This is a genomic window from Chromobacterium sp. W521 (assembly GCF_052805975.1).
Genome location: NZ_JBRBAF010000005.1, coordinates 281487 through 390530 on the forward strand (window position 1 = coordinate 281487; position 109044 = coordinate 390530).

Below are 109044 nucleotides of genomic sequence, written 5' to 3' on the forward strand. Positions count from 1 at the left end.
TGACGACAATGTTTTCCGTGGCTTGCCGCCCGCCGGAGACGGCGGTCTTGCCCTGGCGGCGCGGTTTGTGTTCTTTCATCTGATCTCTTTGGATGTCCCCGCTGAAGCGATGACCACGTTGACGTTGTGGCGGCAATCAGCGGCGGGGTCGAGTTATAATCCTATCCCAATCTCTGATGCACTGCAGCAGGTTCTTCGCCCCCGAAAAGGGTCGTCCGCCGCAGCGCTCGCAATCGGGAATCCACTCACATGAAAATGCAGCAATCGCTTGGACAGGGCCGCAACTTGTTCACCGGCTATGGCGAAGGCCATGTTCTGATCAACGCCCAGCGTCACGAAGGCAATCTGATCGTGACCGCGGACAGCGTGGCGCCTTGGCCGGTAACCGCTTTCGAGGATTTGCAAGAAAGCCATTTCAGCGCGCTGCTGGCGCTGCAGCCGGAAGTGGTGCTGTTCGGCACCGGCAAAAGCCTGCGCTTTTGCCACCCGCGCCTGTCCGCCGCGCTGGCCAACGCCGGCATTGGCGTGGAAATCATGGACACCCAGGCCGCCTGCCGCACCTTCAACATCCTTCTGGCGGAAGACCGCCGCGTCGTCGCCGCGCTGCTGGCGATTTGACTCAACCGGCGACCGGCCGCTCCGCCTGCGGACACATCCACACCAGCCAGGCCGCCAATATGGCCGGCGTCGCGGCCAGCATGAACAGGCTGGCCAGGCCCCAGTCCTGACGCAGCAACTCGCCGCCCAGCCATGGCCCCAACACCGACCCCACCCTGCCGACGCCCAGGCTCCAGCCCACGCCGGTGGCGCGCAAGGAGGTGGGATAGGCGTTGGCCGCCAGGGCGTTGATCGCCGGCTGGCCGCCCACCACGCAAAAACCGGCGGCGAACAACAGGCCAAACAAGCCGGCCTGCTGCGCGCCCAATTGCCCCAGCATGGCAACGGTCGCCGCCGCCAGCGCGAAGCTTGGCAGCATCACCCGCAAAAAACCCAGCCGGTCTATCCAGATCCCCAACAGCAAGGTGCCAGCCACGCCGCCCAGTTGCAGCGCGGCGCCGGCGAGAATGGCGCTTTGCGTGTCCAACCCGGCGTCCCGCGCCAGGGCCGGCATCCAGTTGGACAGGAAATAGAGCAGAAGCAGATTCAAAAAGCTGAGCGTCCACAGGGTCAGCGTCAGCCGTGCGCGGCCGGCCCGGAACAAATGCGGCAACGACGCGGCGGCGACGGGCTCCCGCAGCGTCAGGCAAGACGCCGTCGTCCCACTCATCGCCGGGTCCAGACGCCGCAACCAGAACAGCACCTGTTCGCGCCGTTGCCGCGACAACAGAAACTGCAACGACTCCGGCAACTGCCGCCACATCCACAGCGCCAACAGCAGCGGCGCGGCCCCGCCAACCGCAAACACCGCGCGCCAACCGTGGGCAGGAACCAGCCAAGCCGCCAGCAAGCCGCCCAATAGCGCGCCGACGGTGAAGCCGCAGGAAACCAGCATCATCATGCTGACCCTGCGCCGGAGCGGGCTGTACTCGCCGGCCAGCGCCATCGCGTTCGGCATGATGCCGCCGAGCCCCAGCCCGGTCAGGAAGCGCAGCCACAGCAGGTGCTCCAGTGTGGCGGCGAAGGCGGTGGCCAGCATGGCCAGGCCAAACCACAAAGTGCACAACAGCAGCAAGGTACGGCGGCCGAAGCGGTCCGCCAGCGGACTGAACAGTAAAGCGCCCAGTAGCAAACCAAGCAAGCCGGCGCTGAACACCGGCCCCAAGGACGGTTTGGCCATGCCCCAATCCGCCAGCAGCGCCGGCGCGACATAGGCCATGGCCTGAACATCGAATCCATCCAGAATCATCAGCAAGCCGCAAAGCAGCAGCAGCCGACGCTGAAACCCGCCCAGCGGCCGCTGATCCAGCCAGGTGTCGATCTCCAAACTTGAAGCTTGCACCATCTCCGCGCTCCATTATGCCAACGGCAAACAAGATGTCCGCAAAGCGCCGCCCGGTCAAGCCGCGCCAAAAAAAAAAAGCCCATCTTGAGGATGGGCTTGTCGTCGGTCTGAAGCGGGTCAGTGCAGCTTCAAAGACGGCCTCGCGGCGCGACGCAACTTGTCTCCGACATAGAGCAGGCCCGCCAGCACCCAGCCGTGCACAGCCGCTTGGTGCATGCGGTACAGAGAGCTGTAGATCAGCTTGGCGCCGCGGCCCTCCACATAGTAGTCGCGCTTGGGGCCGACCACCGCCGCCAAGCTGCCCACCGCGCTGTGCTTGCCCAGCGACACCAGCATACCCTGTGGTTTGAAGACGAAGGGCTTGCCCTGGCGGCCGGCCACGCGCCGGCTCAGTTCATCCGCCAGCCAGCGCGCCTGCTGGTGCGCCACCTGGGCGGTGGCCGGCAGATTGCGGCCGCTGTCGCCGTCCGGCGCTTCGGCACAATCGCCCAGCGCATAGACGCAGGCGGCGCCCTGGCAGCGCAGCCACTTGTCCACCTGCAATTGGTTGATGCGGTTGGTCTGCAAGCCCCCCAAACCGGCCAGCCAACCCGGCGCCTTGACCCCGGCGGCCCAAACCGTGATGTCGGCCGCCACCTTGTCGCCGCCCTGCAGTTCCACGCCGTCGGCGTGCACGGCCGCCACCCGGCTGCCGGTCAGCACCTTGATGTTGCGCGCGGCCAATTGCTCCTGAGCATAAGCGGACAAAGACGGCGGCGCGGCAGCCAGGATGCGGTCCGCACCTTCGATCACGCTGATTTCCACACGCTCCGGCTGCAGGCGCGCGCCGTAATGATGCAGTTCACACAAGGTGTGGTTCAGTTCCGCCGCCAGTTCCACTCCCGTGGCGCCGCCGCCGACGATGGCGATCCCCAGCTTGGCCAGCGGTTGCAGGCCGCTGCTGCAGCGGAAGGCCAGTTCCAGCACCCGGTGGCGCAGCTTCTCCGCATCGTCCGGGGTGTTCAGAAACATCGCGTGCTCGCCAACGCCGGGCGTGCCGAAGTCGTTCGCCTCCGCGCCCACCGCCAGCACTAGCCAGTCGTAGGACACTTCCCGCGGCGGGCTCAGTTGCGCTCCGCCGGCATCGCGCACTTCGGCAAGCTGGATGCTGCGCCGTTCAGTGTCCAGCGACTGCATATAGCCGAACTCGAACTCGTAGCCGTTGCGATAGCCATGGGCAAAGTAATTGACCTCGTCCTCGCCAGTGTTGAGCGCACCGGTGGCCACCTCGTGCAACAGCGGCTTCCAGATGTGGGTGGGCGAGCCGTCGACTAACACGACGCGGGCCTTGTGCTGCGCGCCCAGGGTGCGCCCCAGCCGAGTGGCAAGCTCCAGGCCGCCGGCGCCGCCGCCAACGACGACAATGCTGGGCAATGCGGAATTGCGACTTAACATGACAGATCCTTACAAGGTAGAAATCACTAAACAAACGTTCTGGCGGCAACACGCTTGTTTAGGGAGTTCTTGCTTCAGATCAAGGAAGAAGTATGCACAGGCTGGCAAGACAAGCCAAGATTACACAGCAGAAAAAACCGAAGGCATGACGGAGGGGACAGCGGCGAAGCCCGCCGCCCAATACGAAACCGGCCCGGTTTTCGCCATGGAAACCGGGCCGGGTAAGTGTTGCGGAAAATGAAGGCGTCCGCGGGGGCGGCACTGTACCACGCGTACATTCCATTTTCTCAGCCGTTTCGCCTTGTATCGCCCTAGCTCGCGAGACTTTGAACAGGCTCTAAGCAAGCCCAGCACACAATCCGTATTCTCGGCCAGCCACAAGGCTAATTCATCCGCGGCTCGCAGCCGGAACACAGCCGGCAGGATCAAGACGCGGCGCGCAGCTTAGCCCGGCGAAGCTTTCAACGAGTACTCAAAAAGGCGCCTTGGCGACAAACTCCATTTCCTCGCGCGTGATCGGGTGACGCAAAGTCAGCCGCTCCGCGTGCAGCAGCAAACGCTCGGCTTTCGCCAACACCGCCTCCGGCGCGTAGATGTCGTCGCCCAGAATGGGATGGCCCAGATGCAGCATATGCATGCGCAGCTGATGAGCGCGGCCGGTCAAGGGTTCCAGCTCCACTCGGCTGGTCTGGCGCAAGCCATCGCGCAACACCACCCGGTAATGAGTGACGGCCTGCTTGCCGTTCTCGAAATCCACCTTCTGACGCGGGCGGTTCGGCCAGTCAATGATCAGCGGCAGGTCCACAGTGCCGCTGTTCTGTTCGACGATGCCGTCCACCACCGCCACATAGCGCTTGTCCACCTTGCGATCCATGAAGGCGATGGATAACTCGCGCTGCATGTTGGCGCCGCGTCCCATCACCACCAGGCCCGATGTCGCCATATCGAGCCTATGCACGGTCAGCGCGTCCGGATAAAGCCGCTGAGCGCGGCTGATCAAGCAGTCCGCCTTGTCCTCGCCGCGGCCCGGCACCGACAGCAAGCCGGAAGGCTTGTTCAACACCAGGATCGCCTCGTCGGCGTAGATCACGTCTAGGCCTGTGTCCGGCGGCGGATTGTAATGTTCCAGATTATGGCGAATGGTCATGGGGCAATGGAAAGGAAAGCGGAAAAAGGCGGCGATTATCTGCGCTAAACGCTGCTGCGACAAGCTGTTGCCATGATTTTTCGCCAGCGCTGTCTCTTGAAATACACAGCCGGCGACAGCATTCTCAACATCATCGCCTCCGGCGGCCGCAAACGCCGCCGGTCTTCCCTGCATAGCCTGAAAAGGAACCGCCGCATGGCAGAACGCTTTTACATCGACCCCTATCAAACCCGGCTGGAAACCCGCGTGGCGCGGCACGACGACGCCGGTCTGGTGCTGGAGGACACGCTTTGCTACCCGCTTGGCGGCGGCCAGCCGGGCGATACCGCCACGCTAAGCTGGGACGGCGGCGGCTGTGCGATAAGCGATACCCGACGAGACCGCGAAACACGCGCCATCGTCCACTTGGTGCCCCCCGATGCGCCGCGGCTCGCCGCCGGCACGGCGGTCACCCTGGAACTCGACTGGGCGCGCCGCCATCGCCACATGCGCATTCACACCTGTCTGCACTTATTGTCCGTGGTGATCAAGGCGGGCGTCACCGGCGGCAATCTGAGCGCGGAATCCGGCCGCCTGGATTTCGACCTGCCCGAGGGCATGGAGTTGGACCGCGAGCACATCGAAAACGAGTTGAACCGGCTAGTGGCGGAAGACCGCGCGGTGCGCATCGAAATGAGCAGCGGCGAGGCGCTGCAGCGGCAACCGGAGTTGATAAAGACCATGTCGGTGACGCCGCCGCTGCACCTGCCTGAAATCCGCTTGATCAATATCGACGGCATCGATCTACAGCCCTGCGGCGGCACTCATGTGCGCAGCACCGGCGAGATTGGCCCGGTCGTGGTGAAAAAGATTGAAAGCAAAGGCGCGCGCAACAAGCGGGTGGTGGTGGCGCTGCGCGACTAAGAACCTGTTCACGTTCTCGCGAGCTAAGGTGAGACAAGGCAAAACGGCTGAGAAAACGGAGTGTACACACGGTACATGAGCATTTCGAAGCCGTACTCACCGTGTAACGCTCCACGACGCACAGCGGATCGTAAACAGCTTCTAAACCCCTGCCGGCGCGGCCAGCCGTTGGCTAATCACGCCCAGTTCGGCCTTCAGACTGTCGACGAAGCGCTCCAGCAAAGGAGAGACGGGGCGGTGCAACGGTCGCACAAGGTTGACCGCGAACGGAATGGACACGCTGAAGCGCCTCATGGCGAGGCCCATGCCTGCGTAATCCAGCGCGGTCAACGGATTAACCACGGCCACGCCAATGCCCTGCCGCGCCATGGCGCATACCGAGGCGGCGCTATGCGTCTCCACCACCATGCGCCGCTTGACCCCCCTCTCGGAGAACACCTGATCCAGCTGTTGCCGATAGCTATCAGTCGCCGCCAGGCTGATGAAGGCTTCGCCCTCGAAGTCTTCTGGCGCCAGCACCGTCTTGCTCAATAAACGATGCCCTTCCGGCAACACGCACAACTCGTCCGCCTGCAGCAGAGGCTCCACCCTGGTTCCCGCCGGCGCGTGCGCGCTCTCGCTCAAACCCAGGTCATGGCGTTGCGCCGCCAGCCACTCCTCCAGCAACGGCGATTCCTGCGGCGCGATGTTCAGGCTGATGCCCGGCGCTTGCGACAAAAAACGCCGACACACCGCCGGCAATAGCGATTGAGCGAAAACCGGCAAACAGACAATCGACAATTGCCCTTGTTCGAACTGGCGAATCGCCGCCGCGCTGCTGACGATGCGCTCCAGGCCCTGATAACTGCGCTGCACTTCCTCGAACAACAGCAGCCCCTGCGCGCTAGGCCGCAAGCGGCCGCGGCTGCGCTCGAACAAGGCCATGCCCAGCAATTGTTCACAGCGCGCCAGTTCGCGGCTGACCGTGGGCTGCGAAGTGCGCAGCAAAACGGCCGCCTCGGTAACACTGCCGGTGGTCATCACCGCGCGAAACACTTCGATATGGCGCAGGCTGATGTCCATTCCGCCTCCTCTTATTATTACAGCAACTTGGCAATCCATATCATAAATGAAAGAGGTAGCGATAATTTGATATTTTATTTTTGCCGGGGCACGCGCCATGATGCTTCTGTCTGCCACCCCTAGCCAACGCCACGCCATGAAATGCTTTGACGCCCGCCAACTGACAGAACTCGCCCGCCAGTACGGCAGCCCGCTCTGGGTTTACCACGCCGACACCATTCGCCGGCGCATCGCCGAACTGAAGCGCTTCGACGTGATCCGCTATGCGCAAAAAGCCAACTCCAATATCCATATCCTCAGCTTGATGCGAGAACAGGGCGTGAAAGTGGACGCGGTGTCGCTGGGCGAAATCGAGCGCGCGCTCGCCGCCGGCTACAAGGCCGACTCCGCCGAGCCCTCCGACATCGTCTTCACCGCCGACGTGCTGGACCGCGCCACGCTGGAACGCGTGGCGGCCGCGGGCATCACGGTCAACGCCGGTTCCATCGACATGCTGCGTCAGCTGGGCGCGGCCTCGCCCGGCCATAGGGTCTGGCTGCGCGTCAACCCCGGTTTTGGCCACGGCCATAGCCAGAAAACCAATACCGGCGGCGAGAACAGCAAGCACGGCATCTGGCATGAGCAAGTGTCCGACGCGCTGGACGTGATCCGTCAGTTCGGCCTTCATCTGGTGGGCCTGCACATGCACATTGGTTCGGGCGTTGATTACGGCCACCTGCAGCAGGTCTGCGGCGCCATGGTCAAGCTGGCGACTGGACTGGGGCACGACATCGAAGCGATCTCCGCCGGCGGCGGCCTGTCCATTCCTTACCGCGACGGCGACGCACGCATCGATACCGCGCATTACTTCGAACTATGGGACGAGGCGCGGCGGCGGATCGCCGCGCATCTGGGACATCCGGTACGGCTGGAAATCGAGCCGGGCCGTTTCCTGGTTGCGGAATCCGGTGCCCTGATCTCCGAGGTGAGAGCGGTCAAGACCATGGGCAGTCGACGTTTCGTGTTGGTGGACGCGGGATTCAACGATTTGATGCGACCCGCCATGTACGGCAGCCATCACGATATTTCCGTCCTGGGCCCGGACGGAACGGAAAAATCAGGCGCGCGCGCGCCCTGCGTGGTGGCCGGACCCTTGTGCGAATCGGGGGACGTTTTCACCCAACAGGAAGGCGGCGTGGTGGAAAGCCGCCCGCTGCCGGACGCGCAGGTAGGGGATCTGCTGGTATTTCACGACGCCGGCGCCTACGGCGCCACCATGTCGTCTAACTACAATAGCCGGCCGCTGCTGGCCGAAGCCTTGATCGACGGGTCCTCCAGCCGCCTGATCCGCCGCCGCCAAACCATGGCGGAATTGTTGGAGCTGGAGCGAGTCTAGGCCAGGATCAACTAAGCTTCAGGTCGTCCAGCGTCTGCTGAAAGGCCTGATAAATATCCTGATAACTGGCGTAGCCGTTGAACACCCCCACCACCTGGGGCGATTGCAAGCCGCGCGCCAGCAGTTGCCGGCCGCGGCGCGAGCGCGGGCTCAAAGCCCGCAGCCGCTGGCTGCGCTCGTCCCAATACACCAGCTTGGCTTCGTCCGCGCCTTCAAGCCGTGAAATCAATTTGTCCACCTGCTCCGCCGGTTGCAGCATCATGCGGTGGGAGAGCCTCTTGCCAAGTGCGGATGCATATTCCATGAGTCATGTCCGGTGCTTCGCAGTGGGCCGGCGTGCGATCCTTACTGCTGATTGGAAAAACCTTGCCGGCCCCAGCCTTTAGAAAGGCAGTCAGCCGGCAACACCGTAAATTTTTCTCAATAAGGGAATACGCCACAATCGGATTAATCTTAAATTTCTGGCGAAAACGCTGGTCGGCACAAATGACAAAAGGGCGCCGAAGCGCCCCCTGATGCTGCTGATCCAGGCCGTTCTCGCCTAGTTTTTCAGTACCATATTGTTGATGACGAACTTCACGCCCGGCACTTTTTCGGCAATTTGCCCTGCTTTGAACATTTGCTGGTCGTCGGTCATGCCGCCTTCAATCGTCACCTCACTCTTCTTGCTGCTCACCTTCAAACCAAGCCCCTGCAATTCGGCATCGCCGTTCAAGGCCTGCTGCACGCTGGCGGCCAGTTCCTCATCCGTCGGCGGGGTCTGTTCGGCGTAAGCCGGCAGGCCGGCGGACAGCAAGGTGGTCAACAGCAAGGCGCGGATGCAAAAACGTTTCATCAGATTCTCCAGTGATATGGCTCAAGCCCAAGCTTCAGCGCGAATGTTTTACCGCATACTAGCGAGGAAACTTTTCAATTTTGTTGCCGGTCCATGACAACGCGGCATGACGCTTCCGGCCGTTGGCGCCGCCGCAACATTCGCCGCGGGCATCATTGCCCCGTCATGTGCGTCCCAGCGTAAAATCAGACCGAATTTGCAGCGCGTCGCTGCCTTAGCCCTGTTTCAGAGAATCTACCGCATGTTTAGAAAATGGCTGTTGTTACTGCTCGTCGTCGGCCTGGCCGCCTGCTCTACTTCCAGCCCGCCGGGCAAGCCTGGCGGCGCGGCGCGTGAAAGCGACGCGCCCACCTCGCTGCCGGCCTGGAGCCAGCAAGAACTGGGCGATACCCTCGTCGCGCTGAAGCAAAGCTGTAAAGCCATTGCCAGAAAGCCGGGCTGGTCCGAAGTGTGCAGGCAAGCCAACGGCATTGCCGCCGACAACGCTCAGGCTGTGCGCCAATTCTTTGAAAATCGCTTTGCCGCCTGGAAGGTCAACGATGGCGGCCGCGACAGCGGTTTGATCACCGGTTATTACGAGCCGCTGCTCAGCGGCAGCCGGACGCGCAGCGAACGCACTCCCTGGCCGGTGTATGGCATTCCAGCGGACTTCTACAGCGTGGACGTTCCGGCCTCCCTCCGCGGCAAATCCAGCCTGACTGCGCGCCGCAGCGGTCCCAACCGACTCACACTGAGCGCGGCCGGCGACATTGAGATCCGCCCTGCCGACTTTCCCGCCGACAGCCGCGGCACGCGGCTGAAAGGCAGGCTAGATGGCAAGCGCCTGCTGCCTTATTACACCCGCGCCGAAATCAACCAGGGCAAGGGTGTGGCCAACGCGCCCATCCTGGCCTGGGTCGAAGATTCGGTGGAGTTGTTCTTCCTGCAAGTGCAAGGTTCGGGCCGCATCCAATTGGACGACGGCAGCTTCATCCACGTCGGCTACGCCGAACAAAACGGTTACGGCTACCAATCGATCGGCAAATGGCTGGTGGACAAGGGGGAGTTGACCCTGGGCGACGCATCGATGCAGGGCATCAAGGACTGGCTGGCCCGCAACCCACAACGCCGGCAGGAGCTGTTCGCGGTCAACCCCAGCTATGTGTTCTTCAAAAGCTTGCCAGGCGACAACGGCGGGCCAATGGGCGCGCTGGGCGTGCCGCTGACCGGGGGCTACAGCATCGCGGTAGACCCGCGCTACATCCCGCTGGGCGCCCCGGTCTACCTGGTCACCACTTGGCCTCACTCCACCCAGCCGTTGACGCGGCTGGTGCACGCACAGGATACCGGCAGCGCGATCAAGGGCGCGGTGCGCGCCGATTTCTTCTGGGGTTACGGCACCGAAGCCGGCATGTACGCCGGCAGAATGAAGCAGCAAGGCAATCTGTGGGTGCTGCTGCCCAAAGGCATGAACCCGTCCCAGGCCCTGTAAACTGTTAAGCTCCCGGCGGCGCGCGCGCGCCAGCGCCGCCGCCTTCTTCCATTCCCAACAGCCGCAAACCTCGCCCTCCTCCGGCGACCCACCCTCTTTGTTCTCTCCGCCCGCGGCATGGGCGACGCTTCGTCCAAGCTGACGCGGCGAGCGTCTTGCCACCTAGCCTCTCCGCATTAGAGCCGGTTCAAAGCCTGCTGCGCGTCGTCTATGCGGCTACGAATCCGCACGAAGAACCCTCTCGCCCTTCCCCTGTGCAAGCGCGTCTGTAATGGCCCCTTGCAGTCACAGTCCCATAGAACCCTTTGCAGGCAAGGCTTTCCTGCGTCCAAAGCATTATTCCATTCAAATTATCTTTTATTGAATTTTCCTAATATTGACTTTCATCAAACGCCGAACAACACGGAATAAATAAGATTTTCGAAATTTTATATTTTTACGTTTTTATTGTTTTGTTCGATGGAGATGAAAATGACGACAATAGATAAGACGCCTCCCAAGATCAGCGTCTTTGCCTTTGTCATGATCACCGCCGCCGTGGTCGTCAGCGTCCGCACGCTGCCAATGACGGCTCAACCGGGGATGATGACGATTTTCCTGACCTTGGCGGCCGCGCTGCTGTTTCTGGTGCCCACCGCCCTGGTGTCCGCTGAACTGGCCACCGCCTGGCCGCAGGATGGCGGCCTGTTCATCTGGGTTCGCGAAGCCTTTGGCGAGCGCATGGGCTTTGTCGCAGTGTGGATGCAGTGGATACAGATGGTGTTCGGCATGACCTCCATCATCATGATCATCGCCGCCACTTTCGCCTATGTGTTCGACCCTGCCCTCGCCAGCAACAAGTTCTACATGCTGGCGATGATCGTGGGCATCTGGTGGGCCTGCACCTTGGTGAACATGCGCGGCGTGAAAACCCTGGGCTGGGTGTCCACCATCTGCGTGAGCCTGGGCGTCTTCATGCCCGGCGTGGTGCTGATCGGTTGCGGCATCGCCTATCTGGCCGGCGGCCATCCCATCATGACCGACGTGTCCTGGAGCTGGAACAACCTGGTCCCCAGCTTTAGCGACAGCGGCACGCTCGGCCTCTTCATCGGCTTCATTTTCGTGGTGATGGGCATGGAGGTGTCCGCGTCCAACGTCTCCTCCATCAAAGACGCCCGGCGCAATTATCCCATTGCCATCATTCTGGTGTCGGTGATCATGGTATTGCTGTCCGTGATCGGCTCCGCGGCGATCTTCATCGCCATCCCCAAGGAAAAAATCTCGATGACCGCCGGCTTGATGCAGGCCTTCGAGCTCTACTTCAATCAATGGGGCATGGGCTGGCTGGCTCCTGTCATGGGCCTGTGCATCGGCCTGGGTCTGGTGGGCCAGGTGAACTCCTGGGTGCTGGGCCCGGTGCGCGGCTTGCAAGCCACCGCGGACTCCGGCGCACTGCCCAAATTCCTGCAGACGACCAACCGCCACGGCGTGCCGGTCACTCTGGTGCTGATCCAGGCAGCGGCCATTACCGTCGTCGGCGTGCTGATCACCGTGATGCCGAACGTGGATAACTTCTACTTCATGCTGATGGGCCTGACCGGGCTCGTCTATCTGGTGGCCTATCTGTTCATGTTCTCCGCCGCCATCTACCTGCGTTACAAGCGTCCGGACGTGGAACGCAGTTTCCGAGTGCCCGGAGGCAACGCGGGCATGTGGGTCTGCTCCGGCCTGGGCATCGTCATCTCGCTGCTGGCCGGCTACCTGGGTTTCATCCCGCCGGGCAGCTTCCATGGCTCCTCCCATGAATACCTGCAATTCCAGCTCATCGGGCTCGCCATCATGCTGGTGATTCCCTTCCTGGTGTACGCCTATGGCCAAAAAGCCAAGCACGCCCGCTCCGCCGGCGTTGCGCCGCGCACCTCTCCCGCCAGCAAAGCGCGTCCCGCCGAAGGCAAATGAGCCGCTTACGCCCCTAAATTACAAGGTTAATCTGTTATGAACACTCCGAACGCCTCCCCGCTTAACGTCGATGCCCTGTTCATCGGCCCCAAATCCGAAAACCGCGTGTTCTTCAAGGAAATGATGGAATACGCCGTGTCCGAACACCTGCACTGGCGCGCGGACTTCCATCCGGAAGACCCGGCGCTGGTCACCCCGGTGGAGCAGCACGCCGGCGATTTTCGCCAGACCCTGTACCGAACCGAAGGCATCCTGCGTCAGCTGTCCTCCAAGCTGAAAAACACCTCGGTGCCCTGGTTCTCCCCGCGCTATCTGGGCCACATGAATGCGGACACGCTGATGGTGTCCAACCTGGCCTACGTGATGACCATGATGTACAACCCCAACAACTGCGCGCACGAAGCCTCGCCCACCACCACCGAACTGGAAGTGGAAGCCGGCCTCGACCTGTGCCGGATGTTCGGCTACGACCCCAAACGCAGCTGGGGCCACATCACATCCGGCGGCACCGTGGCCAACTACGAAGGCATGTGGGTGGCGCGTAATCTGAAGACCATTCCGCTGGCTATCGCCCAGCATGAAAAAGCCCGCGATCTGGTCGCCGGCAAGAGCGAGAAGGAGCTGTTGAACCTATCGCCCAGCGCGGTGCTGGACCTGACCGACGAATTGAAAAAGCGCGGCCTGTTTGAAGAAGTGCGCGCCTTGTCCTGCCGCGGCGTCGGCATCAAGCAAGGTTCGCTGGGCAAGATCCTGGTGCCGCAATCCAAGCACTACTCGTGGATGAAGGCGATGGACGTGCTGGGCATCGGCCAGGAACACATCGTGCCGCTGCCTGTGGACGAAAACTACCGCACCGACGTCGCCAAGATGCGCGAGATCACCTTCCGCCTGATAGAGGAAGGCCATCCTATCCTGGCCATGGTGTCCGTGGTGGGCACCACGGAAGAAGGCTCGATCGACCATGTCGACGAGGTGATCAAGCTGCGCGCCGAATGCGAACGGAAATACGGCGCCTCCTTCTACGTGCACGTGGACGCGGCCTACGGCGGCTATGTGCGCGCAATGTTCCTCGATGAGGACAACCACTTCATGGACTACAACGCGCTGCTAGCCCGCTACCGCGCCGAAGACATCATCCCGGCCGGCGTCACCTGGCCCAAGCGCGAAGTTTACGAAGGCTTCAAAGCGATGGCGGAAGCGGACTCCATCACCGTGGATCCGCACAAGGTGGGCTACATCCAGTACGCGGCCGGCGCCGTCTGTATGAAGGACAAGCGCATCGTCGACCTGATCTCCTACCACGCGGCCTATGTGTTCGAAGAAGTGGACGAAGCTGAAGGCGCCGACACCAAGGTGGTGCTGGGCTCCTCCATCATGGAAGGCTCCAAGGCCGGTGCCACCGCCGCCGCGGTATGGGCGGCCCACCGCCTGGTGCCGCTGAACATCGGCGGCTACGGCAAAGTGATTGGCCGCGGCATCGTGACCGCGGACTGGTTCGCCCAGCGCCTGGCCTCCGCCAAGCCGCTGACCGTTGGCCGCCGCCGTTTCGAAGTGCGCCCCATCATGCACCCTGACTTCCACATGGTGAACTTCACCTTCAAGGAAATCGGCAACGACAGCCTGGAAGACCACAACCGGCTGAACAAGAAGATGTACGAGATCTGCTCCTACGCTTCAGGCCGCACCTACACCAACGATTTCCTGACCTCCTCCACCTCCTTGTCCGTGGAAGAGTACGGCGACACCCCTTGGCACTACGTGGCTAGCCGCGGCTTCAGCCGGGCCGAATGGGACAAGGTGGAAAGCGTCTACATCCTGCGCGCCGCCGTGATGACCCACTTCCTGCGCAAAGCAGAGGATTTCGACGCCTACTGGGAACAGTTGCGCGAGGTCTTCGCCGCCAAGCTGGCCCAGATCGTGGACATGGAAGACAAAACCGGCGCCGACACCCTGATCGCGGCCTGATCCACCTCCGCTCCCGGCTTGGCCGGGAGCGTTTTTTTCATCACCAGACCCAATACCGACTATGAGTTTGTCCGGTTTTTACGAACGCATCCTTCTCTTCATCAAGGATGGTTGAGGATTCCACATGCAAGTCAATTTCAAGGCCATAGGGGCCACCTTGCTGATTTCCGGCACCATGCTGGGCGCCGGCATGCTGGCGCTGCCGCTGGTGTCCGCCGGCATGGGTTTCGGCTACGCCTGCCTGACCCTGTTTCTGATCTGGGCGTTGATGACCTACACCGGCTTGATGCTGCTGGAGGTCTGCCTGTCCTTTCCCGAAGGCTACGGCTTCGACGCCATCGCCCGCTCGCTGTTCAAGGCCAAGGGCAGCTATCTGATCAACGCCAGCCTGCTGCTCTTGCTCTACGCGCTCTCCTCCGCCTATATCTCCGGCGGCGGCTCCACCTATCAATCCAGCCTGCACCAGTACCTGGGCCTAAGCCTGTCTCCCGCCCAGGTCTCGCTGGTCTTCACCGTCCTGATCGGCGGCATCGTCTTCGCCAGCACCACGGCGGTGGACAAGGTCAACCGGCTGCTGTTCAGCCTGAACATCCTGATCTTTCTGGCGCTAAGCGCGGTCATCCAGCCCTACGTCGACACCGGCAATCTGTCGGAAAGCACGGATTCCGCCAAATACATGCTGGCCGCCATCCCCATGTTTCTGACCGCCTTCGGGTTTCACGGCAGCGTGCCCAGCATGGTCAAATACCTGGGCCGCGACCAGCCTCGCACGCTGCGCAACGTCTTCATCGCCGGCAGCCTGATCCCCATGGGCGTCTACCTGCTGTGGGTGTTCAACACCCTGGGCACGCTGCCGCGCTATGGCAGCCACAGCTTCCAGGCGATCTCCGCCCATAATGGATCGGTGGGCATGTTTCTGGACGACTTCCACGCGCTGGTGCCCACGCCGCAAGTGCCATCCCTGCTGTCCGCCTTCTCGTCCATCGCGCTGTTCACCTCCTATCTTTGCGTATCGCTCGGCTTGTTCGACGCCATGGCCAGCACTCTGAAACGCGGAGACAGCCTGCGGCAGCGGCTGCAAACCGCGCTGATCACTTATCTGCCGCCGCTGGGCTTCGCGCTGTTCTTCCCCGGCGGCTTCGTCGCCGCGCTGGGTGCCGCCGCCATTTTCCTGGTGGTGCTCGCCATCCTGTTCCCGGCGTTGGCCCTGATCAAGCTGCGTAGCCAGGACAACTACCAGCCCGACTACCAAGTCAGCGGCGGCGGCACCCTGCACTGGGCGATAGGCGGTTCAGGCCTCGCCATCATCCTGTTCCAGATCTTGGTGATGCAAGGACTGCTGCCCGTGTTCTGACGGCGCCTCCGCGCCGTCGTCCGGACGCGCGGCCAACACGGCCGCGCGCCGCAATCATGGAGGTAAACGAAATGAAGCAATCGACCCTGATCCGGGATCTGCAGCAACGCGGCCTGATCTCGCAGGTCACCGACGCGGACGCGCTCGACGCGCTGCTGTCCCGGGAAACGGTCACCCTGTACTGCGGTTTCGACCCCACCGCCGATAGCCTGCACCTGGGCCACCTGGTGCCGCTGCTGCTACTCAAGCGCTTCCAGATGGCCGGGCACCGCCCCATCGCCCTGGTGGGCGGCGCCACCGGCATGATAGGCGACCCCAGCTTCAAGGCCAGCGAGCGCAAGCTCAACACCTCGGAGGTGGTGGCCGGCTGGGTGGACAAAATCCGCCGTCAGGTGGAGCCCTTCCTCAGCTTCGAAGGCGACAATGCCGCCCTGATGGCCAACAACCACGAATGGTTCGCCAGCATGAGCGCGCTGGATTTCCTCCGGGATGTCGGCAAGCATTTCTCAGTCAACGCCATGATCAAGAAGGAATCCGTACAGCAGCGGATCCACCGCGACGATGTCGGCATCTCCTTCACCGAGTTCGCCTACAGCCTGCTCCAGAGCCACGACTACGTTGAGCTGAACCGCCGCTTCGGCTGCAAGCTGCAGATCGGCGGCTCCGACCAATGGGGCAACATCACCGCGGGCGTCGACCTGGTCAGACGGGTGAACCAGCAGCAGGCCTTCGGCCTGACCATGCCCTTGATCACCAATAGCGATGGCACCAAGTTCGGCAAGAGCGAAGGCAACGCGGTCTGGCTGGACCCGAACAAGTGCTCGCCCTACGCCTTCTACCAGTTCTGGCTGGGCGCGGCCGATGCCGACGTCTACCGCTTTCTGCGCTACTTCACCTTTTTGTCCAATGAAGATATCCAGGCCATCGAGGCCGAAGACCGCGCCTCCGGCGGCAAACCGCGGGCTCAGCGCACCCTGGCTGAGCAAGTCACCGAGCTGGTGCACGGGCCGGCCGCGCTCGCCGCCGCTCAGCGGATCACGCTTAGTCTGTTCGACAACGACGTGGAAGGCCTCAGCGCCGCGGACTTTGCTCAACTGGCTCAGGACGGCATGCCGCGGCTGACCCTGCCGCCGCAATCCACACCGCTGATCGACGCCTTGGCGGCCAGCGGTCTGGCCGCGTCCAAAAGCGAGGCCCGCACGCTGCTGCAAAGCGGCGCGGTCAGCGTTAACGGCGCCAGAACGGAGGCGCTGGAAGCTCGGCTGGAACAGGCCGATCGCCGCCATCAACGCTATACCTTGTTGCGGCGCGGCAAGAAACAGTACTGTCTGTTGATTTGGGAATAAACGCGAGGAACCGCGTGAAATGGCCCGGACGCTGAAGCGCCGGGCTCGCCCCGCCCCAAGCCTGACGGCGAACGGGCGGGGCTGCCGGCCTCGAATCGGCCAACGAACTAGCGGGGCAGGAAGGCTTCCGTGCTTAATCCTTCCACCACCTGCATCACGTGGGAATAGTGCTGATCCAGCAATTGCAAGGTCCGGTCCGCATCCCTGGCCAACACGGCCTGCATGATGGCCTGATGCTCGCCCTCGTCGCTGTAACGCTTGGAGGACGGCAAAGCCGGATCAAACCAGATATGCCGATAGCGCTCCAAGCGGTTGTACAAGGACTCCATCACCTCCACAATCACCGGCGAGTGGCTGCCGCTGATGATGGCCAGGTGGAACGCCATGTGGCGGTCCGCCCAGTCCTGAAGATCCACATCCGCGTCGTTCAGATCTATTCGGCTCAAACGGTGGTAGCTGGCCAACACCTCCAGTTCCCACGCCTCGTCTCCCTGCTCCAGCGAGCGGCGCACCGCCTCCTCCGCCAGCACTCGGCGCACCAGCAGAATGTCGTAAAGCTCATAGCGGGAAATCGGCGCCACCCAAAAACCGCGCTGCGGCTCCATCACCACGTATTTGCACCAGCTCAGGCGCAACAGCGCCTCCCGGATCGGAGAGCCTCCGGCGTCGTAACGCGCCTTGAGGTCATGCAACAGCAATTTCTGCGACGGGCGGTATACGCCCAACAGAATGTCCCGTCGCAACTCCTGGAATACCTTGTCGGCCAATGTGGCGTTACTGCTTGCCGCTTTTTTTTCCTTCTGTGGCATTCGGTTTTTTCCACATGAGAGCGCGCAATAGCGCGCGAAACGCTAGATAGTAACTGAAAACGACGTCGCATATTGATTTTCCCCATCGGAACAGGGGGGAAATAGCTAAAAGCTACGTCTATCCGGCACGGAAATCCGCAATCAGGGAAGCATTCAACAAAGAGACGGGCGAGGTGGCAATAACGGGGCGGCCGACCAAAACAAAAAAGCCGACCTAAGCGTCGGCTTCTGATTTGAATCGCCAAGAACCGCCGTGTTTAGCGAGGAAGTCTTGGTGGGCCCCCGGGGAGTCGAACCCCGCACCAACGGATTATGAGTCCGCTGCTCTAACCAAGCATGAGCTAGAGGCCCAGAGCTGCGCATTATACCAGCCCAAAAGCAAAACCCCAAGCGTCTAATACCGACGGCTTGGGGTTTTCGTCCAGCGCAGGCTGTTAGCCTAAACCGGCGTCACATCGAATCACTGACCGCCCGGCTCGTTGTCCAGGAAGCTGCGCAGACGTTCCGAACGGGTCGGGTGACGCAGCTTGCGCAGAGCCTTGGCTTCGATCTGGCGGATGCGCTCGCGAGTCACATCGAACTGCTTGCCCACCTCTTCCAGCGTGTGGTCGGTGTTCATGTCGATGCCGAAACGCATGCGCAACACCTTGGCCTCACGCGGGGTCAGCGTGTCCAGCACTTCCTTGGTGGCGTCCTTCAGGCTGGAATACATCGCAGCGTCGGACGGCGCCAGGTTGTTCTGGTCTTCGATGAAATCGCCAAGATGGGAATCGTCGTCGTCGCCGATCGGGGTTTCCATGGAGATGGGCTCCTTGGAAATCTTCATGATCTTGCGAATCTTCTCTTCCGGCATCTCCATCTTTTCCGCCAGCTCGGCCGGGTCCGGCTCATGGCCGGTTTCCTGCAGAATCTGACGGCTGATGCGATTCATCTTGTTGATGGTCTCGATCATATGCACCGGAATACGAATGGTGCGCGCCTGGTCCGCGATGGAGCGGGTGATCGCCTGGCGAATCCACCAGGTGGCGTAGGTCGAGAACTTGTAGCCGCGGCGGTATTCGAACTTGTCCACCGCCTTCATCAAACCGATATTGCCTTCCTGGATCAGATCGAGGAACTGCAGGCCGCGGTTGGTGTACTTCTTGGCGATGGAGATCACCAGACGCAGGTTGGCCTCGATCATCTCTTTCTTGGCGCGGCGCGCCTTGGATTCGCCCGCCGACATCTGGCGATTGATTTCCTTAAGCGCCTTGATCGGCAGCATCGCGCGATCCTGCAACTCGGACAGCTTGGTCTGCTTCTCGATGATCGCGTGTTTGAAGCGGGTCAACGCCTCCGCCCAGCCCTTGCCCGAATGGATCTCGTTTTCCACCCAATCAAGATTGGTCTCGTTGCCCGGGAACACCTTGATGAAGTGAGCACGCTCCATGCGCACGCGGCTGACACAGATATCCTGGATGTCGCGCTCGTAAGTGCGGATTTCGTTGACGCGGCTGCGCAGCGAGTCGCACAGGCTTTCCACTTGGCGGGTGGAGAAGCGCACCAGCATGAACTCAGTGGTGATCGCGTCTTGCAGCTCCAGGTATTCCTTGCTCTGCGCACCCTTGGCGGAGAGCACCTTGACCATCTTGTCAAACAACATGCGCACGCCGGCGAAGTGCTCCAGTGCATGCTGCTTCAGCTCTTCGAGGTTGATACCGGCGGCATCGGCGGCGTCGCCTTCCTCCTCCTCTTCTTCCTCTTCCTCTTCGGCCTCGGCGTCGAGCAACTCGTCCTCGTCCGCCTGCGCGGCGAACGCGGCCTCCTCCTCGGACGGCGCGTTCAGATCGATGAAGCCGTCAACCACCTCGTCCACGCGCACTTCGTCGCGGCCGACGCGTTCCACCAGCTCCAACACTTCGGCGATGGTGCCCGGACAAGCTGAAATCGCCTGGATCATGTACTTCAGGCCGTCTTCGATCCGCTTGGCGATTTCGATCTCGCCTTCGCGGGTCAGCAACTCCACCGAACCCATTTCGCGCATATACATGCGCACCGGATCCGTGGTGCGGCCAAATTCGGAATCCACCGAGGACAGCGCCGCTTCGGCTTCTTCCACGGCGTCTTCATCGGCCACCGGCGGAGTGGCGTCGGACATCAGCAGGGTGTCCGCATCCGGCGCTTCGTCGTAAACCTGGATGCCCAGACCGGAAATCATCGTGATGATGTTTTCGATCTGCTCTGCGTCGGACACATCTTCCGGCAGGTGGTCGTTGATTTCCGCGTAGGTCAGATACCCACGCTCTTTACCCAAGGCGATCAGCTGGCGCAGGCGTTTACGCTGCTCTTCCAGGCTCATCACTTCGGTTTCGTTTTCCTGCACGTCTTTTTGATTTTCGGGAGAGGCCGCCATTTCGCTTCCTGCTTGAAATAAGCCGAAAAAAACAGTTGATAATAACACAAGCAAACAACGCTGTTTGTGTAGCCCTGCGGGGCGCTTTTAAAGCCACGGCATCGCTTTCGGCAATCTGCCGGGGCGGCGACAACGTCAAGCGTTTGGCGCCAGCAAATCCCGCAGCAATTCCCCTAGCAATCTGACTTCTTCCGGAGTCAGGCCTTCGTTCCGGTCCTTTTGTTTTAGCCGCTCCACCTGAGTTTGATGCAGCATTTTCAGGAGCTTGGCAGCGCCGTCCTGAAACTGCTGTCTATCTTCCTCGCTGGGATCGGCGAACTCGTCCGGGTCCTGCATGGCCTGCTGCAGAACACTATCCACCAGCCCTTCGTATGGAGTGCCGCGCAGGCTTTCCATCAATTGCGCCGTATTCGGCGGCTGGTCGTGCCCTTGCACGCATTCGGCCAACATGGCAAAACAGGCAAGCTCGTCGGACAGTGCCATACTGTCCGGCAAACGCACATCGCCGGCCCAACCAGGGTTCAATAGCAGCCATTTGATCAGGCGCGTCACCATGGAGGACTGTGGCGGGCGATGCGATACCTCCGGCAAACGGTGCTCCCGCTTGCCTTTGCGCTCCGACTTCCGTTGGCCCGTCGTCAACATGTCGAATTCGTCGACATCCACACCAGCGAGTTCCGCCAGTCTTTTCTTGATGATGAAGCCCAGGGCCGGAGCGGCAATCTGCGCCAGAAGGGGCGCGGCCTGACGGATCAGATCGGCCTTGCCTTCCGGCGTGGTCAGGTTCACCTCGCGACACAATTCGCGGGTGAAATAAACGGACAGAGGCAAGCTCTGCTCTTCCAATACTTTTTCAAAGGCCTCGGCGCCGAACTCGCGGATATAGCTGTCCGGGTCATGTTCCTGCGGCAGGAACAGAAAATTCAGCGCCTTGCCGTCCTGCAATTGCGGCAGGCTGTTTTCCAGCGCTCGCCAGGCGGCCTTTTGGCCAGCCTTATCGCCATCGAAACAGAAGTAAACTTGGTCGGCGTGGCGCATCAACTTGCGCACGTGTTCGCCGGTGGTGGCGGTACCCAGCGTGGCCACCGCATAGCCAACTCCAAATTGAGCCAGCGCCACCACATCCATATAGCCTTCGACCACCAGCACGCGGTTTTTATCCCGTATCGCCTGGCGCGCCTCGTAGAGGCCGTACAGTTCCCGGCCTTTCTCGAACAAGGGCGTTTCCGGCGAGTTCAGGTACTTGGGCTCGCCCTTGCCCATCACCCGGCCGCCAAAGCCGATGATGGCGCCGCGCTGGTTGCGGATCGGGAACATCACCCGATCGCGGAATCGGTCGTAACGCTGGCCCTTCTCTTCGTTGACGATGACCAAGCCGGTATCGACCAGCTTGTCGTCCTGGTAATCCGGAAAAACCGTTTCCAGGTTCTGCCAGCCGTCCGGGGCGAAGCCAAGGCCGAAGCGACCGGCCACTTCGCCGCTCAAACCCCGGCCTTTCAGATAGGAAATGGCGTTGGGCGCGGACTTCAGCTGCTGTTTGTAGTAGCCTGCCGCCATTTGCATCATCTGCTCCAGCGACAGTTTGCGTTCGCGTGCGGCGCGGCTGGCCTCTGGATTGGCGTGAGCGCGGCTGTCCGGCACCTGCATGCCGATGCCTTCCGCCAGCAGCTTCACGGCGTCGACGAAGCCCAGCCCTTGGTATTCCATCACGAAGCCGATGGCCGAACCGTGAGCGCCGCAGCCAAAGCAGTGATAAAACTGCTTGGACGGACTCACCGTGAACGACGGCGACTTTTCCTTATGAAACGGGCAGCAGGCCAGATAGTTCTGGCCCCCCTTTTTCAAAGGGACGTAACGATCCACCACGTCGACGATATCGACGCGGGACAACAACTGATCAACAAAATCCTGAGGGATCAAGCAAAGTCACCGTTGGCTCGGGCCGACAAAGCGGCCCGAAGCGGGCTCAACCGGCCAGCTTGGCCTTGATGCAGGCGGACACCTGCGCCATGTCGGCACGGCCAGCCAATTGCGGCCGCAGCAGCCCCATCACCTTGCCCATGTCCTGCATGCCGGCGGCGCCGCTGTCGGCTACGGCCTTGGCCACCAGAACGTCAATCTCCTCGGCGGACAGTTGCTGGGGCATATAGGCCATCAGCACGTCCATCTCGAATTTTTCCTTGTCGGCCAGGTCCTGGCGCTGAGCCGCCTCGTACTGGCTGATCGAATCACGGCGCTGCTTGAGCATCTTGTCGATGACGGCCACAACGCCGGCGTCGTCCAGCTCCACCCGCTCGTCCACTTCCTTCTGCTTGATGGCCGCCAGCAACAGGCGGATGGCCGCCAGTTTGTCGCTTTCCCGCGCTTTCATTGCAGATTTCATGTCGTCGCTGATTCGCTGCTTGAGGCTCATTGCTTGCTTTCCGGAAGATGACCGCCACCCGTCGCGGGCGGCGAGTGCGCACTTGAGAGAGAGTCAAACCCTGATGACATTGGTTTTGAAAAGCTCAAAACCCATGCCGTCAGAGTCTGCTAACGGGGAACTACAAATGGCAAAACCGCAGGCTAGGCCTGCGGTCCTGCTTACTGACCAGACGAACTCTTAGTAGAGTTTCGGCGGCAGCATTTGGCTGCGGATGCGCTTGTAGTGGCGCTTAACAGCAGCGGCGTGCTTGCGCTTGCGCTCGGCAGTCGGTTTTTCGTAGAACTCGCGGGCGCGCAGTTCGGTCAGCAGACCGGTTTTTTCCACCGCGCGCTTGAAGCGACGCATTGCAACTTCAAACGGCTCGTTCTCTTTAACACGAATGTTCGGCATTGAATCTAGTATCCTTAGTTCCTAGCGCCCAGACGTGACTGGGGCTATAAAAAACAGCATTTTAACAACGTTACGCGGTTTGGAAAAGTCTGAAGCGTTCCGACCAAGCAATCTGTGGCGCTTTACGCATCACGGCTTGACGGAAGAAATCACCCCCTCACTAGGAGAACTAGGTACTGCACTATAAAAACGTTTCGGCATCCGGCCGGCAAGATATGCCGAGCGGCCTGCTTCTACAGCCTGTTTCATGGCGTGCGCCATCAACACCGGTTGTTGCGCGGCGGCAATCGCGGTGTTCATCAGCACGCCATCGCAGCCCAGTTCCATCGCGATTGCCGCGTCGGACGCGGTGCCGACGCCGGCGTCAACCAGCACGGGAACCTTGGACTGCTCAATAATCAACTTCAAATTCCACGGATTCAGAATCCCCATCCCGGAGCCAATCAGGCTGGCCAGCGGCATGATGGCGCAGCAGCCTATTTGCTCCAACTCGCGGGCGATAATGGGATCATCCGAGGTATACACCATGACGTCGAACCCCTCGGCCACCAATACTTCAGCCGCTTTAAGGGTTTCCTTGACGTTGGGGAACAAGGTATTCGGATCGCCCAGCACTTCCAGCTTGACAAAACGATGGTCGTCCAGAAGCTCTCTGGCCAGGCGCAAAGTGCGAATGGCATCGACGGCGGAATAACATCCCGCCGTGTTGGGGAGAAGGTTATACCGGTTTTTGGGCAAAAAGTCCAGCAAATTGGGTTCGCCGGCGTTCTGCCCCAGGTTGACTCGGCGAATGGCGACGGTGACGATTTCCGTTCCCGACGCGTCGAGCGCCTGCGCCGTCTCCTCAAAATCCCGATACTTGCCGGTCCCCACCAGCAAACGCGAATTGTAAGCCTTGCCTGCGATGATCAGTTGATCCGCCACTCCTGCACCTCTATCAGCTTTGCCGCTCAGCCTCCGCCGACGGCCACCACGATTTCGAGTTCGTCGCCGTCGGCCAGCCCGGTGGTCGGATACTGGCTGCGCGGCACGATCTCGCCATTCTTTTCCAGCGCCACGCGCTTGCCGGCAAGGTCCAGCGCCGCCACCAGCTCGGCCACGTTGGCCACGTCGGCCAGTTCGCGGCCCTCGCCGTTGATCTTGAGTTTCAGCATCTCATCTCCGTTGCACGCGCTGCACCACCGGCAGCACGCGAATAGCGCTCAGCACCCGCTCTAGGTGCTCGACGCCCTCCACCTGCAAGCGGAAGTGGATATTGAACAGACCGTCGCCATCGCGGCTGCTGTCCTGGGTGTCGGCGCTTTCGATATTGGCCGAAGCCTGCGAGATCGCGGTGGCGATATCCGCCAGCGCGCCGCGCTCGTTGCGGGACAACACGCCAACGGTAACGCCGAACATACGGTCGCGTTGCGCTTCCCAATTGACGTCGAGAAGCTTGTCGTGATCCGCCCGCCGCGCGTTCGGACACCCCTTGCGGTGGATGACCAGGCCTTGGCCCTTGGTGATCACGCCCAGAATCTCGTCGCCCGGCAGCGGGTTGCAGCAGGGCGACAGCTGCACCATGCCGCCCTCGTTGCCGCGTATGGTCACGGGGCCTACTTTCACTTCCTCGCCCAGCCGTTCGCCAGCCAGCTCCAGCAAGCGCCGCGCCACCACGATGGGCATCAGCTTGCCGGCGCCGATATCGGCCAGCACGTCTTGATGAGAAGCGAGCTTCTCGCCGAAAGCGGCCAGATACTCCACCCACAGTTCATCGCTCAGCGCCAACGGCGTCACCGCCAGCGCCCCTATCGCTTGCTTGAGCAGCTTCTCGCCCAAGCCCACCGCCTCTTCCTGCTGCAGGCTCTTCAGATAGTTGCGAATGCCGGAGCGCGCCCGCCCGCTCTGCACGAAGGTCAGCCAGGACGGATTGGGCTTGGCCTGGGTGGAGGTAATGATTTCCACGGTATCGCCGTTGCGTAGCACGGTGCGCAAAGGCACCAACGCGTGATTGACGCGCGCGGCGATGCAGCGATGGCCGATGTCGGTGTGCACCGCGTAGGCGAAGTCCACCGGCGTCGCTCCCTGAGGCATCACCATGATCTTGCCCTTGGGCGTGAATACGTAGACCTCGTCCGGGAACAGGTCGATCTTGATATGCTCGAGGAATTCGACCGGATCGTCGCTCTCCTCCTGCATGTCCATGATTTTCTGCAGCCACTGATGGGTGCGCTGCTGGGCGGTGTTAACACCATCGCCGCTCTTGTACATCCAGTGCGAGGCCACGCCGGCCTCGGCCACGCTATTCATCTCGCGGGTGCGGATCTGCATCTCCACCGGCGTGCCATAGGGGCCGAACAAGGTGGTGTGCAGGCTCTGGTAGCCATTGCCCTTGGGAATGGCGATGTAATCCTTGAATTTGCCGGGAATCGGCTTGTACAGACTGTGCAAGGCGCCCAGCGCCAGGTAACAGCCCGGGATGTCGTTGACGACGACGCGGAAGCCGTAAATGTCCAGCACCTCGGAAAACGACAGGTGTTTTTCCTGCATTTTCTTGTAGATGCTGTAGAGGTTTTTCTCCCGCCCCTTGATCGTGGCTTCGATATTGCTTTGCACCAGCTTCTGACTGACGGACTGCAAAATCTTGGTCACCACTTCGCGGCGGTTGCCGCGCGCGGCGCGCACCGCCTTGGACAGCACGCCGTAGCGATGCGGATGCAGGTGCTTGAACGCCAGGTCCTGGAGTTCGCGATAAACCTTGTTGAGGCCGATGCGATTGGCGATCGGCGCGTAGATCTCCAGGGTTTCCAGCGCGATGCGTCGCCGCTTGTCTTCGCGCATCGAGTCCAGCGTGCGCATATTGTGCAGGCGGTCCGCCAGCTTGACGATGATGACGCGGATATCGCGCGCCATCGCCAGCACCATTTTGCGGAAGCTTTCCGCTTGCGCGGTTTCCTTGGTCTGGTATTCCAGCCTCTCCAGCTTGGAAAGGCCGTCCACCAGATCGGCGATGATCTTGCCGAACTTTTCGATCAGCGTCGGCTTGGTGACGCCGGTGTCTTCCAACACATCGTGGAGCAATGCGGCGGCGAGCCCCTGCACGTCCAGCCGCCACTCGGCCAGCATGCCGGCCACCGCCAGCGGGTGGGTGATGTAAGGTTCGCCGCTCTTGCGGGTTTGCCCTTCGTGCGCCGCGCGGCTGACCTCGAAAGCCTGCCGCAACAGCTGGACGTCCTCCGGCTTGAGATAACGCGCGACAGACTCGAAAAACGCTTGCGCTTCGCTGTCGATCAGGGCGTTATAGTCGATTTCATCCTCGATGCCGGTTGCCATAACCCACCACCCACTTGCAATCAGGCTTTGCCGCGGCTCAGAACTTCCTTGCCAACATGGCCGGCGGCGATTTCACGCAGCGCGACAACGGTGGGCTTATGGCGGCCGGCTTCAACGAAGGGGCTGGCGCCGGAAGCCACTTGACGCGCGCGGTAGGCTGCGGCCAGGGTCAGGTCGAAACGGTTCTGGATGCGGTCCAGGCAATCGTCAACAGTAATACGGGCCATATGCTTTCTTTCTCAAAGTTGCCAAGGGCATTGTCGGTCGCCGTTCTTGCGGCGGCAACAACGCCCAGAGGGATCACTATATCTAAATTTTAGTCGACTCACCAACAAACGGACGGATCAGCCGGCCTGTCCCATCCGCGCCAGCATCGCCGCCAGCTTGCGGCACTGGATGGCGCTGCGCAGCCGATTGGCGCGCACGACGCTGATCAAATCGAGGCGAGCGCGTTCGAAATCGTCGTTGACCACGATGTAGTCGTACTCGGCGATCTTGTCGATCTCTGCGCGAGCGGAGGCCAGCCGGCGGCGGATCACATCCTCGCTGTCGGTGGCGCGACCGCGCAGCCGGCGCTCCAGTTCTTCGATAGACGGCGGCGCGATGAAAATGCCGATCGCCTCGGGAAAGACCTTGCGCACCTGCTCGGCGCCCTGCCAATCGATTTCCAGCAGGATGTCCTGCCCCACGTCCAGGCGGCTGCGTATCCACGGCGCGCTGGTGCCGTAATAGTTGCCGTAGACTTCCGCGTACTCGAGGAAATCGCCGCGCTCTATCATGGACTTGAACGTGGCCTGATCGACGAAATGGTAATGCTTGCCGTCCACCTCGCCCTTGCGCGGCGCGCGCGTGCTATAAGAAATGGACAGCTCCACGGATGGCTCCGCCTGGAGCAAGGCCGTGACCAGCGAGGTTTTCCCCGCGCCGGAAGGAGCGACCACGATAAAGATATTACCGGTTGGCTGGCTCATGAAAAGGCGCTTTCCTGCCAAATGAGTAATTCTCCAGAATACCATAAGCGGGCTGCTGCTGTTAATCGCCAAGTTATTTTCACGTCAAGATTTAGGTAAATCTCTTCAGGCTGAATAAAATGGCTCGTTTTTTTCCTACCTATCTCCTTTGGAGCGCGTTTCGCCATGCAATTCCTTGACAGCTTCTTCAAGCTGAAAGAACACGGCACCACGGTGAAGACCGAAGTCATCGCCGGCTTTACCACCTTCTTGACCATGGCTTACATCATCCTGGTCAACCCGCTGATCCTGTCGAGCACCGGCATGGACTTGAACGCCGTCTTCGTGGCCACCTGTCTGGCCGCCGCCCTCGGCACCTCCATCATGGGCCTGGTGGCCAATTACCCAATCGCGCTGGCGCCGGGCATGGGTCTGAACGCCTACTTCACCTTCAGCGTGGTCAAAGGCATGGGGCTCTCTTGGGAAACCGCGCTGGGCGCGGTGTTCATCTCCGGCATCGTGTTCCTGGCGGTGAGCCTGTTCCGCGTGCGCGAGGCCATCGTCAACGCCATCCCGCAATCGCTGAAATTCGCCATTTCCGCCGGCGTAGGCATGTTCCTGGCCATCATCGCTCTGAAGAACGCCGGCGTGATCGCGCCGCACCCGGAAACCTATCTGACCCTGGGCGACATCCACAAACCCACCACCCTGCTGGCCGTCCTGGGCTTCTTCCTGATCGTGGCGCTGGAATACCGCAAGGTGCCGGGCTCCATCATCATCGGCATCCTGGTGGTGACGGTGCTGTCCATCGCAATGGGCTTGTCTCCGTTCAAGGGCGTGGTGGCGCCGGTGCCCAGCATGGCGCCCACCTTCATGAAGATGGATATCGCCGGCGCGCTGCAAGCCGGCCTGATCGGCGTGATCTTCGTGTTCTTCTTCGTGGATCTGTTCGACACCACCGGCACTTTGGTGGGCGTGTCCCATCGCGCCGGCCTGCTCAAGGACGGCAAATTGCCGCGCCTGAAGCGCGCGCTGTTGGCTGATTCGGTGGCGATCACCGCCGGCGCGGTGATGGGTACTTCGTCCACCACCGCCTATGTGGAATCCGCCGCCGGCACCGCCGTGGGCGGCCGCACCGGCCTGACCGCCATGGTGGTGGCGCTGCTGTTCCTGGCCTCGCTGTGGCTGTCGCCTTTGGCCGCCACCGTGCCCGCCTACGCCACCGCGCCGGCGCTGTGCTACGTGGCGGTGCTGATGGCTCGCGGCCTGGCCGAGATCGACTGGAGCGATCTGACCGAATCCGCGCCGGCGGTGATGACCGCGCTGGCGATGCCGTTCACTTTCTCCATCGCCGACGGCATCGCCTTCGGCTTCATCAGCTATGCGGTGATCAAGATCCTGGCCGGTCGTTTCTCCGACCTGAAGCTGCCAGTGTTGGTCATCGCCGCGCTGTGGATCTTCAAGCTGGCTTTCTTCCACTGAAACGTCAATAATTGATGCGGACTCCTAGCCTGCCGCGCTGCGCGGCGGGCTTTTTCTTGTGGGCCGCGCGGCGATTCTCTTCATTTAGAAGTACAATAAGGCCATGGAAAACCTTAGCAATCTCGACTACTCCAGCTATCTGAAAGGCTGGATCCGCACTGTGCCCAACTGGCCGCAACAAGGCGTGATGTTCCGCGACATCACCCCGCTGCTGCAGAACCCCAAAACCTTCCGCATGCTGATCGACATCTATGTGCACCGCTACATGATGGAGAAGGTGGACCTGGTGGCCGGACTGGACGCGCGCGGCTTCATCATCGGCTCGGTGCTGGCTTACGAGTTGAACGTAGGCTTTGTGCCTATCCGCAAGCGCGGCAAGCTGCCTTTCACCACGGTGGAAGAGGAATACGAGCTGGAATACGGCAACGCCGCGGTGGAAATGCACACCGACGCCTGCAAGCCGGGCGACCGCGTAATCCTGATCGACGACCTGGTAGCCACCGGCGGCACCATGATGGCCGGCTACAAGCTGCTCAAGCGCATGGGCGCCGACGTGTTGGAAGCCGCCGCCATCATTGAGTTGCCCGAGCTGGGCGGCGGCAAGCTGGTGCGCGACGGCGGCCTGGAGTTGTTCACCGTCTGCGCTTACTGAGCCGGGTTCGCCCGTCATGCGAACGGAGCCCTTGGGCTCCGTTTTGTTTGGCCGCGACCTAGACCTGTTTACGATCGAATACCCGTCGTGAAACGTGGCTCGGTGAGCGCACCTTCAAAATGCTCATGTACCGTGTGTACACTCCGCTTTTGAGCCGTTTTCGCCTTGCCTCGCCCTTGCTCGCGAGATCGTAAATAGGTCCTTAATCCGCCTCCACCGCCACCTTCAAGGCCTGGCCGCGCGCACTCAGCTTCAGCGGCGCGCCGGCGGTGCTGGGCAACTTGCTATCCACCGAGGCCGCCGCGCCGCGCACTTCGTACTGCAGCGTTGCGGACTTCGGCAGCGTCAGCGCCAACTTGCCGGTGGTGGCGTCCAACGACAAGGAACCGCTGGGCTTGGCGTCGGTCAGCCTCACCTTCGCCTTCACCGCCTGGCCGTCAAAGGCCATGTCGCGGCTGCTGCCCTCGAAAGCCAGCGTCAACGCCTGCCCCTTGAACGCCAGCTTGTCGTAAGCGCCCTTGGCCTGCGCCCTGATCGCGTCGGCGGACATGGAGAGGCTGGCAGCCTTGCCCTCCAGAGTCAGATCCACCGCTTTGCTGTCCACCCGGATCGCAGAATAAGCGCCGCGGATCGAACCCTTGACCGCGGCCAGCCCCAACTCCACCTGCTTGCCCGGTTTCAGATTGCCCGCGATCTCCAGCCCGCAGCCGGCGCCCAGCAGTTTGTTGTTGAGCTTGACCGTGATCGTGACCACGCCGCCTTCGCGCCGCACTTGGGCACTGCACTGCTTCGCGTCCCAATTGCTTTTGTTCAGATCAAGCTGATACGGCCGTTTGTCGTCCGCACTCAGCTTGAGCACGGCGGCGTCTCCCTTGATCACCAGCTTTTCAATCGGCGCTTCCGCCGCGTGAACCGCTCCGCCGCACGCCATGCCCGTCAACATCAGCAACCGCATTGCCTCACGCATCATCACGTTCCCCTTTCTCAAGTTGAAACCGCCGCCGCGGCCGGCGGCGCATGTTTTCGTCACTGCATGAACAGCCAGTACATCGCGATAACGCCGCAAGCCGCCGCCATCCCGCCCACCGCATGGCGGGCTAGCCGCGCCCACAGAGCACTCGACAATCCTTGGCGCGCAAAGGCCGAAACGGTGCGCCTCCGGGAGTCCGCCAGCGCGGCGATCAGGCGGCTCTCATTGCGCTGGTCTGCCACCGCGTCGCGAATGTATTCGCGATAGTCGCTCAGAATCTTGCGCAGCTCGGATTCGGGCAAGCGCTCCATGGTCAGTTGCAATTGTTGAATGCATGCATCGTGTTTCATGTTTCTCTCCCAAATCCAGTCAAAACAACACTCGTCACACCGCTTTGCCGCTCGGACTTCTGCCCGCCACCAAGTCGATCTGGTAGCGGACGTAGCGCACCAGCCCGAGCCAAGTCAGCCGCGTCAGCCATACGCAAAACACCAGCCCCAATCCCCCAACCAGCAACAACACGAATCCGCTGACCGCCGCCGAACTCTGCAGCGACAAGCCCGGAATGCCGTCGATCTCGATATGATCTTTGCCGTCTTTCAGCGACAAACGGTTATCCTTGATCACCAGCGAGCTCTCGCCGTCGCCCAGCACCAGATCGGCAACTTGCCCGGCTTCGCCGGCGGCGGCGGAAGCTTCCGCCGAGATCATCCGCCAGCGCAGCGAGCGGCCATCCCCGTCCGGGGCCAGCACCATGCTCTCCCCGCCGTCAGATGTCAGCGTCAGCGCGCGCAATTGCCCGCGCGCCAGGCTGACGGAGCGTTCGCCCTCTCGCTTGATCGACTGGCTGGCCGCCGGATTGCTGGCGACCACTTTCAGCTCCTCGCCGTCATAGCTCACTCGCACTGGATCGCCGGTTCGCAATTGCAGGCTGGCGGTTTCGTCTTCTTCCAGCGTCAGCAACAGCCTCCCCTGTTTCAGGGTCACGCCGTGCACCGGTTCCCCTTCGGCTTGAACTTTGAACTCGATCTTGCCGTTCTCCGGCGAAAGGCTCGGCTCCAGCTCCGGCCAGCCGAACAGGCTATTGCCTCCCCAAGCCGCCACCAGCGCCACGCCGGCTATCAACAGGCTGCCGGACATCATGTAGCCTATGGACAGACATAGCAGGTAGAGCATGAACGGGAGCGCCAGGAAGAAATTCAGCACACCCAGGCCGGCGACCGAGGCCACCACCCTCATCAAATTGCCGAAGGAACGATGGTTCTCCCATTGGCGGTAATGCGCCTGCGCTTTCAGCTCCTTGGCCAGCTTCTGCGGGCTGCCCAACGCGGCAACCACGTCATCCTCGGCGCGGCCGGCTTCTTGCGCGTCGCTGAAATACTCTTGGTAGTCGGCGACGATTTCACGGATCTCCTCCGCCGGCATACCGGCCAGAGCCTGTTCCAACTGCTCCAAAAACACTTTGCGATTCATGCTTGTCGTTCTCCTGGCTGGCCGGCCGCCGGCAGGCGACTCAGCACGCTGTCCACTTCGCTGACGAACTCCTGCCACTCGCGTCGCATCAGCTCCAGTTCCCGCTTTCCCGCCTCGGTCAGCGCGTAATACTTGCGCGACGGTCCGGACGCGGATTCCACCAGATAGGTGCTGACCCAGGACTCGTTCTGTAGCCGGCGCATCAGCGGGTAGATCGTCCCTTCGCTGATTTCCATCGTGCGCGACAAGGTGCTGACCAATTCGTAGGCATAACTATCGGACTGAGCCAATACCGCCAATACGCACATGTCCAGGGTCCCCTTCTTCAACTGGGTTTTCATCTTGCCTTCCTTGAAACCGCCCGGTCCCACCCGCCCCACTACCTTGCATTACAAGATAGCTAGTTGGACCAAGGCATCAATCTGCTTGTGGTTGCACTATACAAACCACTACCTTGTACCGCAAGGTATCTTTCATTACACAATGACAAATAGCCCTTGCTGCGGCTTTCTCGCAACACGTCATATAGTCATCACTGACATCATATTGCGTTGCAAAATACATCTTGCCATCCATAATTCAACAACAATAATGACATTGAACTAACCGTGTACCAGCCCGGTATCCACCAACCGGCCACTCTCTGAATGGGGATTTCGATGGCAAAAGCAAGCAGGCCCAGCATTGCGCTGGTCTTGGGCGGCGGCGCGCCCAACGCAACTTTGATGGCCGGCGCGCTGGTCGCGCTGATGGAGGCCGACGTCGAATTCGACATCATCTCCACCTCCGGCGCCGGCGCTATTGTCGGCCTCTTGTACGCGGCGCCGCGCAAGGGCTCGCCGCTGGACAATTTACGCCGGCTGGCCGATCTAGGCGTATCCGATCCGATTTACCGGCTGCTGCCCATCAACTACAAGGTGTTCAACAAGCCCGGCCCGGCCGCCGACCTGTGGCGTAGCTGGCAAAGCCAAAATCCGCTGCTGCAATCCATTCAGCAGCAAGCCGACCAAGGCCCCTGGCAACGCCTGCTGGCCGATTGGACATCGCTGCTGCTGGCCACGCTCTGCCCCAGCGATCTGGGCCCCAACAGCCAAGGCCTGTGCGCGCACGTGCCCTTCATCGAAGAAATCGTGGATTTCGACCGCCTCAAGACCATTGCGCCGCAGTTTTACCTGAACGCGTACAACATCACCCGCGGCGAGATGCGCTGCTGGGACAAGAGCGAGATCGGCCACGAGCATTTCCTGGCCGCGCTGTCCTTTCCCTTCATCTACCCGCCTTATCCCCTGGCCGACGGCGACTACATCGAAGGCGCGGCCATAGACACGCTGAACTTCAAGCAGTTGTTCCGCGATCACCCGCACATCGACTACACCCTGGTGTTCGACGTGCTGGGCAGCGACAGACTATTACACCCGCCACGCGGCCTATACGACGCCTGGGTGCAATCCATCATCACCCCGCTGACCGAAATCGCGCGCGACGACCTGAAGCTGTTCGAGGCGCTGCACAATAAGGACGACCAAGGCCGGCCACGCACCGAGGTGCTGAAGATCCAGTTCGACAAGCTGATCGACCCGAAACGCCGCGCGGAGGAGTTGGACTGGTCGCACTCCAATCTGTCTCAACTCTATGAGATCGGCTATCAAGCCGGGCAGGACCTGCTCCGCCAACACCGCGCCAAGCTGCTGGGCTAGAGCAAGGCGAGGCAATAAAAAAGGGCTGCCTGACGGCAGCCCTTGACGCTTGGTTAAGCGCAGACGGCATCAATACCAGCTGATGCCGGCCTTCTCGGTGGAAATCACGGTGCCAGCCTCGCCCTTGACGATTTTCTCGATGTCTTCCAGCGCGCCGATCACCGCTTTCTTGCCGGTCAGCCGGGCGAATTCGCAAGCGGCCTCCACTTTCGGGCCCATCGATCCGGCGGCGAAGCCCAGCTTGTCCATTTCGTCCGGATGCGCCTGCTTGATCGCTTTGGCTTCCGGCGTGCCCCAACCGACAAACACGCTCTTCACATCGGTGGCGATCACGAAGTAGTCAGCGTCGATTTCGCGCGCCAGCAAGGCAGAGGCCAGATCCTTATCGATCACCGCTTCCACGCCCACCAGCTTGTCGCCCTCGTACATGGTGGGAATGCCGCCGCCGCCGGCCGCAATCACCACCACGCCTTTTTCGATCAGCCATTTGATCGGGCGCATTTCGAAGATGCGCTTCGGTTTCGGGCTGGGCACCACGCGGCGGAAGTATTCGCCGTCGGCCTTCACCGTCCAGCCTTTTTCCGCCGCCAGCTTGTCGGCTTCTTCCTTGCTGTAGACCGGGCCGACAAACTTGGTCGGGTTCTTGAACGCCGGGTCGTTGGCGTCCACTTCGGTCTGGGTCAGGATGGTGGCGATGGGCACTTCGAACGGCAACACATTGCCGAGTTCCTGCTCAACCATGTAGCCGATCATGCCTTCGGTCTGCGCGCCCAGCACATCCAGCGGATAGGGCGTCACTTTTTCGTCCACATGGCGGGCATAAGCATCGTTCTGCAGGCCCAGCAGGCCCACTTGCGGCCCGTTGCCGTGACACATCACCAGGTTGTGGCCCAGCCGGGTCACGCCGGCCAGTTGTTCCGCTGCCACTTTAACGTTGGCGCGTTGGTTGTCGGCGGTCATGGCCTCGCCGCGACGTTGCAGGGCATTGCCGCCCAGAGCTACGACGACTCGCATATTCAGTTCCTTTTTACTGCCGCGCCCACCGTCTGATACAGCGTGCGCGCTTGAAAACGAAACCGGCCAAGGTTCCCGGTCAGGGGAGCCTTGGCCGGCGGATCATCTGGATGATGCTAAGCGGCTATCAGTCGCCCAGCGTGGCCACCAGGATGGCCTTGATGGTGTGCATGCGGTTCTCGGCCTGCTCGAAAGCGATGCAAGCTTCGGACTCGAACACGTCCTCGGTCACTTCGATGCCGTTGGCCAGGTCCGGGTATTGCGCGGCGATTTCCTTTCCCACCTTGGTTTCGCTGTTGTGGTAGGCCGGCAGGCAGTGCATGAACTTCACCTGCGGATTTTCGGCGGCTGCCATCAGCGCGGCATTCACTTGGTAAGGCTTCAGCAGCTTGATGCGTTCGGCCCAGACTTCGGCCGGCTCGCCCATGGACACCCATACGTCGGTGTGGATGAAGTCGGTGCCCTTGACCGCGGCTTTGGCATCTTCGGTCAAAGTGATGCGCGCGCCGGTCTTGGCGGCGATTTCGCGGCACTGAGCCACCAGCTCGTCGGTCGGCCACAGGTGCTTGGGCGCGCCGATGCGCACGTCCATGCCCAGCTTGGCGCCGATCACCAGCAGGGAGTTGCCCATATTGTTGCGGGCGTCGCCCAGGTAGGTGTAGCTGATCTGGGAGATGGGCTTGTCGCTGTTTTCCCACATGGTCAGCACGTCGGCCAGCATCTGGGTCGGGTGCCATTCATCGGTCAGGCCGTTGTATACCGGCACGCCGGCGAACTTGGCCAGCTCGGTTTCCACCATGTGCTGGTCGAAGCCGCGGTATTCGATCGCGTCGTACATGCGGCCCAACACGCGGGCGGTGTCCTTCATCGATTCCTTGATGCCGATTTGCGAACCGGACGGCCCAAGGTAAGTCACGTTGGCGCCCTGGTCGTAGCAGGCCACTTCGAAAGCGCAGCGGGTGCGGGTCGAGGTTTTTTCAAAGATCAGGGCGATGTTCTTGCCCTTCAGATGCTGCTGTTCGGTGCCGGTGTACTTGGCGCGCTTCAGGTCGCGGGCCAGGTCGAGCATGTAGCGGATTTCGCGCGGGGTGAAGTCCAGCATGCGGAGGAAGTTACGGTTGCGCAGATTGAAAGCCATGATATTGCTCCTGATTAGAGTCTGGGCAAGCCGGCCGTCGTTTCCGGGGAAACCGGCGGTCAACCTGTCTTTTTGCACATGAATCTTGGATTTTCCTCCCGGCCGCGCCCGCGGCCGGGACACTACAGCTGAATTACAGTTTCACTTCGTCGCGAGTGATCGGGCAGGTCATGCAGTGACCGCCGCCGCGGCCGCGGCCCAATTCGGAAGCCGGAATCTCGATCACTTCCACCCCGTGCTCGCGCATCAGGCGGTTGGTATAGGTGTTGCGGTCGTAGGCCACCACCACGCGGCGATCCAGCGCCACCACGTTATTGCCGTCGTCCCACTGCTCGCGTTCGCGCTGGTAGGCGTCGCCGCCGGTCTGGATCACGCGGATTTCCTTGAGACCCAGCGCCTGGCGCACCACTTCCACCAGATGCACGCCTTCATGGCGTTCGAAACGGATTTCGCCTTCGCGGTCGCCCACGTACATGCTGGTGCATGTGATGTCGTCCACCACGTCCGGGAACAGGGACAGCAGATCGATGTCCAGGAAGCTGAACACCGTGTCCAGGTGCATCGCAGCGCGGGACTTCGGCATCTGGCATGCGATCACGCGAGTGGCGCCGCCTTCCTTGCCCAGCACGCGCTTGGCCACTTGCACCACTGCCTGCGGGCTGGTGCGTTCCCCCATGCCGATCAGGACCACGCCGTTGCCGATAGGCATCACGTCGCCGCCTTCCAGCGTGGCCGGGCCATGCTCCTGGTCACAATCGCCCCACCATACTTTCACCTTGCCGGCGAACATCGGGTGGAATTTGTAGATGGATTGCAGGATCAGCGTTTCCTGACGGCGCGCCGGCCAGTACATCGGGTTCAACGTGACGCCTTCATAGATCCAGCAAGACGGGTCACGCTGGAACAGGCTGTTAGGCACCGGCGGCAGTACGAATTCAGACTGGTCCAGATAGCCGCCGAACAGGCCTTTCGGATCAAACGGCAGTTCGAACTTGGCGATGCCGCCCACCAGATGCTCGGCCAGTTGCGACGAAGGCATTTCGTCCAGCCAGCTGCGCAGGTCGCGCAACATGCCGATACCTACGTTGTCGGCCTTGACCTTGCGATCCAGAATCCAGGCGCGGGAGGCCTTGTCGTCCAATACTTTGGCCAGCGCATCGTGCACTTCCACCACTTCGATGCCGCGGGAGCGCATTTGCTCAACCATGTAGGCGTGGTCTTTCTGTGCGCGCTCTACCCAGATGACGTCGTCGAACAGCAGGCCGTGGCAGTTGTCCGGGGTCAGGCGCTTATGCGCCAGGCCGGGACGGCACACCATCACAGTTCGCAACTTGCCACACTCGGAATGAACACCAAACTTGGTCATGACAAACTCCTTAATGATATTGGGGGAGCTGGTGGAGGCCCGAGGATCTCGCGCGCCTCCGGTAATCTTCTTACTTCTAAATCCGACTTAGAGCGTCAGCGCTCCGGTGAGCAACTCGTAGCCGGCGAACAAACCCGCCACCACGATCAGCGCAGCCAGTACCGCTTCCGGACCGGTGAACGCTTTCTCGCCGCGTTCCTTGCGAGCCCACAGGTAGAACAGCAGACCCGGGGCGTACAACACCATCGACAGGAACAGATACTTCAGGCCGGCGGCGTAGATCAGCCAGATGCCGTAGACCGAAGCGATGGTGGCGATGCCGAACTCTTTGCCGCTGGACTCGCCCTGGGCGTAGCCCTCGCCGCGCTTGGCCACCAGCAAGGCATAGCCGGCGCACAGCAGGTAGGGAATCAGAATCATCGAGGTGGCCAGCGACAGCAGCGCCAGGTAGCCCGCGGAACTGAACAGCGTGATGATCAGGAACAGTTGGATCAGACCGTTGGTCAGCCACAGCGAGGCGGCCGGAGAACCATTGGCGTTGGTGGTGCCGAATACCTTGGGCATCACGCCGTCCTTGCCTGCCAGGTAGGGCGCTTCGGAAGCCAGCAGCGTCCAAGCCAACAACGCGCCGCCCACGGAGATCACCAGACCGGCGTTCATCAAGTTGGCGCCCCAGGGACCGATGGCTTTTTCCAGCACATAGGCGGTGGACGGGTTTTTCAGCGCGGCCAGTTCAGCCTGGGTCATGACGCCCAGCGACAGCACAGACACCGCAACCAGCAAGGCGATGGTCAGCAGGAAACCAATCACAGTGGCCTTGCCCACTTCTTTCATGTTTTCCGCACGGCTGGAGAACATCGATGCGCCTTCGATGCCGATGAACACCCATACCGTCACCAACATGGTGCTCTTCACTTGGTCGACAACCGAGCCGAGTTTGGTCGAGCCCCAGAAATCCAGGTTAAAGGTATCCACTTTGAAGGCGAAGATAACCAGCAGGATGAACAACGCCAGCGGGACCAGTTTGGCTACGGTGGTGATGGTGTTGATGAAGGCCGCGCCGTGCACGCCGCGCAGCACTAGGAAGTGCAAGGCCCACAACAGGATGGATGCGCAGACGATGGCGGTGGTGGTATTGCCCTCGCCGAACACAGGGAACCAGAAGGCCAGCGCCGAGAACATCACCACAAAATAGGATACGTTGCCGATCCAGGCCGAAATCCAGTAACCCCAGGCCGAGTTGAAGCCCATGTAGTTGCCGAAACCCGCCTTGGCGTAGCCATAAACGCCGCCTTCAACTTCCGGCTTGCGGTTGGCCAGCATCTGGAAGGCAAATGCCAGAGTCAACATCCCGAAGAAGGTAATCACCCAACCGATCAAGATAGCGCCGGCTCCGGCACCCGCCGCCATGTTCTGAGGCAGCGAGAAGATGCCGCCACCGATCATGGAGCCCACCACCAGAGCGGTCAGCGCGCCAAGCTTGAGCTTGGGAGCGCCGCCGCCTTGGGTTTCAGTTTCCGTAGACATTTTCGTTCTCCGTGAGAGTACATTAACCTGCAAATCTGTTGTTATATAATTAAATTCTTATCATCTGAGACAATGGTATACCTCGGATTTAGTGATCGCCAGAACAGTCGAACATCCGTTTGACCTGCATCAAATAGCTTCCCCTGCCCTATCTCACCCACTATGGCAATAGAACAAAAGCTTTATAGAACCCACCCATAAGAATGACAAAATAATAAAATGTGCAGCGCACAAAATATTCGCTTACTTTTCTTTTAAATAATTATTAATTATTGCTGCGTGAAATATTGCGGGAGAAAATTCAGAAAGGGGATATTCCGGCAAGCAGAAATCAAGACAAGCGCCTATCGACGTGATAAGCGATAAAAGAACGCTGGATCAAGAACAAGGCGTAAAACGCAAAAAAAAGTGGATGCGGCCCACCACCGCATCCACCAACACACACATCAAGAGGATAAACACATGCTGTTTGCTCGGACGCTCACTCCGGCTTTTTCACGTTCTTGAAAATCGCCACCAGAGCGCCTAGCACCACCAGGGTAGTCACCACAATGGTCACCAAGCTTAAAATGCCGACATCGTCGGAGAGAAGCAGAGTCAGAAGTTCCATCGCCACTCCTTTTCCGGGGCCACGCCCCATATAGGTTTCTTGACCCTCATCTTAGCCAGTTGGGGCGCCCGCCCATTGACCCAAATCAAATGGCATGCCTCACAAATTTGATGCAAGACAAATAAAAAGCCCCTGGCTCTAGCCAGGGGCTCATTTCCTAAAAATCAGCAACTTATATCATTACAGTTGCTCGAAAAGCGATACAGTCCGGATCCGTTCCATCTCAAAAATTGGCGCTCGTCATCCACGTCGAACCGATGCGCTCACTTGCTGCCGCCCATATCCTTGGACAGGAAAAACGCGTCGGAAAAGAATTCATCCTCCGGCAAGCCGCGTTCGCGCGTGAAGCTGCCGTGCGCGGCCTCCACCATCAGCGGCGCGCCGCAAGCGTAAACCTGATAGCCGGACAAATTTTCGAAATCCTCCAGCACCGCCTGATGAACAAAGCCGGTACGGCCCGCCCACTCGTCTGTCGGCAGCGCGTCGGACAACACCGGTATGAAGGTGATGTTGGGGTTCTGCGCCTGCCAGGCCCCGGCCAGTTCCGCCATATAGAGGTCGGCCTTGGTCCGCGCGCCCCAATAGAACACCATCTCGCGCTGGATTCCGCTGTGGATCGCATGCTCGATAATGCCCTTGACCGGCGCGAAGCCGGTGCCGCTGGCCACGAAGAGGATGGGCTTGTCGGAATCCTCGCGCAGGAAGAAGGAGCCCAGCGGGCCCTTGAAGCGCATGATTTCGCGTTCCTTCATCTGACTGAACACGTAGTCGGAGAACGAACCGCCAGGTTGATGACGGATGTGCAACTCTAGAAAAGCGTCGTCATGCGGCGCGTTGGCGATGGAGAAGCTGCGCTTCTTTCCATCCTTCATCAGGATGTCGATGTATTGACCAGCCTTGAACTGCAGGCGCTCCGATACCGGCAACTTGAGCTTGAGCACCGCCACGTCGTGGATTTTCTCGATTTTCTCTACACGGCACGGCAAGGTCTTGATCTGGATATCGCCCGCCCCAGCCACTTCGCGAGCCTCGATGGTGATGTCGCCCTGAGGGCGGGCGCAACAGAACAGAGCCAGCCCCTGGGCGCGTTCAGCCTCGGTCAGGGCTTTTTCCTGGAAACCATCCTGGCTCACTTCTCCATCCACTACCTTGCCTTTGCAGGCGCCGCATGCCCCGTCGCGGCAGCCGTAGGGCAGGCCCACTCCCTGACGCAAAGCCGCTTCCAATACGGTTTCATGCGGCTCGACGCCAAATGTATGCCCGCTGGGGAGCACTTTCACCTGCGCTGTCATCTGTTTCCTCTACTCAATATCTGGCTAAAATGCGCATCATGCGAACCCTGATGATCATCGGCGCCGGCGATGTCGCGCGCCGCGCTTTGCCGGAACTGACCCGCCGCTGGCGAGTGCTGGCGCTATGCCGCTCAAGCGCGAGCGCCGAAGCGCTGCGCCGACAGGGCGTCACGCCCATCCGGGGCGATCTGGACAACCCCGTCACTTTGCGCCGATTGGCCGGCCTGGCCGACGATCTGCTGCTGACCGCTCCCCCCCAGGAAACCGGCCGCAAGGACTTGCGCATGCGCAAGTTGTTGTCTGCGTTGGCAAAAGGTTGCAGGATACCACAGCGCCTAGTCTATATCAGCACCAGCGGCGTGTACGGCAATGCCGATGGCGCTTTGCTGGATGAAGGCGCCCGTCCTCGCCCGCACAACGATCGCGCCTTCCGACGCTTGGACGCCGAAACCCAATTGCGAAGCTTTGCCGCAGCCCACGGCAGCCAACTGACCGTGTTGCGCGCGCCGGGCATCTACGCCGACAACCGCCTTCCGCTGAGCCGTTTCGCCTCGCAAACGCCGCTGATCCGCCCGGAAGAGGACAGCTGGAGCAATCACATCCACGCCGACGACCTTGCCGCCGCCTGCGTGGCGGCATTGCGGCAATGCCGCGGCGGCCCTCGCGTATACAACGCCAGCGACGATCAGCCGCTTCCAATCAGCGAATGGTACCGCCGGCTCGCCGCCACGCTTGACCTGGTCTTGCCGCCCTTGCTGCCGCGCGAGGAAGTCCGCGCCCAGGTCTCCGCTGGTCTATGGTCGTATATGATGGAGTCCAGGCAGTTGGACAACAGGCGTTTGCGCCGGGAATTGCTGCCGGTATTCCGCTGGCCCGACACTGCCGTCTACCTGGCGGCGCTGGCCCAAGCGCCGGAACGCATCGCCGTCGCGCTCGCCTCGGCGGCCAAGATTCGGTAACATCGCGGTTTTTTTGAGTTTTCAGCAGGCTTCTCTATGGAAAATCCGGCATTTCAACGCGCCATCCGCAGCTTCGTCCTGCGCCAAGGCCATCTGTCCCCCGGCCAGCAACGCGCGATGGACGAAGGCATGCCGCGCTGGGGCATAGAATACCGCCCCGAGCGCATCGATCTGGAGCAGGCCTTCGGCCGCGCCGCGCCCAAAATTCTGGAGATCGGCTTTGGCATGGGCGGCGCCACCGCCGAAATCGCCGCCGCCAATCCGGATCAAGACTACCTGGGCGTGGAAGTGCACTCTCCCGGCGTCGGCAATCTGTGCAAGCTGATCGCGGAAAAAGAATTGAGCAATCTGCGCATCATCCGACACGACGCGGTGGAGGTGCTGGATCACATGCTGGCCGACGGCAGCCTGGATGGAGTGCATATTTTCTTCCCCGACCCCTGGCACAAGAAACGCCACAACAAACGGCGCTTGATCCAGGCGCCGCTGGTGGAGAAGCTGATCACCAAGCTCAAGCCGGGCGGCTACCTGCACGCCGCCACAGATTGGGAAGACTACGCCTTGCAAATCATGGACGTGTTCAGCAGCCAGCCGCAGCTGGTCAATACCGCCGATGGCTACGCGCCACGCCCGGACTACCGCCCGCTGACCAAGTTCGAGGCCCGCGGCATCAAACTGGGCCACGGCGTGTGGGACGTCATTTTCCGCCGCCTCTGATCCCCTCCCACGCCCGTCGCAAGCGGCGGGCGTCAGCGCCTGTTCAAAAGCTCTCCGGCCAGAGAGAGATCGTGAACACGTTCTGAGCACGTACCCGCCGGGCTGCGCATCACGCAGCGCGGTAGTCTTTGAACAGGCTCTCAGCCGGCTCGCGGCAACAAGGCCTCGATATCCTCCAGCAACTCGTGCGGCTCCACCGCCGGCTCGTAACGCTTGACCACCCTTCCCTTCGCATCGATCAGGAATTTGGTGAAGTTCCACTTCACCGGGTGTGGATGGGTGGAGTCTGCTTGAGTCAGCCAGCGCCACAGCGGATGAGCCCGCGGCCCGTTAACCTCCACCTTCGCGAACATGGGGAAATCCACCTCGAAGCGCGTCCGGCAAAAACGCTCGATCTCGGCCTCGTCGCCCGGCTCCTGGCCGCCGAACTGATTGCAGGGGAATCCCAGCACAACCAGCCCGCGACCGCCCAAGCCTTGCTGCAAATCCTGCAAGCCGGCGTACTGCCGGGTGTAGCCGCACTCGCTGGCGGTATTCACCACCAACGTCACTTGGCCGGTGTACGCCGACAGCGGCTGTTCGCTGCCGTCTATGCGCGCGGCGGTGAAGTCGTAAAGCGTGGTCATGGCCACCTCCGTCTCGTATAATGAGCGCTCCCGAGAATCCACTCAGGCACTATCCGATGTTGTTCAATCCCAGCCGGCAGGACGCCCGGCGCTTTTTCTTCGACACCTGGCAGAAATCCAAGTCCGGGACGGACTTGTCCGATCTGGAAAAAATGGTGCTCCCCATTCTTATAGACCACCCGGAGTATCACGCCATTCTGGATCGGCCGGAACAGTATATGGAACAGGAGTGGACTCCGGAAATGGGCCAGAGCAATCCCTTCCTGCACCTGGGCCTGCATGTGGCTATTGAGGAACAGCGCTCCATCGACCAGCCCTTCGGCATCCGCTCCTTGTACGCCCAGCTGGCGCTGCGCCACGGCAGCGAACATCTGGCTCAGCACGCGATGATGGATTGTCTCGGCGAAATGATCTGGCACGCTCAGCGCCATGGCGGCGGACCGGACGTGAACCGCTACATAGGCTGTATTCGCGGCAAGTTGGGCATGGGAGCGGAGGAGCAGCCCCGCATCAACCCTAATGACATCCCAGACTGACGCCGCACGCCCGAGAAGCGCTTGCTCATGACCAACGCCCGGCTCAGCCGGGCGTTTTGCATTGCCCGGCGACAGGCAAAAAAAGAGCCGTGGGGGGAAACCCTCCACGGCGATCAAGCGGGGCAGCTCGTACTGGCAAAGCCAGAAGAGCAGCTTCATGCTATTCCCACAATAAACAAATTGCAAATAGTTTTTCAACAGTTAAAAACAAATAAAATATTGAATCATTTATATAAATATAATATTTAAAATGAATCATTAAAAAAGCCGGTCTTAGCCGGCTTGAAGCCTGAAACGAACGGGTCTCACAACAAACGGTTGCGCTCTACGCCCGCTACAAAGGCCGCGATATTGTCCACCAGCTGCGCGGCCAGACGCTCCATCGCCTGCCGGCTGGCCCAGCCCACATGAGGGGTGACAATCAAATTGGGCAAGCGGGTTTTCAACAGAGGGTTGCCATGTACCGGCGGCTCTTCGCTCAGCACGTCGAAACCCGCGCCGCCCAGTTGCCCGTATTTCAGCGCGGCCACTAGGTCCTCCTCGTTAACCAGGCCCCCGCGCGCGGTGTTGATCAACAAGGCGCCGGGCTTCATCAGCATCAGCTCCGGCTGGGCGATCAAGTCCCGGGTTTCCTCGGTCAGCGGGCAATGCAGCGAAATCACATCGGCCTGCGCCAAGGCCTCGGCAAAAGCCACATGACCGGAGCGCAACACCTTCGCGCCTTTGCGCTCGACGAACAACACTTCCATGCCAAGCGCGCCGGCCATCTCCGCCAAGCGCAGGCCAATACCGCCCGCGCCGACAATCCCCAGGGTCGCGCCGCGCAAATCGCGGATCGGCGCGCCGAAATGGCAGAACTGTCTCGATTGCTGCCACACCCCTGCGGCGACGTCGCGCTGATAAGCCGGCAGGTTCTTGGCCAGGGCCAGCATCAGGGTCAGCGCGTGTTCGGCCACGGTGTCGTCGCCATAATGACGGATATTGCAGACCGCGATGCCCAGCTCGCGACAGGCGTCCAGGTCGATATGGTTGTAGCCCGTGGCGGCCACCGCCACCAGCTTAAGCCCGGGCAATTGCTCCAGGGTTTCCCGACGCAACGGCACCTTGTTGGTGATGACGATGTCCGCCCCCGAGCAATTCATCGCCGCGTCTTCGACGCTGGTGGAGGGGAACTCGTGATATTCGGACGGGAACGGCAAAAGCGGAACCGGGACAGGCAAGCTGTCCCGGTCAAGAAACACGACGGAGTGGGTCATCGGCTATTCAGTCATCTCTCGAAAGTGATCAAATCGCGGTAAGCATGCCAGCTGGCCAGCGCCAGAACCGGCATGATGATGATCAGGCCCAGGAAATAAGTCGCAAAGCCCACCGCGCTCAGCGTCACAATGATAGCCGCCCATATGCCCATCGTCAGCAGATTCTTCAGCACCGCCTGCACGCTGGCGATCATGGCGGTGACGGTGTCCACCTCCTTATCCAGCATCAAGGGGATAGAAACCACGCTGACCGAAAATACCACCTGAGCAAACAGGAAGCCCACCGCGAAGTAAGCCACCAGGAAGGCGAGATTGTCCGGATTGAAGGCATTGACCACAATGTCATTCAAGGATGGCAAGGCGGCGGTGTCGTAGAACAGCGCGAACATCAGCAAAGACACTCGGAACCAACCGAACACCAGCACCGCCAGCAAGGCCGCGTACAAGGTGAAAGCCGGCAAGTTGACGCGCCAGGCCGCCATGCTGTGCGCCAGCTTGACTCGTCCATGACCGTCGAAAGCCTCCATCTGCTTGGCGATGTCGTACAGACCTATCGCCAGAAAGGGGCCGGCCAACAGGAAAATGGTGGCGAAGGTGATGATCAGCTCAGGAGAGTGTTCGGAGTACAAGGTCAGCAAATACCCCATCAATACGAATACCGCGCCGTAAAACAGGCAGTCGGCCGGGGCTTTTTGAAAATCGCGGAAGCCTTTTTTCAGCCATTGCAACGGCCGGGAGGTTTCCACCCTGCGCGCAACCGGGCGATCGCGCGGGATATCGTGAGTCGCGTCCATGACAAGTCCCCCTCAAGGATACGATGCGAGGCAGTCCCCGCATCCTTACCGTTATACGCCACGCGTCGCAAAACACAAGCTGGCCGTCCGGCTGCTATAATCCCGCGATTGCCACGGCCCTTGGCGCGCGCCGCGCTTCGCGCCGCCGGGCCGGGCCTCATCCCGCGCTTGCGCGAAAGGACATCTCATGAGCGAACTGATTATCGAAGAACTGGCGATCGGCGACGGCGCCGAAGCCGTCAGCGGCCAGGAAGTCACCGTGCACTACACTGGCTGGCTGACCGACGGCACCAAGTTCGATTCCAGCAAGGACCGTTTCCAGCCGTTCAGCTTCCCGCTGGGCGCCGGCTATGTGATCAAGGGCTGGGACCAAGGCGTGGCCGGCATGAAAGTGGGCGGCAAACGCAAGCTGACCATCCCGGCTGAGCTGGGCTACGGCGCGCGCGGCGCTGGCGGCGTGATTCCTCCCAACGCCACTCTGGTGTTCGAGGTGGAGCTCTTGCAAGTGGGTTGAACCCCTGCTGCGCAAGGACGTAAAAAAAGCTTCCCCAGGGAAGCTTTTTTCATTGGATGGCGCGGGCTTATTTCTTCACACACTGATGCTGACGACGGCGGCGCATCCAGACGAAGGCCACGCCCAGCAGCAAGGCGGCCACCACCGCCAGAATGCCTGCCTGCCCGCGATGCACCATGGTCATCAACCACTCGCGGTTGGCGGCGCCGTAATAGCCCAGATACACCCATACCGGCACCGAGATCAGGGCGGCGAAGCCGTCCATCAGCAAGAAACGCCAGTAGGAAATGCGGCGAGTCATGCCGGCGGTAATGAAAATGGGAGAGCGCAGTCCCGGTAGAAAACGGGCGACGAACAGTACCCAATTGCCGTACTTGTCGAACTTCTCCTGCACCGCTTCAAAACGCTCTTGAGTCAGGATGCGCGCGATGGGCCGGAACTTCAGCACCCGGTTGCCAAACACTCGCCCGGCGGTGAACATGATGCCGTCGCCTGCCAGCACCCCGGCCATGCCGACGAGAAACATCCAATGCACATTGGTGTAGCCTAGGCCGGAAATAATGCCGCCGGCCACCAAGGTGATGTCTTCGGGAATCGGCACGCCGAAACCGCATACCAGCAACACGGTGAATACGGCGACATAGCCGTAGCCAGTGAAAAAATCGAGAAGTATTTGCAGAGTGTCCATTTTGTTCCGCTTGCCGCCATGTCTCCGTTCAGGACGATCCTGGCGCGGCTGCGTTATCGGGGTACATCACCAGGGGCTTATAATAGCACACCTCCAACGCAGACTTTCTTGACATGACTCGCCCTATCCAGGTGGAAATCCACCGCGCCGCCATCCGCCACAACTACCTGCTTTCCCGCGCCCAGGCCCCCCAAGCCAAGGCGTACGCCGTGCTCAAGGCCAATGCCTACGGCCATGGACTGCTGGATGCGGTCCAAGCCTTGGCCGATGTCGCCGACGGTTTCGCCCTGCTCAATATCGAGGACGCCGTCCGCTTGCGCGAAGCGGGCATCCAACAGGACATCGTACTGCTGGAAGGCGCTTTCGACGCCGAGGAAGCCGCGGCGATGGCGCATTACCGGCTAGGCGGCGCGGTACATTCCCAACAACAGATAAGCTGGCTGGCCAAAGGTTCCGCCAAACAGCCGGTTTCCGTTTGGCTGAAGATCAATAGCGGCATGAACCGGCTGGGCTTCACCCCGGCGGAGGCCCCCGCCGCGCTCGCGCAATTGCGCGCTCAAGCCGGCTCGCGCGTCGATGCGCTGATGACCCACTTCGCCACCGCCGACGACGACTACGGCGTCGCCGAACAATGGGGGCGCTTCCAGCCCTTGATCGCGCCCAGCGCGCTGCCGGTCAGCGCCGCCAACTCCGCCGCGCTGTTCCGCCACCCGCATACCCACGGCGCCATCGTGCGCCCCGGCATCGTGCTCTACGGCTGTTCTCCCTTCGCCGACATCGACGCCGCCGGCTTGGGCCTACAGGCGGCGATGACGCTGAGCAGCCGGGTCATCGCGGTACAAAAGGTGCCAGCCGGCGACGCCGTCGGCTACGGTCGACGCCTGGTGGCCGAACGCGACATGCGCGTCGGCATCGTCGCTTGCGGCTACGCCGACGGCTATCCGCGCATCGCCGACAACGGCACGCCGGTCGCGGTGGATGGCCTGCCCAGCGGCATCGTCGGCCGGGTATCCATGGACATGCTGGCGGTGGACCTGAGCGCACTGCCTCAAACCGGCATTGGCAGCCGGGTTGAACTGTGGGGCCCTCAAGTGCCGATAGAACAAGTCGCCGCCGGCGCGGGCACTTTGGGCTACGAACTGATGTGCGCAGTGGCGCCGAGAGTTCCGCGCGTCGTCAATAACTGAGCCCGGCGCAGCCAGCCGCAGGCGGCCAACATACCCAAGACCGCGCCGCTCCAATGCGCCGATGTCAAGACCGGCTCGCCGCCACTCCAGTTGCCTGGAAACAGGCTTTGCCACACCAGCCGGGCCAGCAGGGCGGCCAGCCACAAGCCGCGCCAGCGCGGCTGCGTCAGTGCCAGCGCCGCCCACCAGCAATACACCAGGCCGGATGCGCCGACAAAAGCCTGCGGCGTCGGCCACAGCCACTGCATGACGGCGATTAGCGGCGGCGCCGCCAGCGCCAACCCCAGCAGCAGCGACGCCCGTCCCTGCCCCAAGCAGGCCAGCACAGCCAGCGCCGCGCTGTTTAAGCAGGCGTGGCGCGCGTCGGCATGCACCCAGCCGCCGCTCAGCGCCCGCCACCACTCCTCGGCGTTCCAAGGCTCGAAACGCCACGCCAGCGCCCCCGCGCCCCAAGGCGCGGCCAGCGGCAGCAGGACGACGAGGCATAAACCCAGCTGCAGCCGGCCGGCCAGGGTCTTTAGCGCTTGCGGCGCCACAGCGCCGTCGCTCCTAATGCGCCCAAGCCCAGCAGCAACGCCAGGCCGCCTTCGTCCGCTGCCGCCACCGCGTTGCCGCGACGCGCCACGTCGACGTACAAGGGATCATGGTCCGAAGAACGGTAAGCGTCCGCCGCGTAGTATTTCTGCTGCTGCTCCGCGCTCTTGAACTCGCTGCTGTACTCCAGCGCCGTCGGCTCATCGGCGTTGATGTGCCACTCCCCGGCGGCCAGCACCATGGAGCTCAGCGGCTTATCGGCCAAGGCATGGTCCAGGTTGCCGGATTCACCGTTGAATACATAGGAATAGGCATCGCGGCTCCAACGCGTCAGCAGGTTGTTGAAGCCCGCGTTTTCAAAGGCGCGGATCGGATCTTCCTTGGCGTAGGAATTCATATCGCCCAGCAATAGCATGCCGTCGTTAGGGCCGGGCTGCGGACGGGTGGCGTACCACGCCATCAGATCGCGCACCGCCTGCACCCGGGTCAGATTGCAATTGCCCTGACCGTCGCCCTTATCCACGTCGGCCTGCCCGTCCACTACCATGTCCGCGCAGCTGCTGCCCTTGGACTTCAGATGGTTGACCGCCACGGTGACCCGGGTCTTGCTCTTGGCGTCCAGCACAAAAGTCTGCAACAAGGCCGGCCGGTTCTTCTGCGGATTGCCTACCACCCTCACCTCGGCCTTGCCCTCCGCCGTCACCACGGTCGGACGGTAGATCAGGCCGGTGGTGATCGCGTCGCTGCCCACTTGCGGCAGGCCGGGGTTGGCGAATTGATATTGCTTGGGCTGGGGTTGGCCCTGATTTAGCGCATTCACCAAGTCCTGAATCGCCGAGTAGCGGTCGAAGCCATCATTCTCGATTTCCATCAGGCCCACTACATCAGCGTCCAGTTGACGAATCGCGGCCACGATCTTGGCGCGTTGGCGCTCGAAATCCTGCTGAGTCTTGGCGCCGCGCGGCGTCGGGAAACCCTTGCCTTGGCCGTCGCCATTGAAGAAGTTGAGCACATTGAAGCTGGCGAAGCGCACGCTCTCCGGCTTACGCTTTGGCGCGCCGGGGCGCGGATTACTGGCCACCACGCTCGGCGCGGCCAGCGGTTGCAGCCGATATTTGCCAAAGGCGTAGCTGACCACGCCGGTCACGCCGTCCAGACGGTCGCCGCTGCGCAAGGTCTGGCTGGCGGACAAGCCGCCGGGCGCCGGCAGCCAGGCATTGGCGTTTTGGATCTGCAGGCCGTCGTCCAAGGTCAGCTTGTCCAATTGATTGGCCTCGGTCAGCGCCTTGGCTTCGGCGCTGCCGGGCAGAAAACGCTGGGTGGCGGTCCACAGCCGCGGCTGGCTGGACAGCGTCAGCTCGCCGTAGCGGCCGTAGTCGTAATTGGCGGCGACGTAGACCGGTCCTTCCAGGCGCACGGCCATGCCGGCCAGCGCCTCCAACTGAGCGCTGGATTGCAAGGGCAGCCGCAACGTGGCGTAGCTCAAGGGCTCGCTGTAAGCGCACTGCTCCACCGCGGCGATCGTGGCCGGGGTGATCTGGGTTTCGCTGGCGGCGTCGCCCTTGCGGCTGTACTCGGACACCTTGCCAGTGACGCGCACCACATCGCCGGGTTTAAGCGTCGGCGCCGCCAGATTGCCGAGAAACACGAAGATGCCTTCCGAGGTGGTCGGGTCGGCATCCTGATCCCGCGCTTCTTCTTGCAGGTAGAAGCCGCGCAATTGCCCGGCCCCGGTGAAGGCACCGCTGACGACGCCTTCCACAGTGACGGTCTTGCCCTGCATGGGGCTTCCGACGACGCGGCCCTGCACATCATGGATTAAAGTGGCGCCGGCGACGCCGCAAGCGGCCTGGGCCAAGGCCGGAGTCGCCAACGCCACTGCCATGGCGATAGGGCTCAAGGTCCTGAATGCTGTTGCTGTTTTCATGGTCTGGGTTCATCACGAGCGTAAGGAGCGCTGATTCTAACCAGAGCGCAATGACAAAAAGATGTCATTAGATACAGTTGCACGCAAAGTCGCTATCTGTATGTTTTTTCTGAAAACAGTAAGCTCCGCATCTTTCCAAATCCAGGCAATAAAAAAACGCCAAACAAACAATGTATGGCGTTTTCATGCTGATGCCGGCACTTGCCGGCTGTGGCAATCAGGCGACGCTCTGGATCGCCGCCGCAATGGACTGCGCCCACTGATCGGCCAGAGCCTTGTCGTCGGCTTCCACCATCACCCTCACCACCGGCTCAGTGCCGGACGGACGCAACACCACGCGGCCACGGCCTTGCAAAGCCTGCTCGGCGGCGGCCAGCGACGCCGCGGAGGCGCTCTTCCAATCGCAGCCGTTATGGCGAACATTGATCAGCGTCTGCGGATACGGCTGCCAGTCGCTGCAGGCGTCGGCCAGGCTCATGCCCAGATCCGTCAGGCTAGCCAGGACTTGCAAGCTGGAAATGATGCCGTCGCCGGTAGAGTGGCAGTCCAGGCACAAGATATGGCCGGAAGCTTCTCCTCCCACCTGCCAACCTTTGCCATGCAGCATTTCCAGCACATAGCGGTCGCCCACCTTGGCGCGGCCAAACTCCACGCCCAATTTGTTTAGCGCCAGTTCCATCGCCAGATTGGTCATCACCGTACCGACCACGCCGCCCTTGAGCTCGCCCCTGGCCGCACGCGCCTTGGCGATCACGTAGATCAGCTGATCGCCGTCGTAAACGGTGCCTTCGCGATCCACCATGATCAGCCGGTCGCCGTCGCCGTCCAGCGCGATGCCGTAGTCGGCGTGGTGCTCCAGCACCGCTACCTGCAAAGTCTTGGGATAGGTGGCGCCCACCTTCTCGTTGATGTTGTAGCCGTCCGGCTCGCCGCCGATGGTGACCACCTCCGCGCCCAGTTCATGGAACACCTTGGGCGCTACGTGGTAAGTGGCGCCGTGGGCGCAATCCACCACCAGCTTCAAGCCCTTGAGATCGCGATCGTTGGGAAAGCTGCTCTTGCAGAACTCGATGTAGCGCTCCACCGCGCCCTCGATGCGACGCACCCGGCCCAATTGTTCGGACGGATTGGTCTCCATCGGCTGCTCCAGCATCGCCTCGATTTCCAATTCAACGGCATCGTCCAGCTTCTTGCCGCCTTCGGCGAAGAACTTGATGCCGTTATCCTGGAAGGGATTATGCGAAGCGGAGATCATCACCCCGGCCTCGAGACGCAGCGCGCGGGTCAGGTAGGCGATGCCCGGCGTCGGCAACGGGCCGGTCAGCAGCACATTGACGCCGGCGGCGGAAAAGCCGGCTTGCAGCGCCGCTTCCAGCATATAGCCGGAAATTCGGGTGTCCTTGCCGATCAAGACCGTAGGACGATGCGCCTTGTCGTGGTCGACCAATACGCGGCCGGCGGCATAGCCCAGTTTCATCACGAATTCAGGCGTGATCGGGAATTGACCGACCTCGCCGCGCACGCCATCGGTGCCAAAGTATTTACGGCTCATGTTTCTCTCTCGAATCCGGCCGGCTTCTGGCCAACCGCGGTAATCGCTACGCCGGCTATTGTGCGCCAGACACCCCTTTCAGTTCAAACTTTCAAGGCATCCAGCACTTGCAAGGCCTGGCGCGTGGCCTTCACGTCGTGCACGCGAATGATGCGCGCGCCACGCCGCGCCGACTCCAGCGCCGCGGCCACGCTGGCGCCCAGCCGCTCCGCTGGCGTCGCTTCGCCAGTGATCGCGCCCAGCATGGATTTGCGGCTCAAACCCACCAGTAACGGCGCGCCGGCGGCGCGTTCAATCTCCGGCAGCCCGCGCAGCAAGGCCAGATTGTGTTCCAGCGTCTTGCCGAAACCAAAGCCGGGGTCAACCAGCAGCCTGCCGCGGGCGATGCCGGCATCCAGACACAGCTGGACGCGGCGCGCCAGATAGCCGGCCACTTCAGCCACCACATCCGCGTATTCCGGCCGATCCTGCATCGTGTCCGGGTTGCCTTGCTTGTGCATCAGACAAATTGCGGCATCCGAAACCGCCACCAACTCCAACGCGCCCGCGTCTTCCAACGCAGACACATCGTTGACCAGATCCACCGCGCCCATGGCCAGCGCCTCGCGCATGACCACAGTGCGCCGCGTGTCCAGCGACAGCGGCGCGCCTAGCTCTCGCAAACGCTCCAACACCGGCAGCACCCGCTCCATTTCCTGTTCAGGGCTGACATGAGGCGCGTTCGGTCGTGTCGACTCGCCGCCGATATCGAGAATGGCCGCGCCGTCCGCCAGCATTTGCTCGGCGTGGCGCAGCGCCTGGTCCAAGGCGTTGAAACGCCCGCCGTCGGAAAAGGAGTCCGGGGTGACGTTCAGAATACCCATCACCAGGGGACGGGACAGATCGAGCGTGAAGCGCCCGCATTGCAAAGAGGGTTTCATGATCTGAACTACGCTCATGGATGGAGGGGTGTTGTCGCAAAAAAGCCGGGCAAGCCTGTCAAGGCTTGCCCGGCTTGATGACTGAGAGACTCAGACTTCCTGGGCCGGATCGGCGGTCGGCTCGGCGGCCGGCGGCGTCGGTTTGTCTTCCTGCGGCTTGGCCGCGAAACCAGTGCCAGGCTTGGGCGGACGCGGCGGCTTGCCGTCCATCAGGTCGTTGATCTGATCCGCATCGATGGTTTCCCATTCCAGCAGCGCGGCGGTCATCGCCTCGACTTTGTCGCGGTTCTCTTCCAGCAAGCGGCGCGCCAGCGCGTATTGCTCGTCGATAATGCGGCGAATTTCAGCGTCCACCTGCTGCATGGTGGCTTCAGACAGGTTTTTGTGGGTAGTGATGGAGCGGCCGAGGAAGACTTCGCCCTCGTTCTCGCCGTACACCATCGGGCCCAGCTTGTCGCTCATGCCGTAGCGGGTCACCATGTCGCGCGCCATTTGCGTGGCGCGCTCGAAGTCGTTGGAAGCGCCGGTGGTCATCTGATTCATGAACAGCTCTTCCGCGATGCGGCCGCCGAACAAGATGGCGATGCGGTCCAGCAGATAACCTCGGTCATAGGCGAAGCGGTCCTGCTCCGGCAACTGCATGGTCACGCCCAGCGCGCGGCCGCGCGGGATGATGGTGACCTTGTGCACCGGGTCCGCCTTGGGCAAGAGCTTGGCGACGACGGCGTGGCCGGACTCGTGGTAAGCGGTGTTGCGCTTCTCTTCGTCGGTCATCACCATGCTGCGGCGCTCTGCGCCCATCATGATCTTGTCCTTGGCGGACTCGAGGTCCTCCATGTCCACCAGGCGCTTGTTGCGACGCGCTGCGAACAAGGCGGCTTCGTTGATCAGGTTGGCGAGGTCGGCGCCGGAGAAACCCGGCGTGCCGCGCGCGATCACCTCGGCATTGACGTCGGCGGCAATCGGCACCTTGCGCATGTGCACGCCCAGAATCTGTTCACGGCCGCGGATATCGGGCAGCGGAACCACCACCTGACGGTCGAAACGGCCCGGACGCTGCAGCGCAGGGTCCAGCACGTCCGGACGGTTGGTCGCGGCGATCACGATCACGGTGGAATTGGTGTCGAAACCGTCCATTTCCACCAGAAGCTGGTTCAGCGTCTGTTCACGCTCGTCGTTGCCGCCACCCAGACCGGCGCCGCGTTGGCGACCAACCGCGTCGATCTCGTCGATGAAGATGATGCACGGCGAGTTCTTCTTGGCCTGCTCGAACATGTCGCGCACGCGAGCCGCGCCCACGCCGACGAACATTTCAACGAAATCGGAACCGGAAATGCTGAAGAACGGCACCTTGGCTTCGCCGGCGATGGCCTTGGCCAGCAAGGTCTTGCCGGTACCAGGCGAGCCGGCCAGCAAGATGCCGCGCGGAATGCGGCCGCCCAAGCTCTGGTAGCGGGAAGGGTCACGCAGATAATCGACGATCTCCTTCACTTCTTCCTTAGCCTCGTCGCAACCGGCGACGTCAGCGAAAGTAACGGTATTGGCGTCCTGATCCAACATTCTGGCCTTGCTCTTGCCGAAGGAGAACGCGCCGCCCTTGCCGCCCCCCTGCATCTGGCGCATGAAGAACACCCATACGCCGATCAGCAGCAGCATCGGGAACCAGCTGATGAAAATATTCATCAGCATCGACGGTTCCTCTTCCGGCTTGGCGGAGAAACGAACGTTGTTCTTGATCAGGTCGTCGACCAGTTGCGGGTCGTAAGGCGCGTAGGTGCTGAACGCGGAGCCGTCGGTCAGCTTGCCTTTCAGCCATTGCCCGCGCAGCGGGTGGCCTTCTATGGCCAGGGACTGGACCTTGCCGGACTCGACATCGCTGATGAACTGCGAATATTCAAGCTGATTCTGGGTATCCTGACGCTTGTTGAACTGATTGAATACCGTCATCAGTACCAAACCGATGATGACCCATATCGCGATGTTTTTGCCGATATTGTTCACGAGTAGCGGACTCCTCTGTGCCCTGACTTTTTGGTTGCTTGTCTAGATATTTGCTTTGATTGTACGCCGCGAGCCACTTTATGTCAGCGTCGGCCTTTGCCCAGCAGGTAAATTTCGCTGGAACGGTCGCGCGACGCTTTCGGCTTGCGGGTGACTACCTCGTCGAACAGCTCGCGCATGGACTTGAGATAGGCTTGGAAATCGCTGCCCTGGAACACTTTGACGAGAAAATGGCCGCCAGGTTTCAAATGATCTCGCGCAAATTCCAACGCCAGCTCGCACAACAGAAAACTTCTGGCCTGGTCAATGGCGCTCATGCCTGACATATTGGGCGCCATATCGGAAATTACAAGGTCCAATTCGCGGCCGCCGAGCAATTGCACGAATTGCGCCAGCACTTCTTCCTCGCGGAAGTCGCCCTGGATGAAGTCGACGCCGGGCACCGGGTCCATGTCCAGAATGTCGAGCGCGAACACCTTGCCGCTGTCGCCGACGATGCGCGCCGCCACCTGCGACCAACTGCCGGGGGTGGACCCCAGATCGGCCAATACCGTGCCGGGACGGATCAGCTTGTCCTTGTCGTTGATTTCCAGCAGCTTGTAAGCGGCCCGCGCGCGGTAGCCGTCTTTCTGCGCTTGGTTGACATAGGGATCGTTGACGTGTTCCTGCAACCAGTGGTTGCTGCTCTTGCTTCTAGCCATTGCGCTGTGCTCTTAAAAAGGTGGGCAACAGGTCAGCCGCGCTATCCTGTTGTTTTTCATTTATTTTAGGTCCGGACTTTGGGAAAGCGTCCAACTCGAGTAGAATCGGCTTTTGCTTTGTAAATCCGTATTTCTCATGAAAATTGAACTCAAGCCGTTCCAGCGCAAGTATCTGCAGGGACTGGCGCACGACCTCAACCCGGTGGTGATGATAGGCAACAACGGCCTGACCGAAGCGGTGATCCGCGAAATCGCCATCAATCTGGACGCACACGAACTGATCAAGGTCCGCGTGCAGGGCGACGACCGCGAAGCGCGCGTCGCCATGTTCGAGCAGATCTGCGAAGACCTGGGCGCCGCCCCGGTCCAGCACATCGGCAAGTTGCTGGTGCTGTGGCGTCCAAGCGATAAACAACGCATCATTCTGCCCAAGAACAAGCAGGCGCTGAAAGGCTGAACGCCGTTCACGGCGATCGCGCTTGAAGAAAAGCGGTGGCATGCCACCGCTTTTGTTTTGTCCGCTCCAAACGGGATATTCACGAACCGTGAACGGCGCCTTAGAACGTGTCCAAGATCTCGCGAGCAAGAGCGAGACAAGGCGAAAACGAGCGAAAAAGCGGAATGGTCAAGTGGCACATCAGCATTTCGAAGCGGTACTCACCGTGCAACCTCTCACAACGCGCAGCAGATCGTGAACAGGTTCTTAGTCGTTGCGCCAGACGTAAACCAAACCCATCAAGCTCTGCACCAGATAGATCAGGCTGGAAATCGCATGCCAGGTGGCGAAGCCGCCGCCGAACAGGCCTTCGGCCGCATGATTCATCTGCGCTTTGAGGTTGGCGATGATGGGAGTGACGGCGAAATGATTGATCAGCGTGCAGGCCAGCATGCCCATCACCAGCCAGAAGCCGCTTTCCTTGACCCCGGCCGCGCCGTTGCGGCGGATATGGTCCACCAGCAGAATCGCCCCGCACACCAGCCCTACCCAGGCGATGCTGGCGAACAGCTTACCAGCCACCATGCCGGCGGTGACCCGGTCCAGCATGGCGAACAGCACCGGCGCCACGATGATGCCGATTACCCATAAGCCGCCAATCCAGAACGTCTTGGCGATGGAACGCAATCCATCCATGTCTCAGTCCCTCTCCCACGCCGCGCCGCGCGCGGACCGTCCGGCCCGCTCGTCGGCGGGACTCAGATGTATTTGACGTCGAGCACTTCGTATTCGCGGATGCCGCCCGGAGCCACCACCTCGGCCACGTCGCCGGCTTCCTTGCCGATCAGCGCGCGCGCGATCGGGGAGTTCACCGACACCTTGCATACCTTGATATCGGCCTCGTCGTCGCCAACGATCTGGTAGGTGACGTTTTCCTCCGTCTCCAGGTCCATCAGTTCGACGGTGGCGCCGAACACCACGCGGCCGTCGGCGTCCAGTTCAGCCGGGTTCACGATCAGCGCGTTGGAAATCTTGCCTTCCAGTTCGGCGATGCGGCCTTCGACAAAACCCTGACGCTCCTTGGCGGCGTCGTATTCGGCGTTCTCGGACAGGTCGCCATGCGAGCGAGCCTCGGCAATCGCCTCGATCACTGCCGGACGTTCCACGCTCTTGAGGCGTTGCAGCTCTTCTTTCAGCAGCTCGGCACCGCGCACGGTCAACGGGACTTTGATCATTTCAGAATTCTCTCCAGAGGCGGCATCCGCCTTCATCAAAAGCACAAGCCGCCGTACTGGACGGCGGCTTGAAGTAGCGGGTTATGGGAGGGATTGTAACGGCAAACCCCTCCCGCTTCCAAGCCCCCGCGTCAGGACTCAGCCCTGAATCTGGCTGTGCAGTTCCTGCACGCTGTAGACGTCGAACTCCTCGGCGTGGGCCATGCCCACGCACACTGCCTTGGCGCCGGCCAGGGTGGTGTACTGCGGAATCCGCGCCTGCAAGGCCGAACGGCGGATGGAGTGACTGTCTTGAATCGCCTGGCGCTTTTCGTCGACGGTGTTGATCAGCAGATCGATTTCCGAGTTTTTGATCATGTCGACGATGTGCGGGCGGCCTTCATTAACCTTGTTGACCACCTGCACCACGATGCCAGCCGCGGACAAATGCTTGGCGGTGCCGCGCGTCGCGCAGACGCCAAAGCCTAACCGCTGCAGTTCGCGCGCCACTTCCACCGCGCCGTTCTTGTCGCTGTCGCGCACGGACAAGAACACCTTGCCGGTCTTGGGCAGACGGTCGCCTGCGCCCAGCTGACCCTTCACATAGGCTTCGGCAAAGGTTTTGCCCACACCCATCACCTCGCCGGTGGACTTCATTTCTGGCCCCAGGATGGTGTCCACGCCGGGGAACTTGATGAAGGGGAATACCGCTTCCTTCACCGCGTAGAACGGCGGAATCACCTCCTTGGTGAAGCCCTGCTCGTTGAGGCCGATACCGGCCATCGCGCGCGCCGCGATCTTGGCCAGCGGCGCGGAAGTCACTTTGGAGACGAAGGGCACGGTGCGGCTGGCGCGCGGATTCACTTCCAGCACGTAGATGGTGTCGCCCTGAATGGCGAACTGCACGTTCATCAGGCCAACCACGTTCAAAGCGCGGGCCATGGCCACTGTCTGGCGGCGGATTTCATCCTGCACCGCCGGGAACAGGCTGTACGGCGGCAGCGAGCAGGCGGAATCGCCGGAGTGAACCCCGGCCTGCTCCACGTGCTGCATGATGCCGCCGATCACCACGTTCTCGCCGTCGGACACGCAGTCGACGTCGACTTCGATGGCATCGTTGAGGAAGCGGTCCAGCAGCACCGGGCTGTCATTGGACACCTTCACCGCCTCGCGCATATAGCGCTCCAGATCGGCCGGCTCGTGGACGATTTCCATCGCGCGGCCGCCCAGCACGTAGGACGGGCGCACCACCAGCGGATAGCCGATTTCCTCGGCCAGCTTCATCGCTTCGGCCGGCGCGCGCGCGGTGCGGTTGGGAGGCTGCTTCAGGCCCAGCTCGTGCAGCAGCTTCTGGAAGCGCTCGCGGTCCTCGGCGGCGTCGATCATATCCGGGGTGGTGCCGATGATGGGCACGCCGTTGGCTTCCAGCGCGCGCGCCAGTTTCAGCGGGGTCTGGCCGCCGTACTGGACGATGACGCCGAACGGTTTTTCGATACGGCAGATTTCCAGCACGTCTTCCAGCGTCAACGGTTCGAAGTACAGGCGGTCGGAGGTGTCGTAGTCGGTGGATACGGTTTCCGGGTTGCAGTTGACCATGATGGTCTCGAAACCGGATTCGCGCAGCGCCAGCGCAGCGTGCACGCAGCAGTAGTCGAACTCGATGCCCTGACCGATGCGGTTCGGCCCGCCGCCCAGCACCATCACCTTCTTGCGGTCGGACGGGTTGGACTCGCACTCCTCCTCGTAGCTGGAGTACATATAGGCGGTGTTGGTGGCGAATTCGGCGGCGCAGGTGTCCACGCGCTTGTACACCGGGTGCAGGTTCAGGCTCCAGCGCTTGGCGCGCACCGCGGCCTGGTCCGAGCCCAAGAGCTCGCCCAGACGACGGTCGGAGAAGCCCTTGCGCTTCAAGCGGCGCAGTTCTGCGTAGTCCAGTTCTTCGATCTTGCGGCCGGCCAGCGCTTGTTCTTCGCCAATCAGGTCTTCGATCTGCGCCAGGAACCAGGGGTCGATCTTGCTGACCGCGTGGATATCGTCGCGGCTCATGCCGATGCGGAAGGCATCGGCCACATACAGGATGCGCTCCGGTCCCGGCGTGCCCAGTTCATGGCGGATAGCCGCTTCGTCGCTCGTGACCGGGTCGAAGCCGGCCAGGCCGGTTTCCAGACCGCGCAGCGCTTTCTGCATCGATTCCTGCAAGGTGCGGCCCATCGCCATCACCTCGCCCACCGACTTCATCTGGGTGGTCAGGCGGTCGTCGGCCTGCGGGAATTTTTCAAAGGCGAAACGCGGAATCTTGGTGACCACGTAGTCGATGGACGGTTCGAAGGAGGCCGGGGTGGCGCCGCCGGTGATGTCGTTCTTCAATTCGTCCAGCGTGAAGCCCACCGCCAGCTTGGCCGCGATCTTGGCGATGGGGAAGCCGGTGGCCTTGGACGCCAAGGCCGAGGAACGGCTGACGCGCGGGTTCATTTCGATGACGATCATTTCGCCGGTGGCCGGATTGGTGGCGAACTGCACATTGGAACCGCCGGTGTCCACGCCGATCTCGCGCAGCACCGCCAGGCTGGCGTTGCGCATGATCTGGTATTCCTTGTCGGTCAGCGTTTGCGCCGGCGCCACGGTGATAGAGTCGCCAGTGTGCACGCCCATCGGGTCGAAGTTCTCGATCGAGCAAATGATGATGCAGTTGTCGTTCTTGTCGCGCACCACCTCCATTTCATACTCTTTCCAGCCCAGCACCGATTGTTCGATCAGCAACTCATGGGTGGGAGAGGCTTCGAAACCACGCTCGCAGATGGCCAGGAATTCTTCGCGGTTGTAGGCGATGCCGCCGCCGGAACCGCCCATGGTGAAGGACGGGCGGATCAGTGTCGGGAAGCCCACCTTGGACTGCGCGTCCAGCGCCGCTTCCATGGTGTGGCAAACAAAGGACAGCGGGCAGGACAGGCCGATCTTGGCCATCGCTTCCTTGAAACGGCCACGGTCTTCGGCCTTGTCGATGGCGTCCTCGGTGGCACCGATCAGCTCCACCTTGTATTTTTCCAACACCCCGTTCTTGGCCAGGTCCAGCGCGCAGTTCAGCGCGGTCTGGCCGCCCATGGTCGGCAGGATGGCGTCCGGGCGCTCCTTGGCGATGATCTTTTCCACCACTTTCCAAGTGATGGGCTCGATGTAGGTGACATCGGCCATGTCCGGATCGGTCATGATGGTGGCCGGGTTGGAGTTCACCAGGATGACTTTGTAGCCCTCTTCGCGCAGGGCCTTGCACGCTTGCGCGCCGGAGTAGTCGAATTCGCAGGCCTGGCCGATGACGATGGGGCCGGCTCCGATGATCAGAATGCTTTTGAGGTCGCTACGCTTTGGCATGGTTCTACTCTTTATGATTGCATTTTGTTTGCCGCGAAGCCCGGACGCCTGGGACGCCCGACCGCTTCACGGCGAATATTAAATCTCTGCGTTACAAGCTGGCCGCGGCCAGCTTGGCGCCGAAGCCGACGAACAGCGCGCCCACCGAGCCTCCCAGCGCCGCGCTCAACTTGCGACGGCGGCGGAAGGCCTGGGCCAGCCGGTGGCCGGCGACGATCAGCGCGGTCAGATACAGCGTGCTGCACGCTTCCACGATCAGCCCCAGCGCGACGAAGGTCAGCGCAGGATGCGGGTAAGCGGGATCAACGAATTGAACAAAGAAGGACACGAAAAACAGGATGGCCTTCGGATTCATCAAGCTGATCAGCAAGGCTTTGACGAAAGGATTTTCCTCTCCCACCAGCACCGACTTGGCCTCGGCCGCTTCGCCGCGGGCGGAGCGGCGCCAGGCCGTCAGCGCGCCGCGCAGCATATTGAAGCCCAGCCAGGCCAGATAGCCGCCGCCCAGATACTTGACCACGGCGAACAGCATCGGGTTGGCCTTCAGCAGACCGGCCGCACCAGTCGCCGCCAGCGTCATCAGGATAAAGTCGCCGATGATAATGCCGCCGGCGCCGGCAAAGCCGGCGCGCGTGCCGCGCTGCGCCGCCACCGACAGCACATACATGGAGTTGGGCCCCGGCAACAGCACAATGAGAACGGCGCCCAGCAGATAGGTGGTGAGATCGGTAATCCCCAGCATGTCCCCGCTCCCCGCTTAAACGCGTTCCGCCATCGAGGCGATGAAACGGTCGAACAGATAAGCGACGTCTTCCGGCCCCGGGCTGGCTTCCGGGTGGCCCTGGAAGGAGAAGGCCGGACGGTCGGTCAATGCGATGCCCTGCACCGTGCCGTCGAACAAGGAACGGTGAGTCACGCGCACGTTGGCCGGCAGGCTGGTTTCATCCACCTGGAAACCATGGTTCTGGCTGGTGATCATCACCCGGCCGCTGTCCAGGTCCTGCACCGGATGGTTGGCGCCGTGGTGGCCGAACTTCATCTTGGACGTCTTGCCGCCGCTAGCCAGGCCCAACAGTTGATGGCCGAGGCAAATGCCGAATACCGGCAGCTTGGCGTTCAGGATGTCCCGGATGGCGGCGATGGCGTAATCGCACGGTTCCGGATCGCCAGGGCCGTTGGACAGGAAGACGCCGTGCGGATTCAGCGCCAGCACGTCGGCGGCCGGGGTCTTGGCCGGCACCACCGTCAACTGACAGCCGCGTTCGGCCAGCATGCGCAGAATATTGTGCTTGACGCCGAAGTCGTAGGCGACCACATGGAAGCGGGTAGACGACTGCACTTGATAGCCGGCGCCCAATGTCCACTCGCGCTCGGTCCAGGCGTACGGCTTGTCGCAGCTGACCACCTGGGCCAGATCCTGGCCGGCCATGGAGCCGAAGCCCCGCGCCAGTTCCAGCGCGCGCGCCTCATCGACATCCCCGGCCATGACGCAGCCGGCCTGAGCGCCCTTTTCGCGCAGGATGCGAGTCAGGCGGCGGGTATCGATGTCTGCGATGGCGACGACATTGTGCCGCTTCAGATAAGCGGACAAGGAATCTTCGGCGCGGAAGTTGCTGTGCAACAGCGGCAGATCGCGAATGATCAGGCCGGATGCAAAAACGGCGCGAGATTCGGTGTCTTCCGAATTCGCGCCGACGTTGCCGATATGGGGATAAGTCAGGGTGACGATCTGTTTGGTATAGGAGGGGTCGGTCAAAATCTCCTGATAGCCGGTGATGGCGGTATTGAACACCACCTCGCCCACCGTATGTCCGGCGGCCCCGATAGCACTGCCCTTGAACACGGTGCCGTCGGCCAAGACAAGGATTGCGGGTACGGTTGACACAAGCTGCTCCTATTGCGTTTGCGGCGGGTAAGGAAAAACCGGCTGCGCCGGTTTGTTTGACCCCGTCCGCCTGCCTGGCCGCCTTGCTCGCGCAAGACCCTGGCCGCGACAGATGGGATCTGTCCCTACCCTAAGTTTTCGAATTGCTTTATGTGAAGAACGGGACTCGATGCCTGGCGCATCAGTCCCGTTTGGTTAAACCTTTCTATAGTAACGCCAGACAGGAAAAATCACAAGAAAATTCCATAAAATGACAAATGAACGGGCATCAAGCCCCGGGGCGAATCTGCCATTGCACGCTGGTCGGTCCGCTCGGTTTACCCAGCATCAACATCAACGGCTTCAGGGCGTCGTATTTCTCCGGAGGGCTGTCGGCGCTGCCGCTCAGCGCGAAGGCCGCTCCCGGCTGCCACTGCCCCTGCCCGCTCAGATTCAGCGGCCCATCCAGCGTCGCCACGTTCAACGCCACGCCCGCGCCGGCGCCGTTGACGTCCATCTGGTAAGAGCCAAACGGAGACAATGGGCTCAACGGCGAGGCCGCGCCCAGCCAGCTGAGCTGGAGATTGCCGGCCAATTGGCCGCTCTTGCGGCTGAACTGGCCGACCTTGAGCTGCAGATCGCCGCCCAGCCGCGCCGCCTGCCAAGTCTTGGACAGATTCGCCAGCGCCGCCACCGGCAGCGTCAGGTTCACGCCGTTCACCTCCACGCCGCCCCAGCCCCATTCCAACTTGCCGTCCTGGCCGTCGCTTTCCAGCAACCAGATCGCCCGGCCAGACAACAGGGCCTTGGGCTGGAAATTCCAGCCAATCCTGCTCATGGGCAACACCTCGCCCTTGTCCCCTACATAGACCAACTGCGTCTTGCCCTGCCACACCGTTCCTTGCGCACCGCTGAACTGCCAGCGGTCGCCGGTGGCTCGCAACAGCGGCAACGACAGCAAGGTCGCCGGCAAGGCGGCGACCAGGCCGGTCAGAAACAACGCGCCCAATAGCGCGCCAATCAGAATCTTTCGTTTCATGCGCCGCCTCCGGCATGCGCCAGCAGCGCCTTGATATGCACTTGGCCCGGCATCGGCTGCGCCTCCGCCCTCACGCTGAGCACGCGCACCTGATGCTGAGCCGCCAGCACGCCGGCCAACTTGACCCAGGCGTCGAACGCCATCGTCCCCTCCATCGCCACGCCGGACTCGCCCTCGGGGCTCAAGTGCCAGCCAGCCTCGGACAAGCCTTGGCTCTGCGCCACCTGACGAATCACCGGCAATAGCTCCTTGGCGGGCAGCGCCGCTTGCGCGGGCTGGCGCTTCAGTTGCTCTGCCTCGCGAGCCAAAGACTGCACATGGCTTAGTTCGGCTTGAAGGCGCGCCGCCGCGGCGCGGTTGCGCTCTACCGATTTGCCCGCAGGCTCCCAAACGCCGGCGTAGAGCACGCCGACGCCGAGCACGACGGCCATCGCCAGCAGCAGCCCTTGTTCCCGGCGGCTGCGCTGCCGCCAGTAGGCGACGAATTGTTCACGGTATTGCTTCATTTCAAGGCTCCCGGGACAAGCTGAGTTCTTTGGTCCCTTGCTGAGTGGCGGTCACGTCCAAGCGGATTTGCTTAGCCGCCAGTTGACTGCGCCAGCGCTGCAAGGTTTCCCCCGGCACGTCCGCCACTTGCAGCTTGAGCCGCCCGCCTTCGTAGCTAAGCGTGCGGGTCTGCAAATCGCGGCCGCTGAGCGCGGCCAGCGCGCCCATCAGTTCCAAGGCGTCGTCGCGAGCCGGCAGGCCGTGGCTCAGCCGCAGCTTGTCCACCGCCCGCGTCATTGCCAGCGCGCTGCTGCCCGGCATCGCCTGACCGCCTATCCAAGGTTTGGCGGCGGCGCGAATGTCGGCCGACAGGCTTTGTTTCTGCCAGGCGTACCAGCCGGCCTGACTCAGGGTCAACGCCAGCTGCGCCGCCAGCAAGCCGCCCAGCACCAGCCCGGTCCGTCTCAGCGCCGGCCCCCAGTCGCGCCAGCGGCGATTGGCCGCCAATTCGCCGTTGGCGAAATCGAAAGCCTGTTGTGCCTGGCCATGCCGCCAATCATGAGCGGCCAATTGCTTGGGCTCGCCTTGCCACGCGGGCAGGCGCGAGCCGATCAGACCGGCTGCTTCAGCCCCGCACACAATCAGGCTGGCCGGCGGCAGCTGTGTCGCCAGCCGTGCAAACAACCGTTGTTCGGTGGTTTCGCCGCAATAGGGCAGCCAGGCCGCGCGCGTGGCGCTCAGCCGCAGCAGCCAGCCCTCGCTACCGCGCGCCACGCTCCAACCGTCGCGCGCAGGCGACGGCAACAGGCTTTCCTCCGGCAGGATGCGGTCGCAGAGCCGCCCGGCGCTCTTGAGCATGGCCACGGCGCGGCGCACCGGAAACGCCTCGGTCACCGCCACTGCCCGGCTGCCATCCGGCAACTCCCCGCCAAGAGCGTAAAGATTGGCGGAGGGATCATTGATCAGCCCCTCCTCCAGAGCGAAACCCATCATCGCCGCCGTCGGCTGCTTGACCGCGGCCGGCAGCCGCGCCTGGGTGAACAGAGTGCGGCCGGCAGGCAGGATCAGTTCGCAACGATCGGCGCGCGGCCAGCCGGCCGGCGCGCTGTCGCCCTGAGCGCTCGGCTCGCCGCGCGCGCCCAGCAAGGCCCAGGGCAGCCCCGGTTCGCTATCGGGCCAACCGGCCCGCAAATAGAGTCTAAGCGTTGTCATTCTGATTTCCGTTTCCCCTTGCCGGCGGCGGGCGGACCGCGCCGTCTTGCCGCCACAACGCCTTCACCACATTCATATTGCTGTAGATCAGCGCCCGCATTTCCAGCCGCGCCCGTTCCAACCGGGCCGAACTGTCCAGCATGAAGTAATTGGACGCCGCCCCGATATCGGTGTCGGCGACGATGCCCGGCGCCGGCAACCGCGCCTTGAAATCGTTGGCGTCCTTGTAGTAATTGACCTTGCGCTGGTTGAGCAAAACCAGCAAATTGCCGTCGCCCACGCCGGGCAACAGCGTTTTCATCACCGCCGGCGTGGCGGTGTTGACGTTGATCTGGCTAACGTCCGCCGGCAAGGCCGCCACGTGCGGCAGCAGCTTGTCCAACACTTCAGGGGTGTAGCCCGGCAACCAGCGCAACATCTCCACGCGAAGCAGCGGATGGCCCGGCGCCGCCGCGCCCGGCTCCCGCGGCCGACTCTCGCTCGCCGGCTGGCTGGCGTCCTCCGAATCCTTGCCGCCGCGCAACTGCCTGACCAGCGGTTCGGACAAGCGCGTGGGCAGACCCAGCGTGGTCAACAGCCGCTTGTAGAACACCAGCTGCCGCGCATTGGTCTGGCCGTTCTGCACTAGTGAATTCAGATTGAAGCGTCCCTGCAGATCGCTCAACTGCCCGGCCACGGTCACGCCCTGCGCCTCGGTCTGCGGCAAAGGTTGCGCCCACAGCTGAGACAAGGCCACCACGCCGTTGCCGGCCGCGCCGTTGTTGAAACGCAGGATTTCCATCGCCCAGCCCAGGCCGGCGTCCGCCACCAGGCGCAGTTGGGCGCGATTGCGATCATTGTCCAGTTGGTGCCACCACAGGCCTTGCTGCCATAGCACCAGCGAGGCGGCGGTGGTAGCCAGCGCCACGATCAGCAAGGCCATGATCACCGCCATGCCGCGCTGCTTCCGGCTCCCCGACGCCCTCATGGCAGCGCCCATATCCGTTTCGCCCATTCATTGCCCGGCATGCGGATGCGCATTTCCAGCGCGCGCGGGCTGCGCGCCGAGCTGGCTTCTCGCGGCGGCCAGTTCTCCAGCCAGTTGCCGTCGTCCAACATCACGCGCCATCGCACCGCGGCGTCCTTGCCCAAAAGCACGTAGGCGGTCGGCGCCGCGCCCTGGGCGTCGCCCGCCGCCCAGCTGAGGCCTTGCGCGCCGGCATGGTAGCTGATGCGCTCCTGCCCGCCGGGATAGCGGGCGGAAAAACTCTGCAGGGTCAGCGTCTGTCCGTCGCCGTCGCTTTGCAGCAACAGTTGGCTGCCGCCCAAGCTCGGCCCCTGCCCTTGCGTCGGCGCCGGCATCTGACCGGTCAAATCGCCCTCCAGCCGCCGGAAGGCGCGCGCGGCGTCCACCCATTGCTCACTGGTCTGCATCAGCCGTTCGCGCGAGATCAGCAAGGAGCCGAACGCCTTGTAGCCGAGCACCGACAAGATGGCGAGCAAGCTCATCGCCACCAAAATCTCGATCAAGGTCATGCCGCCCTGCCGGCCGTCCCTCACGACCCGCCTCCAACATTCATGCGCAGGTAGCCGGTCATCTCGGCCAGCACATAACGGCCATCGCCCTGAGCCAACACCCGCACCACCACCTTGCGGAAATTGGGGTTGGGCGTCTGGCTGATCACGCGCTGCCAGCGCCAGCGCGCGCCGTCGTCGTCCAATTCTCCAGCCTGCTCGCCCACGTCCGGCCATTCGCGGCGCGCCTGCATCAGCGCGATCATGTTCTGCGCCTCCCAGGCCGCCTGCATCCGGCGCTTCATGCCTTCGCCGTTGTCGGCGGCCAGACCGGTGGCTCGCAACAACGCGCCCAAGGCCACCGCGATGATGGCCAGCGCCACCAACACTTCAAACAAGGTAAAGCCGCGCTCGCGCTTCATGAGCCTTCGTCCACCCGGCTGCGTCCCAACGGCGACAGGGTCACGGCCAAGCTGCGCGTCTCGGTCTTGATCTGCAAAGCCAGCGCGTTGGCGCGCCCGTCCTGCCACAAGAGCAGCGGCCGCCCCGCCGGCCAGGGTTGGCCGTCCAGCAACAGCGAGCCGCCGTGCACACCCTCCGGCCACAGCCGGTCGGCCAGCAATTCGTCGTTGGCGCCGCCCCAGTCCCCGTTGTCGCCGCGACGACGGAAACCATAACCCTTGGCATCCCACATCAGGGCCAGCGGATCCCCCATTTCGGCGGCGTCCGCCGCCTGCTCCAGCACCCGCGCCAATCGGTAGGCCTCATCCGAAGCCTGACGATGGGTATCCGGCCGCATGCTGAGCGTCACCGTGGTGGCCAGCACGCCGATGATCAGCATCACCACCATCACCTCAATCAGGGTGAAGCCGCGCGCCGGAAGGGAGGAGCTCATCAACGGCTCCGGCCTTACTTGACCGCGTCCCAGTTGCCGATGTCGGCGTCCACGCCCTCGCCGCCCGGCTCGCCGTCGGCGCCGAAGCTCCAGATGTCGATCTCGCCGTGCGTGCCGGGGTTGGCGTACTGGTAGGGATTGCCCCACGGGTCCTTGGGCAGACGCTCCAGATAGCCGCCCGGCTTCCAGTTTTTCGGCTCCGGCGCCGAAGTCGGCTTTTGCACCAGCGCCTGCAGGCCTTGCTCGCTGCTGGGGTAGCGGCCGTTGTCCAGACGATACAATTTCAGGGCCTGGCTCAGCGCGCCCAAGTCCTGCTTGGCGGCGACGGCGCGCGCCTCGTCCGGACGGCTCATCACCTTGGGCACCACCAACGCCGCGAGTACGCCGAGAATCACGATCACCACCATGATTTCGATCAGGGTGAAGCCTCGCTGGGCCGCTTTGGAAAGGTGTCGCATATCTACTCCTACTACCGAGGTTTCAAAGGGTCAAAACAGGGAGGGACCTTCGCCGGACAATTCCCAGACGCCGGCGGCGTCCGGCATTGGCCGGCTTGAGCTGGCCCAGCTTTCTCAGCTCGCTCGCCGCCCAGCTCATATCGTATTGCCAGGTGTAGAACAACTCGGTGCCTTCCAGCTCGCGCCCGCGCGCCTGCCAGATGTGCTTGGCCACCGTCAGCCGGTCCGCCTTGCCGCCGTGCGCGGCCAGCGCTTTCAACACCCATTGCTGTAAAACTGCCTTGTGAGACATTGCCGTGCTTCTTTCCGCAAAAATCAATGCACCATCTGGTTCATGTCGATGATGGGCATCATGATGGCCAGCACAATCAACAAGACCATGCCGCCCATGAACAGGATCAGCAGCGGCTCCATCAGGGTGGTGAAGGTGGCGAGTTTGCGCTCCACCTCCTGCTCCTGCTGCTGAGCGGCACGGTCCAGCATATGGGCCAGCGTGCCGCTGGATTCGCCGCTGCCTATCAGATGGATCAGCACCGGCGGGAATTGACGGGTGGCGTGCAGCGCACGCGACAGCGCCACGCCTTCTCTCACTTTGGCCATCGCCTCGCTGACCGCGTCCTGCATCGGCAGCAAGGTCATCAGGCCGCGCGCGGTTTCAAGCGCGGTCAGCAGCGGCACGCCGCTGCCCACCAGAATGGACAGCGTGCTGGCCATGCGCGCGGTGTTGAGCGCGCGCAGCAGACGGCCGAACACCGGCAGCTTCAACAGCCTGGCGTGAAAGCGCCGCTTCAGCGCCGGCGCGCGCAAGGCGCGCACCGTCAGAAAGAGCGCGGCGACAATGCCCGCCAGCAGCGCAACGCCCCACTGCCGCAGAAAATCGCTGGCGGCCACCAGCGCCCGGGTCAGGAAAGGCAAGGTCTGCTTGGTCTGCGCGAACACGCTGACCACTTGCGGCACCACATAGCTCATCAAACCGGCCACCACCAGAATGGCCACCACGGTGACCACGGCGGGATAGGCCATCGCCAGCATCACTTTTTGCTGGGTGTTCTGGCGCTTGTCCAAGTATTCGGCCAAGCGCGCCATCACCGTGTCGAGATGACCGGATTGCTCCCCGGCCTGCACCAGTGAACGATACAAGGGGAAGAACACGCCCGGCGCGGCGGACAGCGCCTGGGCGAAGCTCTTGCCTTCCAGAATGTCGCTGCGCAAAGCGGCCAGCACGGTGCGGCTGCGCGGGTGCTCGCACTGCTCGGTCACCGCGGTCAGCGCTTTTTCCAAGGGCAACCCGGCGTTGAGCAGGGTGGACAGCTGTTCGGTGATCATCACCAGCTCGGCGCGCGGCAAGCCGCGGCGCAGAGCGGAACTGCCGGCGTCCCCGTTCTTGGCGCTGACGCTTTCCACCTCCAGCGGCAGCAGGCCGCGTTCGCGAAGCTGGCTGCGCGCGGCGCGCGCGGAGTCCGCCTCCAGCAAGCCCTTTTGCTCCTTGCCAGCGGGGTCGAAAGCGGTAAAGCGGAAGGCGGCCATCAGTTCCTCGTCACCCGCATGATTTCTTCCAGCGAGGTTTCGCCGGCCTTGACCCAACGCAGGCCATCGTCGCGCAGCGAGCGCATGCCGTGGCGGGCGGCGTAGTCGCGCATTTTCTGCTCGGAAGCGCGATCATGGATCAAGCGCTGCAACTGATCGTCGACCAAGAGCAGTTCATAGACGCCGTAGCGCCCCTTGTAGCCGGAATGGCCGCAGCTTGGACACCCCGCAGGCCGGTAATGCGGCGTGTCCTCCGAACCTTCCAGCGGCACCGGATGCGGCGCCTTGCAGTGCGGGCACAGCCGGCGCACCAGCCGTTGCGCCATCACGCCCAGCAGGCTGGACGCCAAAAGGAAGGGCTCAACGCCCATGTCCACCAGCCGCGTCACCGCCGAGGCCGCGTCGTTGGTGTGCAGCGTGGCCAACACCAGGTGACCGGTCAGCGAGGCCTGCACCGCGATCTGCGCGGTTTCCAGATCGCGAATCTCCCCTATCATCACCACGTCCGGATCCTGGCGCAGAATCGCGCGCAGCGCCTTGGCAAAACTCATGTCGATGCGCGGGTTGACCTGGGTCTGGCCGACGCCGTCCAGGTGGTACTCCACCGGGTCCTCCACCGTCATGATGTTGGTGTGGCGCGCGTCCAGCCGCGACAAAGCCGCGTACAACGTGGTGGTCTTGCCCGAACCGGTGGGGCCGGTGACCAGCAGGATGCCGTGAGGCTGGCGGATCACCTTGTCCACCGCCTGCAAGGTGTCCGCCGCCATGCCCAGCGTGGCCAGATCCAGGCGGGCGTTTTCCTTGTCCAGCAGACGCAGCACCACGCGCTCGCCGTGACTGGTGGGCAGCGTGGATACCCGCACGTCCACCGGGCGGCCGCCCAGGCGCAGCGAGATGCGGCCATCCTGCGGAATGCGTTTTTCGGCGATATCGAGGTTGGCCATGATCTTGATCCGCGACACCATGGCCGCATGCAGCGCGCGGTGCGGGCTGACCACGTCGCGCAGCGAGCCGTCCAGGCGGAAACGCACCACCGAGCGGTCTTCGAAAGCCTCGATATGGATGTCCGAGGCGCCGTCGCGCAGCGCCTGGGTCAGCAAGGCGTTGATCATGCGGATGATGGGCGCGTCGCCCTCGCTTTCCAGCAGATCCTCCACCGTCGGCAAGGACTCCACCATCTGGGTCAGGTCCAAATCCTGACCGATGTCGTCCACCACCTCGGCCGCCGCGCCGTCGCGGTTGGCGTAATGCTCGGACAGCCGCTTGTCGAACAAGGCGGCCTCCAGCGTCTCCACGCTGGCCAGCCCCTGGCCGTGCAGGCGCAGCACTTCGGCCCAGGCCTCGGGCCGGCTGTCTTCGCGCAGCAGCAGATGCCGACCGCTTTCGCCGTCCAGCAGGATGACGCCGTTGGCGCGCGCGAACGGAAAGCCCAGCGCCGGCGACAGCTTGGGCTTGTTCATTTTGGTTGCGCTTTCAGGCTCTGTTCCAGCGTCGAGCGGATGCCACTCTCCGGCAGGGACTTCAGAGCCGAATCCAGATTCATCTGCAGCTTCTCCCTCTCCGCCTTCTGGCCCTCGCCGATGATGTAGTTGTAGCGATCGGTGGCGATGGAACGCGCGCCCAGATCGTCGCGGACGATGGTGGGCTTGATGAAAATCATCAGATTGGTCTTTTCGCGCTTCTTGTTGCTGTAGCGGAACAAGGCGCCCAGCCATGGAATGTCGCCCAGCAGCGGCACCTTGCTTTCATTGTCGCTGACCGCTTCCTGCAGCAAGCCGCCGATGGCGATGATGCCGCCGTCGTCGACGTTGGCGATGGTTTCTATCATCCGCTTGTTGGTGGTAGGACCCTGCGGGTTTTTATCGGTGCCCGGCACGATGGTGGACGCTTCCTGCAAAATCTTCATGCGGATGGAGCCGCCTTCGGAAATCTGAGGCGTGATTTCCAGATTGAAACCAATGGTCTTGCGGTCATAGGTCTGGAAGGGGTTGACCGAGCCATTGCTATTGCTGCCGGTATTGCTGTATTGGCCGGTCAGGATAGGCACTTCCTGACCAATCTGGATCTTGGCCTTCTCATTGTCCATCGCCATCAGGGACGGACTGGACACGATGTTGCCGCCCATTTCCGTCTCCATCGCCCGAGCCAGCGCGCCCATATTCAACACAGTGCCGATGCCAGGAATGTTGACGGTGCCCTTGACCCAGCCGATGTTGAGGCCGGCGGAGCCGGCCAGAGCGCCGAGAGGCGTGGCGGCGGCACCGGTACCGCCGGCCAGCGCCCCGCCGGACAGGCCGATGATTCCCGGATTGGAGGTGCCGGGGAAGTTGGTTCCGCCGAAAACCCCGGCGCCGTTGCCGTTGAGCGCGCCCAGCGCCTGCCACTGCACGCCCAGCTCCATCACCCGCTGCGCGGCCACTTCCACCACCAGCGCTTCCACCATCACTTGTGCTCGGCGCTTGTCCAAGAGGTCAATGACATTGCGCAGATTCTGGTACATGGAATCCGGCACATTCAGAATCAGCGCGTTGTTGGTGGGGTCGGCCTGGATCATGGAACCGCCGCCTCCGGCCCCGCCGCCGCTACCGCTGCTGGACGCGCTGTCGCCTCCCACCGGACTGGCTGCCTGAGCGGCGCTGGCGGAGCCGCTGGACGAGGCCGCGGAACCGCTGCCCGAACCGCTCTGATTCAACAGGCTGGAGCTGGAGCCGCCATTGGTACTCACCGCGGTGCGGCCCTGCAAGGGGCCGGCGTCGCCGGTCATCAGCGCGCGCAGCGTCTGCGCCACTTTGCCGGCCTCTGCGTTTTTCAGGTAGACCACGCGCACATTGGCGCCGGCCTGACTGGGCTGATCCAGGAGCTTTAACAGGCTTTTGATCTTGCCGATCTTGCCCGGGGTGTCGGCGCGCACCATCAGCACATTGGCGCGCGCGTCCGGGATGATGGTGGTCTTGCCGCCGTCGGCGCCGGCGCCGCTGTCCTGCAACAGCTTGTTCAGGCTGCCGGCCAACTCCACCGCGGAGCCGAACAGCACCGGCACCACCACGGTATCGCCCGAGGCCGCGCTTTCGATCGAGTCGATAATGGACTCGATGCGCTGGATATTGTCCGCGTAGTCGGTGACGATCAGCGCGTTGGACTGCGGGTAGGCTGCAATCGTGTTGTTGGGCGACACGATGGGACGGATCACCGGCACCAGCTGATTCGCATTGCCGTATTTGAGCGTGAACACCTTGGTGATCAATCGATCGCCGTCGCCGCGCGGAATGCTCTTGCTGGCCTTGGCGTGCAACTTGGCGTCGGCCTCCGGCACGATCTTGACCACGCCGCCGCCCTCCACCGCAGAGAAGCCCTGCAAACGCAAGGAAGACAACAGGATCTGATAGGACAAGGCGCGCGGCACCGGCTTGCTGGACACGATGTTGACCGTGCCCTTCACTCGCGGGTCGATGATGAAGTTCTTGCCGGTGATCTCGCCTATCGCCTTGACCACGGTTTCGATGTCGGCGTTGACGAAGTTGAGCATCACTCCATCGTTCTGCGGGGTGGCGGCCAATGCGGCGTTGCAACCGTAGACCAGGGCCAGGATGGCGACGAGTTTGTGGATACGCATATTCAGTCTTCTTATTGGCGAACCATGCTGGCGGAATCCAGCCCAGGTTGCGGCGGGGTTTCAGGATTCACAGGGACCACGGCGGGGGGAGAAACGGGGGCCTGGGAAGGAGGAGAAATCGGCGGCGGCATCGTCGGCGGGATATTGCCGCCAACCACGGCCCCCGCGCCGGGCACGCGCTCAACCAAGGGCACAAACTGCTCGCTGCCGCCGGAACGCATCAACACGCCGGAGGCGGTGATCTGAGCCAGCTCCCAGCCATCCGGCGTCGTTTTGCCCAGCAACAAGGCCACCGAACGGCCATTGTCGTCTATCACCGCGAAGCCGGGCGCGCCGGAAGCCTGCGGAGCGTACACGCCGATTAGCTTGACCGGCGGCAAAGCCGCGGCCTGTTGCGCCACCGGCTCGCCAAACCAGTGCGCCATCGCCACATTGGCGGCAGCGGACTGCGGCGCCGGCTCGCTTAAGCCTCGCCACTGCTTGGCGGCGGGGCCCAGCAACGGCGCGGCGACCGTACCCAGCCACACGGCGGCGCCGGCCAGCGCCAGCCAAGGCAAAGCGGCGACCAGACGTCCCAGCATCGCGGCCGACGGCAACAATCGCTTCCCCTTTTCACTCCAATGGACCACTTGCTTCATTGCATCCTGGCTTCTGTATTCATTCTTGAAATCTAAGCGCGGACCTTGCGGCCAGACTCAAGCAAACGCTCGCGTCTTGGTGGAATCGGCGAGGGTCTGGCTCAAGCATGGCTGTGAGTCATGCAGCGGATTATTTGCACGCCATCAGGATACGGTCAATCCAAAAAAAGACCGAATTGCATAGCCCGGCAATATTCAGGCGAATATCAGCGCGCCATGCGATTAATTCTTCTATTAAGGACTATTTTTTCGCCCGATTTCGCACACTGCCCGTAGCTAGGGGCGGAACAAACACTATGCGGCAAAATATTTTTAATGACAAACGGTTTTTGATATTGCAGCACAGCATCTCGCAACAAGGTCTTTTTCATTATCTCAAAGGCCGATTACAAACTCATGCAAGAATCGCTCTTGCATCGGCCAGGCAACAAAAAACGCCGCGGAACCCGCGGCGTCTTCTTGGCCTTTCTCCCCGCCTCAGAACCAGGCTTCGTCCATCTCCAGCACGCTGTCCGCGCCTTCCACGATCGCGGCCGCCAAACCGCCCGCCTGCGGCAGCAAGTGCTCGCCGTAGAAACGCGCAGTGGCCAGCTTGGCTTTGAAGAAGTCGTGATCCACATCGGCCTCGCCCAGCTTGGCCTGGGAGATCAGCGCCGCGCGCGCCATCTGCCAGCCGCCCAGGGTAATGCCCATCAGCTTGAGGAAGGGCACCGATCCGGCCGCCGCACGTTGCGGTTGCCCCGTAAAGGTGGCCAGGATGAAATCGACGCTGCGGCGCGCCTGCTTGACCGCCTCATCCAGATTGTCCGCCAGGCTGGTCAAGCCCGCCGCGCGCAGCTTGACCGCGCAACCGGCCGCCTCTTCCAGCAAGGCGCGGGCAGTGACGCCACTCTCGCCGGCGGTCTTGCGGCCAATCAAGTCCAGCGCCTGAATGCCGGTGGTGCCTTCGTAGATGGCGGTGATGCGCGCATCGCGGTAGTACTGCGCAACCCCGGTTTCCTCGATATATCCCATGCCGCCGTGCACCTGCAGCGCCAGACTGGTGATTTCATTAGCCTGCTCGGTGTTCCAGCCCTTGACGATAGGGATCAGGAAATTGGCCAGCGCCTGATTGCGCGCTTTTTCGCTCGCCACCGGATGACGCGCGGCGCGGTCCAGCGCCGCCGCCGTATACAGGGCCAGCGCGCGCTGCGCTTCCACTTGGGCGCGCATGGTCAGCAGCATGCGGCGCACATCCGGGTGCTGAATAATGGCCACGCCGGTCGGATCGGGCGAGCCCACGGCACGGCTCTGCACCCGATCGCGCGCGTACTCCACCGCCTTCTGGTAGGCGCGTTCCGATACCGCCAGACCTTCGATGCCCACGCCCAGGCGTGCGTGGTTCATCATGGTGAACATGTAGTTCAGGCCCTTGTTGGCCTCGCCAACCAGATAACCGACCGCGCCGCCCTGATCTCCGAAGCTCATCACGGCGGTGGGACTGCCGTGGATGCCCAGCTTGTGCTCCAGCGATACGCAACGCACGTCGTTGCGTGCGCCCAGGCTGCCGTCGGCATTGACTAGGAATTTGGGCACGATGAACAAGGAGATGCCCTTCACCCCGGCCGGCGCGTCCGGCAAGCGGGCCAACACCAGATGGACGATGTTGTCCGCCATATCGTGCTCACCCCAGGTGATGAAGATTTTCTGGCCGCTGATGCGATAGCTGCCGTCGGCCTGCGGCATCGCCTTGCTGCGCACCTGAGCCAGGTCTGAGCCGGCTTGCGGCTCGGTCAAATTCATGGTGCCGGTCCAGGCGCCGCTGGACATCGGCGGCAGATAGACGCTCTTGAGTTCGTCCGACGCGTGATGGTGAATGGCTTCGATCGCCCCCAAGGTCAGCAGTGGCGCCAGCGAGAAGGCCAGATTGGCGGAACACCACATCTCCTCGGCCGCCGTGGCCACCAGGGCCGGCATGCCCTGACCACCGTAGGCCTCCGGCGCGCGCAGGCCCACCCAGCCGGACTCGACGTATTGCTGCCAGGCGTCTTTGAAGCCCGGTGCGGCGCTGACTTCGCCGTCGCGCCATTTCGCGCCCTGATCGCCTTGCTTGTTGATGGGAGCCAATACGCCCTCGGCAAACTTGGCGCCCTCTTCCAAAATGGCGTCCACCAGTTCCACCGAGCACTCGCCATAGCCCGGCAGGCCGCAAATGGCCGGAAGCTCGGCCAACTCGTTAAGCGCGAATTGGATGTCCTTGATCGGTGCTTGATAAATCATCGCCTTCTCCTCGTGTTTGGATGGCTGGGATGGCCTCCGCAGCCGGCAATCGGTTTCTATTCGCAGACATGAAAAAGCCGGCAAGCGCCGCACGGGTCCGGCCCGCATCGGGCCGATGACTGCGCGCGGGCGTTGCCGGCTGAATATTCTTGTTCCGGCGGCCATGCGGCGCGCCGAACCCCATCCACGCCGGCGAGAGGCTCGCGGCGCGGACGCGGGATTATTTGGACAACTCGGCCATCAACTCCGGAACAACAGTGAACAGATCGCCGACGATGCCGTAATCCGCCACTTGGAAGATAGGCGCTTCCTCGTCCTTGTTGATGGCGACGATCACCTTGGAATCCTTCATGCCGGCCAGGTGCTGGATGGCGCCGGAAATGCCGACTGCGAAGTACAGCTGCGGTGCCACGACCTTGCCCGTCTGACCCACTTGGTAGTCGTTTGGCGCGTAGCCGGCGTCCACCGCGGCGCGGGAAGCGCCAACGGCGGCGGAGAGCTTGTCCGCCAGCGGATCGATCACCGCCTTGAACTGCTCCTCCGAACCCAAGGCGCGGCCGCCGGAAACGATGACCTTGGCCGAGCCCAGTTCCGGACGATCGGACTTGGTCAGTTCCTGACCCACAAAGCTGGACAGCTGCGCGTCGGCGGCAGCGGCCACGGCTTCCACCGCGGCGGAGCCGCCCTGGCCCGCCGCGTCGAAGGCGGTGGTGCGCACGGTGATGACCTTGATCGGGTCTGCGGACTGCACGGTGGCCAGCACGTTGCCGGCGTAGATGGGCCGCACGAAGGTATCGGCGGACTCAATGGCGACGATCTCGGAGATCTGCGCCACGTCCAGCAGCGCGGCTACGCGCGGCAGCAGGTTTTTGCCGAAGGAAGACGCCGGCGCCAGCACGTGGCTGTAGCTCGTGGCCAGGCCGGACACCAGCACGCCCAGGTTCTCGGCCAGGCCGTGCGCGTAGTGCGCGGCATCGGCCAGCAGCACTTTGGCGACGCCCGCCACGCTCTTGGCGGCTTCTGCTGCTGCGGCGGCGTTGTGGCCGGCCACCAGCAGGTGCACTTCGCCCAGCTTGGCGGCGGCGGTAATGGTGTTCAGGGTGCCTGCTTTCAGGCTCTGGTTGTCGTGTTCAGCGATAACGAGAATGGCCATGGCTTACAGCACCTTTGCTTCGGTTTTCAGTTTGGCAACCAGCTCGGCGGCGTTGGCCACCTTGATGCCGGCGCTGCGCTTGGAAGGCTCCGCCACCTTCAACGTCTTCAGACGGGGAGCGGCGTCCACGCCCAGCTCCGCCGGCGTGGTCTTGTCCAGCGGTTTTTTCTTGGCCGCCATGATGTTGGGCAGCTTGATGAAACGCGGCTCGTTCAAGCGCAGGTCGGAAGTGACCACCGCAGGAAGGCGCAGCTTGACGGTTTCCAAACCGCCGTCGATCTCGCGGGTCACGTCCACGGTCTCCGCCGACAGTTCCACCTTGGAGGCGAAAGCGCCCTGGCCCCAGCCCAGCAGCGCGGACACCATCTGGCCGGTTTGGTTGGCGTCGTCGTCAATCGCCTGCTTGCCCACGATCAAGAGCTGCGGTTGTTCTTTTTCCGCCACGGCTTTCAGCAATTTGGCCACCGCCAGCGGCTGCAGCTCCACGTCGGTTTCCACCAGGATGGCGCGATCCGCGCCCATCGCCAGCGCGGTGCGCAGCGTCTCCTCGCATTGCTTCACGCCCAGCGACACCGCCACGATTTCACTGACCTTGCCGGCTTCTTTGAGGCGCACCGCCTCTTCCACCGCGATTTCGTCAAACGGGTTCATCGACATCTTGACGTTGGCGATATCCACGTCAGTGCCGTCGGCCTTGACCCGAACCTTCACGTTGTAATCCACAACGCGTTTCACAGCGACTAGAACTTTCATATTCCTCCAACAAACCTCTGGACATCTCTCAAAAGAAACCTGGAGCGGCTTATAGCCGCCGCCGCGCCGCCAAGCGCGGCCGTTTCAGAAATGCCGCCGTCTGGATTGATCGAACGCGGAAGCAGCAATTGCCGAAGCAAGCCTGATTATGCCCCAAGGACAAATTCAAACGAGCGTTTGGTTGATTTGTATTGCATACAGCGTGGCAAAAACGCAACTTATCGCCGATAGTACGTGATTTCTCGGCAATTTGCATTTCGGCCAAAAGCTGTCACAATGCACCGCAGCATTTTATCGTCATATCAAGTCAGGAGCGGTCATGACTGTTTGGTTTGAAGATCTTCAGCTCGGCGATTTCGCCGAATTCAGCAAGACCATCACCGAAGCCGACGTGCTGATGTTCGCCGCCGTATCCGGCGACAACAACCCGGTGCACATCAATCAGGAATACGCGGAACAAACGCCGTTCGAGACACGCATCGCGCACGGCATGCTGACCGCCAGCCTGATCTCCACCGTAGTGGGCACCCAATTGCCCGGCCACGGCACCATCTATCTATCGCAATCCACCCGTTTCAAAGCGCCGGTGCGCATCGGCGACACCGTGACCGCCCGCGCCACCGTGATAGAGCTGAACCCGGACAAACACTTCGTCAAATTGGCGACTCAATGCTCGGTCCGCGGCAAGGTGGTGCTGGAAGGCGAATCCTTGGTCAAGGCGCCCAGCAAACCCTGAGCTTCAGACGATGACGCCGTGCCGGCCCAGCGCCCAGCGCACCGGCTCGGCCACCATTTCGTCGGAAAAATCCAAACGCGCCCGCAGCCCCGCCACCACTTCCGGCGTGGTGGGCGCGTTGCCCAGGCCCACCGCCAAGTTAGACAGCCACTTAAGGTAGCCGATGCGGTAAATCGGGCTGCCAGCCATCTTTTCCTTGAACTCGGCCTCGCTCCAAGCGAACAACTCTAGCAAGCTCACGTCGTCTAGACCATGACGCACCGCAAAATCCGTCTCACGGCTATCGACCGCGAAGCGGTTCCACGGACAGAACAACTGACAATCGTCGCAACCGTAAACACGGTTGCCGATCAAGGGCCGCATCTCCTCCGGAATCGCCCGCTTCAATTCTATCGTCAGGTAGGAAATGCAGCGCCGCGCGTCCACGGTATAGGGCGCGACGATGGCCGCCGTGGGACAGACATCGATGCAGCGGGTGCAGCGGCCGCAATGACCGTCCTCCGCCTTGTCCTCCGGCAAGGGCAGATCGGTGAAGACCTCCCCCAGGAAAAACAAGGAGCCCTCGTTCTTGGTCAGCAGCAGAGTATGTTTGCCTCGCCAGCCCAAGCCGGCCTGGGCCGCCAGCGCCACCTCCGACACAGGAGCGCTATCGGTGAACACCCGGTAACCGAAATCGCCGATTTCCCGCTTGATCCGCTCCGCCAGCGTCTGCAGCCGGTTGCGCAAGACCTTGTGATAATCGCGTCCCAGCGCGTAACGCGATAAATAGGCTTTGCCGCCGTCGGCCAGCACTTCGGCCGAAGCGCGGGCCTGCGGCCAGTAATGCATGCGCAGAGAAATAACGGACAGGGTGCCGGGCACCAGATCAGCCGGCTTGACCCGCAAGGAGCCGTGGCGGGCCATATAGTCCATCTCGCCGTGATAACCGGCGGCCAGCCAGGCGTTCAACTTCTGTTCCGCCTCCGGCGGCAGGCCGGCGCGACCGATTCTGGCGTCGGCGAAACCCAATTCGCGCGCCCAGGCTTTGATTTGGCGCGCCAATTCGGGATAATCCGTTTTTTGTAAAGAGTTTTCGGTCATGGCCATGGATGATACCAGCGTTCGCTGCGGCTACCTGGAAGATGAAACCGCCACTCTGGCGCTGGGCAAAGCCTTCGCCGAAGCGGCGCAAGCCGGCCTCGTCGTCTATCTATTAGGCGACCTGGGCGCAGGCAAGACCACGTTCACGCGCGGCCTGCTGACCGCGCTCGGCCATGCCGGCAAGGTCAAAAGCCCCACCTATACTCTGGTGGAGAGCTATTCTTTTCCTCACTATAGCGTGCACCATTTCGACCTGTACCGTTTCGCCGATCCCGAGGAATGGGAGGATGCCGGCTTCCGCGAATACTTCGGTCCGGACAGCCTGTGTCTGGTCGAATGGCCGGACAAGGCCGCGGACCTGCTGCCGCGCGCCGACATCGTGTTGGAACTAGCCGTGGCCGGAAATGGTCGCAATTATCGTTTACTTGCCCACTCAGAAACCGGACAGTCATGCCTGATTCGACTTTCGACCCCATCCGCCGCCGCTTGATCGGCGCCGCGGCCGCCACCTTCATGCTGTCGGTGAGCCGCGTCGGCTTCGCCTCCGGCAGCCAGGTTGTCGCCTTGCGCATATGGCCTGCGTCGACCTATACCCGCATCACACTGGAAGCCAGCGAGGCCATTCAGTACAAGCAGTTCACCATCCCCAACCCCAACCGCTTGGTGATTGACCTGCAAGGCGTGCAGCTCAACAGCGTGCTGAAAGACATCGGCGGCCAGATTTCCGCCGCCGATCCCTATATCAAGACCGCCCGCGCCGGCCAGTTCGACCCGGAAACCGTGCGCCTGGTGCTGGAGTTGAAAGCCGACGTCAAGCCGCAAGCCTTCACCCTGGCGCCGGTGGCCGAATACAAACACCGGCTGGTGGTGGATCTTTACCCGGCCGGCGGCCAGCAAGACGATCCCCTGCTCGCCCTGCTGCAGGACTACAACAAGGGCAAGCTGGAACAGCCTGCGCCGCAGATCAAGCCCAAGAAAAAAGACAGCAACCGCCCCATCATCGTGATGCTGGACCCGGGCCACGGCGGCGAAGACCCCGGCGCCGTCGGCCTGAACGGCACTCGCGAGAAAGACGTGGTGCTGCGCATCGGCAAACAGTTGAAACGGCTGGTCGACGCGGAAAGCAATATGAAGGCCTATATGACCCGCGAGGAAGACGTGTTCATCCCGCTGGGCGTGCGCGTGGCCAAGGCCCGCAAGCTGAACGCCGACCTCTTTGTGTCCATCCACGCAGATGCCGCGCCCAACCGTGCCGCGCGCGGATCCTCGGTGTTCGCGCTGTCGGAAAAAGGCGCTACCAGCGCCTTCGCCAAGGCACTGGCGCAAAGCCAGAACGACGCCGACCTGATCGGCGGCGTCAAGATTGGCAGCAAGGACAAATACCTGGCGCACACCCTGCTGGACCTGACCCAGACCGCCACCATCAACGACAGCCTGAAACTGGGCAAGACTGTGCTGGGGCATCTGGGCGGCCTCAACAAGCTGCACAAGAGCGCGGTGGAGCAAGCCGGCTTCGCGGTGCTGAAAGCGCCGGACATCCCGTCCATCCTGGTGGAGACCGCCTTCATCTCCAACCCGGAAGAAGAACAGCGCCTGCTCAGTAGCGACTTCCAGCAGCAAATGGCCAATGCCATCTTCACCGGCATGAAGGGTTATTTTTCGCAAGGCGCGGCGCTGGCCGCCCGAGCCTGAGCCGCTCCCACCCCAAACGAAACAGGTCCCTGATGGGACCTGTTTTTCATTGAGGCCGGGCGCTCACTCGCCGCGGCTCGCCTCGCTCGGCGACTCTTCCTGCGCAGGCACCCGGTAGCTTTCCGACGCCCACTCGCCCAAATCAATCAAACGGCAGCGCTTGCTGCAAAACGGACGGAACTGGCTTTGCGGCTCCCAGCGCACCGGAGCGCGACAAGTGGGACAGGCGACAACGCGAACAGAATCAGACATGGCTTCTCAAAACGGGGCAAAGACCAGCGCACGCCGGTCAGAACTTGCAATTGGTCAGGTGAAACTCGACATCCTGCTCGGTCTGCCGCGGCCGGGACTCCCCGGTCACCGCGCTGACAAAGCGGATATTGAGCGCATATTTATTGGCGGACAGCTCGGGCAGCAGTTCCAGGCCGCCGTCGTAGGCCACGCGGATCAGCTGCACCACCTTGCCGCCGGACATCTGCTGGAACACGCCTCGGCGCGCCACGTAATGATGGGTCTTGCCGCTATCGCGCAACAGGGTCAACAGAATGCCAGCCGCCTCGGCGGTGGGCATCAATGGCGACGCCCAGCGCTTGATATCCTGGCGCCGCACTTCAGCCGACTTCTGCTGCCACTGGTGATAGGACGGCAAATCAAACTGGCAGGTGCCGCCGGGAATGCCAGCGCGCTGCTTAATCGCCATCAGCCACTCGTTTTCACGCAAGTGTTGACCGAACTTGCCGGTCAGCGCCAGCAAACGGCTGGACGCGTGCTCAATGTCCTCCAGCACGCCCTCCAGGGTCTCCTCCGCCACCTGCGGATTCTCGCGCAGCGCTTCCAGCATCTGCTTCTGCCGCTCCAGCTCCTGCAGCAGATCTGCCTTCAAATCCGCGCGCGAGGCGGTTTCCATCAGCTCGAACAACACCAGCAGGGCCGCATGATGATCATACGGATGGTCCTTGCCGATGAAATACCCAAGACGTGCGTAGAGATGCTCCAGGCGGAGCAGGATGCGGGTTCGCTCGGTGACGGGAAACTCAAAACTGATCACGGCGCATCGGCCCTTCTGCTTGGCTCGCGAGAGCCCGGTTATGATCTATCGGCTAGGCTGGCAAGATAATAATCGTGTTTGGCGTCGACTTGAAGCCTCAATGCAGCCAAGCTGTCATTATTACAAATTATATCGTCGGCGCGTTCACGTCGCTGCGCTCGCGAACATTGCGCCGCCATGATCGCGCGCACGGCTTTTTCGTCCATGCCGTTGCGCCGCATCACCCGCTCTAGTTGCACCGACTCGTCGCAGTCCACCAGCAAGGTACGCGACAGCATCGGCAGATAATGCCCGGTTTCGAACAATAAGGGCACCACCAGCACGCAATACGGCCCGCGCGCAGCGGCCACCCCGGCTTCGCTCTGCCGTCGGATCAGCGGATGCAACACGCTCTCAAGCCGCTGCCGGCTGCTTGAGTCGGCGAACACCCGCTCGCGCATCCAGCCCCGATCCAAACCACCATCCGCTCGCACCGCCTCCGCGCCGAACTCCGCCTCCAAGGCCGGCATCGCCGCGCCGCACGGGCCGGTCAACTCATGCGCGATGGCGTCGGTATCAATCACCGGCACGCCCAATTCAGCGAAACGATCAGCCGCCGCGCTTTTGCCGGAACCAATGCCGCCGGTCAAACCCACGACTTTAATAGGCATGCAAATACCAATTCACAATGTCCTGCCCCCAGATCAAAGCGATCCAGCCGGCGGCCGCAAGATAAGGGCCAAACGGCAGCGGCTGACCGCGTCCGTGCTTGGACAGCAAAATCAAGATCACGCCCACCACTGCCCCCACCAGCGAAGACAGCAAAATCACCAAGGGCAGCAAAGTCCACCCCAACCACGCGCCCAAAGCGGCCAGCAGCTTGAAGTCGCCATAGCCCATGCCCTCCTTGCCGGTGGCCAGCTTGAAGCCGTGAAACAGCAACCACAGGCACAGATAACCCGCCATCGCGCCGATCACCGCGTCCACCAGCGGCACGGTGCCGGTCAGCAAATTGAATAACAAGCCCCCCCACAGCAAGGGCAAAGTCAGGTTGTCCGGCAGCAGCTGCGTATCCGCGTCGATAAAAGTCAGGGCCAGCAGCACCGCGGTCAAACCCATATAGGCCGGCAGCTGTTCCGACCAGCCGAAACGCCAGGCCAGGAAAGCGAACAACAGCCCGGTCGACAGCTCCACGACCGGATAGCGCCAAGGGATCTTGGCTCGGCAACTGCCGCAGCGTCCGCGCAGCAACACAAAGCTCAACACCGGGATATTCTGCCACGGACGCACCGCGGCCCGGCATTGCGGGCAGTGCGAGGCAGGCCGCATTAAGTTGTAGGGCTCGGACGTCTCGCCCTCTTCCAACTGCAGACAATCAACGCAATTGCGCCGCCACTCGGCCTCCAGCATCTTGGGCAAGCGATGAATGATCACATTCAAAAAACTGCCAACCAACAAACCCAGCGCCAGCGCCGCGCCGGCGAAAGCCAGCGGGTACGAGCCGGCGATCCAGCGCCACTCCTCAATCATCCAACCACCTGACCCATTTTGAAAATCGGCATATACATCGCAATGATCAAACCGCCGATCAAGACCCCCAGAATCACCATGATGGCCGGCTCCAGCAAACTGGACAGCGCGGCAACCGCATTGTCGACTTCTTCTTCGTAAAAATCCGCCACCTTGTCCAACATCTGGTCCAGCGAACCGGACTCCTCCCCAATCGAGGTCATCTGCAGCACCATATTAGGGAACAAGTCGGTCCGCTGCATCGAATAGTTGAGGCTGGAACCGGTGCTGACATCATTCTGAATCCGCTTGGTGGCATCCGCGTACACCTGGTTGCCGGAGGCGCCGCCCACCGAATCCAGCGCTTCCACCAAGGGCACCCCGGCTGCGAACAAGGTGGACAAGGTGCGCGCCCAACGCGCGATAGTGGCCTTGCGGATGATATCGCCGATCACCGGCAGGCGCAGCAGGATGCGATCCATCTGCTCTTGCAACTTGGGCGTTCGCTTGAAGGCGTAGAGAAAGCCGAACAGGCTACCGAAAATCACCCCGAAGATCAGCCACCAGTAATGGACAAAGCCATCCGACAACCAGATCACGAACAGCGTCGGCGCCGGCAAATTGGCGCCGAAACTAGAGAACAAATCCTTGAATGCCGGAATCACGTAAATCATGATTACGGCGGTAATGATGAAGGCAGTGCCGACAATGGCAGACGGGTAGATCAGGGCCGACTTGATCTTGCCCTTGATCGCCATCACTTTTTCCTTGTAAGTGGCCAATTTGTCCAGCAAGGAGTCCAGCACGCCGCCGGTTTCGCCCGCGGCGATGATATTGCAGAACAGCTTGTCAAAGTACAAGGGACGTTTGCGGAAGGACTCCGCCAGCGACAAGCCGGTTTCAACGTCGGCGCGCACCTCCAGCAGCATCTTGGTCACGGCTGGATTGCTGTGACCCTTGGCCGCGATATCGAAAGCCTGCAACAAGGGCACCCCGGCGCGCATCATGGTCGCCAGTTGCCGGGTGAACAAGGTGATGTCCCGCTCGGTGATGCGTTTGCCGAAGCCTCCGCGCCGACGCTTGATCTTGACGACATTGATGCCCTGACGCCGCAGTTGAGTCTTGGCCACCGCCTCGGACTCCGCTCGCAGCTCCCCGCGTATCGCCTTACCCGCCTTGTCCTTGCCTTCCCATTCCCAGACAAAGCCCGGCGTCGCTTTTTTTGCTACCGTGACTGCCATTCCATGGCCTCTTTCTTATTCCAAGCCGTTAAGTCAGCGTTCCGGCGGCCGCCGGAGGCGCAAAACCGCTCTTAGACCCTGTTCAAAGTCTCGCAAGCAAGAGCGACACAAGGCGAAAAGGGCTGAGAAAGCGGAGTGTACAAGTGCTACATGAGCATTTCGAAGCGATTTTCAACACCGCATCGCCGACGCGCGCAGGTCGTGAACAGGTTCTTACTCGTTAGTCACCGCTTCAATCTCCGTCAACGACGTCAACCCCGCCTTCACCTTCAGCAAACCGGCATGGCGCAAGTCCACCATGCCCTCCTTGCGCGCCAGGTCGGCGATATCGATGGCGGTACCGTTTTGCATGATCAAACGCGTCATCGCATCGGTAATCGGCATCACTTCGTAAATACCGGTACGGCCACGGTAGCCGGTGTTGCGACACTCCTCGCACCCCACCGGCGCATAGGGCTTCCAGCTTCCATCCAACTCCTCTTGCTTGAATCCCGCCCGCAGCAATGCCTCCTCCGGAATCTCCGCCGGTTTCTTGCAATGCGCGCACAAACGGCGCGCCAAACGCTGCGCCATGATCAGCAACACCGAGCTGGCGATGTTGAACGGCGCCACCCCCATATTCAGCATCCGGGTCAAAGTCGCCGGCGCGTTATTGGTGTGTAGAGTGGAAAACACCATATGGCCGGTCTGAGCTGCCTTGATCGCGATGTCCGCCGTTTCGAAATCCCGGATCTCACCCACCATGATCACGTCGGGATCCTGACGCAGGAAGGCCTTCAAGGCCGAAGCGAAGGTCAGCCCGGCACGCTCGTTGACGTTGACCTGATTGATGCCCGGCAAGTTGATTTCCACTGGGTCTTCGGCGGTGGCGATATTGATATCCGGCTTGTTCAACAGATTAAGGCAGGTGTACAAGGACACCGTTTTACCGCTACCGGTAGGTCCGGTGACCAGCACCATGCCGTAGGGCCGCGCAATCGCGTCCAGCAGTAGGCGCTTCTGCTCCGGCTCAAAACCCAACTGCTCAATATCCAGATTCGCCGCCGACGAGTCCAGAATACGCATGACGATCTTCTCGCCGTACAAGGTGGGCAAGGTGCTGACCCGGAAGTCGATTGCCCGCGCCTTGGAGATGACCAGCTTCATCCGGCCATCCTGCGGCACTCGCTTCTCCGAAATATCCAGCTTGGAAATCACCTTGATCCGGGAGGCGATCTTTTCCTTCAATACCAGGGGCGGCTGCGAAATCTCCTTCAACACCCCGTCTACCCGGTAGCGGATGCGATAGAACTTCTCATAGGGCTCGAAATGAATATCGGACGCGCCGCCATTGATCGCATCCAACAACACCTTATGGATGAACTTGACCACAGGCGCATCATCGACATCCGGCTGTGGGCCGGCATCGGTCGGCGCATCCGGATCGGCGAATTCAAGATCGCCAAAATCCTCGTTCTCCAGGGCCTTGATCGCGGCGGTGGCATCCTCGCTGTACTTGCCGAGCATCTTGCCCAGCTTATCGTCCTCCACCACCACGATTTCCACCGTCATCCCAGTCTTGAAGGTGATGGCGTGATAGGCGGAGGTCTGGGTGGGGTCGGAAGTGCCTACATACAGCTTGTTGCCACGCTTGAGCAGGGGCAGCAAGCGCCGGCTGGCGATCAGCTCGTCATCAACCACACCCTTGGGCAACTGATCAAGATCAATGGCCGACATATCCAGCAAAGGGTAACCAAAGGTCTTGGACGCGAACATCGCCACATCCTGCGCCGTCATCTTCTTGCTCTGAATCAGCTGCTCGACAAAGCTGATGTGCGATGCCTGAGACTGGCGCAGGATTGCGTCCGCATCCTGCTGCAACAGCATATTGTTTTGCACCAAGGCCCGACCCAAGCCGGAAATGCCAGCCGAAGCTTCCATACGCTTGCAACTCACCAGTGAACAGATTAGACAACACCGCGCGGCGCTCCTGAGTCAGAGCTCGCCACCTTGAAGACCACCGCACTACCGTTACAACATTATATGCAAAATGCGGGGGCTACTTTGACTTAAATCCCGGCGTGGCCGGATTACGCCAAGCATCCACGCCAAAACAAAAAGGACTGCCGAAGCAGTCCTTTCAAGCTCAAGTTCAAATATGCTTAGAAGCGGTGTATCAGGCCCAGGCCAAAGGAGTTTTCCTTGTCCAGAGTACCGTCTTTCCACTTCACGTGACCGTAGGAGGTGTAAACCTCGGTACGCTTGGACAAAGCATAGTCCAGAGCCAAAACAAACTGATCGTAGCCGGACTTGTCGATGGTATTGCCGTTCAAGCTGGCATCGTAACCTTTGACATAAGAGAAGTACGGGGTAAAGGCTCCAAAGGTGTAACCGAGGGTCAGAGCCGCTTCTTTGGTTTTCAACTTCAGCGAGTTGATTGCCGCGTTAGCCTGAGCCAAAGTCAGGCCAGGATTATTCGCGACCAAATTCGCAGCAACGATATCACTTACTGCCGTGCCGACTTTACCATTGTAGAAACTGCCGAAGCCATAACCCTGAATTTGCTGATAGCCCAAAGCTACGTAGAGGTTGTTGGCCATATAACCCGCTTCAAGACGATGCCAGTCTTTGTTGCCGCCAACTTTGTCAGCGTCGTTCCAGTTCTGGTAGTTGTACTTACCAAAGAAACCGGAGTTTTCATAACTCAGACCCAGGTTCCAAGTCTGGTTATTGGTAGTGGAGCCGTTAACAACCTTGCGACTTTCATCGGTGCCATACAGCAAGGCAAAGCTGAAGCCATTCCAGTTCGGGCTATCATAACGCACTGCGTTATTAACACGATCATCCAAGCGGGTGAAGTAACCCAAACCGCCAACGCTCTGGTTGCTGTAGTAGCCAGGGTCAACTTGCTCCATCATATCGTTGGCGTAGTTGGAGAGGCGGCCCAAGCGAACCTTACCCCAGCTGTCGCCGGCCAAGCCGATGAAACTGTCGCGCGTCGCGAAAGTATCGCCGCTATTGGAGGCTCCATCGATATGCACGCGGTTCTCGACCTGCCAGATGGCTTTCAAACCGTTGCCCAAGTCCTCGTTGCCCTTGAAACCAATGCGGGAAGTCCAGTCGTTGATCTCAGAGCCGCCTTGCAGCTTGTTGTTGCCATCCAAGCTGATTGTGGAGCTGTAGGTCTTGTTGTACTCGTAACCACCACGGATTTCACCGTAGATGGTGACGTCGGCCATCGCGGCGGCGGCCGGCATCAGGGCGGCGATTGCAAGAGCGATATGCGTCTTGTTCATTGCAGTTCCTTTCAAGTCAGTTGATGTTGTCCTGTTGATTTCGCTGTTCTAAAGCCAGAGAACCCGGACATTTATGTGCCACCGATATGCTTCGGTGATCGCTAGCCTCAATATAAGACCGACGTTGCGAAAAAACAAAAACAGCATGTACTTTCGACAAAAAATCACTCAAAAAAACAACACCATCATCACAAGGCATTGTTTTACATGAACCTACCCCCTAAACACCGCAACCATTCAGATGCAATTATGCAACACAAGCGGTAACTTGGTGCAAAAAAGCAACAAACTATCAGGCATACAAATGGACCACACATTGTCAGACAATCAAACCGAAAAAAATCCCCCTGCCAGCAACGCCGTGCTTTACTGGCTCAGACGCGATTTGCGCCTGGAAGACAACCACGCGTTGCGGCAAGCGCTTGCCTCGGGGCAGCCGGTTCAATGCGTCTTTGTTTTCGATAGCAATATTCTCAACACACTCCCCCCCACCGATCGACGCCTCGGCTTCATCTGGCAGTCCTTGCGGGAGATTCAGGATACCCTGCGCGCGGCGGGCGGCGATCTGTGGTGCGAAACGGGACCCGCCGAGGACATTATCCCCAGGCTGGCAGCGCAGCTAGGTGCCGATGCCGTTTACGCGAACGAGGATTACGAGCCTTATGCGCGCCGGCGAGACACCATGGTTGCCCAAACCTTGGCGACGATGGGCAAGACCTTTCACGCCTACAAGGACCAGGTCATTTTCGCCCGGGACGAGTTGCTCACGGCCAGCGGAAAGCCATTCACCGTGTTTACCCCGTATTGCAATGCCTGGCTCAAGAAGCTGAGCCCACAGCACAGCCAAGCGCTGACGGTGCCGTCGCTGACCGGCCGACTACGCTCCCCAGCGGGTACGCCGGCCATGCCCAGCCTTGAAGAACTAGGATTTGCCCAGACCGAGCCTTGCTTGCTGGCAGCGGGCGCATCCGGTGCAAAAGAACTGTTTGCCGATTTTTGCCAGCAACGCATCCAACGCTACCATCAACAGAGAGACTATCCAGGCGTAAAGGGCGTGTCCTACCTCTCCACCCACTTGCGTTTCGGCACCATCTCGATTCGCCAATTGGTGCAATTCGCCAACTTCGACGGCGGCGAAGGCGCAATGTGCTGGCTGAAGGAGTTGATCTGGCGGGAGTTTTATCAGCAACTGCTGTGGCACTTCCCGGATGCGGCCACTCACAGCTTCAAGCCGCAATACCGCGACCTGCCCTTTCCCAATCGCTTGGACTGGTTGGAAAGCTGGCAGAAAGGACTAAGCGGTTATCCGCTGATTGATGCGGCCATGCGACAACTGAACCAAACCGGCTATATGCACAACCGGCTGCGCATGATCGCCGCCAGCTTTCTGGTCAAGGATCTGCTGATTGACTGGCGCCTGGGAGAACGCTATTTCGCGGAGAAACTGCTGGATTTCGATCTGGCGTCGAACAACGGCGGCTGGCAATGGGCCGCTTCCACCGGCTGTGACGCACAGCCCTATTTCCGCATCTTCAACCCGGTCACTCAATCGCAGAAATTCGACCCGGATGGGCGCTTCATCCGCCGATACGTACCGGAGCTGGCGGCGCTAAACGATCAGGCGATTCACGCCCCCTGGCAAGCCAAGGCGCTGCCGGAAGGCTTCAAACTGGGCCGAGACTATCCGCTTCCCATCGTCGACCACGCCGAGCAGCGGCAGCTGGCGTTGGCACTCTTCGGCAAGCAATGAAAAACGCCCGCATCAGCGGGCGTTGTTTCCTGCAAACCGTTGCCAGACAAGCATCAGGACTTTTTCTTGGCCGCCGGCTTAGAAGCTTCTTTCTTGGCGCCGGTCACCGGCTTGGCAGCCGCTGCAGCCGGTTTGGCGGCGGTACCGGGCTTGGCCGCCGCTTTCGGAGCAGCGCTGGACGCTCCGCTGACCGCGATCTCGCTGCGCAGTTTTTCCAAGGTCTTGTCGCCGATCCCACTGACATTCTTCAGGTCGTCGACACTCTTGAACGCTCCGTGTTTGGCGCGGTATTCCACAATGGCCTTGGCCTTGACCGGGCCGATGCCGTTCAACGCCTCCAACTCCTGCTGGTTAGCGGTGTTGATATTGACGGCGGCAAAAGCGGTGCCGCAAATCAGCATCAGGGCGGCAAACAGGGCTAACAATTTTTTCATCATTGATCTCCTTGTGAGACAGGACTGAGCAACCTCAACCGCGTTGCAGGATCAATTCTATGACGACCTTGCTGCCAATGTAAGCCAGCGCCAAGGACAGGAAACCGGCCAAAGTCCAACGAATCGCCACCCGACCACGCCAGCCTTGCAACTTACGGCCGATCAACAAGCCGCCAAACAGCAGCCAGGACAACACGGCGAAAACGGTCTTGTGCGTCAGCGCCGCGGCGTGCCCCAGCACTTCCTCGGAAAACACCACCCCGGTCAACAAAGAAACCGTCAACAACAAAAAGCCCACGCCAATCACTTGGAACATCATTTTTTCAAGGGAAAGCAAAGGCGGCAATTGCCTAAGCAGCGGAGACGCCCGTTTATCGTGCAGGGCCTTTTCCAAAAACAGCATCAAAATGGCGATCAGGGCGCCGATGGCGAACAGGCTATAGGCGAACAAGGACACCAGAATATGCAGCACAAAAGCCGGATTGCTCAGATCCTGAACCACGTGTTGGCCGGGAAACAGCAAGGCGAAGCCCAGCGCTGCCATCGCCAGCGGCATCATGAACAGCTGCAAACCTTCCACGCGATAGAAAAAACTGCAGGTCCAGTAAATCAGCAGCATGATCCACACCATGACCGACAGCGCGCGGCCCACGCCAAGAGACAGCAAAGGTCCCTGAGTCAGCGGCAACAGCACGGCAATCGCCTGCAGCAGCAGCAGCACGCCCAATAGGCTGTGTTCCAGCCGCGGCTTGCGCGGCCAGCAAGCCAAGCCGCGCCAGTTGGCGAAGTAATGCCAGGTGAAGACCCCGTAAGAGAGGATCAGCGCAATAGAAAGTATGAGCAGGAAGCTGGTCATGGCGGGTGTTTTATCAAAACCGGGTGCAGCCCGGCCGCTCGTGGTAAAATCAGTAGTTTGAGAGTCTACACCAACCGGCAAGCCGTTGGCAGAAGTAAGGACGCACCATGCTAGACAACCTGACCAGCCGCCTGTCCGGCGTGATGAAAAATCTGCGCGGCAATGCGCGCTTGACCGAGGCCAATATCCAGGACGCGATGCGCGAAGTGCGCATGGCCCTGCTGGAGGCCGACGTCGCCCTGCCCGTGGTCAAAACCTTTATCGCCCAGGTCAAGGAACGCGCCCTGGGCCAGGACGTGGCCGGCAGCCTGACTCCGGGCCAGGCCCTGGTGGGCGTGGTCAATGAAGAATTGACCAAACTGATGGGCGAGAAGAACGACGCCCTCAATCTGGCGGCCGTGCCCCCCGCCATCGTACTGATGGCCGGCCTGCAGGGCGCCGGTAAAACCACCACGGTGGGCAAACTCGCCAAGCTGCTCAAAGAGACCCAGAAGAAAAAAGTGCTGGTCGTCTCCGCCGACGTCTACCGTCCCGCCGCGATCGAACAGTTGAAACTGCTGGCCCAGCAGGTCGAAGTCGAATGGTTCCCCTCTTCCGGCGACCAGAATCCCGTCGACATCGCCCGCGCCGCGGTGGATCACGCCAAGCGCCATTTCTTCGATGTCCTGATGGTCGACACCGCCGGCCGCTTGGCCATCGACGAGGCGATGATGGCCGAGATCAAGGCGCTGCACACGGCGCTGAATCCGGTGGAAACCCTGTTCGTCGTCGATGCGATGCAGGGCCAAGACGCGGTCAACACCGCTCAGGCTTTCAATGAAGCGCTGCCGCTGACCGGCGTCATCCTCACCAAGATGGACGGCGACTCGCGCGGCGGCGCGGCGCTGTCGGTCCGCCACATCACCGGCAAGCCGATCAAATTCATCGGCGTCGGCGAAAAGGTGTCCGGCCTGGAACCCTTCCACCCGGACCGGATCGCCAGCCGCATTCTGGGCATGGGCGATGTGCTGTCGCTGATCGAGGAAGTGCAAAAAGGCATCGATCAGGACGAAGCCGCCGCCATGGCCAAGAAGTTGAAATCCGGCAAGGGTTTCGACCTTGAGGACTTCAAGGCCCAGATGCAGCAGATGAAGAAAATGGGCGGCATGAGCAATCTGCTGGAGAAAATGCCGGGGCAACTGGGCCAGATGGCCAAAGGCGTGCAGGGCGCGGAGGCGGAAAAAGCCATGCGCCGCATTGAAGGCATCATCAACTCGATGACGCCGCAAGAACGCCACAAACCAGAGCTGCTCAAAGCCAGCCGCAAGCGACGCATCGCCGCCGGCGCCGGCGTGACGGTGCAGGAAGTCAACAAGCTGCTGAACCAGTTCGAGCAGACGCAGAAAATGATGAAGCAGTTCTCCTCCAAGGGAGGCATGATGAAAATGCTTCGCGGCATGAAGGGCATGATGCCCGGCATGTAAGCTGAAACGGGTGCCTGGCACCCGTTTTTCTTGATGTAAAAGGATTTCGATGTCGCTCGATGTTGCCGTTCTGACCGATTCGCGCCTGCTGCCGCCGGACGACCGCGACTGGTATCGCCGCCAGGTTCATCATGAGGACGGCTTGGTCCTGGCAGCGCTACAGCGCCAGGGTTTGCTTGCTCGTCGTCTGGCCTGGGACGACCCGGACATGGACTGGGCCGGCGCGCGCTGCGCGCTGTTCCGCACCACTTGGGATTACTTCGAGCGCCTGCCCGTGTTTTCCGACTGGCTGGCGCGCGCGGCCGGCCAAACGCGACTATTCAACGAGATTGGGCTCATTCGCTGGAATCTGGACAAACACTACCTGGCCGAACTGCAACAAAACGCTGTTCATACGGTGGACACGCACTACATTGAGAAAGGCGCGCCGCAAACACTGCGCCAACTACTGGCGGAACGAGGCTGGAACGACGCCATCTTGAAGCCGGTCGTCTCCGGCGCAGCCCGGCACACCTATCGCGTCGCCCCGGCGAACGCTGAAACGCTGGAATGTGTGTATGCCGAGCTGATCCAACAAGAAGCCATGTTGCTGCAACCCATGCAACACAGCGTATTGACCCAGGGGGAGCTGTCCCTGATCGTCATCGATGGTCATTTCAGCCACGCCATCCGCAAAACGCCGAAGTCCGGCGACTTCCGCGTGCAGGACGACCACGGCGGCCAGGTGCACCCGCATCAGGCCGACGCGCAAGAAATCGCCTTTGCAGAAGCCGCCGTGCAAGCAGTGCCTTTCGACGTGCTTTACGCGCGCGTCGACGTGATTCGCGACAACCATGGCCGCCTGGCGGTCATGGAGTTGGAAATGATCGAACCGGAGCTGTTTTTCCGCTTCCGGCCGCAAGCCGCGGAGGAGTTGGCCGCGGCGCTCGCGCGACGCCTGCGTTGAGCATTAAGGGATTTTGTACCGCAACCCGCCAGAACACCGGCAACCCACGTTTGGAACTACCCAGCATGAACCTGACCACGCTGACCGCCCTAAGCCCCCTGGATGGCCGCTACGCCGGCCAAGTCGAGGCCTTGCGCAATCTGTTTTCCGAGTACGGCCTGATGAAGTTCCGCATTAAAGTGGAGCTGGAATGGCTGAAGATGCTGGCCGCCGAGCCAGGCATCGAGGAAGTGCCTTCCTTCTCGGAAGCCACCATCCGTGAAATCGACGACGTGATCGCCAACTTCAACGTACAGCACGGCGAAGAGGTCAAAGCCATCGAGGCGCGGACCAATCACGACGTGAAAGCCATCGAGTACTGGCTGAAGGAACGTCTGTCCGGCAACCCGGAAGTCATGGCGGCCAGCGAGTTCATCCACTTCGCCTGCACCTCCGAAGACATCAACAACCTGTCGCACGCGCTGATGCTGAAAACCGCGCGCAACACCGTGGTGCTGCCCACCATCGACGAAGTCATCCACAAGCTGCAAAAACTGTCGCATGAGCTGGCCGACACCGCGATGATGTGCCGTACCCACGGCCAGCCGGCGACACCGTCCACCATGGGCAAGGAACTGGCCAATACGGTCTACCGCCTGAAACGCCAACGCGAACAACTGGTACACCAGGAAATCCTCGGCAAGATCAACGGCGCGGTGGGCAACTACAACGCCCATCTGGTCGCTTACCCCGACATCGACTGGGAAAGCTTCTGCGGCCGCTTCGTCACCGGCCTGGGTCTGACCTTCAACCCTTACACTATCCAGATCGAACCGCACGACTATATGGCCGAGTTGTATCAGGTTCTGGCTCGGGTCAACACTATCCTGGTCGACCTGAACCGCGATATCTGGGGCTATATCTCGCTTGGCTATTTCAAGCAGAAGGTGAAGAAGGACGAAGTCGGCAGCTCCACCATGCCGCACAAGGTCAACCCGATCGACTTCGAAAACGCCGAGGGCAATCTGGGCATGGCCAACGCCATCCTGGGCCACTTGGCGGAAAAACTGCCGGTATCGCGCTGGCAGCGCGACCTGACCGACTCCACGGTTCTGCGCAATATGGGCGTGGGCTTCGGCTACACCCTTCTTGGCCTCAAAGCCTGCCTGAAGGGCTTGAACAAGCTGGAAATCAATCCGCAGGCGATTGCCGCCGATCTGGACAACAGCTGGGAACTGTTGGCGGAGCCGGTGCAAACCGTAATGCGGCGCCACGGCGTGCCCAATCCGTACGAACAGCTGAAGGAATTGACGCGCGGCAAGGGCGGCATCACCCGTGAAACCTTGCATGCCTTCATCAAAAACCTGGAACTACCGGAAACGGAAAAAGCCCGCCTGCTGGAATTAACCCCGGCCAGCTATATCGGCAAGGCATCGGAACTGGCCAAGCGCATTTAATCACGCCTGCTCGAGCAATAAAAAAACCGCCGTTACCCGGCGGTTTTTTTAATTCAGCGGCCATTGATCGGACAGACCACTGGAAGGAAAACAAAAAACCCAGCTTTCAAAAGAAAGCTGGGTTTTTGAATTTGGTTGCGGGGGCAGGATTTGAACCTACGACCTTCGGGTTATGAGCCCGACGAGCTACCAGACTGCTCCACCCCGCGTCAGAGAGGTTGCATATTATACAAGCCACTCCTGGCTGTCAAGATATTTCTATCTTGAGCCAATTCAAACACTCCAATCCACCCAGCCCAACTGCCATGTAGCCAATATCACCAAGCCGAATACGATGCGATACCAGGCGAACGCATTGAAGTTGTGGCTGGACACATAGCGGATCAAACCACGCACCGCGAAGAAAGCGCTGATGAACGCCGCGATGAAACCAACGCCTATCACCGGCACATCTGCGGCGGTGAATTGGTGCCAATGCTTGTACACATCGTAGAACGTGGCCGCGAACATGGTAGGCACCGCCAGGAAAAAGGAAAACTCCGTGGCGACCTTGCGATCCAGGCCAAACAACATGCCGCCGATAATGGTGGAACCGGAGCGCGATGTGCCGGGCACCATGGCAAACACCTGAGCGATCCCCACTTTCAAGGCGTCTTGCCAGCTCATCGCATCCACGCTGCTCACCCGCGGCACGCGCTGCCTGCGCTCAACCAGCAGAATGATGATGCCGCCCACCACCAAGGCCAGCGCCACCGTCAGCGGGTTGAACAAATAGTGCTTGATCGCCTTGATCGCGAAGAAACCGATGACCGCCGCCGGCATAAAAGCCACCAACAAGTTGCTGATGAAGCGCAACGACTGGGCATCCCGCTGCAAAGCGCCCTGCGCCACGCCCAGAAAACGCTGGCGGTACTCCCAAACCACTGCCAGGATTGCTCCCAGCTGAATCACCACCTCAAACACGTCCGCATTGTTTTGAAAACCGATCAGGTCCCCCACCACAATCAAGTGCCCGGTGCTGGAAATCGGAAAAAACTCCGTCACCCCTTCGACGATGCCCAGCAATAGAGCCTTAGCCAACAGCATCAAATCCATGTCCATCCATCCCCCATCAAGGTTTAATATGCGCAAAAGGCAGCCCCGGGGCTGCCTTCTTCACCAAGCATCTTGCTCGATTCTTATTTTTTCTCGGCTCGCGCCTTGACCACCAGCTCGTTGATCACCTGCACCATGCGCTCCGGCGCCACCGGTGTCACTACGTATTTACCGTTGATAATCACTGTCGGGGTACCCTGAATCGCATAATCGCGAGTCATCTTGGCCGCCTTGGCCACTTGTGCGTTCACACCAAAGGATTTGTACGCCTGCATCACCTTGGCAGCGTCAACGCCCTTCTGCTGCTTGAGCCAGTTGGCGAACACGCCCTCGTCAGACAAGTTGACACGCGACTTCACCACAGCCTCGAAAGCCGGGCGGTGCAGTTTGTCGTAGGTGCCGGTGGTTTTGAAAGCGGAGAACATGCGCACGAAGCCTTCCATCGACTTTTGCCACACGATCTGTTCCTTGGAGAACGCCACGTCGGCGGGCTTGCTCTTTTCCCAAGCGCTCATCGCCGGCTCAAGTTCCAGGCAGTGAATGCAGTGGTAAGAGAAGAACTCGATGACCTCCACCTTTTTCGGATCCGCCACCGGCTGCGGCGTCGCCAGCATGGTGTAATCCTTGCCCAGCTCAATCGCCGCGTTTGCCAGCCCGCTGAACAGCATCAACGAAAGCAATAACCACTTTTTCATTATCGATTCCCTAAATAGAGGAAGAGTTTATTCCGCCTTGACGACTGTCGCGCCAATGCCATCCTGCTTCAACTGAGCCTTCACCCGATCCACCTCGTCCTGACGGTTGTACGGCCCCACCCTGACCCGATGCACCAGCCCCTTTTCCGGCACAGTCACCGACTGGATTTTGGCCTCCACGCCCAACAAAGCCAGCTTGGCCTTGAGGTTGTCCGCCTCGTCCTGATTCTGGAAGGACCCCAGCTGCAAGTAGACCTTTTTGGCCGCCTGCTGCGCAGAAGGTTCCGTCGCCTTGCCGTTCTTGCCAGGCACCGCATCCACCTGGCCAGGCAAGATTTTGTAGAAGTCAAAGCGCTGCTCTTCCTTGCCAACGTCCTTGGCCGCCGGCGCGGCGGCCGGCTTGGCGGGAACTTCCGTCGGCATCGGCGGTGGAGCGGACGGGGGCTCTTGAGCCGGCTTGGCCACCGGGGCCGGCGCGGTAACGGTTTCCGAAGCGGCGTCCGCAATGCGCGTGCCCGGGGCCAGCAGCTCCGTCGGCGGCGCGGAAGCGCCGGCCGCTTTGCGATCCAACTTTTCCAAGTTGCTGAACGGCGTAGAGGACTTATTCAGATACATGGCGAGGCCAACCGCGACGGCAACGCCGACGATCAGACCGATGACGATGCCCGCCACCATGCCGCCGCCTCCGCTTTTGGAGCTGGATGAACGGCCACGGGAACTACGGGAGGAATTTTTTAAATCTCGATTTGCCATGCAACACTTACGCTTTTAACTAATCAAATAGTTCAACAAACTATCTGGATTGATCAATTCTTTATTTATTGTTAGCCATTAGGCATTGCCGCGCGTCGTAATTGAATCGCCTGCAACACATGCTCCCGCATGACCATAGCCTGACCCTGTAAATCGGCAATGGTTCTGGAAACCCGAAGTATCCGATGATAACTGCGCGCCGACAAGCCGATCTTGTCCAAAACTTGCCGCAATAATGCCAGCCCTTCGGCGTGAAAATCGCCAAGCGCCTCCAGCTCCGCCCCGCTCAAGCCCGCATTCGCCTTTCCTTGCCTAGCCAATTGTCGACGATACGCCGACTCCACCCGTTCACGCACCAAAGCGCTGGGCTCGCCGGCGGCCCCATCCACCAAGGCCTCGGCAGGCAAGGACTGCACTTCAACATGCAAATCGATGCGATCCAACAAGGGACCGGAGATTTTACCTCGATAGCGCCCCACTTGCTCGGGCGTGCACCGGCATTTTCCGCTGAAATGCCCAAGATAGCCACACGGGCAGGGATTCATTGCCGCAATCAGCTGAAATCGCGCGGGAAAACTGGCTTGGCGCGCGGCGCGCGAGATGTGGATCACGCCGGCCTCCAGCGGCTCGCGCAAGACCTCCAGCACTTTGCGATCAAACTCCGGCAATTCGTCCAGAAACAAAACGCCATGATGCGCCAGGCTAATTTCCCCTGGCCGGGGGTCACTGCCTCCACCCACCAACGCCACCGCGGACGCGGTATGGTGCGGGGCACGGAAAGGCCTTACGCCCCAATCGTCCAGGGCGAAGCCATCGGTCCCCAAAGAACGCACGGCCGCGCTTTCCAGCGCCTCTTCGTCCGGCATGCCGGGCAAGATGCCGGGCAGGCGGGCGGCCAACATGGATTTACCGGTGCCGGGTGGCCCGATCAACAAGAGGCTATGCCGTCCGGCCGCAGCCACTTCCAACGCATGGCGCGCTAAGGACTGGCCTTTGATATCCAACAGATCAAGGTAATCAGGCAGCGAGCGGGATGGGCCACCCTCTTGTCGATACGGCTCCAGCTCGGAGAGACCGTTGAGAAAGGCGCAGGCCTCAACCAGGCTGCTCACGCCATATAAAGGCATGCCCTCAAGCACGGCAGCCTCCCTGGCGCTGGCTACCGGCAAGATGAAGGCGCGCCCCGCTTCCCTCGTCTTGCACGCCATCGCCAAGGCCCCGCGCACCGGCCGCAAAGCCCCGGTCAAGGCCAGCTCTCCGGCAATTTCATATTCCGCCAACTTGGGACAACGCACCTGTCCGCTGGCAACAAGAATGCCAATGGCGATGGGCAGGTCAAAACGGCCGGAGTCTTTGGGAAGATCGGCCGGGGCAAGGTTGACGGTGATGCGCCGGGCCGGGAACTCAAAACCAGAGGTCAAGATTGCCGCGCGGACCCGCTCCCGGCTTTCCCTCACCTCCAGATCAGGCAAGCCGACAATGGTGAAAGCGGGCAAGCCGTTGGCCAAATGCACTTCCACCGCAACCTCAGGCGCCTCCACTCCGGCCAGCGCCCGGCTTGCAACCACGGCCAGCGCCATGTCGCTTAGGAGTGACCGAGTTCTGATTGGGCCTCTACCGTGGCTCGCGCCTCATCCGGGAACACCTGCGCCTCTAAGCGCGCTAGCTTCTGCTCCAGCTGAGCCAGCTTCTCTCGGGTCCGCACCAACACTTCCTGCTGCACGTCGAACTCCTCGCGCGTCACCAGATCCATTTTGCTGAATGTGGAGGCCATCATCGCTTTGACGTTTTTCTCGATGTCCTTGGCCGGACTGGCGGCAATAGTTTCGCTGATCTTGTTGCCGATTTCCTCGAACAGCTTTTGGCTCAACATGACGCGGCTCCTTGAATGAATAAGTGATAACAGAGCAGAGTGTAGCAAAAAGCCAAGTCCGCCACCCGCCAGCGCGTACCCATTGCCCCCCCCATCCCAACTCCGCGCCCTTCGCGGCACCAAATCAGTGCGGCACCTCAGCGCCGCATGCACCGGGAAAGTGCCAAAAAGGCCAGTACAGACCTTTTTTGCATTGCAACATGATCTTAGCGTTTTCTTTTGCGCCAATCCGGCCTGGCACGATTCATGCGTATTGACGCGACAGCAGCGCTCACCTCAAGACACCGGATCATCAGACCCAAGGAGCAGTCATGAAACTCGTTTCTGCCATCATCAAGCCCTTCAAGCTGGACGAAGTCCGCGAAGCCTTGTCCGCCATCGGCGTGCAAGGCGTCACCGTCACCGAAGTCAAAGGCTTCGGTCGCCAGAAAGGGCATACCGAACTCTACCGCGGCGCCGAATACGTGGTGGACTTCCTGCCCAAGGTCAAACTGGAGATCGCCATAGACGACGCTTTGCTCGATCAGGTCGTGGAAGCCATCGAAAAATCCGCCCGCACCGGCAAGATCGGCGACGGCAAGATCTTCGTCTACGACCTGGAACAAGTGGTGCGCATCCGCACCGGCGAAACCGGCGCCGACGCGGTCTGAACCGCAATAGAGACTTAGGGGAAACGACAATGAAAAAACTGCTCGCAACCATTCAGCTCGCCGGCTTGGGCCTAATGGCCCCGCTGGCGTTCGCCGCCGCGCCGGCAGGCCCGGCGATTGCCGACGCCAAGAGCATCAGCGCCGGCGACACCGCCTGGATGCTGATCTCCACCGCCTTGGTGCTGTTCATGACGATTCCCGGCCTGGCGCTGTTCTATGGCGGCATGGTGCGCAAGAAAAACGTGTTGGCGACGCTGATGCAAAGTTTCGCCATCACCGCGCTGATCACGGTGTTGTGGGCCGTCATCGGCTACAGCCTGGCCTTCACCGTCGGCACGCCTTATCTCGGCGACTTGAGCCGCGTGATGCTGGACGGCATGGTTTACCTGAAAGACGCCGGCAAATTGGCGGTACATCCGCTGGCCGGGACCATACCGGAATCGGTGTTCATGACCTTTCAGATGACTTTCGCCATCATCACCCCCGCGCTGATCACCGGGGCCTTCGCCGAGCGAATGAAGTTTTCCGCCATGCTGGTCTTTATGGCCTTGTGGTCCTTGCTGGTCTACGTGCCGGTGGCGCACTGGGTCTGGGCGCCGGGCGGCTGGATGGCGGACAAGGGCGTGCTGGACTTCGCCGGCGGAACCGTTGTGCACATCAACGCCGGTATCGCCGGCTTGGTAACCGCCTTGGTACTGGGCAAGCGCGTCGGTTTCGGCAAGGAAGCGATGCCCCCCCATAACCTGGTGCTGACCCTGGTGGGGGCATCGATGCTGTGGGTGGGCTGGTTCGGCTTCAACGCCGGTTCCGCCGCGGCTGCGGACGGCCGCGCCGGCATGGCCATGGTCACTACCCAGCTAGCCACCGCCGCCGCCGCGCTGGCCTGGATGTTTGCCGAATGGCTTACCAAGAAAAAGCCTTCGGTGCTAGGCATTGCGTCGGGCGCTGTCGCCGGCTTGGTCGCCATCACGCCCGCGGCCGGCTTCGTCGACGTCAAAGGCGCTCTGATTATCGGCCTGGCAGCCGGCGTGGTGTGCTTCTGGGGCGCCACCGGACTCAAGCACATGCTGGGCTATGACGACTCTTTGGACGCCTTCGGCGTACATGGCATCGGCGGCATCCTGGGCGCCTTGCTCACCGGCGTCTTCGCCGTCAAAGAAATCGGCAGCGCGGAAGGCAGCCTCGCGGCTCAAGCGCTAGGCGTGGGCGTCACAGCGGCCTATTGCGCCGTCGTCACCTTCATCCTGCTGAAGCTAATCGATGTAGCGATTGGACTGCGCGTCGCGGAAGACGAAGAACGCGAGGGACTGGATGTGATCCTGCACGGCGAGCGCGTCGAATAAATCCAAATTTTCTTGTTGTGGTAAGGGACTTGGGGCGCCGCTGGCGCCCTTTTTTTTGCAAGAGCGTAGTTTAAACTCCCGGGAGCCGGACGAGACAAAACGAAAACGGCTAAGAGCCTGTTCACGATCTCGCGAGCAAGAGCGATACAAGGCGAAAACGAGCGAAAAAGCAGAATGTACAAGGGTACATGAGCATTTTGAGCTTGTTTTTAACGCCGTATCGCCGCAGCGGAGCTGATCGTGAACAGGTTCTAAGAAAGCGAGATGGTCATACGATACATGAGCATTTCAAAGCGGTTTTCAATGCCATATCGCCAACGCGCAGCAAATCGTGAACGCATTCCGCCACCAATGAAAAAGCCGGCCCTTACGGACCGGCTTTCGCTTACGGAATGGAAACCGCTATTTGACGATTCGCAGGCTGGGACGCCCCGTCGGCTTGACTGGAGCCTCCGGCTCGGAAGCTTCCACCGGCTTGGCTTCGTCGTCGGCCGTTACCGGTTTCAGTGCCGGCGCGGCGGCTTCAGCCTCTCCCAGCTCAACTTCGAAACCCATGCCTTCGCCGGTTTCCCTTGCAAAAATCGACATCACATTGCCAATCGGCACCCAGATGTCGCGGGAAACGCCGCCAAAACGAGCGGAAAACGACAACCAATCATTGTCGATACGCAGGTTCTTGGTGGCCGAAAGACCGATATTCAGCACGATTTCGTTGTTTTTCACGTACTCGTGCGGCACATCGGCGCGCTCGTTGACCCATACCACCACATAGGGCGTGAAACCGTTGTCGCCACACCACTCGTGCAGCGCTCGGATCATGTAGGGCTTGGTGCTGGAGCTCATTGGCAATCCTTATTTGCGCATGGCCTTTTCGGACGGCGTCAGCGAATCGATAAAGGACTGACGCTGGAAAATCCGCTCGGCGTACTTCAGGATGGGCGCGGAGTTTTTGCCCAGATCAATGTTGTAATGCTCCAAACGCCACATCAGCGGCGCAATCGCCACGTCGATCATGGAGAAATCGTCGCCCAGCATGAACTTCTGCTTGGCGAAAATCGGCGCGATCGTAGTCAAACCGTCACGGATGGCCTCGCGGGCCTTGTTCGCTTCCTTGCCGGTGGCGCCAGCCTCCAGCGCCTTGACGTGGATGAACAGCTCGTTTTCAAAACGGTAGAGGAACAAGCGGGCGCGCGCGCGCATCACCGGGTCCGCCGGCATCAGCTGCGGGTGCGGGAAACGCTCGTCAATGTACTCGTTGATGATATTGGATTCGTGCAGGATCAAATCGCGCTCGACCAATACCGGCACCTCATTGTAGGGGTTCATCACCGCCAGATCTTCCGGCTTGTTATGGATGTCCACATCAATGATTTCGAAATCCATTCCCTTTTCAAAAAGCACGATACGGCAACGCTGGCTGAACGGGCAGGTAATTCCGGAGTAAAGAGTCATCATGGCAGGAGGAAATCCTTAACTAACAATGGGTTGATTCAGCTGGGCATTCTAGCACTTTCCCCCACCTCATTTCCAGCACCGCATCATAATGCCATGATTTAAAATAAAAAAAGGCGGATTTCTCCGCCTTGATCAACGCCGACAAGTTAGCTTAATGCACGTCGCGCCAGTACTCTTTCTTCAAGAAATACGCCAGCGGCAACAGCAACAGCGAGAGGAACATCAATACGACATAGCCAATCTGCTGACGCTTCACTTGTGCCGGTTCGCCGATGTAGACCAGGAAGTTGGTCAAGTCCGCCATCCGCTTGTCGAATTCCACGGTGTTGGCCTTGCCGTTCTCAAGCTTGGTCAAAGTACCGGCCTTGATCAGCTCCAGCTTGTGCTCCTCATGGCCTTCCGCATTCTTCTCGGTTTTCAGCACCTGCTCGCCTTGCCATTCCCAGAAGATGTGAGGCATGCCCACCTTGTCGAACACCGCGTTATTCCAGCCGGTAGGCCGGCTCGGATCACGGTAGAAGCCGCGCAGATAGCCGTACAGATAGTCGGCGCCGCGAGAACGCGCGATCAGCGACAAGTCCGGCGGCGTGGCGCCAAACCAGGCTTGAGCATCCTTCTTGTTCATCGCGATGTTCATCTGATCCCCGATCTTGGCGCCCTCCGGCAGCAAGTTCGCCTTGATCTGCTCTTCAGTCAAGCCGATATCGGTCAGGCGGTTGTAACGCATCGCGCTGGCCGAATGGCAAGACAAGCAGTAGTTGGTGAAGATCTGCGCCCCGCGTTGCAAGCTTTCCGTATCTTGGATATTGATAGGCGCCTTGGGCAGCTTGGCCCCTTCGCTTGCAGCCAGCGCCGTAGCGCTGAACGGCAACGCCAGCGCCATGGCCGCGATCAGGTGGCGGATTTTGCTTTTCATGAGTCCTCTCCCCTTTTTACACGTTCATGGCGAATACGGCGGCGGCCACGATGGTCACCACCACCAGTACCGCAAACCGGATTTGACGCTGGGCGTTGGTATCAGTCACCCGCGTCGGCACCGGAATGCTGCCCACATCGTTCTTGGTGTAGAACGGCATGCCCAGGAAGAAGGCGAAGTAGACGAACGAGAGCACCTGCGCGATCACGGTACGGGCATTGGTGGACGGCAAAGCGCCCAGAATGCCAAGACCAATGAAGGACACGATGAACAGGACCAGCATGAACTTGAACTTGGGACCGCGGTAACGAATGGACTTAACCGGCGAGCGATCCAGCCACGGCAGGAAGGCGATCAGCACCACCGCCGCGCCCATCGCCAATACGCCCCATACCTGAGTGCCCAGGAAGGACGGGATGGCACGCAAGATGGCGTAGAACGGAGTGAAGTACCATACCGGCGCGATATGCGGCGGAGTCTTCAGCGGGTCGGCCTGGTCAAAGTTGGGGTGCTCCAGGAAGTAACCGCCCATTTCCGGCATGAAGAACACAATGGCCGAGAACACGATCAGGAACACCACCACGCCCAGCACATCCTTAACGGTGTAGTACGGGTGGAAGGGGATGCCGTCCAGCGGAATACCCTTGTCATCCTTCAGTTTCTTGATCTCAACGCCGTCCGGATTATTGGAGCCCACTTCATGCAAAGCGATCAGGTGAGCGACCACCAGGGCCAGTAGCACCAGCGGCACCGCGATCACGTGCAGCGCGAAGAAGCGGTTCAGTGTAGCGTCAGACACCACGTAATCGCCGCGGATCCACACCGACAAGTCAGGGCCGATCACCGGAATGGAGCCGAAGAGGTTGACGATCACCTGCGCGCCCCAGAACGACATCTGGCCCCAAGGCAGCAAATAGCCCATGAAGGCCTCGGCCATCAGGCACAGGAAGATCAAGGTGCCAAACACCCACACCAGTTCGCGCGGCTGCTTGTAGGAACCGTAGATCAGGCCGCGGAACATATGCAGATACACCACCACGAAGAACATCGAAGCGCCGGTGGAGTGCATGTAACGGATGATCCAGCCTCCGGCCACATCGCGCATGATGTATTCGACCGAAGCAAAGGCAACCGGGATGCCGGCCCCATTCAAGGTGCCGTCCGGCTTGTAGTTCATGGTCAGGAAGATGCCGGTGACAATTTGAATCACCAGTACCAGCATGGCCAGCGAACCGAAGAAGTACCAGAAGTTGAAGTTCTTCGGCGCGTAATACTCGGTAACGTGCTCCTTGAGCATCGACGATAGCGGAAAACGCTCGTCCACCCAGTTGAGCAACTTTTGTCCTTTAGTCATGTAGCCCCCTCAGCTTATTTGTCTTCGCCAATCAGCAGGCGGGTGTCGGACAGATATTTGTGCGGCGGAATTTCCAGGTTCTTCGGTGCCGGCACGCCTTTGTAAACGCGCGCGGCCAAGTCGAACTTGGAACCATGACAGGGGCAGTAGAAGCCGCCCAACCAGTCCGGGCCCAGATCGGCGGGCGCGATATCCGGACGGTGAGTCGGCGAACAGCCCAAATGCGTGCAGATGCCGACGGCAACCAGCAACTCGGGTTTGATCGAGCGGTGCTCGTTCTGGCAATAAGTAGGCTGCTGATCCATCTCGGATTTGGGATCAACCAGCTTCTCGTCCAGCTTCGGCAGGTTTTTCAATTGCTCCGGCGTGCGGTTCAGCACCCATACCGGCTTGCCGCGCCACTCGACGTTGATCTTCTGGCCCGGCTCGATCTTGCCGATATCCACCTCGACGGGAGCGCCGGCGGCCTTTGCCCTCTCGGACGGGAAGAAACTCATCAGAAACGGCGTAGCCACTCCGGCCGCCGCCACACCACCAACAGCGCTGGTTGCAACCGTCAGAAAGCGACGGCGCCCCGCATCGACTTGTTGTTCACTCATTACAGTCATCCTCAAACGTGGAAACCGAGCCCAAAACTGCCTGATTTTACCCGATTCCGAGTAGGGACTTGAAGCTTCTATGCAAATAAATTGGCCGAAGCCCCGCTTAGCCTCTTAAACCGGGTTGGAAATGTCTACAAATTCAACACTTATGCCATGAAGCTGAGCCATGCGTTCGCCCAAAGCCTTGATGCCAAAACGCTCCGTGGCGTGATGCCCCGCCGCGATGAAAGCCACATCACACTCCATTGCCATATGATGATTTTGCTCGGATGCTTCGCCGGTGATGAAAGCATCCACCCCCAGATCGATGGCTTCGGCGAAGAAGCTCTGCGCACCGCCAGTACACCAGGCCACGCGCGAAATCGGCTTGTCCGCCCTGCCCAGCAACAAGGCCTCGCGCCCTAGGCAAGCGGAAACATGCTCGCGAAAATCCACCGCGCTGCCTCCATGCCGCCATGACCCATGCCACAGCAAGCCCTGCTCGCCCCCCTGCCCCAAAGCATCCAAATCCAGCACCTTGCCCAGCATCGCGTTATTGCCCAACTCCAGATGAGCATCCAAAGGCAGGTGGTAAGCCAGCAAGCTCAAATCATGCTCCAGCAATGCCTTGACCCGTTGACGCTTCATACCGCAAATCCGGGCGTCCTCTCCCTTCCAAAAATAGCCGTGATGCACCAGTACGGCGTCCGCTCCACGCAACGCCGCCTCGTCAATCAAGGCCTGGGAGGCTGTCACCCCAGTTACCAACTTGCGGACTGTCGGCCTCCCCTCCACCTGCAGCCCGTTAGGCGCGTAGTCCTTGAACCGCCACGGTTCCAAAATCGTGTCCAGGCTGCTCAGCAAGGCCTTCAATTCCATCACGCACTCCTTAATTTAATATATGCCCCAGCTTTATTTTGCCAGAAGCCAACTCATTTTAAGGCCACAAAAGAAAAACCCCGCCGTAGCGGGGTTTTTCAAAGCCGAGGAGGCGTCAGCTTACATCATGCCGCCCATACCGCCCATGCCGCCCATATCCGGCATGCCGGCCGCCGGCTTGTCTTCCGGCAATTCAGCGATCATGCAGTCGGTGGTCAACATCAAGCCAGCAACGGAAGCAGCGTGCTGCAGAGCGGAGCGGGTCACCTTGGCCGGATCCAGCACGCCCATTTCCAGCATATCGCCGTACTCGCCGCTAGCCGCGTTGTAACCGAAGTTGCCTTTGCCTTCCAGCACCTTGTTCACCACGACCGACGGCTCTTCGCCGGCGTTCTTGACGATCTGGCGCAGCGGCGCTTCGATGGCTTTCAGCACGATCTTAACACCGGCGTCTTGATCGGCATTGTCGGTTTTCAGGCTGTCCAGAGTGGAGCGGGCGCGCAGCAGAGCAACGCCGCCGCCAGCCACAACGCCTTCTTCAACAGCGGCGCGGGTAGCGTGCAAGGCGTCTTCAACGCGGGCCTTTTTCTCTTTCATTTCCACTTCAGTGGCAGCGCCAACCTTGATCACCGCAACACCGCCGGCCAGCTTGGCCACTCGCTCTTGCAGTTTCTCACGATCGTAATCGGAAGTGGCTTCTTCCATCTGCTTGCGGATCTCGCCCACGCGCGACTGGATCTCGGCCGCTTGGCCGGCGCCGTCGATGATGGTGGTGTTTTCCTTGCCCACTTCAACGCGCTTGGCTTGGCCCAGCATTTCCAGCGAAGCTTTTTCCAGGGTCAGGCCCACTTCTTCGGCAATCACGGTGCCGCCGGTCAGGAAAGCGATATCCTGCAGCATGGCTTTGCGACGATCGCCAAAGCCAGGAGCCTTAACAGCAACGACTTTCAGGATACCGCGGATGGTGTTGACCACCAGAGTGGCCAGCGCTTCGCCTTCCACATCTTCGGCAATGATCAGCAGAGGACGGCCGGACTTGGCCACTTGCTCCAGAACCGGCAGCAGGTCGCGGATATTGGAGATTTTTTTGTCGAACAACAGGATGAAAGGATTGTCCAGAGCGGCAATCTGCTTATCCTGGTTGTTGATGAAGTACGGGGACAGGTAGCCGCGATCGAACTGCATGCCTTCGACCACGTCCAGCTCGTTGTTCAGGCTCTTGCCGTCTTCAACGGTAATCACGCCTTCCTTGCCCACTTTTTCCATGGCATTGGCGATGATGTCGCCGATGTCGGAATCGGAGTTGGCGGAAATGGAGCCAACCTGAGCGATTTCCTTAGTGGTAGCGCACGGCTTGGCGATCTTGGCGATTTCGCCCACCAGCGAGGCAACGGCTTTGTCGATGCCGCGCTTCAGATCCATCGGGTTCATGCCGGCGGCAACGTACTTCATGCCTTCCAGCACGATGGCTTGGGCCAGCACGGTGGCGGTGGTGGTGCCGTCGCCGGCCACGTCGGAAGTCTTGGAGGCGACTTCTTTCACCATCTGCGCGCCCATGTTCTCGAACTTGTCTTTCAGCTCGATTTCCTTGGCAACGGATACACCGTCCTTGGTGATGGTCGGCGCGCCGAAGGAGCGGTCCAACACTACGTTGCGGCCTTTCGGGCCCAGTGTCACTTTAACGGCATCAGCCAGGATGTTGACGCCGGTTACCATCTTGGCGCGAGCGGAATCACCAAACTTTACGTCTTTAGCAGCCATTCTTAAATCTCCAGAATTCTGAGTAAGGGAAGTTCAGATGCGGGTCGGATTACTCAACGATGCCCATTACATCTTCCTCGCGCATTACGAGGACTTCATCTCCGTCAACCTTGACGGTCTGACCGGAGTACTTGCCGAAGATGACCTTGTCGCCTTTCTTCAATTCCAGGGCGCGGCGTTCGCCGTTTTCCAGGATCTTGCCGTTGCCGACGGCCAAAACTTCGCCCATGTCCGGCTTCTCAGCGGCTGCGCCCGGCAGAACGATGCCGGAAGCGGTTTTTTCTTCAGCCTCGAGGCGCTTGATAACAACACGGTCGTGCAAAGGACGAATTGCCATGGATCTCTCCTGTTACAGTGGCTGTTGAGAGTTGAAACCTGTTTGAGTTGAGGCGGGCGTTAGCACTCGCCTGCTACGAGTGCTAATGATAGGGACGAGAGGGAGGGATTTCAAGAGCCTGCAGTAGCAATTTTGCATCAAACAAGGCACAACAGTTACGTGGCACGAAAATTCTAAAGGTGTTACCGAAGCCTCCCACCAACAGGCCGTTGGATGGAGGACGAAACTTGAACTGCTTTGGTAGAGATATCTTAACCTGCCCCCCTAAACAGGGCCATCCGAAACTTAGTAAGGTTCGTCTTGTGACCTCCTCC

The 109044-nt window shown here is 61.1% G+C and carries 110 protein-coding genes and 2 tRNA genes (1 of these 112 cut by a window edge); 28 read left to right on the plus strand and 84 right to left on the minus strand.

What is annotated here, in order from left to right:
* Nucleotide 1 carries a 1-nt sliver of a pyridoxal phosphate-dependent aminotransferase gene (locus ACUXV1_RS09850; protein ID WP_039753972.1) on the minus strand. It extends 1232 nt beyond the left edge of the window, so a 1-nt sliver of its 1233-nt coding sequence is all that appears in the window; its start codon straddles the left edge of the window (only 1 of its three bases is visible, at nt 1); its stop codon lies off the left edge, out of view.
* Nucleotides 2-249: 248 nt separating this feature from the next.
* Here ACUXV1_RS09850 and ACUXV1_RS09855 point away from each other — a divergent pair, with 248 nt between their 5' ends.
* Nucleotides 250-618, plus strand: coding sequence for an Mth938-like domain-containing protein (locus tag ACUXV1_RS09855; protein ID WP_446015308.1), 369 nt, complete (start codon nt 250-252; stop codon nt 616-618).
* 1 nt (nt 619) lies between these two features.
* Here ACUXV1_RS09855 and ACUXV1_RS09860 read toward each other — a convergent pair whose 3' ends face one another.
* Together ACUXV1_RS09860 and ACUXV1_RS09865 are read right to left on the minus strand one after the other, a co-directional pair.
* Nucleotides 620-1942, minus strand: a complete 1323-nt coding sequence (locus ACUXV1_RS09860) for an MFS transporter (RefSeq protein ID WP_446015309.1) — start codon at nt 1940-1942, stop codon at nt 620-622.
* A 117-nt stretch (nt 1943-2059) separates the two neighbouring features.
* A complete protein-coding gene (locus ACUXV1_RS09865; RefSeq protein ID WP_019100609.1) occupies nt 2060-3376 on the minus strand; it encodes an NAD(P)/FAD-dependent oxidoreductase in 1317 nt (438 codons plus the stop codon).
* Between ACUXV1_RS09865 and ACUXV1_RS09870 the strand changes: the two genes are divergently transcribed.
* A complete protein-coding gene (locus tag ACUXV1_RS09870) occupies nt 3375-3617 on the plus strand; it encodes a hypothetical protein (protein WP_156039015.1) in 243 nt (80 codons plus the stop codon). The two genes, ACUXV1_RS09865 and ACUXV1_RS09870, sit on opposite strands and share 2 nt — an antisense overlap.
* 231 nt (nt 3618-3848) lie before the next feature.
* On the opposite strand, the gene ACUXV1_RS09875 is transcribed toward ACUXV1_RS09870, so the two are convergent.
* Nucleotides 3849-4523, minus strand: coding sequence for a pseudouridine synthase (locus ACUXV1_RS09875; RefSeq protein WP_194427628.1), 675 nt, complete (start codon nt 4521-4523; stop codon nt 3849-3851).
* A 195-nt stretch (nt 4524-4718) separates the two neighbouring features.
* Between ACUXV1_RS09875 and ACUXV1_RS09880 the strand changes: the two genes are divergently transcribed.
* Nucleotides 4719-5426, plus strand: coding sequence for an alanyl-tRNA editing protein (locus ACUXV1_RS09880; RefSeq protein WP_043640094.1), 708 nt, complete (start codon nt 4719-4721; stop codon nt 5424-5426).
* A 141-nt stretch (nt 5427-5567) separates the two neighbouring features.
* On the opposite strand, the gene ACUXV1_RS09885 is transcribed toward ACUXV1_RS09880, so the two are convergent.
* The gene (locus ACUXV1_RS09885; protein ID WP_203390857.1) at nt 5568-6488 is read right to left on the minus strand and encodes a LysR family transcriptional regulator; all 921 of its coding nucleotides are present in this window, start codon (nt 6486-6488) and stop codon (nt 5568-5570) included.
* A gap of 97 nt (nt 6489-6585) precedes the next feature.
* Between ACUXV1_RS09885 and lysA the strand changes: the two genes are divergently transcribed.
* The gene (gene lysA, locus ACUXV1_RS09890; RefSeq protein WP_446015311.1) at nt 6586-7863 is read left to right on the plus strand and encodes a diaminopimelate decarboxylase; all 1278 of its coding nucleotides are present in this window, start codon (nt 6586-6588) and stop codon (nt 7861-7863) included.
* A 7-nt stretch (nt 7864-7870) separates the two neighbouring features.
* On the opposite strand, the gene ACUXV1_RS09895 is transcribed toward lysA, so the two are convergent.
* Both ACUXV1_RS09895 and ACUXV1_RS09900 read right to left on the minus strand, forming a co-directional pair.
* On the minus strand, nt 7871-8167 hold the full coding sequence (locus ACUXV1_RS09895) for a hypothetical protein (protein WP_143330252.1): 297 nt from the start codon (nt 8165-8167) through the stop codon (nt 7871-7873).
* A 237-nt stretch (nt 8168-8404) separates the two neighbouring features.
* Complete coding sequence (locus tag ACUXV1_RS09900; protein ID WP_043637793.1) at nt 8405-8698, minus strand: BON domain-containing protein; 294 nt, start codon at nt 8696-8698, stop codon at nt 8405-8407.
* Between the two features lie 241 nt (nt 8699-8939).
* Between ACUXV1_RS09900 and mltA the strand changes: the two genes are divergently transcribed.
* From mltA to tyrS, 5 genes are all read left to right on the plus strand, one after another.
* Nucleotides 8940-10169, plus strand: coding sequence for a murein transglycosylase A (gene mltA, locus ACUXV1_RS09905; protein WP_446015313.1), 1230 nt, complete (start codon nt 8940-8942; stop codon nt 10167-10169).
* 471 nt (nt 10170-10640) lie between these two features.
* The gene (locus tag ACUXV1_RS09910) at nt 10641-12107 is read left to right on the plus strand and encodes an amino acid permease (protein WP_162788103.1); all 1467 of its coding nucleotides are present in this window, start codon (nt 10641-10643) and stop codon (nt 12105-12107) included.
* A gap of 36 nt (nt 12108-12143) precedes the next feature.
* On the plus strand, nt 12144-14072 hold the full coding sequence (locus ACUXV1_RS09915) for a pyridoxal phosphate-dependent decarboxylase family protein (protein ID WP_446015314.1): 1929 nt from the start codon (nt 12144-12146) through the stop codon (nt 14070-14072).
* 124 nt (nt 14073-14196) lie between these two features.
* Nucleotides 14197-15426 (plus strand): aromatic amino acid transport family protein, encoded by a 1230-nt coding sequence (locus tag ACUXV1_RS09920; RefSeq protein WP_446015316.1) that lies wholly within the window; start codon nt 14197-14199, stop codon nt 15424-15426.
* A 71-nt stretch (nt 15427-15497) separates the two neighbouring features.
* On the plus strand, nt 15498-16772 hold the full coding sequence (gene tyrS, locus ACUXV1_RS09925) for a tyrosine--tRNA ligase (protein WP_446015317.1): 1275 nt from the start codon (nt 15498-15500) through the stop codon (nt 16770-16772).
* A gap of 107 nt (nt 16773-16879) precedes the next feature.
* Here the strand turns inward: tyrS and ACUXV1_RS09930 are convergent, their stop codons facing one another.
* From ACUXV1_RS09930 to ACUXV1_RS09985, 12 genes are all read right to left on the minus strand, one after another.
* A complete protein-coding gene (locus ACUXV1_RS09930) occupies nt 16880-17581 on the minus strand; it encodes an FCD domain-containing protein (protein ID WP_446015319.1) in 702 nt (233 codons plus the stop codon).
* Between the two features lie 272 nt (nt 17582-17853).
* A tRNA-Ile gene (locus ACUXV1_RS09935) sits at nt 17854-17932 on the minus strand.
* Nucleotides 17933-18041: 109 nt separating this feature from the next.
* Entirely contained in the window at nt 18042-19973 is a 1932-nt protein-coding gene (gene rpoD / locus ACUXV1_RS09940; protein WP_043591289.1) for an RNA polymerase sigma factor RpoD, read from the minus strand.
* Between the two features lie 135 nt (nt 19974-20108).
* Nucleotides 20109-21893, minus strand: coding sequence for a DNA primase (gene dnaG / locus ACUXV1_RS09945; protein WP_043637825.1), 1785 nt, complete (start codon nt 21891-21893; stop codon nt 20109-20111).
* A 46-nt stretch (nt 21894-21939) separates the two neighbouring features.
* The gene (locus tag ACUXV1_RS09950) at nt 21940-22386 is read right to left on the minus strand and encodes a GatB/YqeY domain-containing protein (protein WP_043637828.1); all 447 of its coding nucleotides are present in this window, start codon (nt 22384-22386) and stop codon (nt 21940-21942) included.
* 189 nt (nt 22387-22575) lie between these two features.
* A complete protein-coding gene (rpsU, locus tag ACUXV1_RS09955; RefSeq protein ID WP_039756346.1) occupies nt 22576-22788 on the minus strand; it encodes a 30S ribosomal protein S21 in 213 nt (70 codons plus the stop codon).
* 129 nt (nt 22789-22917) lie between these two features.
* On the minus strand, nt 22918-23712 hold the full coding sequence (locus ACUXV1_RS09960; protein WP_019103872.1) for a thiazole synthase: 795 nt from the start codon (nt 23710-23712) through the stop codon (nt 22918-22920).
* A gap of 26 nt (nt 23713-23738) precedes the next feature.
* Nucleotides 23739-23942, minus strand: coding sequence for a sulfur carrier protein ThiS (thiS, locus tag ACUXV1_RS09965; protein WP_043637830.1), 204 nt, complete (start codon nt 23940-23942; stop codon nt 23739-23741).
* A gap of 1 nt (nt 23943) precedes the next feature.
* Nucleotides 23944-26100: a RelA/SpoT family protein gene (locus tag ACUXV1_RS09970; protein ID WP_019103870.1), complete on the minus strand. Its 2157-nt coding sequence runs from the start codon at nt 26098-26100 to the stop codon at nt 23944-23946.
* Nucleotides 26101-26120: 20 nt separating this feature from the next.
* Complete coding sequence (gene rpoZ, locus ACUXV1_RS09975; RefSeq protein ID WP_019103869.1) at nt 26121-26327, minus strand: DNA-directed RNA polymerase subunit omega; 207 nt, start codon at nt 26325-26327, stop codon at nt 26121-26123.
* 117 nt (nt 26328-26444) lie between these two features.
* Nucleotides 26445-27071 (minus strand): guanylate kinase, encoded by a 627-nt coding sequence (gene gmk, locus ACUXV1_RS09980; RefSeq protein ID WP_043591297.1) that lies wholly within the window; start codon nt 27069-27071, stop codon nt 26445-26447.
* The gene (locus tag ACUXV1_RS09985) at nt 27068-27238 is read right to left on the minus strand and encodes a hypothetical protein (protein WP_203390854.1); all 171 of its coding nucleotides are present in this window, start codon (nt 27236-27238) and stop codon (nt 27068-27070) included. Before ACUXV1_RS09985 ends, gmk begins: the two co-directional genes overlap by 4 nt.
* Between ACUXV1_RS09985 and ACUXV1_RS09990 the strand changes: the two genes are divergently transcribed.
* Both ACUXV1_RS09990 and ACUXV1_RS09995 read left to right on the plus strand, forming a co-directional pair.
* On the plus strand, nt 27237-28532 hold the full coding sequence (locus tag ACUXV1_RS09990) for an NCS2 family permease (RefSeq protein ID WP_043591301.1): 1296 nt from the start codon (nt 27237-27239) through the stop codon (nt 28530-28532). The two genes, ACUXV1_RS09985 and ACUXV1_RS09990, sit on opposite strands and share 2 nt — an antisense overlap.
* Nucleotides 28533-28635: 103 nt before the next feature.
* Nucleotides 28636-29184: an adenine phosphoribosyltransferase gene (locus ACUXV1_RS09995; RefSeq protein WP_019103866.1), complete on the plus strand. Its 549-nt coding sequence runs from the start codon at nt 28636-28638 to the stop codon at nt 29182-29184.
* 202 nt (nt 29185-29386) lie between these two features.
* Here the strand turns inward: ACUXV1_RS09995 and ACUXV1_RS10000 are convergent, their stop codons facing one another.
* From ACUXV1_RS10000 to ACUXV1_RS10015, 4 genes are read right to left on the minus strand one after another with little or no spacing between them, the layout of a single operon-like run.
* A complete protein-coding gene (locus ACUXV1_RS10000) occupies nt 29387-30154 on the minus strand; it encodes a hypothetical protein (protein WP_337882209.1) in 768 nt (255 codons plus the stop codon).
* A gap of 56 nt (nt 30155-30210) precedes the next feature.
* Nucleotides 30211-30504: a hypothetical protein gene (locus tag ACUXV1_RS10005; RefSeq protein ID WP_446015321.1), complete on the minus strand. Its 294-nt coding sequence runs from the start codon at nt 30502-30504 to the stop codon at nt 30211-30213.
* 34 nt (nt 30505-30538) lie between these two features.
* Complete coding sequence (locus ACUXV1_RS10010) at nt 30539-31627, minus strand: DUF1700 domain-containing protein (RefSeq protein WP_446015322.1); 1089 nt, start codon at nt 31625-31627, stop codon at nt 30539-30541.
* On the minus strand, nt 31624-31968 hold the full coding sequence (locus tag ACUXV1_RS10015; RefSeq protein WP_019103862.1) for a PadR family transcriptional regulator: 345 nt from the start codon (nt 31966-31968) through the stop codon (nt 31624-31626). Before ACUXV1_RS10015 ends, ACUXV1_RS10010 begins: the two co-directional genes overlap by 4 nt.
* A 318-nt stretch (nt 31969-32286) precedes the next feature.
* Between ACUXV1_RS10015 and ACUXV1_RS10020 the strand changes: the two genes are divergently transcribed.
* Complete coding sequence (locus ACUXV1_RS10020; RefSeq protein ID WP_446015324.1) at nt 32287-33324, plus strand: patatin-like phospholipase family protein; 1038 nt, start codon at nt 32287-32289, stop codon at nt 33322-33324.
* 69 nt (nt 33325-33393) lie between these two features.
* Here the strand turns inward: ACUXV1_RS10020 and arcC are convergent, their stop codons facing one another.
* The 6 genes from arcC to ACUXV1_RS10050 all read right to left on the minus strand — a co-directional run bounded on the left by arcC (nt 33394) and on the right by ACUXV1_RS10050 (nt 40271).
* Nucleotides 33394-34338, minus strand: coding sequence for a carbamate kinase (arcC, locus tag ACUXV1_RS10025; RefSeq protein WP_043591311.1), 945 nt, complete (start codon nt 34336-34338; stop codon nt 33394-33396).
* A 127-nt stretch (nt 34339-34465) separates the two neighbouring features.
* Nucleotides 34466-35476 (minus strand): ornithine carbamoyltransferase, encoded by a 1011-nt coding sequence (locus tag ACUXV1_RS10030; protein WP_019103859.1) that lies wholly within the window; start codon nt 35474-35476, stop codon nt 34466-34468.
* 133 nt (nt 35477-35609) lie between these two features.
* On the minus strand, nt 35610-36842 hold the full coding sequence (locus ACUXV1_RS10035) for an arginine deiminase (protein WP_043637845.1): 1233 nt from the start codon (nt 36840-36842) through the stop codon (nt 35610-35612).
* A gap of 87 nt (nt 36843-36929) precedes the next feature.
* Nucleotides 36930-38369, minus strand: coding sequence for an arginine-ornithine antiporter (arcD, locus tag ACUXV1_RS10040; RefSeq protein ID WP_019103857.1), 1440 nt, complete (start codon nt 38367-38369; stop codon nt 36930-36932).
* A gap of 481 nt (nt 38370-38850) precedes the next feature.
* Nucleotides 38851-38979, minus strand: coding sequence for a DUF3149 domain-containing protein (locus ACUXV1_RS10045; RefSeq protein ID WP_019103856.1), 129 nt, complete (start codon nt 38977-38979; stop codon nt 38851-38853).
* Nucleotides 38980-39242: 263 nt separating this feature from the next.
* Nucleotides 39243-40271 carry a CDP-6-deoxy-delta-3,4-glucoseen reductase gene (locus ACUXV1_RS10050; protein WP_043637847.1) on the minus strand — a complete coding sequence of 343 codons (1029 nt, stop codon included), beginning with the start codon at nt 40269-40271 and terminating at the stop codon, nt 39243-39245.
* Between the two features lie 38 nt (nt 40272-40309).
* Between ACUXV1_RS10050 and ACUXV1_RS10055 the strand changes: the two genes are divergently transcribed.
* Together ACUXV1_RS10055 and trmB are read left to right on the plus strand one after the other, a co-directional pair.
* Nucleotides 40310-41230, plus strand: coding sequence for an NAD-dependent epimerase/dehydratase family protein (locus tag ACUXV1_RS10055; RefSeq protein WP_446015327.1), 921 nt, complete (start codon nt 40310-40312; stop codon nt 41228-41230).
* Between the two features lie 36 nt (nt 41231-41266).
* Nucleotides 41267-41947 (plus strand): tRNA (guanosine(46)-N7)-methyltransferase TrmB, encoded by a 681-nt coding sequence (trmB, locus tag ACUXV1_RS10060; protein WP_043637849.1) that lies wholly within the window; start codon nt 41267-41269, stop codon nt 41945-41947.
* Between the two features lie 140 nt (nt 41948-42087).
* On the opposite strand, the gene ACUXV1_RS10065 is transcribed toward trmB, so the two are convergent.
* The gene (locus ACUXV1_RS10065) at nt 42088-42573 is read right to left on the minus strand and encodes a glutathione peroxidase (RefSeq protein WP_019103852.1); all 486 of its coding nucleotides are present in this window, start codon (nt 42571-42573) and stop codon (nt 42088-42090) included.
* A gap of 56 nt (nt 42574-42629) precedes the next feature.
* Here ACUXV1_RS10065 and ACUXV1_RS10070 point away from each other — a divergent pair, with 56 nt between their 5' ends.
* Nucleotides 42630-43109, plus strand: coding sequence for a DUF1841 family protein (locus ACUXV1_RS10070; protein ID WP_043591312.1), 480 nt, complete (start codon nt 42630-42632; stop codon nt 43107-43109).
* 27 nt (nt 43110-43136) lie between these two features.
* Entirely contained in the window at nt 43137-43358 is a 222-nt protein-coding gene (locus tag ACUXV1_RS10075; protein ID WP_446015329.1) for a hypothetical protein, read from the plus strand.
* A gap of 56 nt (nt 43359-43414) precedes the next feature.
* On the opposite strand, the gene ACUXV1_RS10080 is transcribed toward ACUXV1_RS10075, so the two are convergent.
* Nucleotides 43415-44365, minus strand: a complete 951-nt coding sequence (locus tag ACUXV1_RS10080; protein WP_446015330.1) for a D-2-hydroxyacid dehydrogenase — start codon at nt 44363-44365, stop codon at nt 43415-43417.
* A gap of 11 nt (nt 44366-44376) precedes the next feature.
* Nucleotides 44377-45159, minus strand: a complete 783-nt coding sequence (locus tag ACUXV1_RS10085) for a DUF2189 domain-containing protein (protein ID WP_043591313.1) — start codon at nt 45157-45159, stop codon at nt 44377-44379.
* Between the two features lie 187 nt (nt 45160-45346).
* Here ACUXV1_RS10085 and ACUXV1_RS10090 point away from each other — a divergent pair, with 187 nt between their 5' ends.
* Nucleotides 45347-45673 carry an FKBP-type peptidyl-prolyl cis-trans isomerase gene (locus ACUXV1_RS10090; RefSeq protein WP_019101992.1) on the plus strand — a complete coding sequence of 109 codons (327 nt, stop codon included), beginning with the start codon at nt 45347-45349 and terminating at the stop codon, nt 45671-45673.
* A gap of 67 nt (nt 45674-45740) precedes the next feature.
* Here ACUXV1_RS10090 and ACUXV1_RS10095 read toward each other — a convergent pair whose 3' ends face one another.
* Entirely contained in the window at nt 45741-46361 is a 621-nt protein-coding gene (locus ACUXV1_RS10095; RefSeq protein ID WP_337882200.1) for a DedA family protein, read from the minus strand.
* Nucleotides 46362-46474: 113 nt separating this feature from the next.
* On the opposite strand from ACUXV1_RS10095, the gene alr reads away from it, so the two are divergent.
* Nucleotides 46475-47548, plus strand: a complete 1074-nt coding sequence (gene alr / locus ACUXV1_RS10100; RefSeq protein ID WP_446015332.1) for an alanine racemase — start codon at nt 46475-46477, stop codon at nt 47546-47548.
* Here the strand turns inward: alr and ACUXV1_RS10105 are convergent.
* The 6 genes from ACUXV1_RS10105 to rlmE form a co-directional block, all read right to left on the minus strand.
* Nucleotides 47494-48084: a rhomboid family intramembrane serine protease gene (locus tag ACUXV1_RS10105; protein WP_043591318.1), complete on the minus strand. Its 591-nt coding sequence runs from the start codon at nt 48082-48084 to the stop codon at nt 47494-47496. The two genes, alr and ACUXV1_RS10105, sit on opposite strands and share 55 nt — an antisense overlap.
* Nucleotides 48066-49982, minus strand: coding sequence for an ExeM/NucH family extracellular endonuclease (locus ACUXV1_RS10110; RefSeq protein WP_446015334.1), 1917 nt, complete (start codon nt 49980-49982; stop codon nt 48066-48068). Before ACUXV1_RS10110 ends, ACUXV1_RS10105 begins: the two co-directional genes overlap by 19 nt.
* Before the next feature lie 244 nt (nt 49983-50226).
* A complete protein-coding gene (gene glmM, locus ACUXV1_RS10115) occupies nt 50227-51561 on the minus strand; it encodes a phosphoglucosamine mutase (protein WP_081555539.1) in 1335 nt (444 codons plus the stop codon).
* Between the two features lie 83 nt (nt 51562-51644).
* The gene (folP, locus tag ACUXV1_RS10120; RefSeq protein WP_446015336.1) at nt 51645-52481 is read right to left on the minus strand and encodes a dihydropteroate synthase; all 837 of its coding nucleotides are present in this window, start codon (nt 52479-52481) and stop codon (nt 51645-51647) included.
* 90 nt (nt 52482-52571) lie between these two features.
* On the minus strand, nt 52572-54482 hold the full coding sequence (gene ftsH, locus ACUXV1_RS10125) for an ATP-dependent zinc metalloprotease FtsH (protein WP_446015337.1): 1911 nt from the start codon (nt 54480-54482) through the stop codon (nt 52572-52574).
* Between the two features lie 83 nt (nt 54483-54565).
* Nucleotides 54566-55183: a 23S rRNA (uridine(2552)-2'-O)-methyltransferase RlmE gene (gene rlmE, locus ACUXV1_RS10130; protein ID WP_043591324.1), complete on the minus strand. Its 618-nt coding sequence runs from the start codon at nt 55181-55183 to the stop codon at nt 54566-54568.
* A 136-nt stretch (nt 55184-55319) separates the two neighbouring features.
* Here rlmE and yhbY point away from each other — a divergent pair, with 136 nt between their 5' ends.
* Nucleotides 55320-55640: a ribosome assembly RNA-binding protein YhbY gene (gene yhbY / locus ACUXV1_RS10135; RefSeq protein WP_019103533.1), complete on the plus strand. Its 321-nt coding sequence runs from the start codon at nt 55320-55322 to the stop codon at nt 55638-55640.
* A gap of 246 nt (nt 55641-55886) precedes the next feature.
* Here yhbY and ACUXV1_RS10140 read toward each other — a convergent pair whose 3' ends face one another.
* From ACUXV1_RS10140 to ACUXV1_RS10240, 21 genes are all read right to left on the minus strand, one after another.
* Nucleotides 55887-56315 carry a DUF4149 domain-containing protein gene (locus tag ACUXV1_RS10140; protein ID WP_043591328.1) on the minus strand — a complete coding sequence of 143 codons (429 nt, stop codon included), beginning with the start codon at nt 56313-56315 and terminating at the stop codon, nt 55887-55889.
* Between the two features lie 62 nt (nt 56316-56377).
* A complete protein-coding gene (gene greA, locus ACUXV1_RS10145) occupies nt 56378-56854 on the minus strand; it encodes a transcription elongation factor GreA (protein WP_019100916.1) in 477 nt (158 codons plus the stop codon).
* Nucleotides 56855-56992: 138 nt separating this feature from the next.
* Nucleotides 56993-60202: a carbamoyl-phosphate synthase large subunit gene (gene carB / locus ACUXV1_RS10150; protein ID WP_019100915.1), complete on the minus strand. Its 3210-nt coding sequence runs from the start codon at nt 60200-60202 to the stop codon at nt 56993-56995.
* A 91-nt stretch (nt 60203-60293) separates the two neighbouring features.
* Nucleotides 60294-60944 (minus strand): leucine efflux protein LeuE, encoded by a 651-nt coding sequence (gene leuE, locus ACUXV1_RS10155; protein ID WP_019100914.1) that lies wholly within the window; start codon nt 60942-60944, stop codon nt 60294-60296.
* 15 nt (nt 60945-60959) lie between these two features.
* Nucleotides 60960-62087, minus strand: a complete 1128-nt coding sequence (gene carA, locus ACUXV1_RS10160) for a glutamine-hydrolyzing carbamoyl-phosphate synthase small subunit (protein ID WP_114153180.1) — start codon at nt 62085-62087, stop codon at nt 60960-60962.
* A 268-nt stretch (nt 62088-62355) separates the two neighbouring features.
* Entirely contained in the window at nt 62356-63105 is a 750-nt protein-coding gene (locus ACUXV1_RS10165; RefSeq protein WP_337882191.1) for a type II secretion system protein N, read from the minus strand.
* Nucleotides 63102-63611 (minus strand): type II secretion system protein GspM, encoded by a 510-nt coding sequence (gspM, locus tag ACUXV1_RS10170; RefSeq protein ID WP_019100911.1) that lies wholly within the window; start codon nt 63609-63611, stop codon nt 63102-63104. The genes ACUXV1_RS10165 and gspM overlap by 4 nt, the downstream gene beginning before the upstream one ends.
* A 1-nt stretch (nt 63612) precedes the next feature.
* Nucleotides 63613-64803, minus strand: a complete 1191-nt coding sequence (gene gspL, locus ACUXV1_RS10175; RefSeq protein WP_446015338.1) for a type II secretion system protein GspL — start codon at nt 64801-64803, stop codon at nt 63613-63615.
* Nucleotides 64790-65737, minus strand: a complete 948-nt coding sequence (gspK, locus tag ACUXV1_RS10180; protein WP_446015339.1) for a type II secretion system minor pseudopilin GspK — start codon at nt 65735-65737, stop codon at nt 64790-64792. The genes gspL and gspK overlap by 14 nt, the downstream gene beginning before the upstream one ends.
* Nucleotides 65738-65766: 29 nt before the next feature.
* The gene (locus ACUXV1_RS10185; protein ID WP_043637878.1) at nt 65767-66342 is read right to left on the minus strand and encodes a type II secretion system protein GspJ; all 576 of its coding nucleotides are present in this window, start codon (nt 66340-66342) and stop codon (nt 65767-65769) included.
* Nucleotides 66339-66719: a type II secretion system minor pseudopilin GspI gene (gene gspI / locus ACUXV1_RS10190; RefSeq protein ID WP_019100907.1), complete on the minus strand. Its 381-nt coding sequence runs from the start codon at nt 66717-66719 to the stop codon at nt 66339-66341. Before gspI ends, ACUXV1_RS10185 begins: the two co-directional genes overlap by 4 nt.
* The gene (locus tag ACUXV1_RS10195; RefSeq protein ID WP_446015340.1) at nt 66716-67192 is read right to left on the minus strand and encodes a prepilin-type N-terminal cleavage/methylation domain-containing protein; all 477 of its coding nucleotides are present in this window, start codon (nt 67190-67192) and stop codon (nt 66716-66718) included. The genes gspI and ACUXV1_RS10195 overlap by 4 nt, the downstream gene beginning before the upstream one ends.
* A gap of 14 nt (nt 67193-67206) precedes the next feature.
* Nucleotides 67207-67650, minus strand: a complete 444-nt coding sequence (gspG, locus tag ACUXV1_RS10200; RefSeq protein WP_019100905.1) for a type II secretion system major pseudopilin GspG — start codon at nt 67648-67650, stop codon at nt 67207-67209.
* Nucleotides 67651-67672: 22 nt separating this feature from the next.
* A complete protein-coding gene (locus tag ACUXV1_RS10205) occupies nt 67673-67942 on the minus strand; it encodes a hypothetical protein (RefSeq protein ID WP_446015342.1) in 270 nt (89 codons plus the stop codon).
* 23 nt (nt 67943-67965) lie between these two features.
* Nucleotides 67966-69177, minus strand: a complete 1212-nt coding sequence (gene gspF / locus ACUXV1_RS10210) for a type II secretion system inner membrane protein GspF (protein WP_019100903.1) — start codon at nt 69175-69177, stop codon at nt 67966-67968.
* Nucleotides 69177-70637, minus strand: coding sequence for a type II secretion system ATPase GspE (gene gspE, locus ACUXV1_RS10215; protein ID WP_043637902.1), 1461 nt, complete (start codon nt 70635-70637; stop codon nt 69177-69179). Before gspE ends, gspF begins: the two co-directional genes overlap by 1 nt.
* The gene (gene gspD / locus ACUXV1_RS10220) at nt 70634-72790 is read right to left on the minus strand and encodes a type II secretion system secretin GspD (protein ID WP_446015343.1); all 2157 of its coding nucleotides are present in this window, start codon (nt 72788-72790) and stop codon (nt 70634-70636) included. Before gspD ends, gspE begins: the two co-directional genes overlap by 4 nt.
* An 11-nt stretch (nt 72791-72801) precedes the next feature.
* A complete protein-coding gene (locus tag ACUXV1_RS10225) occupies nt 72802-73428 on the minus strand; it encodes a hypothetical protein (protein ID WP_143330256.1) in 627 nt (208 codons plus the stop codon).
* Nucleotides 73429-73905: 477 nt separating this feature from the next.
* Nucleotides 73906-75687 carry an acyl-CoA dehydrogenase C-terminal domain-containing protein gene (locus ACUXV1_RS10230; RefSeq protein ID WP_203390841.1) on the minus strand — a complete coding sequence of 594 codons (1782 nt, stop codon included), beginning with the start codon at nt 75685-75687 and terminating at the stop codon, nt 73906-73908.
* Between the two features lie 220 nt (nt 75688-75907).
* Nucleotides 75908-76840, minus strand: coding sequence for an electron transfer flavoprotein subunit alpha/FixB family protein (locus tag ACUXV1_RS10235; protein WP_043591345.1), 933 nt, complete (start codon nt 76838-76840; stop codon nt 75908-75910).
* Nucleotides 76841-76843: 3 nt separating this feature from the next.
* On the minus strand, nt 76844-77593 hold the full coding sequence (locus tag ACUXV1_RS10240) for an electron transfer flavoprotein subunit beta/FixA family protein (RefSeq protein ID WP_043637914.1): 750 nt from the start codon (nt 77591-77593) through the stop codon (nt 76844-76846).
* Nucleotides 77594-77912: 319 nt separating this feature from the next.
* Here ACUXV1_RS10240 and ACUXV1_RS10245 point away from each other — a divergent pair, with 319 nt between their 5' ends.
* Complete coding sequence (locus ACUXV1_RS10245) at nt 77913-78329, plus strand: MaoC family dehydratase (RefSeq protein ID WP_019100896.1); 417 nt, start codon at nt 77913-77915, stop codon at nt 78327-78329.
* Between the two features lie 3 nt (nt 78330-78332).
* On the opposite strand, the gene queG is transcribed toward ACUXV1_RS10245, so the two are convergent.
* On the minus strand, nt 78333-79415 hold the full coding sequence (queG, locus tag ACUXV1_RS10250; protein WP_446015346.1) for a tRNA epoxyqueuosine(34) reductase QueG: 1083 nt from the start codon (nt 79413-79415) through the stop codon (nt 78333-78335).
* Here queG and tsaE point away from each other — a divergent pair.
* Nucleotides 79414-79899, plus strand: a complete 486-nt coding sequence (tsaE, locus tag ACUXV1_RS10255; protein ID WP_370551756.1) for a tRNA (adenosine(37)-N6)-threonylcarbamoyltransferase complex ATPase subunit type 1 TsaE — start codon at nt 79414-79416, stop codon at nt 79897-79899. The two genes, queG and tsaE, sit on opposite strands and share 2 nt — an antisense overlap.
* Nucleotides 79860-81101: an N-acetylmuramoyl-L-alanine amidase gene (locus ACUXV1_RS10260; RefSeq protein WP_019100893.1), complete on the plus strand. Its 1242-nt coding sequence runs from the start codon at nt 79860-79862 to the stop codon at nt 81099-81101. The genes tsaE and ACUXV1_RS10260 overlap by 40 nt, the downstream gene beginning before the upstream one ends.
* A gap of 63 nt (nt 81102-81164) precedes the next feature.
* Here ACUXV1_RS10260 and yacG read toward each other — a convergent pair whose 3' ends face one another.
* From yacG to ACUXV1_RS10295, 7 genes are all read right to left on the minus strand, one after another.
* Nucleotides 81165-81353 carry a DNA gyrase inhibitor YacG gene (yacG, locus tag ACUXV1_RS10265; RefSeq protein WP_043591348.1) on the minus strand — a complete coding sequence of 63 codons (189 nt, stop codon included), beginning with the start codon at nt 81351-81353 and terminating at the stop codon, nt 81165-81167.
* A 37-nt stretch (nt 81354-81390) separates the two neighbouring features.
* The gene (gene zapD, locus ACUXV1_RS10270) at nt 81391-82149 is read right to left on the minus strand and encodes a cell division protein ZapD (protein WP_019100891.1); all 759 of its coding nucleotides are present in this window, start codon (nt 82147-82149) and stop codon (nt 81391-81393) included.
* 38 nt (nt 82150-82187) lie between these two features.
* Nucleotides 82188-82799, minus strand: a complete 612-nt coding sequence (gene coaE / locus ACUXV1_RS10275) for a dephospho-CoA kinase (RefSeq protein WP_039754293.1) — start codon at nt 82797-82799, stop codon at nt 82188-82190.
* The gene (locus ACUXV1_RS10280; protein WP_043637925.1) at nt 82789-83658 is read right to left on the minus strand and encodes a prepilin peptidase; all 870 of its coding nucleotides are present in this window, start codon (nt 83656-83658) and stop codon (nt 82789-82791) included. The genes coaE and ACUXV1_RS10280 overlap by 11 nt, the downstream gene beginning before the upstream one ends.
* The gene (locus ACUXV1_RS10285) at nt 83655-84878 is read right to left on the minus strand and encodes a type II secretion system F family protein (protein WP_203390837.1); all 1224 of its coding nucleotides are present in this window, start codon (nt 84876-84878) and stop codon (nt 83655-83657) included. The genes ACUXV1_RS10280 and ACUXV1_RS10285 overlap by 4 nt, the downstream gene beginning before the upstream one ends.
* A 213-nt stretch (nt 84879-85091) precedes the next feature.
* Nucleotides 85092-86798 carry a type IV-A pilus assembly ATPase PilB gene (gene pilB, locus ACUXV1_RS10290; RefSeq protein WP_043637931.1) on the minus strand — a complete coding sequence of 569 codons (1707 nt, stop codon included), beginning with the start codon at nt 86796-86798 and terminating at the stop codon, nt 85092-85094.
* A 221-nt stretch (nt 86799-87019) separates the two neighbouring features.
* Nucleotides 87020-88153, minus strand: coding sequence for a porin (locus ACUXV1_RS10295; protein WP_043637934.1), 1134 nt, complete (start codon nt 88151-88153; stop codon nt 87020-87022).
* 304 nt (nt 88154-88457) lie between these two features.
* Here ACUXV1_RS10295 and ACUXV1_RS10300 point away from each other — a divergent pair, with 304 nt between their 5' ends.
* Nucleotides 88458-89903: a cryptochrome/photolyase family protein gene (locus ACUXV1_RS10300; RefSeq protein ID WP_052370543.1), complete on the plus strand. Its 1446-nt coding sequence runs from the start codon at nt 88458-88460 to the stop codon at nt 89901-89903.
* A 53-nt stretch (nt 89904-89956) separates the two neighbouring features.
* On the opposite strand, the gene ACUXV1_RS10305 is transcribed toward ACUXV1_RS10300, so the two are convergent.
* Both ACUXV1_RS10305 and ACUXV1_RS10310 read right to left on the minus strand, forming a co-directional pair.
* Nucleotides 89957-90337 carry a ComEA family DNA-binding protein gene (locus ACUXV1_RS10305; protein ID WP_446015350.1) on the minus strand — a complete coding sequence of 127 codons (381 nt, stop codon included), beginning with the start codon at nt 90335-90337 and terminating at the stop codon, nt 89957-89959.
* Nucleotides 90338-90371: 34 nt separating this feature from the next.
* On the minus strand, nt 90372-91193 hold the full coding sequence (locus tag ACUXV1_RS10310; protein WP_114153191.1) for a cytochrome C assembly family protein: 822 nt from the start codon (nt 91191-91193) through the stop codon (nt 90372-90374).
* 107 nt (nt 91194-91300) lie between these two features.
* Here ACUXV1_RS10310 and ffh point away from each other — a divergent pair, with 107 nt between their 5' ends.
* The 3 genes from ffh to purB all read left to right on the plus strand — a co-directional run bounded on the left by ffh (nt 91301) and on the right by purB (nt 95038).
* Complete coding sequence (gene ffh, locus ACUXV1_RS10315; RefSeq protein WP_446015352.1) at nt 91301-92656, plus strand: signal recognition particle protein; 1356 nt, start codon at nt 91301-91303, stop codon at nt 92654-92656.
* 49 nt (nt 92657-92705) lie between these two features.
* Nucleotides 92706-93602 carry an ATP-grasp domain-containing protein gene (locus ACUXV1_RS10320; RefSeq protein ID WP_446015354.1) on the plus strand — a complete coding sequence of 299 codons (897 nt, stop codon included), beginning with the start codon at nt 92706-92708 and terminating at the stop codon, nt 93600-93602.
* 65 nt (nt 93603-93667) lie between these two features.
* Nucleotides 93668-95038 carry an adenylosuccinate lyase gene (gene purB, locus ACUXV1_RS10325; RefSeq protein WP_194427603.1) on the plus strand — a complete coding sequence of 457 codons (1371 nt, stop codon included), beginning with the start codon at nt 93668-93670 and terminating at the stop codon, nt 95036-95038.
* A 132-nt stretch (nt 95039-95170) separates the two neighbouring features.
* Here purB and ACUXV1_RS10330 read toward each other — a convergent pair.
* The 6 genes from ACUXV1_RS10330 to ACUXV1_RS10355 form a co-directional block, all read right to left on the minus strand.
* A tRNA-Met gene (locus ACUXV1_RS10330) sits at nt 95171-95247 on the minus strand.
* Nucleotides 95248-95311: 64 nt separating this feature from the next.
* Nucleotides 95312-96133 carry an undecaprenyl-diphosphate phosphatase gene (locus tag ACUXV1_RS10335; protein ID WP_446015359.1) on the minus strand — a complete coding sequence of 274 codons (822 nt, stop codon included), beginning with the start codon at nt 96131-96133 and terminating at the stop codon, nt 95312-95314.
* An 83-nt stretch (nt 96134-96216) separates the two neighbouring features.
* A complete protein-coding gene (locus tag ACUXV1_RS10340; RefSeq protein WP_114153195.1) occupies nt 96217-96828 on the minus strand; it encodes a thiol:disulfide interchange protein DsbA/DsbL in 612 nt (203 codons plus the stop codon).
* Nucleotides 96829-96855: 27 nt separating this feature from the next.
* Nucleotides 96856-97503 (minus strand): SPOR domain-containing protein, encoded by a 648-nt coding sequence (locus ACUXV1_RS10345; protein ID WP_446015355.1) that lies wholly within the window; start codon nt 97501-97503, stop codon nt 96856-96858.
* Between the two features lie 149 nt (nt 97504-97652).
* Nucleotides 97653-99161 carry a YifB family Mg chelatase-like AAA ATPase gene (locus ACUXV1_RS10350; protein ID WP_446015357.1) on the minus strand — a complete coding sequence of 503 codons (1509 nt, stop codon included), beginning with the start codon at nt 99159-99161 and terminating at the stop codon, nt 97653-97655.
* A 5-nt stretch (nt 99162-99166) separates the two neighbouring features.
* Nucleotides 99167-99454, minus strand: a complete 288-nt coding sequence (locus ACUXV1_RS10355; RefSeq protein ID WP_043637957.1) for an accessory factor UbiK family protein — start codon at nt 99452-99454, stop codon at nt 99167-99169.
* Between the two features lie 311 nt (nt 99455-99765).
* On the opposite strand from ACUXV1_RS10355, the gene glnK reads away from it, so the two are divergent.
* The gene (gene glnK, locus ACUXV1_RS10360) at nt 99766-100104 is read left to right on the plus strand and encodes a P-II family nitrogen regulator (RefSeq protein ID WP_043591378.1); all 339 of its coding nucleotides are present in this window, start codon (nt 99766-99768) and stop codon (nt 100102-100104) included.
* 29 nt (nt 100105-100133) lie between these two features.
* The gene (locus ACUXV1_RS10365) at nt 100134-101447 is read left to right on the plus strand and encodes an ammonium transporter (RefSeq protein ID WP_446015358.1); all 1314 of its coding nucleotides are present in this window, start codon (nt 100134-100136) and stop codon (nt 101445-101447) included.
* A gap of 402 nt (nt 101448-101849) precedes the next feature.
* Here ACUXV1_RS10365 and ACUXV1_RS10370 read toward each other — a convergent pair whose 3' ends face one another.
* From ACUXV1_RS10370 to groES, 8 genes are all read right to left on the minus strand, one after another.
* Entirely contained in the window at nt 101850-102290 is a 441-nt protein-coding gene (locus ACUXV1_RS10370) for a ClpXP protease specificity-enhancing factor (protein ID WP_043641305.1), read from the minus strand.
* Between the two features lie 9 nt (nt 102291-102299).
* Nucleotides 102300-102902 (minus strand): glutathione S-transferase N-terminal domain-containing protein, encoded by a 603-nt coding sequence (locus ACUXV1_RS10375; RefSeq protein ID WP_039756141.1) that lies wholly within the window; start codon nt 102900-102902, stop codon nt 102300-102302.
* Nucleotides 102903-103053: 151 nt separating this feature from the next.
* Complete coding sequence (locus tag ACUXV1_RS10380) at nt 103054-103818, minus strand: cytochrome c1 (RefSeq protein ID WP_019103448.1); 765 nt, start codon at nt 103816-103818, stop codon at nt 103054-103056.
* Nucleotides 103819-103834: 16 nt separating this feature from the next.
* Nucleotides 103835-105172 carry a cytochrome b gene (locus ACUXV1_RS10385; RefSeq protein ID WP_043641308.1) on the minus strand — a complete coding sequence of 446 codons (1338 nt, stop codon included), beginning with the start codon at nt 105170-105172 and terminating at the stop codon, nt 103835-103837.
* A 14-nt stretch (nt 105173-105186) separates the two neighbouring features.
* Entirely contained in the window at nt 105187-105771 is a 585-nt protein-coding gene (petA, locus tag ACUXV1_RS10390; RefSeq protein ID WP_039756139.1) for a ubiquinol-cytochrome c reductase iron-sulfur subunit, read from the minus strand.
* Between the two features lie 114 nt (nt 105772-105885).
* Nucleotides 105886-106632, minus strand: coding sequence for a Nif3-like dinuclear metal center hexameric protein (locus ACUXV1_RS10395; RefSeq protein ID WP_107732862.1), 747 nt, complete (start codon nt 106630-106632; stop codon nt 105886-105888).
* A 120-nt stretch (nt 106633-106752) separates the two neighbouring features.
* Complete coding sequence (gene groL / locus ACUXV1_RS10400) at nt 106753-108393, minus strand: chaperonin GroEL (protein WP_048414165.1); 1641 nt, start codon at nt 108391-108393, stop codon at nt 106753-106755.
* A gap of 49 nt (nt 108394-108442) precedes the next feature.
* A complete protein-coding gene (groES, locus tag ACUXV1_RS10405) occupies nt 108443-108730 on the minus strand; it encodes a co-chaperone GroES (protein WP_019103401.1) in 288 nt (95 codons plus the stop codon).
* Nucleotides 108731-109044 lie beyond the last annotated feature (314 nt).

Bases quoted from the DNA above. Each gene is read 5' to 3' on its own strand.
- ACUXV1_RS09855 (WP_446015308.1), top strand. From the start codon at position 250: ATGAAAATGCAGCAATCGCTTGGACAGGGCCGCAACTTGTTCACCGGC.
- ACUXV1_RS09860 (WP_446015309.1), bottom strand. From the start codon at position 1,942: ATGGTGCAAGCTTCAAGTTTGGAGATCGACACCTGGCTGGATCAGCGG.
- ACUXV1_RS09870 (WP_156039015.1), top strand. From the start codon at position 3,375: ATGACAGATCCTTACAAGGTAGAAATCACTAAACAAACGTTCTGGCGG.
- ACUXV1_RS09865 (WP_019100609.1), bottom strand. From the start codon at position 3,376: ATGTTAAGTCGCAATTCCGCATTGCCCAGCATTGTCGTCGTTGGCGGC.
- ACUXV1_RS09875 (WP_194427628.1), bottom strand. From the start codon at position 4,523: ATGACCATTCGCCATAATCTGGAACATTACAATCCGCCGCCGGACACA.
- ACUXV1_RS09880 (WP_043640094.1), top strand. From the start codon at position 4,719: ATGGCAGAACGCTTTTACATCGACCCCTATCAAACCCGGCTGGAAACC.
- ACUXV1_RS09885 (WP_203390857.1), bottom strand. From the start codon at position 6,488: ATGGACATCAGCCTGCGCCATATCGAAGTGTTTCGCGCGGTGATGACC.
- lysA (WP_446015311.1), top strand. From the start codon at position 6,586: ATGATGCTTCTGTCTGCCACCCCTAGCCAACGCCACGCCATGAAATGC.
- ACUXV1_RS09895 (WP_143330252.1), bottom strand. From the start codon at position 8,167: ATGGAATATGCATCCGCACTTGGCAAGAGGCTCTCCCACCGCATGATG.
- ACUXV1_RS09900 (WP_043637793.1), bottom strand. From the start codon at position 8,698: ATGAAACGTTTTTGCATCCGCGCCTTGCTGTTGACCACCTTGCTGTCC.
- mltA (WP_446015313.1), top strand. From the start codon at position 8,940: ATGTTTAGAAAATGGCTGTTGTTACTGCTCGTCGTCGGCCTGGCCGCC.
- ACUXV1_RS09910 (WP_162788103.1), top strand. From the start codon at position 10,641: ATGACGACAATAGATAAGACGCCTCCCAAGATCAGCGTCTTTGCCTTT.
- ACUXV1_RS09915 (WP_446015314.1), top strand. From the start codon at position 12,144: ATGAACACTCCGAACGCCTCCCCGCTTAACGTCGATGCCCTGTTCATC.
- ACUXV1_RS09920 (WP_446015316.1), top strand. From the start codon at position 14,197: ATGCAAGTCAATTTCAAGGCCATAGGGGCCACCTTGCTGATTTCCGGC.
- tyrS (WP_446015317.1), top strand. From the start codon at position 15,498: ATGAAGCAATCGACCCTGATCCGGGATCTGCAGCAACGCGGCCTGATC.
- ACUXV1_RS09930 (WP_446015319.1), bottom strand. From the start codon at position 17,581: ATGCCACAGAAGGAAAAAAAAGCGGCAAGCAGTAACGCCACATTGGCC.
- rpoD (WP_043591289.1), bottom strand. From the start codon at position 19,973: ATGGCGGCCTCTCCCGAAAATCAAAAAGACGTGCAGGAAAACGAAACC.
- ACUXV1_RS09950 (WP_043637828.1), bottom strand. From the start codon at position 22,386: ATGAGCCTCAAGCAGCGAATCAGCGACGACATGAAATCTGCAATGAAA.
- rpsU (WP_039756346.1), bottom strand. From the start codon at position 22,788: ATGCCGAACATTCGTGTTAAAGAGAACGAGCCGTTTGAAGTTGCAATG.
- thiS (WP_043637830.1), bottom strand. From the start codon at position 23,942: ATGCTGAAACTCAAGATCAACGGCGAGGGCCGCGAACTGGCCGACGTG.
- ACUXV1_RS09970 (WP_019103870.1), bottom strand. From the start codon at position 26,100: ATGGCAACCGGCATCGAGGATGAAATCGACTATAACGCCCTGATCGAC.
- rpoZ (WP_019103869.1), bottom strand. From the start codon at position 26,327: ATGGCCCGTATTACTGTTGACGATTGCCTGGACCGCATCCAGAACCGT.
- gmk (WP_043591297.1), bottom strand. From the start codon at position 27,071: ATGAGCCAGCCAACCGGTAATATCTTTATCGTGGTCGCTCCTTCCGGC.
- ACUXV1_RS09990 (WP_043591301.1), top strand. From the start codon at position 27,237: ATGCAATTCCTTGACAGCTTCTTCAAGCTGAAAGAACACGGCACCACG.
- ACUXV1_RS09985 (WP_203390854.1), bottom strand. From the start codon at position 27,238: ATGGCGAAACGCGCTCCAAAGGAGATAGGTAGGAAAAAAACGAGCCAT.
- ACUXV1_RS09995 (WP_019103866.1), top strand. From the start codon at position 28,636: ATGGAAAACCTTAGCAATCTCGACTACTCCAGCTATCTGAAAGGCTGG.
- ACUXV1_RS10000 (WP_337882209.1), bottom strand. From the start codon at position 30,154: ATGATGCGTGAGGCAATGCGGTTGCTGATGTTGACGGGCATGGCGTGC.
- ACUXV1_RS10005 (WP_446015321.1), bottom strand. From the start codon at position 30,504: ATGAAACACGATGCATGCATTCAACAATTGCAACTGACCATGGAGCGC.
- ACUXV1_RS10010 (WP_446015322.1), bottom strand. From the start codon at position 31,627: ATGAATCGCAAAGTGTTTTTGGAGCAGTTGGAACAGGCTCTGGCCGGT.
- ACUXV1_RS10015 (WP_019103862.1), bottom strand. From the start codon at position 31,968: ATGAAAACCCAGTTGAAGAAGGGGACCCTGGACATGTGCGTATTGGCG.
- ACUXV1_RS10020 (WP_446015324.1), top strand. From the start codon at position 32,287: ATGGCAAAAGCAAGCAGGCCCAGCATTGCGCTGGTCTTGGGCGGCGGC.
- arcC (WP_043591311.1), bottom strand. From the start codon at position 34,338: ATGCGAGTCGTCGTAGCTCTGGGCGGCAATGCCCTGCAACGTCGCGGC.
- ACUXV1_RS10030 (WP_019103859.1), bottom strand. From the start codon at position 35,476: ATGGCTTTCAATCTGCGCAACCGTAACTTCCTCCGCATGCTGGACTTC.
- ACUXV1_RS10035 (WP_043637845.1), bottom strand. From the start codon at position 36,842: ATGACCAAGTTTGGTGTTCATTCCGAGTGTGGCAAGTTGCGAACTGTG.
- arcD (WP_019103857.1), bottom strand. From the start codon at position 38,369: ATGTCTACGGAAACTGAAACCCAAGGCGGCGGCGCTCCCAAGCTCAAG.
- ACUXV1_RS10045 (WP_019103856.1), bottom strand. From the start codon at position 38,979: ATGGAACTTCTGACTCTGCTTCTCTCCGACGATGTCGGCATTTTAAGC.
- ACUXV1_RS10050 (WP_043637847.1), bottom strand. From the start codon at position 40,271: ATGACAGCGCAGGTGAAAGTGCTCCCCAGCGGGCATACATTTGGCGTC.
- ACUXV1_RS10055 (WP_446015327.1), top strand. From the start codon at position 40,310: ATGCGAACCCTGATGATCATCGGCGCCGGCGATGTCGCGCGCCGCGCT.
- trmB (WP_043637849.1), top strand. From the start codon at position 41,267: ATGGAAAATCCGGCATTTCAACGCGCCATCCGCAGCTTCGTCCTGCGC.
- ACUXV1_RS10065 (WP_019103852.1), bottom strand. From the start codon at position 42,573: ATGACCACGCTTTACGACTTCACCGCCGCGCGCATAGACGGCAGCGAA.
- ACUXV1_RS10070 (WP_043591312.1), top strand. From the start codon at position 42,630: ATGTTGTTCAATCCCAGCCGGCAGGACGCCCGGCGCTTTTTCTTCGAC.
- ACUXV1_RS10075 (WP_446015329.1), top strand. From the start codon at position 43,137: ATGACCAACGCCCGGCTCAGCCGGGCGTTTTGCATTGCCCGGCGACAG.
- ACUXV1_RS10080 (WP_446015330.1), bottom strand. From the start codon at position 44,365: ATGACCCACTCCGTCGTGTTTCTTGACCGGGACAGCTTGCCTGTCCCG.
- ACUXV1_RS10085 (WP_043591313.1), bottom strand. From the start codon at position 45,159: ATGGACGCGACTCACGATATCCCGCGCGATCGCCCGGTTGCGCGCAGG.
- ACUXV1_RS10090 (WP_019101992.1), top strand. From the start codon at position 45,347: ATGAGCGAACTGATTATCGAAGAACTGGCGATCGGCGACGGCGCCGAA.
- ACUXV1_RS10095 (WP_337882200.1), bottom strand. From the start codon at position 46,361: ATGGACACTCTGCAAATACTTCTCGATTTTTTCACTGGCTACGGCTAT.
- alr (WP_446015332.1), top strand. From the start codon at position 46,475: ATGACTCGCCCTATCCAGGTGGAAATCCACCGCGCCGCCATCCGCCAC.
- glmM (WP_081555539.1), bottom strand. From the start codon at position 51,561: ATGAGCCGTAAATACTTTGGCACCGATGGCGTGCGCGGCGAGGTCGGT.
- folP (WP_446015336.1), bottom strand. From the start codon at position 52,481: ATGAAACCCTCTTTGCAATGCGGGCGCTTCACGCTCGATCTGTCCCGT.
- rlmE (WP_043591324.1), bottom strand. From the start codon at position 55,183: ATGGCTAGAAGCAAGAGCAGCAACCACTGGTTGCAGGAACACGTCAAC.
- yhbY (WP_019103533.1), top strand. From the start codon at position 55,320: ATGAAAATTGAACTCAAGCCGTTCCAGCGCAAGTATCTGCAGGGACTG.
- ACUXV1_RS10140 (WP_043591328.1), bottom strand. From the start codon at position 56,315: ATGGATGGATTGCGTTCCATCGCCAAGACGTTCTGGATTGGCGGCTTA.
- greA (WP_019100916.1), bottom strand. From the start codon at position 56,854: ATGATCAAAGTCCCGTTGACCGTGCGCGGTGCCGAGCTGCTGAAAGAA.
- carB (WP_019100915.1), bottom strand. From the start codon at position 60,202: ATGCCAAAGCGTAGCGACCTCAAAAGCATTCTGATCATCGGAGCCGGC.
- leuE (WP_019100914.1), bottom strand. From the start codon at position 60,944: ATGCTGGGGATTACCGATCTCACCACCTATCTGCTGGGCGCCGTTCTC.
- ACUXV1_RS10165 (WP_337882191.1), bottom strand. From the start codon at position 63,105: ATGAAACGAAAGATTCTGATTGGCGCGCTATTGGGCGCGTTGTTTCTG.
- gspM (WP_019100911.1), bottom strand. From the start codon at position 63,611: ATGAAGCAATACCGTGAACAATTCGTCGCCTACTGGCGGCAGCGCAGC.
- gspL (WP_446015338.1), bottom strand. From the start codon at position 64,803: ATGACAACGCTTAGACTCTATTTGCGGGCCGGTTGGCCCGATAGCGAA.
- gspK (WP_446015339.1), bottom strand. From the start codon at position 65,737: ATGGCGGTGATCATGGCCTTGCTGATCGTGGCGCTGGCTACCACCGCC.
- gspI (WP_019100907.1), bottom strand. From the start codon at position 66,719: ATGAAGCGCGAGCGCGGCTTTACCTTGTTTGAAGTGTTGGTGGCGCTG.
- ACUXV1_RS10195 (WP_446015340.1), bottom strand. From the start codon at position 67,192: ATGAGCTCCTCCCTTCCGGCGCGCGGCTTCACCCTGATTGAGGTGATG.
- gspG (WP_019100905.1), bottom strand. From the start codon at position 67,650: ATGCGACACCTTTCCAAAGCGGCCCAGCGAGGCTTCACCCTGATCGAA.
- ACUXV1_RS10205 (WP_446015342.1), bottom strand. From the start codon at position 67,942: ATGTCTCACAAGGCAGTTTTACAGCAATGGGTGTTGAAAGCGCTGGCC.
- gspF (WP_019100903.1), bottom strand. From the start codon at position 69,177: ATGGCCGCCTTCCGCTTTACCGCTTTCGACCCCGCTGGCAAGGAGCAA.
- gspE (WP_043637902.1), bottom strand. From the start codon at position 70,637: ATGAACAAGCCCAAGCTGTCGCCGGCGCTGGGCTTTCCGTTCGCGCGC.
- gspD (WP_446015343.1), bottom strand. From the start codon at position 72,790: ATGCGTATCCACAAACTCGTCGCCATCCTGGCCCTGGTCTACGGTTGC.
- ACUXV1_RS10225 (WP_143330256.1), bottom strand. From the start codon at position 73,428: ATGAAGCAAGTGGTCCATTGGAGTGAAAAGGGGAAGCGATTGTTGCCG.
- ACUXV1_RS10230 (WP_203390841.1), bottom strand. From the start codon at position 75,687: ATGATTTATCAAGCACCGATCAAGGACATCCAATTCGCGCTTAACGAG.
- ACUXV1_RS10235 (WP_043591345.1), bottom strand. From the start codon at position 76,840: ATGGCCATTCTCGTTATCGCTGAACACGACAACCAGAGCCTGAAAGCA.
- ACUXV1_RS10240 (WP_043637914.1), bottom strand. From the start codon at position 77,593: ATGAAAGTTCTAGTCGCTGTGAAACGCGTTGTGGATTACAACGTGAAG.
- ACUXV1_RS10245 (WP_019100896.1), top strand. From the start codon at position 77,913: ATGACTGTTTGGTTTGAAGATCTTCAGCTCGGCGATTTCGCCGAATTC.
- tsaE (WP_370551756.1), top strand. From the start codon at position 79,414: ATGGATGATACCAGCGTTCGCTGCGGCTACCTGGAAGATGAAACCGCC.
- queG (WP_446015346.1), bottom strand. From the start codon at position 79,415: ATGGCCATGACCGAAAACTCTTTACAAAAAACGGATTATCCCGAATTG.
- ACUXV1_RS10260 (WP_019100893.1), top strand. From the start codon at position 79,860: ATGCCTGATTCGACTTTCGACCCCATCCGCCGCCGCTTGATCGGCGCC.
- yacG (WP_043591348.1), bottom strand. From the start codon at position 81,353: ATGTCTGATTCTGTTCGCGTTGTCGCCTGTCCCACTTGTCGCGCTCCG.
- coaE (WP_039754293.1), bottom strand. From the start codon at position 82,799: ATGCCTATTAAAGTCGTGGGTTTGACCGGCGGCATTGGTTCCGGCAAA.
- ACUXV1_RS10280 (WP_043637925.1), bottom strand. From the start codon at position 83,658: ATGATTGAGGAGTGGCGCTGGATCGCCGGCTCGTACCCGCTGGCTTTC.
- ACUXV1_RS10285 (WP_203390837.1), bottom strand. From the start codon at position 84,878: ATGGCAGTCACGGTAGCAAAAAAAGCGACGCCGGGCTTTGTCTGGGAA.
- pilB (WP_043637931.1), bottom strand. From the start codon at position 86,798: ATGGAAGCTTCGGCTGGCATTTCCGGCTTGGGTCGGGCCTTGGTGCAA.
- ACUXV1_RS10295 (WP_043637934.1), bottom strand. From the start codon at position 88,153: ATGAACAAGACGCATATCGCTCTTGCAATCGCCGCCCTGATGCCGGCC.
- ACUXV1_RS10300 (WP_052370543.1), top strand. From the start codon at position 88,458: ATGGACCACACATTGTCAGACAATCAAACCGAAAAAAATCCCCCTGCC.
- ACUXV1_RS10305 (WP_446015350.1), bottom strand. From the start codon at position 90,337: ATGAAAAAATTGTTAGCCCTGTTTGCCGCCCTGATGCTGATTTGCGGC.
- ACUXV1_RS10310 (WP_114153191.1), bottom strand. From the start codon at position 91,193: ATGACCAGCTTCCTGCTCATACTTTCTATTGCGCTGATCCTCTCTTAC.
- ffh (WP_446015352.1), top strand. From the start codon at position 91,301: ATGCTAGACAACCTGACCAGCCGCCTGTCCGGCGTGATGAAAAATCTG.
- ACUXV1_RS10320 (WP_446015354.1), top strand. From the start codon at position 92,706: ATGTCGCTCGATGTTGCCGTTCTGACCGATTCGCGCCTGCTGCCGCCG.
- purB (WP_194427603.1), top strand. From the start codon at position 93,668: ATGAACCTGACCACGCTGACCGCCCTAAGCCCCCTGGATGGCCGCTAC.
- ACUXV1_RS10335 (WP_446015359.1), bottom strand. From the start codon at position 96,133: ATGGATTTGATGCTGTTGGCTAAGGCTCTATTGCTGGGCATCGTCGAA.
- ACUXV1_RS10340 (WP_114153195.1), bottom strand. From the start codon at position 96,828: ATGAAAAAGTGGTTATTGCTTTCGTTGATGCTGTTCAGCGGGCTGGCA.
- ACUXV1_RS10345 (WP_446015355.1), bottom strand. From the start codon at position 97,503: ATGGTGGCGGGCATCGTCATCGGTCTGATCGTCGGCGTTGCCGTCGCG.
- ACUXV1_RS10350 (WP_446015357.1), bottom strand. From the start codon at position 99,161: ATGGCGCTGGCCGTGGTTGCAAGCCGGGCGCTGGCCGGAGTGGAGGCG.
- ACUXV1_RS10355 (WP_043637957.1), bottom strand. From the start codon at position 99,454: ATGTTGAGCCAAAAGCTGTTCGAGGAAATCGGCAACAAGATCAGCGAA.
- glnK (WP_043591378.1), top strand. From the start codon at position 99,766: ATGAAACTCGTTTCTGCCATCATCAAGCCCTTCAAGCTGGACGAAGTC.
- ACUXV1_RS10365 (WP_446015358.1), top strand. From the start codon at position 100,134: ATGAAAAAACTGCTCGCAACCATTCAGCTCGCCGGCTTGGGCCTAATG.
- ACUXV1_RS10370 (WP_043641305.1), bottom strand. From the start codon at position 102,290: ATGAGCTCCAGCACCAAGCCCTACATGATCCGAGCGCTGCACGAGTGG.
- ACUXV1_RS10375 (WP_039756141.1), bottom strand. From the start codon at position 102,902: ATGATGACTCTTTACTCCGGAATTACCTGCCCGTTCAGCCAGCGTTGC.
- ACUXV1_RS10380 (WP_019103448.1), bottom strand. From the start codon at position 103,818: ATGAAAAGCAAAATCCGCCACCTGATCGCGGCCATGGCGCTGGCGTTG.
- ACUXV1_RS10385 (WP_043641308.1), bottom strand. From the start codon at position 105,172: ATGACTAAAGGACAAAAGTTGCTCAACTGGGTGGACGAGCGTTTTCCG.
- petA (WP_039756139.1), bottom strand. From the start codon at position 105,771: ATGAGTGAACAACAAGTCGATGCGGGGCGCCGTCGCTTTCTGACGGTT.
- ACUXV1_RS10395 (WP_107732862.1), bottom strand. From the start codon at position 106,632: ATGGAATTGAAGGCCTTGCTGAGCAGCCTGGACACGATTTTGGAACCG.
- groL (WP_048414165.1), bottom strand. From the start codon at position 108,393: ATGGCTGCTAAAGACGTAAAGTTTGGTGATTCCGCTCGCGCCAAGATG.
- groES (WP_019103401.1), bottom strand. From the start codon at position 108,730: ATGGCAATTCGTCCTTTGCACGACCGTGTTGTTATCAAGCGCCTCGAG.